This is a genomic window from Bacillus sp. IBL03825 (assembly GCF_024712505.1).
In the GTDB taxonomy this organism is placed as follows: domain Bacteria; phylum Bacillota; class Bacilli; order Bacillales; family Bacillaceae_G; genus Bacillus_A; species Bacillus_A wiedmannii.
In genome coordinates this window covers 302,501-417,843 of the sequence record NZ_JAMXKE010000001.1, presented here as the reverse complement: position 1 = coordinate 417,843, position 115,343 = coordinate 302,501, and the positions used below count along the sequence as shown (strand labels likewise).

Annotated in this window: 97 protein-coding genes, 2 rRNA genes, 3 pseudogenes and 7 riboswitches (2 of these 109 running past the window's edge); of the genes and pseudogenes, 31 read left to right on the top strand and 71 right to left on the bottom strand. The window is 36.5% G+C overall.

The genetic code is table 11. The annotated features are described in order from the left end of the window. Positions 1-1,202 carry the 3' portion of a glycosyl hydrolase family 18 protein gene (locus NHG49_RS02170; protein ID WP_098110761.1) on the top strand. Its footprint begins 823 nt before the window's first position, so the window shows 1,202 of its 2,025 coding nt (coding positions 824-2,025); its start codon lies off the left edge, out of view; the stop codon is at positions 1,200-1,202. Positions 1,203-1,648: 446 nt separating this feature from the next. Here NHG49_RS02170 and NHG49_RS02165 read toward each other — a convergent pair whose 3' ends face one another. From NHG49_RS02165 to NHG49_RS02135, 7 genes are all read right to left on the bottom strand, one after another. Continuing rightward, positions 1,649-3,193, bottom strand: coding sequence for an ABC-F family ATP-binding cassette domain-containing protein (locus NHG49_RS02165; protein WP_258125477.1), 1,545 nt, complete (start codon positions 3,191-3,193; stop codon positions 1,649-1,651). 305 nt (positions 3,194-3,498) lie between these two features. Continuing rightward, positions 3,499-4,272: a hypothetical protein gene (locus tag NHG49_RS02160; protein ID WP_088046928.1), complete on the bottom strand. Its 774-nt coding sequence runs from the start codon at positions 4,270-4,272 to the stop codon at positions 3,499-3,501. Between the two features lie 66 nt (positions 4,273-4,338). Continuing rightward, on the bottom strand, positions 4,339-5,088 hold the full coding sequence (locus NHG49_RS02155) for an ABC transporter ATP-binding protein (protein WP_098110763.1): 750 nt from the start codon (positions 5,086-5,088) through the stop codon (positions 4,339-4,341). Further along, complete coding sequence (locus NHG49_RS02150) at positions 5,085-6,083, bottom strand: ABC transporter substrate-binding protein (RefSeq protein WP_046958852.1); 999 nt, start codon at positions 6,081-6,083, stop codon at positions 5,085-5,087. The genes NHG49_RS02155 and NHG49_RS02150 overlap by 4 nt, the downstream gene beginning before the upstream one ends. Further along, positions 6,080-6,853, bottom strand: coding sequence for an ABC transporter permease (locus tag NHG49_RS02145; RefSeq protein WP_001057159.1), 774 nt, complete (start codon positions 6,851-6,853; stop codon positions 6,080-6,082). Before NHG49_RS02145 ends, NHG49_RS02150 begins: the two co-directional genes overlap by 4 nt. Beyond that, positions 6,825-7,145: an MTH1187 family thiamine-binding protein gene (locus tag NHG49_RS02140; RefSeq protein ID WP_000082897.1), complete on the bottom strand. Its 321-nt coding sequence runs from the start codon at positions 7,143-7,145 to the stop codon at positions 6,825-6,827. Before NHG49_RS02140 ends, NHG49_RS02145 begins: the two co-directional genes overlap by 29 nt. Positions 7,146-7,245: 100 nt before the next feature. Next, positions 7,246-7,347, bottom strand: a riboswitch (TPP riboswitch). Positions 7,348-7,408: 61 nt separating this feature from the next. Then, complete coding sequence (locus NHG49_RS02135) at positions 7,409-9,148, bottom strand: methyl-accepting chemotaxis protein (RefSeq protein WP_064477223.1); 1,740 nt, start codon at positions 9,146-9,148, stop codon at positions 7,409-7,411. 143 nt (positions 9,149-9,291) lie between these two features. Further along, positions 9,292-9,376: riboswitch (cyclic di-GMP riboswitch) on the bottom strand. 283 nt (positions 9,377-9,659) lie between these two features. Here NHG49_RS02135 and NHG49_RS02130 point away from each other — a divergent pair. Further along, positions 9,660-10,973 (top strand): anaerobic C4-dicarboxylate transporter family protein, encoded by a 1,314-nt coding sequence (locus NHG49_RS02130; RefSeq protein ID WP_088046926.1) that lies wholly within the window; start codon positions 9,660-9,662, stop codon positions 10,971-10,973. A gap of 115 nt (positions 10,974-11,088) precedes the next feature. Here the strand turns inward: NHG49_RS02130 and thiE are convergent, their stop codons facing one another. Both thiE and thiM read right to left on the bottom strand, forming a co-directional pair. Then, a complete protein-coding gene (gene thiE, locus NHG49_RS02125) occupies positions 11,089-11,748 on the bottom strand; it encodes a thiamine phosphate synthase (protein WP_064477222.1) in 660 nt (219 codons plus the stop codon). Between the two features lie 16 nt (positions 11,749-11,764). Next, on the bottom strand, positions 11,765-12,580 hold the full coding sequence (gene thiM, locus NHG49_RS02120; RefSeq protein WP_339328658.1) for a hydroxyethylthiazole kinase: 816 nt from the start codon (positions 12,578-12,580) through the stop codon (positions 11,765-11,767). 63 nt (positions 12,581-12,643) lie between these two features. Further along, a riboswitch (TPP riboswitch) is annotated at positions 12,644-12,753 on the bottom strand. Between the two features lie 276 nt (positions 12,754-13,029). Between thiM and topB the strand changes: the two genes are divergently transcribed. After that, entirely contained in the window at positions 13,030-15,219 is a 2,190-nt protein-coding gene (topB, locus tag NHG49_RS02115) for a DNA topoisomerase III (RefSeq protein ID WP_064477220.1), read from the top strand. Positions 15,220-15,259: 40 nt separating this feature from the next. Here the strand turns inward: topB and NHG49_RS02110 are convergent, their stop codons facing one another. From NHG49_RS02110 to NHG49_RS02095, 4 genes are all read right to left on the bottom strand, one after another. Next, positions 15,260-18,085, bottom strand: coding sequence for a YhgE/Pip domain-containing protein (locus NHG49_RS02110; protein ID WP_098111292.1), 2,826 nt, complete (start codon positions 18,083-18,085; stop codon positions 15,260-15,262). A gap of 306 nt (positions 18,086-18,391) precedes the next feature. Next, positions 18,392-19,183: an endonuclease/exonuclease/phosphatase family protein gene (locus NHG49_RS02105; protein WP_064477218.1), complete on the bottom strand. Its 792-nt coding sequence runs from the start codon at positions 19,181-19,183 to the stop codon at positions 18,392-18,394. A 4-nt stretch (positions 19,184-19,187) separates the two neighbouring features. Continuing rightward, a complete protein-coding gene (locus NHG49_RS02100) occupies positions 19,188-20,825 on the bottom strand; it encodes a PTS transporter subunit IIBC (protein ID WP_064477217.1) in 1,638 nt (545 codons plus the stop codon). Between the two features lie 205 nt (positions 20,826-21,030). Next, positions 21,031-22,695, bottom strand: coding sequence for a glycoside hydrolase family 13 protein (locus NHG49_RS02095; protein WP_141537826.1), 1,665 nt, complete (start codon positions 22,693-22,695; stop codon positions 21,031-21,033). A 244-nt stretch (positions 22,696-22,939) separates the two neighbouring features. On the opposite strand from NHG49_RS02095, the gene NHG49_RS02090 reads away from it, so the two are divergent. Beyond that, the gene (locus NHG49_RS02090) at positions 22,940-24,274 is read left to right on the top strand and encodes an FAD-binding oxidoreductase (protein ID WP_064477215.1); all 1,335 of its coding nucleotides are present in this window, start codon (positions 22,940-22,942) and stop codon (positions 24,272-24,274) included. A gap of 31 nt (positions 24,275-24,305) precedes the next feature. Here the strand turns inward: NHG49_RS02090 and NHG49_RS31875 are convergent. Together NHG49_RS31875 and NHG49_RS31870 are read right to left on the bottom strand one after the other, a co-directional pair. Further along, positions 24,306-24,878 (bottom strand): annotated as a pseudogene (locus NHG49_RS31875) (methyl-accepting chemotaxis protein); the annotation flags it as partial. Positions 24,879-25,247: 369 nt separating this feature from the next. Next, positions 25,248-25,433 (bottom strand): annotated as a pseudogene (locus NHG49_RS31870) (HAMP domain-containing protein); the annotation flags it as partial. 376 nt (positions 25,434-25,809) lie between these two features. On the opposite strand from NHG49_RS31870, the gene NHG49_RS02080 reads away from it, so the two are divergent. The 3 genes from NHG49_RS02080 to NHG49_RS02070 all read left to right on the top strand — a co-directional run bounded on the left by NHG49_RS02080 (position 25,810) and on the right by NHG49_RS02070 (position 28,231). After that, positions 25,810-26,532 (top strand): amino acid ABC transporter ATP-binding protein, encoded by a 723-nt coding sequence (locus tag NHG49_RS02080; protein ID WP_064477213.1) that lies wholly within the window; start codon positions 25,810-25,812, stop codon positions 26,530-26,532. Positions 26,533-26,653: 121 nt separating this feature from the next. Further along, positions 26,654-27,445 (top strand): ABC transporter substrate-binding protein, encoded by a 792-nt coding sequence (locus tag NHG49_RS02075; protein ID WP_064477212.1) that lies wholly within the window; start codon positions 26,654-26,656, stop codon positions 27,443-27,445. Positions 27,446-27,538: 93 nt separating this feature from the next. Then, entirely contained in the window at positions 27,539-28,231 is a 693-nt protein-coding gene (locus NHG49_RS02070; RefSeq protein ID WP_064477211.1) for an amino acid ABC transporter permease, read from the top strand. Between the two features lie 52 nt (positions 28,232-28,283). On the opposite strand, the gene desB is transcribed toward NHG49_RS02070, so the two are convergent. Next, entirely contained in the window at positions 28,284-29,369 is a 1,086-nt protein-coding gene (desB, locus tag NHG49_RS02065) for a Delta(10) desaturase DesB (RefSeq protein WP_064477210.1), read from the bottom strand. Positions 29,370-29,949: 580 nt separating this feature from the next. On the opposite strand from desB, the gene NHG49_RS02060 reads away from it, so the two are divergent. Together NHG49_RS02060 and NHG49_RS02055 are read left to right on the top strand one after the other, a co-directional pair. Beyond that, the gene (locus tag NHG49_RS02060; protein WP_258125476.1) at positions 29,950-31,476 is read left to right on the top strand and encodes an FAD-dependent oxidoreductase; all 1,527 of its coding nucleotides are present in this window, start codon (positions 29,950-29,952) and stop codon (positions 31,474-31,476) included. A gap of 143 nt (positions 31,477-31,619) precedes the next feature. Beyond that, positions 31,620-32,921, top strand: coding sequence for an MFS transporter (locus NHG49_RS02055; RefSeq protein WP_088046917.1), 1,302 nt, complete (start codon positions 31,620-31,622; stop codon positions 32,919-32,921). Positions 32,922-32,935: 14 nt separating this feature from the next. Here NHG49_RS02055 and NHG49_RS02050 read toward each other — a convergent pair whose 3' ends face one another. Both NHG49_RS02050 and NHG49_RS02045 read right to left on the bottom strand, forming a co-directional pair. Continuing rightward, complete coding sequence (locus NHG49_RS02050) at positions 32,936-33,718, bottom strand: nucleotidyltransferase domain-containing protein (protein WP_098102452.1); 783 nt, start codon at positions 33,716-33,718, stop codon at positions 32,936-32,938. A gap of 121 nt (positions 33,719-33,839) precedes the next feature. Next, complete coding sequence (locus NHG49_RS02045; protein WP_098102451.1) at positions 33,840-34,949, bottom strand: PRK06851 family protein; 1,110 nt, start codon at positions 34,947-34,949, stop codon at positions 33,840-33,842. A gap of 149 nt (positions 34,950-35,098) precedes the next feature. Next, positions 35,099-35,211: riboswitch (SAM riboswitch) on the top strand. An 84-nt stretch (positions 35,212-35,295) separates the two neighbouring features. Here NHG49_RS02045 and NHG49_RS02040 point away from each other — a divergent pair. Then, positions 35,296-35,928, top strand: coding sequence for a cyclase family protein (locus NHG49_RS02040; protein WP_064477205.1), 633 nt, complete (start codon positions 35,296-35,298; stop codon positions 35,926-35,928). 27 nt (positions 35,929-35,955) lie between these two features. On the opposite strand, the gene NHG49_RS02035 is transcribed toward NHG49_RS02040, so the two are convergent. From NHG49_RS02035 to NHG49_RS02005, 7 genes and pseudogenes are all read right to left on the bottom strand, one after another. After that, a complete protein-coding gene (locus NHG49_RS02035) occupies positions 35,956-36,336 on the bottom strand; it encodes a hypothetical protein (RefSeq protein ID WP_000424111.1) in 381 nt (126 codons plus the stop codon). 275 nt (positions 36,337-36,611) lie between these two features. Beyond that, positions 36,612-37,050 (bottom strand): annotated as a pseudogene (locus NHG49_RS02030) (ATP-binding protein); the annotation flags it as partial. A 168-nt stretch (positions 37,051-37,218) separates the two neighbouring features. After that, positions 37,219-38,484, bottom strand: coding sequence for a hypothetical protein (locus NHG49_RS02025; protein ID WP_064477204.1), 1,266 nt, complete (start codon positions 38,482-38,484; stop codon positions 37,219-37,221). A gap of 237 nt (positions 38,485-38,721) precedes the next feature. Beyond that, on the bottom strand, positions 38,722-39,390 hold the full coding sequence (locus NHG49_RS02020; RefSeq protein WP_064477203.1) for an LSm family protein: 669 nt from the start codon (positions 39,388-39,390) through the stop codon (positions 38,722-38,724). Between the two features lie 162 nt (positions 39,391-39,552). Then, entirely contained in the window at positions 39,553-40,002 is a 450-nt protein-coding gene (locus NHG49_RS02015; RefSeq protein WP_098102450.1) for a spore coat protein, read from the bottom strand. Between the two features lie 20 nt (positions 40,003-40,022). Continuing rightward, positions 40,023-40,547: a hypothetical protein gene (locus tag NHG49_RS02010; protein ID WP_064477201.1), complete on the bottom strand. Its 525-nt coding sequence runs from the start codon at positions 40,545-40,547 to the stop codon at positions 40,023-40,025. 234 nt (positions 40,548-40,781) lie between these two features. Then, positions 40,782-41,021 (bottom strand): helix-turn-helix domain-containing protein, encoded by a 240-nt coding sequence (locus NHG49_RS02005; RefSeq protein ID WP_002006755.1) that lies wholly within the window; start codon positions 41,019-41,021, stop codon positions 40,782-40,784. A 179-nt stretch (positions 41,022-41,200) separates the two neighbouring features. Between NHG49_RS02005 and NHG49_RS02000 the strand changes: the two genes are divergently transcribed. Beyond that, positions 41,201-41,569 carry a hypothetical protein gene (locus NHG49_RS02000; protein ID WP_048541984.1) on the top strand — a complete coding sequence of 123 codons (369 nt, stop codon included), beginning with the start codon at positions 41,201-41,203 and terminating at the stop codon, positions 41,567-41,569. Between the two features lie 195 nt (positions 41,570-41,764). Here the strand turns inward: NHG49_RS02000 and NHG49_RS01995 are convergent, their stop codons facing one another. Continuing rightward, the gene (locus NHG49_RS01995; RefSeq protein WP_064477200.1) at positions 41,765-42,814 is read right to left on the bottom strand and encodes an NAD(P)/FAD-dependent oxidoreductase; all 1,050 of its coding nucleotides are present in this window, start codon (positions 42,812-42,814) and stop codon (positions 41,765-41,767) included. Positions 42,815-43,145: 331 nt separating this feature from the next. Between NHG49_RS01995 and NHG49_RS01990 the strand changes: the two genes are divergently transcribed. From NHG49_RS01990 to NHG49_RS01980, 3 genes are read left to right on the top strand one after another with little or no spacing between them, the layout of a single operon-like run. Beyond that, positions 43,146-44,063, top strand: coding sequence for an iron-hydroxamate ABC transporter substrate-binding protein (locus NHG49_RS01990; protein WP_000732569.1), 918 nt, complete (start codon positions 43,146-43,148; stop codon positions 44,061-44,063). A gap of 48 nt (positions 44,064-44,111) precedes the next feature. Continuing rightward, positions 44,112-45,152, top strand: a complete 1,041-nt coding sequence (locus NHG49_RS01985) for a FecCD family ABC transporter permease (protein WP_142289310.1) — start codon at positions 44,112-44,114, stop codon at positions 45,150-45,152. Beyond that, entirely contained in the window at positions 45,149-46,156 is a 1,008-nt protein-coding gene (locus NHG49_RS01980) for a FecCD family ABC transporter permease (protein ID WP_000983741.1), read from the top strand. The genes NHG49_RS01985 and NHG49_RS01980 overlap by 4 nt, the downstream gene beginning before the upstream one ends. 45 nt (positions 46,157-46,201) lie before the next feature. Here the strand turns inward: NHG49_RS01980 and NHG49_RS01975 are convergent, their stop codons facing one another. Genes NHG49_RS01975 through mtnK form a run of 3 tightly spaced genes read right to left on the bottom strand, consistent with a single transcriptional unit; the run spans position 46,202 to position 49,183 of the window. Next, a complete protein-coding gene (locus NHG49_RS01975) occupies positions 46,202-46,843 on the bottom strand; it encodes an L-fuculose-phosphate aldolase (protein ID WP_000926561.1) in 642 nt (213 codons plus the stop codon). Positions 46,844-46,897: 54 nt separating this feature from the next. Further along, entirely contained in the window at positions 46,898-47,941 is a 1,044-nt protein-coding gene (gene mtnA, locus NHG49_RS01970; protein WP_098102449.1) for an S-methyl-5-thioribose-1-phosphate isomerase, read from the bottom strand. A gap of 12 nt (positions 47,942-47,953) precedes the next feature. Further along, positions 47,954-49,183 (bottom strand): S-methyl-5-thioribose kinase, encoded by a 1,230-nt coding sequence (mtnK, locus tag NHG49_RS01965; protein WP_088046912.1) that lies wholly within the window; start codon positions 49,181-49,183, stop codon positions 47,954-47,956. Positions 49,184-49,773: 590 nt separating this feature from the next. Between mtnK and ahpC the strand changes: the two genes are divergently transcribed. Then, positions 49,774-50,337: an alkyl hydroperoxide reductase subunit C gene (gene ahpC, locus NHG49_RS01960; protein WP_000924417.1), complete on the top strand. Its 564-nt coding sequence runs from the start codon at positions 49,774-49,776 to the stop codon at positions 50,335-50,337. 14 nt (positions 50,338-50,351) lie between these two features. Beyond that, on the top strand, positions 50,352-51,878 hold the full coding sequence (ahpF, locus tag NHG49_RS01955) for an alkyl hydroperoxide reductase subunit F (protein WP_000599491.1): 1,527 nt from the start codon (positions 50,352-50,354) through the stop codon (positions 51,876-51,878). Positions 51,879-51,926: 48 nt separating this feature from the next. Here the strand turns inward: ahpF and NHG49_RS01950 are convergent, their stop codons facing one another. Together NHG49_RS01950 and NHG49_RS01945 are read right to left on the bottom strand one after the other, a co-directional pair. Next, a complete protein-coding gene (locus NHG49_RS01950) occupies positions 51,927-52,535 on the bottom strand; it encodes an SAM-dependent methyltransferase (RefSeq protein ID WP_064477197.1) in 609 nt (202 codons plus the stop codon). 193 nt (positions 52,536-52,728) lie between these two features. Next, on the bottom strand, positions 52,729-53,844 hold the full coding sequence (locus tag NHG49_RS01945; protein ID WP_098093640.1) for a M20 peptidase aminoacylase family protein: 1,116 nt from the start codon (positions 53,842-53,844) through the stop codon (positions 52,729-52,731). A gap of 266 nt (positions 53,845-54,110) precedes the next feature. Between NHG49_RS01945 and nhaC the strand changes: the two genes are divergently transcribed. After that, complete coding sequence (gene nhaC / locus NHG49_RS01940; RefSeq protein ID WP_064477195.1) at positions 54,111-55,532, top strand: Na+/H+ antiporter NhaC; 1,422 nt, start codon at positions 54,111-54,113, stop codon at positions 55,530-55,532. Here nhaC and NHG49_RS01935 read toward each other — a convergent pair. After that, positions 55,521-56,792, bottom strand: coding sequence for a hypothetical protein (locus NHG49_RS01935; RefSeq protein WP_064477194.1), 1,272 nt, complete (start codon positions 56,790-56,792; stop codon positions 55,521-55,523). The two genes, nhaC and NHG49_RS01935, sit on opposite strands and share 12 nt — an antisense overlap. Positions 56,793-56,884: 92 nt before the next feature. Between NHG49_RS01935 and NHG49_RS01930 the strand changes: the two genes are divergently transcribed. Continuing rightward, on the top strand, positions 56,885-57,994 hold the full coding sequence (locus tag NHG49_RS01930) for a mandelate racemase/muconate lactonizing enzyme family protein (protein ID WP_149173999.1): 1,110 nt from the start codon (positions 56,885-56,887) through the stop codon (positions 57,992-57,994). A gap of 14 nt (positions 57,995-58,008) precedes the next feature. Continuing rightward, a complete protein-coding gene (locus NHG49_RS01925) occupies positions 58,009-58,704 on the top strand; it encodes a GNAT family N-acetyltransferase (protein WP_149174000.1) in 696 nt (231 codons plus the stop codon). 202 nt (positions 58,705-58,906) lie between these two features. Here NHG49_RS01925 and NHG49_RS01920 read toward each other — a convergent pair whose 3' ends face one another. The 5 genes from NHG49_RS01920 to rlmD form a co-directional block, all read right to left on the bottom strand. After that, positions 58,907-59,614 (bottom strand): M48 family metallopeptidase, encoded by a 708-nt coding sequence (locus NHG49_RS01920; RefSeq protein ID WP_064477191.1) that lies wholly within the window; start codon positions 59,612-59,614, stop codon positions 58,907-58,909. A gap of 94 nt (positions 59,615-59,708) precedes the next feature. Continuing rightward, positions 59,709-60,227, bottom strand: coding sequence for a YehS family protein (locus NHG49_RS01915; RefSeq protein ID WP_064477190.1), 519 nt, complete (start codon positions 60,225-60,227; stop codon positions 59,709-59,711). A gap of 496 nt (positions 60,228-60,723) precedes the next feature. Continuing rightward, positions 60,724-62,739, bottom strand: a complete 2,016-nt coding sequence (locus NHG49_RS01910; protein ID WP_064477189.1) for a GAF domain-containing sensor histidine kinase — start codon at positions 62,737-62,739, stop codon at positions 60,724-60,726. Between the two features lie 182 nt (positions 62,740-62,921). Continuing rightward, positions 62,922-63,911, bottom strand: a complete 990-nt coding sequence (locus tag NHG49_RS01905; protein WP_064477188.1) for a tRNA dihydrouridine synthase — start codon at positions 63,909-63,911, stop codon at positions 62,922-62,924. A 96-nt stretch (positions 63,912-64,007) separates the two neighbouring features. Continuing rightward, positions 64,008-65,384 carry a 23S rRNA (uracil(1939)-C(5))-methyltransferase RlmD gene (rlmD, locus tag NHG49_RS01900; RefSeq protein ID WP_064477187.1) on the bottom strand — a complete coding sequence of 459 codons (1,377 nt, stop codon included), beginning with the start codon at positions 65,382-65,384 and terminating at the stop codon, positions 64,008-64,010. Positions 65,385-65,505: 121 nt separating this feature from the next. Beyond that, positions 65,506-65,607, top strand: a riboswitch (purine riboswitch). Between the two features lie 202 nt (positions 65,608-65,809). Here rlmD and NHG49_RS01895 point away from each other — a divergent pair. From NHG49_RS01895 to NHG49_RS01880, 4 genes are all read left to right on the top strand, one after another. Beyond that, positions 65,810-67,006, top strand: coding sequence for a NupC/NupG family nucleoside CNT transporter (locus NHG49_RS01895; RefSeq protein ID WP_001200511.1), 1,197 nt, complete (start codon positions 65,810-65,812; stop codon positions 67,004-67,006). A gap of 278 nt (positions 67,007-67,284) precedes the next feature. Beyond that, on the top strand, positions 67,285-68,388 hold the full coding sequence (locus NHG49_RS01890; protein ID WP_064477186.1) for a polysaccharide deacetylase family protein: 1,104 nt from the start codon (positions 67,285-67,287) through the stop codon (positions 68,386-68,388). Positions 68,389-68,694: 306 nt separating this feature from the next. Beyond that, complete coding sequence (locus NHG49_RS01885) at positions 68,695-69,777, top strand: polysaccharide deacetylase family protein (protein ID WP_064477185.1); 1,083 nt, start codon at positions 68,695-68,697, stop codon at positions 69,775-69,777. Positions 69,778-69,893: 116 nt separating this feature from the next. Next, positions 69,894-71,123, top strand: a complete 1,230-nt coding sequence (locus NHG49_RS01880; protein WP_064477184.1) for an aminopeptidase — start codon at positions 69,894-69,896, stop codon at positions 71,121-71,123. Between the two features lie 40 nt (positions 71,124-71,163). Here the strand turns inward: NHG49_RS01880 and NHG49_RS01875 are convergent, their stop codons facing one another. The 10 genes from NHG49_RS01875 to NHG49_RS01830 form a co-directional block, all read right to left on the bottom strand. After that, complete coding sequence (locus tag NHG49_RS01875) at positions 71,164-71,487, bottom strand: DMT family transporter (RefSeq protein ID WP_000263262.1); 324 nt, start codon at positions 71,485-71,487, stop codon at positions 71,164-71,166. Positions 71,488-71,534: 47 nt separating this feature from the next. Further along, on the bottom strand, positions 71,535-72,986 hold the full coding sequence (gene gabD, locus NHG49_RS01870) for an NADP-dependent succinate-semialdehyde dehydrogenase (protein WP_064477183.1): 1,452 nt from the start codon (positions 72,984-72,986) through the stop codon (positions 71,535-71,537). After that, on the bottom strand, positions 72,979-74,346 hold the full coding sequence (locus NHG49_RS01865) for a sigma-54 interaction domain-containing protein (protein WP_064477182.1): 1,368 nt from the start codon (positions 74,344-74,346) through the stop codon (positions 72,979-72,981). Before NHG49_RS01865 ends, gabD begins: the two co-directional genes overlap by 8 nt. A gap of 115 nt (positions 74,347-74,461) precedes the next feature. Then, positions 74,462-75,826, bottom strand: coding sequence for a 4-aminobutyrate--2-oxoglutarate transaminase (gene gabT, locus NHG49_RS01860; protein WP_258125470.1), 1,365 nt, complete (start codon positions 75,824-75,826; stop codon positions 74,462-74,464). A 154-nt stretch (positions 75,827-75,980) separates the two neighbouring features. After that, positions 75,981-76,724 carry an HAD family hydrolase gene (locus NHG49_RS01855; protein WP_098102439.1) on the bottom strand — a complete coding sequence of 248 codons (744 nt, stop codon included), beginning with the start codon at positions 76,722-76,724 and terminating at the stop codon, positions 75,981-75,983. Between the two features lie 137 nt (positions 76,725-76,861). Further along, the gene (locus NHG49_RS01850) at positions 76,862-77,767 is read right to left on the bottom strand and encodes a diacylglycerol kinase (protein ID WP_222655684.1); all 906 of its coding nucleotides are present in this window, start codon (positions 77,765-77,767) and stop codon (positions 76,862-76,864) included. 469 nt (positions 77,768-78,236) lie between these two features. Further along, positions 78,237-79,664: an Asp-tRNA(Asn)/Glu-tRNA(Gln) amidotransferase subunit GatB gene (gatB, locus tag NHG49_RS01845; RefSeq protein WP_046958896.1), complete on the bottom strand. Its 1,428-nt coding sequence runs from the start codon at positions 79,662-79,664 to the stop codon at positions 78,237-78,239. Between the two features lie 14 nt (positions 79,665-79,678). Beyond that, a complete protein-coding gene (gatA, locus tag NHG49_RS01840) occupies positions 79,679-81,136 on the bottom strand; it encodes an Asp-tRNA(Asn)/Glu-tRNA(Gln) amidotransferase subunit GatA (protein WP_000051449.1) in 1,458 nt (485 codons plus the stop codon). A gap of 15 nt (positions 81,137-81,151) precedes the next feature. Further along, a complete protein-coding gene (gene gatC / locus NHG49_RS01835; RefSeq protein WP_000086999.1) occupies positions 81,152-81,442 on the bottom strand; it encodes an Asp-tRNA(Asn)/Glu-tRNA(Gln) amidotransferase subunit GatC in 291 nt (96 codons plus the stop codon). A 141-nt stretch (positions 81,443-81,583) separates the two neighbouring features. Next, the gene (locus NHG49_RS01830) at positions 81,584-81,820 is read right to left on the bottom strand and encodes a YiaA/YiaB family inner membrane protein (protein WP_001254393.1); all 237 of its coding nucleotides are present in this window, start codon (positions 81,818-81,820) and stop codon (positions 81,584-81,586) included. A 231-nt stretch (positions 81,821-82,051) separates the two neighbouring features. Here NHG49_RS01830 and NHG49_RS01825 point away from each other — a divergent pair, with 231 nt between their 5' ends. The 4 genes from NHG49_RS01825 (at position 82,052) to NHG49_RS01810 (ending at position 84,504) form a co-directional block, all read left to right on the top strand. Continuing rightward, positions 82,052-82,534 (top strand): MarR family winged helix-turn-helix transcriptional regulator, encoded by a 483-nt coding sequence (locus NHG49_RS01825; protein WP_000942477.1) that lies wholly within the window; start codon positions 82,052-82,054, stop codon positions 82,532-82,534. A 75-nt stretch (positions 82,535-82,609) separates the two neighbouring features. Further along, the gene (locus NHG49_RS01820; RefSeq protein ID WP_081257452.1) at positions 82,610-83,791 is read left to right on the top strand and encodes an ArsA family ATPase; all 1,182 of its coding nucleotides are present in this window, start codon (positions 82,610-82,612) and stop codon (positions 83,789-83,791) included. Beyond that, positions 83,784-83,975 carry a DUF3926 domain-containing protein gene (locus NHG49_RS01815; protein WP_088046900.1) on the top strand — a complete coding sequence of 64 codons (192 nt, stop codon included), beginning with the start codon at positions 83,784-83,786 and terminating at the stop codon, positions 83,973-83,975. Before NHG49_RS01820 ends, NHG49_RS01815 begins: the two co-directional genes overlap by 8 nt. A gap of 58 nt (positions 83,976-84,033) precedes the next feature. Continuing rightward, complete coding sequence (locus NHG49_RS01810) at positions 84,034-84,504, top strand: HXXEE domain-containing protein (protein ID WP_081257440.1); 471 nt, start codon at positions 84,034-84,036, stop codon at positions 84,502-84,504. Between the two features lie 167 nt (positions 84,505-84,671). Here NHG49_RS01810 and NHG49_RS01805 read toward each other — a convergent pair whose 3' ends face one another. Genes NHG49_RS01805 through NHG49_RS01795 form a run of 3 tightly spaced genes read right to left on the bottom strand, consistent with a single transcriptional unit; the run spans position 84,672 to position 87,222 of the window. Then, on the bottom strand, positions 84,672-85,526 hold the full coding sequence (locus NHG49_RS01805; RefSeq protein WP_098102438.1) for a MetQ/NlpA family ABC transporter substrate-binding protein: 855 nt from the start codon (positions 85,524-85,526) through the stop codon (positions 84,672-84,674). Positions 85,527-85,547: 21 nt separating this feature from the next. Continuing rightward, on the bottom strand, positions 85,548-86,213 hold the full coding sequence (locus NHG49_RS01800) for a methionine ABC transporter permease (RefSeq protein WP_001261880.1): 666 nt from the start codon (positions 86,211-86,213) through the stop codon (positions 85,548-85,550). Continuing rightward, a complete protein-coding gene (locus NHG49_RS01795; RefSeq protein ID WP_149174003.1) occupies positions 86,203-87,222 on the bottom strand; it encodes a methionine ABC transporter ATP-binding protein in 1,020 nt (339 codons plus the stop codon). Before NHG49_RS01795 ends, NHG49_RS01800 begins: the two co-directional genes overlap by 11 nt. 123 nt (positions 87,223-87,345) lie before the next feature. Further along, positions 87,346-87,450: riboswitch (SAM riboswitch) on the bottom strand. 239 nt (positions 87,451-87,689) lie between these two features. On the opposite strand from NHG49_RS01795, the gene NHG49_RS01790 reads away from it, so the two are divergent. Further along, positions 87,690-88,253, top strand: a complete 564-nt coding sequence (locus NHG49_RS01790; protein ID WP_149174004.1) for a cysteine hydrolase family protein — start codon at positions 87,690-87,692, stop codon at positions 88,251-88,253. A gap of 232 nt (positions 88,254-88,485) precedes the next feature. On the opposite strand, the gene NHG49_RS01785 is transcribed toward NHG49_RS01790, so the two are convergent. The 7 genes from NHG49_RS01785 to pcrB all read right to left on the bottom strand — a co-directional run bounded on the left by NHG49_RS01785 (position 88,486) and on the right by pcrB (position 97,574). Beyond that, entirely contained in the window at positions 88,486-88,635 is a 150-nt protein-coding gene (locus NHG49_RS01785) for a hypothetical protein (protein WP_000521652.1), read from the bottom strand. A 176-nt stretch (positions 88,636-88,811) separates the two neighbouring features. Further along, positions 88,812-90,359, bottom strand: coding sequence for an L-glutamate gamma-semialdehyde dehydrogenase (gene pruA, locus NHG49_RS01780; RefSeq protein WP_000259557.1), 1,548 nt, complete (start codon positions 90,357-90,359; stop codon positions 88,812-88,814). A 152-nt stretch (positions 90,360-90,511) separates the two neighbouring features. After that, complete coding sequence (locus tag NHG49_RS01775) at positions 90,512-91,282, bottom strand: TSUP family transporter (RefSeq protein WP_064477176.1); 771 nt, start codon at positions 91,280-91,282, stop codon at positions 90,512-90,514. 96 nt (positions 91,283-91,378) lie between these two features. After that, positions 91,379-92,581 carry a CamS family sex pheromone protein gene (locus NHG49_RS01770; protein WP_064477175.1) on the bottom strand — a complete coding sequence of 401 codons (1,203 nt, stop codon included), beginning with the start codon at positions 92,579-92,581 and terminating at the stop codon, positions 91,379-91,381. 16 nt (positions 92,582-92,597) lie between these two features. Next, the gene (gene ligA, locus NHG49_RS01765) at positions 92,598-94,607 is read right to left on the bottom strand and encodes an NAD-dependent DNA ligase LigA (protein WP_258125469.1); all 2,010 of its coding nucleotides are present in this window, start codon (positions 94,605-94,607) and stop codon (positions 92,598-92,600) included. A 15-nt stretch (positions 94,608-94,622) separates the two neighbouring features. Then, entirely contained in the window at positions 94,623-96,872 is a 2,250-nt protein-coding gene (gene pcrA / locus NHG49_RS01760; RefSeq protein ID WP_258125467.1) for a DNA helicase PcrA, read from the bottom strand. A 12-nt stretch (positions 96,873-96,884) separates the two neighbouring features. After that, on the bottom strand, positions 96,885-97,574 hold the full coding sequence (gene pcrB / locus NHG49_RS01755; protein ID WP_258125466.1) for a heptaprenylglyceryl phosphate synthase: 690 nt from the start codon (positions 97,572-97,574) through the stop codon (positions 96,885-96,887). 337 nt (positions 97,575-97,911) lie between these two features. Here pcrB and NHG49_RS01750 point away from each other — a divergent pair, with 337 nt between their 5' ends. From NHG49_RS01750 to NHG49_RS01740, 3 genes are all read left to right on the top strand, one after another. Beyond that, a complete protein-coding gene (locus NHG49_RS01750) occupies positions 97,912-98,289 on the top strand; it encodes a YgaP family membrane protein (protein ID WP_088046897.1) in 378 nt (125 codons plus the stop codon). A 219-nt stretch (positions 98,290-98,508) separates the two neighbouring features. Further along, the gene (locus NHG49_RS01745; protein ID WP_000660682.1) at positions 98,509-99,354 is read left to right on the top strand and encodes an SPFH domain-containing protein; all 846 of its coding nucleotides are present in this window, start codon (positions 98,509-98,511) and stop codon (positions 99,352-99,354) included. Positions 99,355-99,370: 16 nt separating this feature from the next. Next, positions 99,371-99,535: a type II toxin-antitoxin system antitoxin gene (locus tag NHG49_RS01740; protein WP_001085171.1), complete on the top strand. Its 165-nt coding sequence runs from the start codon at positions 99,371-99,373 to the stop codon at positions 99,533-99,535. Positions 99,536-99,571: 36 nt separating this feature from the next. Here NHG49_RS01740 and purD read toward each other — a convergent pair whose 3' ends face one another. The 14 genes from purD to NHG49_RS01670 form a co-directional block, all read right to left on the bottom strand. Beyond that, positions 99,572-100,843, bottom strand: a complete 1,272-nt coding sequence (purD, locus tag NHG49_RS01735; protein WP_258125465.1) for a phosphoribosylamine--glycine ligase — start codon at positions 100,841-100,843, stop codon at positions 99,572-99,574. Between the two features lie 220 nt (positions 100,844-101,063). Next, positions 101,064-102,599 carry a bifunctional phosphoribosylaminoimidazolecarboxamide formyltransferase/IMP cyclohydrolase gene (purH, locus tag NHG49_RS01730; RefSeq protein WP_064477172.1) on the bottom strand — a complete coding sequence of 512 codons (1,536 nt, stop codon included), beginning with the start codon at positions 102,597-102,599 and terminating at the stop codon, positions 101,064-101,066. A 24-nt stretch (positions 102,600-102,623) separates the two neighbouring features. Next, positions 102,624-103,211, bottom strand: a complete 588-nt coding sequence (gene purN / locus NHG49_RS01725) for a phosphoribosylglycinamide formyltransferase (protein WP_064477171.1) — start codon at positions 103,209-103,211, stop codon at positions 102,624-102,626. Next, positions 103,208-104,248, bottom strand: a complete 1,041-nt coding sequence (gene purM, locus NHG49_RS01720; RefSeq protein ID WP_064477170.1) for a phosphoribosylformylglycinamidine cyclo-ligase — start codon at positions 104,246-104,248, stop codon at positions 103,208-103,210. The genes purN and purM overlap by 4 nt, the downstream gene beginning before the upstream one ends. Before the next feature lie 101 nt (positions 104,249-104,349). After that, positions 104,350-105,765 carry an amidophosphoribosyltransferase gene (gene purF / locus NHG49_RS01715; RefSeq protein ID WP_000879030.1) on the bottom strand — a complete coding sequence of 472 codons (1,416 nt, stop codon included), beginning with the start codon at positions 105,763-105,765 and terminating at the stop codon, positions 104,350-104,352. Further along, positions 105,750-107,969 carry a phosphoribosylformylglycinamidine synthase II gene (purL, locus tag NHG49_RS01710; protein WP_064477169.1) on the bottom strand — a complete coding sequence of 740 codons (2,220 nt, stop codon included), beginning with the start codon at positions 107,967-107,969 and terminating at the stop codon, positions 105,750-105,752. The genes purF and purL overlap by 16 nt, the downstream gene beginning before the upstream one ends. Beyond that, positions 107,953-108,636: a phosphoribosylformylglycinamidine synthase subunit PurQ gene (purQ, locus tag NHG49_RS01705; protein WP_000666772.1), complete on the bottom strand. Its 684-nt coding sequence runs from the start codon at positions 108,634-108,636 to the stop codon at positions 107,953-107,955. Before purQ ends, purL begins: the two co-directional genes overlap by 17 nt. After that, positions 108,633-108,887 (bottom strand): phosphoribosylformylglycinamidine synthase subunit PurS, encoded by a 255-nt coding sequence (gene purS, locus NHG49_RS01700; protein ID WP_000278821.1) that lies wholly within the window; start codon positions 108,885-108,887, stop codon positions 108,633-108,635. Before purS ends, purQ begins: the two co-directional genes overlap by 4 nt. Next, the gene (gene purC, locus NHG49_RS01695; RefSeq protein ID WP_064477168.1) at positions 108,880-109,599 is read right to left on the bottom strand and encodes a phosphoribosylaminoimidazolesuccinocarboxamide synthase; all 720 of its coding nucleotides are present in this window, start codon (positions 109,597-109,599) and stop codon (positions 108,880-108,882) included. Before purC ends, purS begins: the two co-directional genes overlap by 8 nt. An 88-nt stretch (positions 109,600-109,687) precedes the next feature. Continuing rightward, positions 109,688-110,995: an adenylosuccinate lyase gene (purB, locus tag NHG49_RS01690; RefSeq protein WP_064477167.1), complete on the bottom strand. Its 1,308-nt coding sequence runs from the start codon at positions 110,993-110,995 to the stop codon at positions 109,688-109,690. Continuing rightward, entirely contained in the window at positions 110,992-112,143 is a 1,152-nt protein-coding gene (purK, locus tag NHG49_RS01685) for a 5-(carboxyamino)imidazole ribonucleotide synthase (protein ID WP_064473487.1), read from the bottom strand. The genes purB and purK overlap by 4 nt, the downstream gene beginning before the upstream one ends. After that, the gene (purE, locus tag NHG49_RS01680) at positions 112,140-112,625 is read right to left on the bottom strand and encodes a 5-(carboxyamino)imidazole ribonucleotide mutase (RefSeq protein WP_000839368.1); all 486 of its coding nucleotides are present in this window, start codon (positions 112,623-112,625) and stop codon (positions 112,140-112,142) included. Before purE ends, purK begins: the two co-directional genes overlap by 4 nt. Before the next feature lie 110 nt (positions 112,626-112,735). After that, positions 112,736-112,837: riboswitch (purine riboswitch) on the bottom strand. A gap of 534 nt (positions 112,838-113,371) precedes the next feature. Then, a 5S ribosomal RNA gene (rrf, locus tag NHG49_RS01675) occupies positions 113,372-113,487 on the bottom strand. Between the two features lie 49 nt (positions 113,488-113,536). Continuing rightward, positions 113,537-115,343: ribosomal RNA gene (locus NHG49_RS01670) — 23S ribosomal RNA — on the bottom strand (it continues 1,115 nt past the right edge of the window).

Here is a 115,343-nt window from a genome sequence, read left to right as displayed (position 1 = left end):
TACTGGATTGGATTAATATTATGACATATGATTTCCACGGTGGATGGGAAGCTACTTCTAACCATAATGCAGCTCTATACAAAGATCCAAATGACCCAGCAGCAGATACGAAATTTTACGTAGATGGTGCAATAGACATTTATACAAATGAAGGGGTTCCAGCGGATAAACTCGTATTAGGTGTACCTTTTTACGGACGTGGATGGAAAAATTGCGGAAAAGAAAATAACGGGCAATACCAACCTTGTAAACCAGGTAGTGATGGAAAGCTCGCTTCTAAAGGTACTTGGGATGATTACTCTACCGGTGACACAGGTGTGTACGATTACGGTGATTTAGCAGCTAATTATGTTAATAAAAATGGTTTTGTTCGCCACTGGAACGATGTAGCGAAAGTACCTTATTTATATAATGCGACTACAGGCACGTTTATTAGCTATGATGACAACGAATCTATGAAATATAAAACAGACTATATAAAGACAAAGGGTTTAAGTGGCGCAATGTTTTGGGAACTAAGCGGGGATTGCCGTACAAGTCCAAAATATAGTTGTAGTGGGCCAAAATTACTTGATACGCTAGTAAAAGAATTACTTGGTGGACCTATTACTCAAAAAGATACTGAACCACCAACAAACGTAAAAAATATTGCTGTTACAAATAAAAATTCAAACTCCGTTCAATTAAACTGGACTACATCTACTGATAACGTAGGAGTTACGGAATATGAAATTACTGCCGGAGAAGAGAAATGGAGTACAACAACAAATAGCATTACAATTAAAAATTTAAAATCTAATATAGAATACACATTTTCAGTAATAGCAAAGGATGCTGCTGGGAATAAATCACAGCCTACTTCTATTATTGTAAAAACAGACGATACTAACACAACACCTCCTGGTGGAAATGGGAATGCTACCTTTTCAGTCACTTCAAATTGGGGAAGTGGTTACAACTTCTCGATTGTAATTAAAAATAGTGGAACGACCTCTATTAAAAACTGGAAATTAGAATTTGATTATAACGGCAATTTAACACAAGTTTGGGATTCTAAAATTAGTAGTAAAACAAATAATCATTACGTAATTACGAATGCAGGATGGAATGGTGAAATTCCTCCTGGTGGATCGATTACAATCGGAGGGGCAGGAACAGGCAATCCTGCCGAACTTTTAAATGCATCTATTAGCGAAAACTAAACGTAACCTCCATTAATTATTTCACTAAAGTTTGAATTTAGGTTTGAGTGCTCTATCCTAAATTCAAACTTTTAATTTTATGAAAAATCACAAATTGATATTATAATAACCTATTATAATCATATTTAGTTTCTAATATGAAGTTCATGTGAAGTTCATCTGAATTTTACATGAATTTCCTTTAAGTTCTATTGTCTTCCTATACTAATCACATTATTCTTTACATATAGGAATTATTTTCATTCCATTTCAAACTATCTATATATATAAAGAAAGATAGTCGCCTGTTAGGGAAAGGCATCTAAATATAAACATAACATAAGAAAAAGCACGCTTATAAGCGCACCATAAGAGTGCTTCTTCATACAATTCTCATGTAAGAGTTCTCGAAAATCATGTTAATCACAAAGAAAAGGCATTAGCTTATACAAGCTAATGCCTTTTCTTTATTCATATCGTTCAGCGTCCCATTCTTCTATATTCCATACTTTTGTTATCCATGCTTCATAGAAAGAAGGCTCATGTGAGACAAGTAAAACTGTTCCTTTATATTGTTGTAACGCTTCCTGCAAAGACTTCTTTGTTTCTATATCCAAATGATTAGTCGGTTCATCTAAAATTAAAACATTGCTTTTCGTTACGATAAGTTCACATAAACGTACTTTCGTTTGTTCCCCGCCGCTTAATAAACGAATAGGTTTTAATACATGTTCTTCTTTCAATCCACACTTTGCTAATACTTGGCGTACTTCTTTCTTTGTCATATCTGGTCGTTCTGCCCAAACTTTTTCTAATGGTGTTGTTTCTGAAGCAAACTCCTCCTGCGCAAAATAAGCAGGATTTACTCGTTCTCCAACAGAAATTGAACCACTTAGCGGCTTTATTTGACCTAATAACGTTTTTAACATTGTCGTTTTTCCAATCCCATTATGACCAACAATCGCTATCTTTTCTCCTTTTTTTACTTGCAAATTCAATTCTGGACATAACGGAGAACTATATCCTATCCTTAGTTTTTCAGCCTGTAATATGCGACTAACTGGCTCCTCATAAACATTGAAATCAAAACGGGATCGAGGTACATGATTAACCTTTTCAATCCTTTGCATTTTCTCCAATACTTTCTCTCGACTTTTAGCCTGTTTCGCTTTTCGAATTTTATTTTTTTGAATAAATGTTTCTAACTGAGAGATTTCTTTTTGTTGTTTCGCATGCGCCGATTGTAATTGTTTCCTTTGCAATTGATAACTTTGCACAAATTTTTCATAATTTCCTACGTACCGCTTCACTTTCCGTTCTTCTAGATGATAAATAACATTCGTAATATTGTTCAAAAATGCTTCGTCATGTGAAATGATTACATAAGCTTTTTCATACAGTCTCAAATACGATTGCAACCATTCTATATGGGCTGTATCTAAATAGTTTGTTGGCTCATCTAGCAATAAAACATCAGCTTTTTCTAAAAGGAGCTTCCCAAGTAATAACTTTGTTCGCTGTCCTCCACTTAACTTTGAAACATCCTTTTTAAGCCCCATTTCAAATAAACCTAAACCGATTGCTACTTCCTCAATTTCTGTATGAATTTGATAGAAATTAGAACTTTCCAATATAGTTTGTAATTCTCCATACTTTACTAACAACTTTTCTATTTCTCCTGCTCCATTCATTTCTTCAGCAATTTTTAACATTTCACATTCAACCGCATACAAATTAGAAAATGCACTTTGTAAGTATCCCTCAATTGTTATTCCTTCTTGTAAATCCATATACTGCTGTAAAAAACCTACCTTCACATGTGGAAACCATTCAATGTTTCCGTCATCATGTATAAGTTCTCCTGTTAAAATCCTTAACAATGTTGATTTTCCAATTCCATTTTTCCCAACTAACCCAACATGCTCGCCCTTTAATAGTCGAAAACACGCATTATATAAAATGGTTTTCTCACCATACGAATGACTTACATTTTCTACTGTTAATATACTCATTTTTTTCTCTCCTCTACTTATAGTTCATAAGCTAAATAGAGAGAGCAACAGTATAAAGCCTTATTTAATTGTATATATAAAAAATGGGTAAGGTGAATACACCTTACCCATTACATATTATAGTAAAAAAGGATTAAGGTTCTTTACCTGCTGTCTTCAATTTAGCTTAATCGTTAAAAATGGGCAGACTTCTCCCGCATCAAGCTAAAACCATTTGAAGAACAGTTGATAAAGTCATTTTATCCTTTCACTCCTTTAACATTTGTTATATTAAGAGTATAAACTACTCTGTTATATTTTATTCTCTATTTTTTCTTTTGTTCCTTCTCCGCTTTTTCATTTTCTGCGTAAATTTCTTTATACATCTTTTCTAATGCATATGGACTTGTAAAGATGAGCGTTAACGATTTCCAAATATAAATTCTTCTTTGTAGTTCTACCCCATACTCTTTACTAACCATATTTTTCACTTCTGGAATATGTTCTTCGTTTTGAAATTGTTGTACAGATTTCAATTCCTTCGTCTTAAAATCCGTTAAAAGGCCTATTACAGTTCGTCCATGTTCCTGCGACCTTTCTTCTAAATCAAACTGAATGGAATGAACAAAACCTAAAACATGAAAGATTTGAGCATGCAACCCGACAGCAGCACGCTGTTCCATTAAGTTGTAGCACTCTCGTTTTAACCCTTCTACCATTTCTAAAGAATTTCTATTAACTTTTCTTTTGCCAACAAACATAATTTTTACAATATGAGCGACTGCTCCCATACTTTTTAATACACTCTCTAAAACTTCTACCGCATCTTCCACATAACCATTTGAAATTATAGAATGAATAAATTCATCTAATACCACTTGAAACTTTTTAATTAAATGTAAATCGCGTAATTCTGGAACATCTTCTCTCAATTGATTCCGGCCTTGAACCCACTTTAAAACTTCTGACATCTCTTCTTCTTTTAATTCATGATGTTCCATACCATACTTCATTAATAAAATATGATTTTTTAATAAGGACTTTCCTTCTTCAAGATTGTCCGGCGTTAATGAATCAACTATTTTCTCTATAGATTTCATCTTTCTCCCCCTATATAAAAAAGCCTCTTAACAGTAATTATACCAAAAACTGTTAAAAGACTTTTTCTATTTTTTCATATAAGGAGCTAATACTCTCAGAATTTCTTCCTTATCCTTCTTTAACTCAAGTGATGTTAACATATCCATCGTTCTCGGTCTAGGTAATTTCACTTGTACCTCACCAACTATTGAGGCTGGTCTTTGAGATAAAATAAATACGCGATCTGAAAGCAAGATTGCCTCATCTAGGTCGTGTGTAACCATAACGATTGTTTGCTTCTCTTGGTGCCAAGAGTTTAAAAGCCAGCTATGTACTTCCATTTTTGTAAAGGCATCTAATTTTCCAAAAGGCTCATCAAGTAGCATAATTGGCTTTTCACATAAATATGTGCGCAAAAAACTAATTCTTTGACGCATACCACCAGACAATTCATCTGGATAATGGTCTGCATATTCATCTAGTTCAAATTGCTTTAATGCTTCCATTCCCTCTGTCAGCCTTTGTTTTTTCGGTTTCCCTTCGATTTCCAATGGAAGAACTATATTTTGCAAAGCTGATCGCCAAGGTAATAATAAATCTTGTTGCGGCATATAACTTACAACATCTTGCTCTTGTACGTGCCTATCCTTATACGTTACATTCCCACTTGTTGGGCTTTCAACATTTGCAATTATATTTAATAATGTGCTTTTCCCGCAACCACTCGGTCCTACAAAGGAAACGAACTCTCCCTCTCGTATAGAAGCACTAATATTTGCCAATACATTCTTTCCATCAAAAGCTTTTACAATCTCTTTTATTTGTAATCCACTCATTTTTCACTTGGAAGGAACTCATTTGTAAAGGCATCTTTCACATCAATTTTCTTCTTAATAACTTTGTTATCATATAAGAAATTCATGTAATTCGTCCAAACTTCTTCCTTCTGTACTCCCCACGCTTTTGCATCATCTTGATACTTCGTACTTAACCATTTTTGACTTTCTTGTACTAATTCTTTATTCACATCTGGAACTGCTTTAATTAAAATATCAGCAGCTTCTTTCGGTTCTTTAATTGCAAAATTATAACCTTCTGTCGTTGCACTCATAAACTTTTTCACAAAGTCTTTATCTTGCTTCGTATGTTTTTCACTCGTAATAATAACAGGGCTATAGAAATCAAGCGCTGGGTCTAAGTCTTTCACCATAATCGTATTTAACTCTTTTCCTTGGCGCTTCGCTTCAATTCCATCCCATCCGTAATATATCCATTCAAAGTCTGCATCACGACCGATTGATTTAAAGAAATCTGTTTGTCCTAAGATGATTTTTTCAACTTTATTAAAATCAGCTTGATGCTTCTCCATGATTGTCTTCAGCGTTGCTTCTTCTGCTGGTCCTCCCCAGCCACCGTAACGTTTACCTTCAAAATCTTTTGGTGACGTCATATTATCTTTTTTAAGTGATGCAAAAGCTGAAGTGTTATGTTGGATGATTGCTCCTACAGATACAACAGGAATACCTTCCACACGAGCCAACGTTACATTTTCTTGTGCGCTTATTGCGAAGTCGGCTTTTCCAGAAGCTATCATTTGCTCCGCTGTCACATTATCACCAGGCTGAATAATTTCTACATCGAGGCCTTGCTTTTTATAATAATCTTTCGCTTGCGCTACATATAGGCCAGTATGATTCGTATTCGGAAACCAATCTAATACTACTTTTACTTTTTGATCTTTACTTGCACTTTCTTCTTTCTTCGCCGGATTACATCCAGCCACACCTACTGCTAATAAGGCAGCCAACATAACTTTTAAACCTTTTTTCATTTTCTGCCGTCCTTTCTATATATCCATGGTGCTGTTATTCTTGCCATAAACTCCACGATAAAATACAGACATAATGTCACCATAACAATAATTGCTGCCACACCAAATACTCGGGCTGTTAAAAAGGATTTTGTAGCCCTTGTAAGCATAACTCCTAATCCTTCGCTTGCACCGAGCCATTCCCCAATAATTGCTCCCATTACGCTATATGTAACTGCAATTTTTAAACCTGAGAAAAAGTATGGCAGCACTGCTGGAAACTTTACTTTCTGGTAAACTTGCCATTTCGTTGCCTTCATCGTTTGCAACAACTTCAACATATTTTTATCTACCGTTTGAAAACCTTCTAAAATGCTAAGCGCAATTGGGAAGAAACAAACAAGTATTACTACCATTACTTTCGGTAGCATTCCATATCCAAACCAAATAATAAATAACGGTGCAAGTACAACGATTGGAATCGTTTGTGAAATAACAAGCAACGGATTTATTAAAATACGAAATAAGGGGATAACATCCATAATAATTGCAATACTTGTCCCAATTAAAATCGCAAAAAACAGTCCGATTAGAACCTCTTGTAACGTTTGCATCGTATTCGGTAATAGTAAATCTTTCATTCCAATTAATTCTTGAACAATGGCAGAAGGCTTCGGTAAAATCCACGGTTCAATTTTAAATAATGAAACAGATCCTTCCCATATCGCTATGAGAAGGATAAGCCAAATTGTTGTAATTATTTTAGATTGCTTCTGGTTTTGCATATTCATCACGGTACTTCCAAACCTTTTCATCTATCGTTACACCAGTGCTTGGACGATAATGGATTTTAATAGAAGTAATCACTTCTTCTGCTCCAGCATCCACACAAGCTTGTTGCGCACGTTTAATGATATCAAGAAGTACATCTAATTCTCCTTCCAGCGTTGTTTCCATTGCCCCTACTTCATAACGAACTCCCGATTGTTGTACAACTTCAATTGCTTTATCGACAACAGAATACACATCTTTGTTCTTCGCTTGTGGTACTACTGAAAATGAAATCGTAACTTGTTGTGACATAGTAAAATCCCCCTTATAAAATGAAATGTTAAAACAAGAAAAGGCTTTCCTACTGCGTAGGAAAGCCTTGTATGCAAGTTATTATAGAATAACATATGCTACATCACTTTAAGTAACTCCCTACGCTGGCATTATCCAGATCAGGTTGAGGGTCGATGTTTGTTTACATCCTCTCAGCCAATTGGCTCCCCGGTCCTTAATTCGTTTTCATTGTAGCATGATTTATTTTATTGAACAAACAAAAGCACGTATAATCATTTCATTTAACTTTTGAATTCCCCTATTAACTCTTGTAACTCCTGTGAAAGCCAGCTTAAAGAACTAGCTAATTCAGCAATATCTTGTACAGACATTTCCTGCTCTTTCATACTTTCTTCAATATTATTACTACTATTTGCATACGTATTTGCAATAAGTGATAGTTCATTTACAACACGAACAATATTTTGGCTATTTTGCAATATATCACTTGAATTGCTAGAAACAACTCTAACTTGATTTGTAACAGATTGTGCTGATTTTGAAATTTTTTCAAAGAAAGCACCACTACTTTGAAAAAGTTTAATTCCGGATTCTACTTCTTTTGAAGCTTTTTGTATTGAAACAACAGCTTCTTCCGTTTCAACTTGTGTTTCCCCTATTAATTTCGCTATATCTTTTGCTGATGCTTCCGTCTGCTCTGCTAATTTACGCACTTCATCAGCAACAACGGCAAATCCCTTTCCGGTTGCCTCAGCACGTGAAGCTTCAATAGAAGCATTGAAAGCTAGCGAATTCGTTTGATTTGAAATACCTGTAATTACGTTTACAATATCACTAATTTCTTTTGATCTTGTTTCCAAAGAATGAATGATAGAAGATAAATCTTGTACTGCATTTTGTATTATGTTCATCTGATTAATCGCCTGTTCAATAACACCATTTCCTTTTACTGAATGATGCTTCGTACCTTCAGACTCTTTTGCCATTTGTTTTGCAATATTAGTTATCTCTTCCATCCTATCTTCCATTTCATATACAATACTTAAATATTTTGGTACTGAAGTTTCTTGTGATTGAACGCCAGCCCTTAACTCAACTATAGAACTTACGATTCCTTGGACTGCCATGCTATTCTCTTTCGTACTCACTGACAATTCTTGTGAAGATGAGGAAACCTGTTCTGCTGTCTGTTTCACTTTATCTATAATTCCTTTAAACTTCTCGATGGTATTATTAAAATACGCATTAATAATACCAATATCATCTGGTCTTTCCTCTAATTTAATACTTAAATCACCTTTACCAACTCTGCGCAATCCTTCACGTAAATCCCGCAATGGAGCAAGCGCGTTACGTACAATTAAGAATTGAACAACAGTTGCAATTAAAACAGAAATACAAATAAACATTAAACCTTGTATAATGAACTTTTCCTTTGTACTAGGAACAATAGAGGCATCTACATCTGCTGCAACTAGTGCCACAATGTTACCTTCTCCATCTTTAATTGGCTCTAATATCGTTACCCATGTTCCTAATGCGTCTTCATATATTTCTGTCATGTTTGCTTTTTTCGTGCTCATTACTTTATCATATGCTTTCATCCAAAGATCTGGTTGTTTATAATATTCTCCCGGCCTTACTTCAACAACATTTGCTAAACCTGTAGACAAATCAATGATTTGCAGCTCACCTTTTTCATTTTTTTTCGCTCCAACGATATACGTTTGTCCAACACTGTTCAATTCTTCCGTTGATTCATCTAATTTCTCTGTTAACTTCTCTCTCTTTTCTCTTTCTGCCGTTGGGTCTTTTGCAACATCTCTTAATATTTCTTCATCTAATTTATGTAATACCGTATCTCCTGTTTCAAAAGAGTGCCTTTCAAATATAGACATCATGCTATTTTGAAACATGTTAAAACTTAATGCTCCCATAGTACCAACAAGCGTTAAAATAACTAACACAGTTAACAATACATTTTTTTGAAGAAATGATAACCTGTGCCAATATTTTTTCATTAACATCACCTTTCTTAATTAACTTAATATAAAGTAAAACTATTAAAATATAAACCTCATTAACAATCGATAAAAGTTCTCATTTGTTTATAAATAAAAAAAAGACCAATGAAAAGAGCATTGGTCAAGACCAACCCTATCCGTCCGGTAACTGGCTAGCATAGCCTTTCGGCCTTAGCTCCTTTAGTTTTGCGTCCTAATGTTTCCATCAGTTTGCCTTTCTCGCTGAACGAGTTGAACGATATGGGAGTTCTATGAGAATTAAATTATTCTCTATCAAAGATTACAACATAAGAATTAAAATGTCTACCTATTTAGAGATGCAAATGTAAAGTTTCAATGGATTATTTTTTCGAAATAATTTAACAAAGTACGTGAATGTTATATTTCTTGTGTTATATAATAAAAAATGTATATAACACAAGGATTATTTTGAGTATTTATTTTAATTTTCATTCAAATTAAATTATTCGAATATATCTTAACTAATGAATTTCGGAGGTAGTTTATCATGTTTTGGCTACAATTTCTTACGTTACTACTCTGCATTTTTATTGGCGCACGCTTAGGCGGAGTTGGTCTAGGAGTAATGGGTGGCGTTGGTATGGCAATACTTGTTTTCGTCTTTCACTTACAACCTACAGCTCCTCCTATTGATGTAATGCTTATGATTTTAGCAGTAATTACAGCTGCCGGTGCACTGCAAGCCGCTGGAGGAATGGACTACCTTGTTCATCTGGCTGAGAAAGCATTACGAAAAAATCCAAAGCGCATTACATTCTTTGCTCCAATTGTTACTTATTTATTTACACTGTGCGCAGGAACTGGTCACGTTGCTTATTCTGTACTTCCTGTTATCGCAGAAGTCTCTCGCGAATCTGGGATTAGACCGGAACGACCAATGTCAATTGCCGTAATCGCTTCTCAACAAGCAATTACAGCTAGTCCTATATCAGCTGCAACAGTTGCACTTTTAGCAATGCTAGCTGACTATAAAATCACCTTATTAGATATTTTAAAAGTCAGTATTCCTTCTACCTTCATCGCTTGTATGGTAGCTGCATTTATTGCTAGCAAAATGGGGAAAGAATTAAATGAAGACCCTGAATACTTGAAACGTTTAAAAGAAGGAATGATTCCTAAAATTGAAGAGAAGAAAGAATTTGTTGGTTTAAAGGGCGCTAAACTATCCGTTATCCTTTTCTTAGTAGGAACTTTCCTTGTCGTCCTTCTCGGTTCATTTGAAGCACTTCGGCCAGGATGGATGGTTGACGGGAAGTTAGTTCGTCTTTCCATGCCAAACACAATTGAAATGGTTATGTTAACTATCGCAGCTCTTATTATTATTTTCTGCAAACCAAATGTAGAAAGCATCGTGTCTGGTAACGTCTTTAAAGCGGGGGCAACAGCAGTTGTTGCTATTTTCGGTATCGCTTGGATGGGAGATACTTTCTTTAACGGAAACTTAAATATGATTCAAGGATCAATTCAACACCTAGTAACAAGTGCACCATGGCTATTTGCCATCGCATTATTCATTCTATCTATTTTACTATATAGCCAAGCAGCAACAGTACGTGCTTTAATGCCTCTAGGATTATCACTCGGTATTCCACCAGCACTACTAATCGCGATGTTCCCTGCAGTAAATGGATACTTCTTTATTCCAAACTATGGAACAATCGTTGCTGCCATTAACTTTGATCGCACTGGTACAACAGGTATTGGTAAATATGTTTTAAATCATAGCTTTATGATTCCAGGCCTAATCGCAACATTCACTTCTATCGGAATTGGAATGCTTTTAATATCAATTATGTTTTAAAGAAAAAGCACAAACCTACAATTTTAAAGGGTTTGTGCTTTTTTAATCAAACGTTTGTTTAAATATTTTTAACCATCCATTATGTTCTTTACTATTTTTGTGAAGTTCCCTTTTCCTACAAACTCCTATTTACTTCATCTACTAGCTTCTTCGTACTTTCATACGGAGATTCAGCTAAACTAATCGCGGAAATAACAGAAACACCGTCCGCACCGGCTTCTATAACCCCAGCGGTATTTTCAATTGTAATGCCACCAATCCCAACGATTGGTATTGTAATTTCTTGTTCTCTAAAATGAGCTAAACCTTTCGTTCCTTGCACAGCTTTCGTATCTTTTTTCGTACTCGTTGGGAAAATAGGCCCAACACCTAAATAATCAGCTCCGTTTTTAATTGCCCAGCGTGCTTCTTCAATTGTATGGGTAGATACACCAACAATTTTATCTCCCATTTTTTCACGAACAGAAGTAATTCCTTCATCATCTTGGCCAACATGCACGCCATCTGCATCTAACTCGAGAGCTAGTTCCACATCATCATTTACGATGAATGGTACACCGTACTCCTTACAAATTGCTTGTAGTTCTTTTGCAAAACAAATACGTTTCTCGCCCGTTAAAGCGTCTTCCCCCTTTTCACGGAATTGAAAAATTGTTATACCGCCTTCAAGTGCATCTCTCAATACTTGTAGTGGCTCCTTCGCACAATTGTTACTTCCCATAATAAAATATACTGATAGTAATCTAGACATTTCAGCCTTTGTAATACGTGACATCTAGTTCCCCTCCTTACTATATAAGCTCAATCTTCCCATACTTCTCAATATCATCTGAAGTTGTATTTGCTAACTGGTTTAAAAATTCAATTTGGAAACTACCAGGTCCCTTTTCCACTGTCTTAGCAGCTGCCAGTTCCGCAGCTACACCATAAAACGTTAATGCCGCTACCGCTGCCTTTACATAATCCTTTTCTACTGCTACAAATGCTCCTATTACAGAAGTTAGTAAACAACCAGTTCCCGTAACCTTCGTTAAAATAGAGTGACCATTTCGAATAAGAATCGTTCGCTCTCCATCTGTAACAACATCTTCTTTTCCAGTAATCACCGCTACTGTATTTAATTCATCCGCTGTCTGCCTTGCAATACTTACGACATTGCCATTTCCAGCACCGGCGTCTACCCCTTTAATTTCCCAGCTCTCATTAATAACGTTCGCTATTTCAGCTGCATTTCCGCGGATAATCGCTAAATCAATTTCAGCCGGAATATGCCTCGCAACTTCTGTTCGATACGATGTTGCTCCTGCACCAACTGGATCAAACAGTACTGGTACATCGTTCACATTTGCTGATTTACCCGCAAGTAACATCGCTTCTACTTCTTCAGGACGAAGTGTCCCCATATTTAATACTAGCGCTCCAGCAATGCTAGCCATTTCTGCTACTTCTTCTTTTGCATACGCCATTACAGGCGATGCCCCTAACGCTAACAAACCGTTAGCTGTAAAGTTTGTTACAACAACATTTGTAATATTATGAACGAGCGGATTAGATTCTCTCACCAAATCCACTACTTTACTAATTTCTTTCATATTCATCCTTCTCATCCCCTAACTATAGTGATGGGAGATACACAAAAAGACACTTTGCGCGTATGCAAAGTGCCTGAACATGTGCTTTTACACTCTCCCTACGCTGGCATTATCCAACAGGTTCAAATGGTCAATGACGGATTAGTCATACTCTCAGTTTGTCTCCACAAACTCCCATGTGTTTAGTATTCATCTACTTCAAAGTCTACTCTTATTCTACTAAAATAACAAGTTCTTTACTTTTCTATTTCATATAGAAGCAACTGATAAAACAATACGCATAATAAATAAGTATCTATTTTTCATAGTCTCATCATTGTGCATATTATGTTCTATCGCCATCATTTGATTTCAAACAGATTTCGTTCACTCCACTAAGAAACATTCAAATTTGGAGCGAAACTGAATCTCAAGAAGATGTATGCTATAGTTAACGTATGGAAATTTGAAAGGATGTTTTAAATATGTCAAAAAGCGTTATAATCGCTGAAAAGCCTTCCGTTGCACGTGATATTGCGCGTGTACTTAAGTGCGATAAAAAAGGAAATGGCTACCTTGAAGGTAGTAAATATATTGTAACTTGGGCTTTAGGTCATCTTGTTACATTAGCAGATCCAGAAAGCTATGATGTGAAGTATAAGCAGTGGAATTTAGAAGATTTACCGATGCTACCAGAGCGTTTGAAATTAACGGTGATTAAACAAACAGGGAAACAATTTAATGCTGTAAAAAGTCAGCTACTTAGAAAAGATGTAAATGAAATTATTGTAGCGACAGATGCTGGGCGTGAAGGAGAATTAGTCGCTCGTTGGATTATCGATAAAGTTAAAATACAGAAACCTATTAAGCGTTTATGGATTTCATCTGTTACTGATAAAGCAATTAAAGATGGTTTTGCAAATTTAAAACCAGGTAAAGCATACGACAATTTATACGCTTCAGCAGTTGCACGTTCAGAAGCTGACTGGTATATCGGCCTTAACGCGACTCGAGCATTAACGACTCGCTTTAACGCCCAGCTGAATTGCGGCCGTGTACAAACACCTACTGTCGCTATGATCGCTAATCGTGAAGATGAAATAAAGAACTTCAAATCTCAAACTTACTATGGCATCGAAGCACAAACAACGAATCAGTTAAAACTAACTTGGCAAGATGCAAATGGTAATAGCCGCAGTTTTAATAAAGAAAAAATTGATAGCATCGTAAGAGGTTTAGATAAACACAATGCTACTGTTGTGGAAATTGATAAAAAACAGAAGAAGTCATTCTCTCCTGGTCTTTACGATTTAACTGAATTACAACGTGATGCAAATAAAAAGTTCGGTTACTCTGCGAAAGAAACGTTAAACATTATGCAGAAATTGTATGAGCAACATAAAGTGCTAACGTACCCTCGTACAGATTCACGCTATATTTCATCTGATATCGTTGGAACACTTCCAGAACGTCTAAAAGCATGTGGCGTTGGAGAGTACCGTCCTTTAGCACATAAAGTATTACAAAAGCCTATCAAGTCTAATAAGTCATTTGTTGATGATAGTAAAGTAAGTGATCATCACGCAATTATTCCGACAGAAGGATACGTTAACTTCTCGGCCTTCACAGATAAAGAACGTAAAATTTATGATTTAGTTGTAAAACGTTTCTTAGCAGTTTTATTCCCGGCATTCGAGTACGAGCAACTAACGTTACGCACAAAAGTTGGTAATGAAACATTCATTGCACGCGGAAAAACTATTCTGCATGCCGGTTGGAAAGAAGTATATGAAAATCGCTTTGAAGATGATGATGTAACTGATGACGTAAAAGAACAACTTCTACCTCACATTGAAAAAGGCGATACATTAACTGTAAAGTTAATTATGCAAACATCAGGTCAAACAAAAGCACCTGCACGATTTAACGAAGCGACTTTACTTTCAGCAATGGAAAATCCTACGAAATATATGGATACGCAAAATAAACAACTTGCTGATACTTTAAAATCAACTGGTGGATTAGGTACTGTAGCGACACGAGCTGATATTATCGACAAGTTATTCAATTCGTTCTTACTTGAAAAACGTGGTAAAGATATTCACATTACTTCAAAAGGCCGTCAGTTACTTGATTTAGTGCCAGAAGAACTGAAATCTCCTACACTAACTGGTGAATGGGAGCAAAAACTCGAAGCAATTGCAAAGGGTAAACTAAAAAAAGAAGTATTCATTTCAGAAATGAAGAACTATACGAAAGAAATTGTTTCTGAAATTAAATCGAGTGATAAAAAATATAAACATGACAACATTTCAACGAAGTCTTGTCCAGACTGCGGGAAACCAATGCTAGAGGTAAACGGTAAAAAAGGAAAGATGCTCGTTTGCCAAGATCGTGAATGTGGTCATCGTAAAAACGTATCTCGTACAACAAACGCTCGCTGTCCGCAATGTAAGAAGAAATTAGAATTACGTGGTGAAGGTGCAGGCCAAATCTTCGCATGTAAATGTGGCTATCGCGAAAAACTTTCCACGTTCCAAGAGAGACGTAAAAAAGAATCTGGAAACAAAGCTGATAAGCGCGACGTTCAAAAATATATGAAACAACAGAACAAAGAAGAAGAACCATTAAACAACCCGTTCGCAGAGGCATTAAAAAAATTAAAATTTGATTAAACAAAAAGGTTCCTACCTCTCTCGGTAGGAACCTTTTATTTTAGTGAATGATTTTACTTCCTTTTGCATTCTCAACAAACTTTTCACTCGATTTGTTAATTGGTGTTTTCAGTAATAACGCAGCGACAATCATAACTACTACGAAAGCACTTAACACAAGTAAATCTCGCGTTACGATATCCCAAAGCATTCCGCCTACTGTTTCACGAATTGCACTAATTGCGTATGTGAACGGTAAGAACGGATAAATTGCTTGGAAGAACGCTGGTGTCATTTGAATTGGGAATGTTCCGCCCGATCCTGCTACTTGCAGTACAAGTAAAATGATCGCCATCGATTTCCCAACGTTTCCGAAAATAGAAACGAGTGAGTATACGATACAAACGAAGACTCCACCAATAAATAAACTAAATAACACAAACCAGAACTTATCGACTACGTACGTACCGAGTAAGAATATATCTCCCATTGATACGATAAACGCTTGTGAAAGACCTATCGTTAAGAATGTTAATAAACGTCCGAAGTAAATTTCATGGCTCTTATAATTCGCGCCCTCTTCATGTACTTCTACTGTTAATAATGAAACCATTAATAATGCGCCTACCCATAATGCAAGCACTGTATAGAATGGTGACATCGCTGACCCGTAGTTTGGCATCGCAAATAATTTATTCTCTTTTAAATTTACTGGATTCGCGAAGTAATCACTTTGCTTTTCAACATCATTTTTCAATAAGCGTATGATGTCTTTTATATCCTCTTCAGATTCAAAATCACGAATTTTATTTGCTAAGTCTTTAATCTTTTTCTCAGTTTCCGGCATGTCAGCTTTAATGTCTGTTAATTTCTTTTTACCGTCTACTAAGCCTTTTGATGAATCTTCTAGTAACTTTTTAACATCTGGAAGCTTTTTATCTGCTTCTTTTAAAATTTGAGATGTGTTTTTAGACATACGTTTCGTACGTTCAATTGCTGTGTTAAAGTTTGGAACGATTTCCGAATCATACGTTGCTAAGAAATCGCCTAATTGAGCTGAAGCATTTTTAGTAGCTTCATTAATACTTTCTACAACCTCTTTTGTAGGCTTCTGTCCATTGTTAATTAGTGTAGTTGCTTTATTCGTTGCATCTATACCTTTTTGAACAGAATTTTGTATTTTGTTCAATTTTGCAATTCCACCATTAAGGTTTTTTCCGCTATTTACATCTGCTAATACCTTATTTGTGCTTTCTAGAACCGGAATCGCATCACCAATTAGATTATTAGTAGCTTGTAATTGACCATTTAAATCGTTTAAAGATACTTTTGCCCACTCTAAATCAGTAACACCTTTATTTGATATGTTTGCCTTAGCATCTTCAACACCATTTTTAAACTTATCATATTCATTTTTCACACTATCATATGCTTCATTTGCATCAACTTTAGCTTGATCAACTGTGCTAACTGCTTTTTTATAATCTGCTACAAACGTTTCATTATAATCTTTTTCTGCTTGATCAATTAATCCATTTGCTGCATCTAATTTTTGATTTGCTACATCTGTTACATCTTTCTTTACTTCTTGTCCTGTACCGATAACATTTACAATATCTTTAATGCCGTTATTTGCATTTTCCATACTACCTTTAAGCTTAGTTAAGCGATCCACTCGCCCTTGGAAAAAGCTTTGACCAAAATCAGTCGTCGCCGATTTTTGAAGCTCAGTAAATACATTAATAAGATATGCAATACTATCTGTACGACCTTGAAGATTTTCAGAAACCGCATTAAGATCTTTTTTTGCCTTTTCTGGATCAAATTGACCATTTTGCAATCCGTTTACAACACTTTTCCCGTATGTTGTTCCTGCACGTGCCGAGTTTAAAACGTTATTCACTGTTTGATTAATATTTCTTGCAATATTTTTATACCCTTCATCGTTCAACTTTGAAAGATCCGGACGTGCTGGAAACTCAGGCAACCCTTTCATACCAGAAAAGTCTATTCCCGGGTGCATTAAAAAATCTGTAAAAGCATTAGCTTTATCCATTACATTTTTAGCTGCTGTCAAATGATTTCGTATCGTCCCAGGTGCATTTTGCAATGTTTGATCATTGTTTGCAAAGAATTTATCTAAATTCCCTAACGCTTCTTGCCCATCATTAATAACACTTTCTACAACCGGTAACTCTTTTTGTGCTACCTTCACAACATCTTCTGCTCGAGTCGCATCATCTAACGCCTTATCCATCAGTGTATTCATTTCTGGGAACTGCGCTTCTAACTTAAATACAAGATCTTTTACTTTCTCGATACTTGGTAAGTTTGTTTCTAAATCGATTCCAAGATCATTAAAAACTTTAAAAATCTCACCGTTTGCTGTTTTAACAAAGTTTTTACTAATTTCTTCTGTAATACCTGATGCACCTTTTGCTGTAATTTTCGGTGCAATCGCATTTACCTTTTCATTTACATAGTAATCAAGTTCTGGTTTCTGCGGATTTTCATCCAGAACAGTTGCAATCTTTTCAGAGAAATCTTTTGGAATTGTAATACTTGCATAGTAATCTCCGCGCTCAACTCCGTGAATTGCTTGTTTTTCATCTACAAATTTCCAACCAAGATTTTTGTTTTTCTTAAGAGAATCTACAATCTCTTCACCGATATTAATATCTTTCCCTCTTAAATTAGATCCTGCATCTTGGTTAGAAACTGCAATGGGAACCTCTTTTGTATTTCCATACGGATCCCAGGAAGCTTTAATGTTAAACCATGCATATAAAGATGGTAAAATCATTAATCCTAAAACAATAACAATTGCAGCCCAATGTTTAGCTACATTCCGTAAATCTGTCTTATAAATACGCCAAATTTGTTTCATAGAAGTTATCACCTAATTATATATTTTTCCTTCTTTAGAAAATGATACATACATTTTGCAATTATATCACTTTCTACATCGTGGATTAAACGAACATACACTATTTTTCCCATTAAATATTTCACTTACTTCATTATATAACGAAGTAAAAAAAGTATGCATACAAAATGACCAAATTAGTTTTACATTCAATAATAACAAATATATAGGAAATGTCATAAAAAATACAAGTATTTTCTCTTGGAAATACTTGTATTCCTCAAAAAAATCCTCACAGCTTTTCATCATCTGTGAGGATTTCTTCTATTATATATCTACTTGTACTTCTACACCGAAATGATCTGAAATTACATTTCTGTTCGTACCATTAAAAATGACTTTTGAAAAACGAACTTTTTCACTTTGGTTACACAATATTAGATCGATTCGTAAGTTATGTTTATTTTCATCCCAACCAGCAATCTCACCTTGGACAGTTGTTCCTTCATCCTTCTCTATTGCTAGCTCATATGTGTCATACAAACCTTTTTGCATCATATATTCATAGCCTTCACCTTGTAAACGAGCGTTATTATTAAAATCACCCATTAAGAAGGAAAGTTCATTACTGTCTACACGCCCCATCAAACGATTAACTTGATCTTTGAATGATTCTTCTTCATCATTCCACCAACCGAGGTGGCAAGAGTAAAACGTGATGTTCTTATCATTATAAGCAATTGTCGCACTTACAATTTTGCGTGTTTTCCAATACGTTGTATCCTTATTTTCTGAAATAAAGAACGTATCTTCTTTTACAACATTATGCTTCGTTATAATCGCTAATCCTTCTTCATACACATCATAACCAATATGAGAGAAATCCCAAGTAATATTGTAATCTTTTACATGTAACGCTTTTAACTCTTCTAATAGTAAAAGTCCAAAATTATCTTCTTTCTTGTTACCGCATACATTTTCAGCTTGTATCGACTGACTTACTTCTTGCAATGCGATGACATCGTACTCTTCTTCTTGAATGACTTTAGCAAGATATTTTATCTTTTCCATTTGATTCTCTTCTTGCCAAGAGTGACAGTTTAAAGTTAGCAATTTCATCTTATTACGCACCTAACATATCTTGAATGTCTGACTTTAATACGTCAGCTTTCGGACCATATACTGCTTGTACACCTTTATCTTTTACGATAAGTCCTAAAGCACCATTTTGTTTCCACTGTGCTTCTGGTGCAACAACATCTAAATCTTTTACTGTTACACGTAAACGCGTCATACAAGCATCTACGTCAGCAATATTTTCTTTACCACCTAATAAATCAATAACTTTTGTTGCTAATGAACCATCCTGTACATTTCCTGTTCCTTCTGATGACTCATCTTCATTATCAATATAGTTACCTGCACGTCCTGGTGTTGGTAAATTGAATTTTTTAATTAAGAAATTGAATAATGTAAAGTTCAGACCAAAGAATACTAATGAAACGATAACGAAATTGATTAAATCTCTAGTTAGTCCTGCATTAACCATCATCGGTGTACGAGTAATTAATTCAATAAATCCAAATGCGTGAACACGTAAGTTAATTAAATCTGCTAATGCGAATGCAAGTCCTGTTGTAATTGCATATACAACATATAATACTGGAGCAATAAACATGAACATGAATTCAATTGGTTCTGTTACACCTGTTAAGAATACTGCTAATGCAGCCGATAAGAACATTGGTTTATACTTTGCACGTTTTTCTTTATCAACATTACGGAACATCGCGAAAGCAATACCCATTAACGCTGCTGTTGAACCAATAACTTGTCCAGCTTTGAAACGAGCTGGTACAACGTTATTTAATAAATCGTTATATGCTTTCGTATCTCCATTTGCTAGTAAATTATTTAAGTCTGTAATCCATGCAAGCCATAATGGATCTTGTCCTGCTACAATTTGTCCAACTTTTGAGCCAGTTAACATCGTATATGTTCCGCCTAGCTCTGTGTAGTTCATCGGAATCGTTAACATATGATGTAAACCGAATGGTAATAGTAAACGCTCTAACGTTCCATATACAAACGGTGCAACAACTGGTGCACTATCTTTAGATGCTGCAATCCAGCGACCGAATTCATTTAATCCACTTTGGATGAACGGCCATAAAAGTGATAATACAATTGCAGTGACTGTAGACCAAACAATTACAACGAATGGTACAAATCGTTTTCCGTTAAAGAATGCTAATGCCTGTGGCAGTTTATTATAGTTATAATATTTGTTATATAAAGTAGCTCCTAAGAAACCTGTGATAATCCCTACGAAAACTCCCATGTTTAATGCTGGTGCACCAAGTACAGAAGTAAAGTAATCTTTTACAACTAAATCTCCTGCTAATACTGAAGAAACTTTCGCTTTTGAATCCGCTAACATTTCAGCGTTTACGCCAAATATAGCTCCTGTAATTCTGTTTGTTAAGACGAATGCTAATAGCGCTGCAAATGCACCACCTGCGCGATCCTTCGCCCAAGATCCCCCAATTGCTACTGCAAATAAGATGTGTAGATTTGTAATAATTGCCCAACCTATGTCTTCCATTACGCGAGCGATTGTATGAACTGCGTTAATATCCCCAGCAGACATCCCAATTAACTTACCGATAGAAATCATTAAACCAGCTGCTGGCATTACAGCTACAACAACTAATAATGCTTTTCCGAACTTTTGCCAAAAATCAAAAGACGTAATTTTCATCTGTTCTTCCTCCCCTTTATTTATAACAACATAATGATTTAAATTATAATTTCTGTTTCTCTTATGAAAACGATTCCTTATGTTACTTTATTTTTATCTTTACGCAACCGTTTTCATAAATCTATTTTAATAAAAGCGTTTTCACTTTGCAATAGAAATTTATTTTTTTTCATAAAAAAAGATGCTCTAAGAGCATCCTTTTTTATTATGAAATACGATAAACCCTTGTTTCATAAGGCTTTAACGTGATTGAAGTTACTTGTTCATTTTCCGCAACTTTATAGTTATTTAAAAGCAAACGTTTGCGTTCTAGTGCGAATGAACCCTCATTATACACAGCTTCCTCTTTTGAGATATTGCTAATTACAACGACTTTTTCATCGTTTAATGTACGTGTATATGCATAAATTTGCGGATCGTCTTCTAGAAGTAAATCGTACGTACCGTAATTCAGTACATCGTGCTCTTTTTTCAAGGCAATCATTTTCTTATAGAAATTGAAAATAGAGTTTTCTTCATTCTTTTGCTTTTCAACATTAATTTCTTTGTAGTTTGGATTCATACTAAACCAAGGCGCACCTGCTGTAAAGCCAGCATTCATCTCATCGTTCCACTGCATAGGTGTACGAGAATTATCGCGGCAAGAAGCCCATATAATTTCCATCATATCTTGATGTGGTACGCCCTCTGCAATTTTCTCTCGATATAAATTTTTAATTGCTACATCATCATAATCTTCAATATTTAATAATTGAACGTTCGTCATCCCAATTTCTTGTCCTTGATAAATAAACGGTGTACCGTGCATAAAGAAGTACATTGCTCCAAGAGCTGTTGCACTTTCACGCCAATATTGTTTATCATCTCCCCAAGTTGAAACGATACGTGGCTTATCGTGATTCTCAATATATAAAGCATTCCATCCTTTATTTTCTAACCCTTTTTGCCATTTCGTTAATACCTTTTTCAGCCCTACAACATCAAGATCTTTCTTCTTTTCTGCATCCCATAAACTTAAATGTTCAAATTGGAATACCATATTGAACTTGCCTTGCTCTTCTCCAACCCAAAGCTCAGCATCTTCAATCTTAACGCCATTCGCTTCACCAACAGTCATAATATCGTACTTAGAAAACGTATTCTCTTTTAACTCTTCTAATAAAGGCTGAATACCATCCACATTCATATGTTTATCAAAAGATGGTACATACTTTAATTCTTTTGGATTTGGCATATCTTTGAAGCCATCTTCTTTTTTAATATGGCTAATCGCATCCACTCGGAAACCATCAATTCCTTTATCAAGCCACCAATTAACTGTATCGTATAAAACTTCGCGAACTTCTTTATTCTCCCAGTTTAAATCTGGTTGTTTACGTGAGAATAAGTGTAAATAATATTGTCCTGTTACTTCATCATATTCCCATGCCGACCCATTAAAAATACTTTCCCAGTTGTTTGGTTCCGCACCATCTTTACCATCGTGCCAAATATACCAATCACGCTTCGGATTGTCTTTAGATGAACGAGACTCAATAAACCATGGATGTTCATCACTTGTATGATTAATAACTAAATCAATAATAAGCTTCATATCACGCTTATGAACTTCATCTAGTAACGCATCAAAGTCTTCCATCGTACCAAACTCATCCATGATATCTTGATAATCACTAATATCATAACCATTATCATCATTAGGTGACTTATACATTGGACAAATCCAAATTACATCTATACCTAAATCTTTTAAATAATCCAGTTTCGCAATAATACCTTGTAAATCTCCAATACCATCACCATTTGAATCCATAAAGCTACGTGGATAAATTTGATAAGCAACTGCTTCTTTCCACCATGTCTTATTCATAGTCCTTCTCTCCTTTTGCATCCCATCGGAAATTTTATGCAAACGTTTTCGTAACACTATCATAACAAAATATGAATAGTTTGCAACTGTTTTCATTGAACTCTATGTAGATTCCTCATTCTTATGCTTTATTTATTTCTCACAAAGGCAAATCTCATTCCTCACCTATTCTTGTCCACACAGGTTACATACGATTTTCATATATTAATAAAAAGAACTGCTTATTTTAGAAAGGAGTGATCAATTGAAACAAACAAAATTAACAGGTCGTATCGTTGTTCCTTCAGATCCTGACTATGACGTAGCCCGAATGAATTTAAATTTAAGTATTCCAAAACTCCCTTGTATTATTGTTTTTTGCCAAAATAAAAATGATGTGTGTAACGCCTTAAAATGGGCACGTGAACGTCATATACCATTTCGCTTAAGAAGCGGACGTCATAGCTATGAAAATTTTTCTCTTCTAAATAGAGGACTTATTATTGATGTGAGTGAAATGCATCGCATTACTGTTAATACAGATAAATTAACAGCAACAATTGAAGCTGGTGCAAACCTTGGCACTGTTTATAAAGAGCTTTGGAATTATGGTGTGACAATACCGGCTGGTACAAGCGCAAGCGTTGGAATTGTTGGATTAACACTTGGCGGTGGCATCGGTATGCTTTCACGCTTATTTGGATTAACATGTGATCAATTAGTAGAAGTCGAAATGGTACAAGCATGCGGTAAATTCGGAGCAAAAATCATTCGCGCAAACGAACATGAAAACCATAACTTGTTTTGGGCGTGCCGCGGTGGTGGTGGTGGAAACTTCGGAATTGTTACTTCTTTAACTTTTCGAATGCATCCTATAAAAAATGTATCAATCTTCTCAATTACATGGGAATGGGAAGAGTTTATCGCTGCATTTCAAGCGTGGCAAAACTGGGCGCCTTATATAGACAAACGTCTCACTTCATCAATTGAATTATTCGCAAAGCAACGAAATAAAATTGAAGTAAAAGGTGAATTTGTTGGCTCTCCCTCTGAACTCCATTCCTTATTATCTCCTCTTCTTGAAACTGGTACCCCCTCTCTCTTTATAGATGAAGTTCCTTATATAAAAGCTGTTGAATTTTTTAACAGTGGGAATATCCCTGAAAACTTTAAGCGCTCCGGTTCCTACGTATATGAACCTATCCCTCTTAAAGGCCTTCAAATCATGAAATATTTTCTTTCTCATGCACCAAATAAAGATGCAAGTATTTGGCACCAATCGCTCGTAGGTGCTGTTGAAAATATTACCCCTACTGAAACAGCTTATTTCCATCGTAAAGCAATTATTGCACAAGAATACATTACCTCTTGGAAATGCGATGATGAAGAAAATCGCAATATACGCTGGGTTAAAGATTTACGAGAAAGCTTAGATCCTTATACACTAGGTGACTATGTCAATTGGCCCGATATCGATATTATAAATTGGCAAACTAGTTATTATGGTTCTAACTTTCAAAGATTGCGTAAAGTGAAAACCATATATGATCCTTGCAATGTTTTTCGTTTTCAACAAAGTATCCCTCCTTTTCATACGTAAAAAAGGAAGAACAGAATACTGTTCTTCCTTTTTACATTGAAAATCGTTCAATTGTTTGTTTCAAGTCTGCTGCTTGCTTCTCTAAATCCTTTAACAATTGATCGATTACTACCATATTTTTAGATTGTTGCAACGTCACACGTGCTACTTCTTGTGAACCAGCTGATGTTTCTTCAGCAATTGCTGCTACAGCCTTTGTTTGTGCTCCTGTTTGATGAATGTGCCTCACTTGTTCGTTCATATAGCCACTAATTTGCTTCGTTGCATCGGCTACTTCCATAACACTTGATGACATTTCTTTTAAAATTAATTCCGTAGCTTCCCCACGTTGTGCCTCTTCTTTAGCTATTGTCACTTGTTCTGTCATTTTCATTGCAACTTGTTGTACTTCATCTTGCATATTTCGTAATAACTGCGATATGTTTCTTGCAGAATGATCACTTTCATCAGCAAGTTTCCGTACTTCCTCCGCAACAACTGCAAAGCCCCTTCCATGCTCTCCAGCACGAGCCGCCTCAATAGAAGCATTTAGTGCTAACAAATTCGTTTGACTAGCAATCTCACTCACAACAGAAACAATATGTTCTACTTGTTTCATTCGTTCTTCTAATTTCTGTACATTTTGCATCGAATTTTCATTTTCTTTTGCCAATGCTTGAATACCTTGAATTAAAGAAGTAAAGACTCGTGTACTTTGCCCTAAAGCTTGAACCATTTCTAAAGACAACTCGTCAGACTGTTTTGCTTTTTCTTCTACTTCACTCGCAATAGAAGTTGTTGTATCAACAGCAGAAACAATCGCCTGAATGGAAGCAGCTGATTGCTCAGCGCCAGAAGAAATCTCTGTAAGAGTTTCAGACACACCTCGTGCTTGCTTTGTTGCTTCCCCTGTTTGCCTTCTAATTTGCTGTACTTGATTGTTTGTATACGAAAATGTTGTATCAATATTTTTTACCATGCCCCTTAAGTTTCCTAACATCATATTAAATGCGACACTTAAAGATTTAATTTCATCATCTGCCTTCGGTAATGGAACATCTTCACGAATATCACCCTCAGCCGCTTTCCTTGCCGCCTCCTCTAACTTTCGAAGCGGTTTAATTAGAAATATGGCTGCTCCATACGCTAATATTCCAGACCATACTACGCCTAATAGCATAACAATGATATTATAAACGGTTTGACTTACATAATCTTGAAAATAATCATATATAACGTAAATAAAAATTAAACTTGTCGAATATGTAATAAAAGCTAAAATTGTAGTGAATAGCATAAGCTGCATACGTAAGCCAAAGGAAAATGTCTTCCTTTCTTTTTCCATTTTTTCTTTCCCCCTTTTTATAAGCAATATAAATACTACCTATATATTATTATCCATATTTTCATTATAGAAGGATATAGGGATTTTTAAAATTTATTATTTCCTTGAATATCAAATCCCACGAAAAAAATGAAGGATTCTGACAATTTGTGGCTAATAACAGAAATAAGGGGAAACATTTGTAAAATATATTTTTGACTGGGGGTTTTGTATGATTCAGGTTCGAAATCTAGTAAAATCATTCGGCTCGCTTGATGTTTTAAAAGGAATTGATTTACAAGTAAAAGAAAAAGAGGTTGTTGTTTTAATTGGTGCCAGTGGTTCCGGTAAAAGTACATTACTTCGCTGTCTTAACTTTTTAGAAATGTATGATGAAGGTGAAATTCACTTACAAGGTGAACGAATTGATCCACAGCATTCAAATTTAAACAAAGTCCGTGAAAATGTCGGAATGGTTTTTCAGCACTTTAACCTCTTTCCCCATATGACCTCGCTAGAAAACATCATAGAAGCACCTATCCATGTAAAAAAATTAGAAACAACAAATGCAAAGGAAATTGGAAATCAGCTTTTGCAAAAAGTCGGTCTACAAGATAAAGCAGATGTAACTCCCCACCTCCTGTCAGGTGGTCAAAAGCAGCGTATTGCCATTGCACGAGCTCTTGCTATGAATCCTAAAATTATGCTATTTGATGAACCTACCTCAGCCTTAGACCCTGAACTTGTTGGAGAAGTATTGCAAGTTATGAAAGAACTTGCTGAAGAAGGAATGACCATGGTTATTGTTACTCATGAAATGAATTTCGCAAGAGATGTAGCAGATCGCGTCATATTTATGGATGATGGAAAGATTGTAGAGGACGCTCCGCCAGCACAATTCTTTTCAGCTCCATCACATGAACGAGCAAAGCAATTTTTACGCAACGTTTTATAATGTAACTTCTGTTTCAAATGAAAAGAAATACATTCATACGGTGCACAACTAATTGTCCAAATAAAATATCTCAGTAACATACTTAAAACCATCCGTATGATCAATATATAGGAGGGGTTTTATGAAAAGAAAACTATTAACCATTGTTGCGAGTATTACATTATGTACATCCTTCATACTAGGAGCCTGTAGTAAGGAAAGTGCTACTACTTCAAATGGTGAAAAAGAATTTCGTTATGCGATGAGTGGCTTATATAAACCTTTTAACTATAAAGAAAATGACGGAAAGCTTGCCGGTTTTGATGTGGAAATTGGTGAGGCACTTGCGAAAAAAATGAATATGAAACCCACTCCTATTACAAATCCGTGGGAAACGCTAATTCAAGGTCTACAATCGAAAAAATATGATGCTATATTGGGCAGTATGGCAATTACAGAAGAACGCTTAAAAGCCGTTAGTTTCTCCAATCCTTATTATCGTTCTGGTGCCCAAATTTTTGTTGCTAAAAAGAATACATCTATCTCTTCTCCAGAAGATTTGAAAGGTAAGAAAATTGGTGTTGTAAAAGCTAGTACCTTTAAAGACCTTGTTGCAAAACATACAAATCAAATCACAGAATATGATAGCGATATTACTGCACTTATGGACTTAGAACCTGGACGTATTGATGCAGTAATCACTGATCAAATGGTTGGTTTACGCATGATCAAAGAAGGTAAATCAAATATAAAAGAAGCTGGAAAACCATTAAATCTTGATGAAATGGGAATTGCTATTCGTAAAGATGATAAAGAAATGGTTGAGAAAGTAAATAAAGCTTTAGATGAAATCATTAAAGATGGTACGTATGAAAAGATCAGTAAAAAATGGTTTGGACGTAATATTCTCGGTGAAGAGGAAAAAACGAAGTAAATTAGCTAGTCAAATGTTTCAGACATTATGCCCCACTTTTTATGTGGGGTATTTCATTCCCTACCAAAATCCATACAATATGAGGTGACACATATGTTTGAAATTTTTATGTCTACTTATCCCACACTCTTAAAGGCTACTATTGTCACATTACAATTAACACTAACATCCCTATTAATTGGTTCACTAATTGGATTACTATTCGCTTTTTTTCGAATCTCTAACAATAAGATTTTAAATAGTATTGCTCATGTATATATCGCCATTATTCGTGGTACACCTTTAATTGTTCAAATTGCCATTCTCTATTTCGGTATTACATCGATTATTGTCTTCACTCCTTTTTGGGCAGGAGCAATTGCTTTAGCAATCCATAACGGTGCATATATTACTGAAATTTTCCGCGGATCCATTCAATCTGTCGACCGTGGACAATTGGAAGCTGCTCGTTCTTTAGGCATGCCTTATCCTTTAGCTATGCGCCGTATTGTATTACCACAAGCATTTCGTCAATCTCTTCCTCCTTTAGGAAATCAGTTTATTATTGGATTAAAGGACTCTTCTCTCGTTGCATATGTAGGATTGTCCGAATTATGGGGATCAGGTTTATCAATTGCTGCAAGTAACTTCCAACAGTTAGATACATACATAATCGTTGGTTTATATTACCTCGTACTTGTTCTTGTATTTACTTATTTTGTTAATCTTTTAGAAAAACGCCTACAACGAAAAGAAACAAATTCAGTTCAATTTAGTAAAAAGAATAAAAAAGAAGTCTCTTTATAAAAAAAAGCAAGCCTGAAATGGCTTGCTTTTTCACTGCAAAATATATCAATTTTTACTGATTTACTTTTTTAATACTCTCTTCTTCCTCTATATGTTCCTCACGATATGAAATATTATGAGGATCTAGTCCATTTCCTAAAGAACCATAGAAATGCTCTCTATGCGGATCCACTAATTCACTTCCTTGATAATACACACGTGGTGTATTCCATAGCGCTGCCAAAGCTTTTGTCATTGGCATCTCATGATAGCGTTCCGGCCACATTTCTTTAATTTTCTCTTTTACTAACGGATAGTATTTAGAGCTCATAGCAGGGAACAAATGGTGTTCTGTATGATATGAGAAATTGAAATGTAAAACGTCTACCCAGCGCGGCACTGTTACTGATAAACAGTTCGCTAACGGATCATTTACTGGAACAATTGGATTTAAGCGATGATTTGTTGCGATATATGCCATTACAATAAAGTTAGCAATTAACAATGGAATTACATATGCAAATAACCATTTTCCAGGTCCCATAATAAACAATAAACTAATCCAAACAGTCCAAGGCAAAAGAAGTTGAAGCCATACAGATTTTTGATTGGATGACTTAAATTCCTTTATAAAATGAAAGAACATTCGAGTCGAATGTAACGTAAATTGAATGGTTAGTGACAGAAAACTAAAGAATGAACGAACATGAAGAGGCATGCGATATACCCACCTCAAAAACTTACTCTTTTTCAGTTTCTCCAGTGTAGGCCATGCATCTGGGTCATTCTCTTCATGTTGTGTATGAACATGATGCGTTGCATTATGCCACTTTCTCCAAAGCTTCGGGCCAGTTGATAATGGCATAAATGCTATCGCGCCTAAAAAATCACGAAGCCATGCTTTTCTTACCACTGTTCCATGTAAAATTTCATGTCCTAAAAATCCAAGTGAAGCAAAACATAATCCAAGAACAATCGCAATTCCTAGATTCGCCCACACATTCAATTCAAATACACCAATCGATATTAACCCCGCCAATGCCACAAGCAAATAAGCCAGTCCACCAAATAAACGAGTAGGAACTGGTTTAAATGCTTTTTTCGGCAAATGTGGTGATACACGTGCTGCATACCACCCAAACGTATGAAGCTCCTTCATCCTTTTGCCCCTTTCTTATGCCGCGCCTTGCGCAACTTACATATATCAATTCTTGCTTCCAGATTGATTTTACTAGGTGATTAAAAAAGCATCTATTATAAGGAAAATATACTCACTCTATCGTCACTTATTTTTCGCTTTTATTATCAATGAAAAACATTTCTCTTTTTACTCTCTATCAACCTTTCCACATGATGAATCATATCAATAGAATTTCTATATTGTCAACAACTTTTATGACCTAGTAATAAAAGTTGGTTATATTTTTATAATTATACTTTATTTCACTAAAGAATAAACATATATTTTATAAGGTTTCGCTCCTTATTTATATACATACAATTCCATCCTACAAACTCTATTTTATTCAAGAACTCTCGTTATAAACAACAAATAAACTCACCTGAATCTAGCTTTACACAACTCATACCTCTTCATACCGACAACACCAAATAATTATATTAAAATAATTATATCTCTCTTTTAATAAAAATAGACTCTTTCTAAAACAGCGCACATGAATTTCATATCATATGGAAATATTAAAAGGAAAATTGTTCTAAAATCGGGAGGTTTTATAATGACAAGCGATACATTTCCACAATTCCCATTATCTTATTGGATTGAATCTACTCAGGTCCCTGCTTTTCCCCCTTTATCTGAAGATACAAAGACAGAAGTTGCTGTTATCGGAGCTGGTATTACAGGCATTACGACTGCCTATTTACTTGCAAAAGAAGGTATGAACGTTGTTTTAATTGATTCTGGGCTTATTTTAAATGGAACGACTGGGCATACAACAGCAAAGGTAACAGCACAACACGATCTTATTTATGATGAATTAATAAATCATTTCGGTGTGGAAAAAGCGAGGCTTTACTATGAATCAAATAATCATGCTCTACAATTCATAAATGAGACGGTGCAAACATATAAAATCGACTGTAATTTCTCAAATGAAGATTCATATTTATATACAACTACTGATAATGGATTAAGAAGTTTATCGAAAGAATATGAAGCCTATCAAAAATTAAATATACCTTGTGACTATGTTCAATTTCTATCAATTCCGATCCCAGTACAATCTGCACTTGTCATGAAAAACCAAGCACAATTCCATCCCCTCCTTTATTTGAAAACACTTTTAGAAAAGTTTGTGGAGATGGGCGGAAAAGTTTATGAACAAACAACAGCTATTGATGTGGAAAAGGGTGATTATCCACAAGTCATTACAAAGGGCGGACATCGCATCACTTGCAAATATGTTGTCTCTTGTTCACATTTTCCTTTCTATGATGCGAATAGCTTTTTCTTTACGCGAATGTATGCCGAACGCTCTTATGCTCTTGCAATCAAAGCAAAAACGGATTATCCAGGTGGCATGTATTTAAGTATTGATGACCCAAAACGTTCCTTGCGCTATACAACAAACAATGGAGAAAAATTAATTTTAATTGGCGGAGAAAGTCATAAAACAGGACAAGGAATAAACACAATGCTTCATTATGAAGCACTGTATTCTTTTGCGGAAGCAACGTTTGGAGTAGATGAAGTTCCCTATAGATGGTCAGCACAAGATTTAATCACGCTAGATAAGCTTCCTTATATCGGACATATTAACGAAAGAAATCCAAATATATTTGTTGCAACTGGATATCGTAAATGGGGAATGACAACTGGAACTGCTGCCGCTCATTTACTGAAGGACTCCATTCTAAAAGTCCACAATCCCTATAAGGAACTGTATGCACCATCACGCTTCCATGCAAATCCAGATATAAAAACATTCCTCTCCCAGAACATTGATGTTGCGAAACATTTAATTGAAGGAAAGATTGAAACCACATTACGTAAGCCAGAAGATCTCGAAGTTGGTGAAGGATCTGTCGTACATGTTAACGGAAAACGAGCAGGTGCTTATAAAGACAAAGATGGAAAATTACATATTGTCGATACAACTTGTACACATCTCGGCTGCGAAGTTGAATGGAATAATGGTGATTGTACTTGGGACTGTCCTTGCCACGGTTCACGCTTTTCAATTGAGGGAGATGTTATGGAAGGTCCAGCAGATCAACCGTTAAAACGAGTTGATAATGAGTAAACAAATAAAGAAGTTCAACAGGTTTCCTGTTGAACTTCTTTATTTGTTATAAAACATTTTCAGATAAATCCCGATACAAGAAGGAAAATATTAACATAAAATAAAATAATATATTCATCTACAAATTAAAAGGAGTGAATATTATGCAACCTTCAGCTCCACCTCATCTAGAATCTACAGAAACTATCTTTTCGAGCTCTATTACAAAACTTGTTGTTTTTATTTGTTGGCTAGCTATTCTAGCTGATGGATATGATTTAGGTATTTACGGGGCCGTTCTGCCAAAGCTCCTAGAAGACAAAAGCTGGGCACTTTCACCAGCACACGCTGGTACAATTGCTAGCTATGCTTTATTTGGGATGTTTATTGGCGCTATTCTAGTTGGAACCATTACAGATCTAATTGGGCGAAAATGGACGCTTATATGCTGTTTAGCACTTTTTTCTATCACAATGGGTCTAGCTGCACTTGCTCCTTCTCCTGAATTATTTGGTTTATCTCGATTTATTGGAGGAATCGGATTAGGCGGTGTTATTCCAACAGCTTCAGCACTTACCGTTGAATATTCACCAAAAAAGCGGCAATCTTTTATTTATGCTCTTATGTTTACTGGCTATCCTTTAGGTATCGTGTTAGGCGCTATTTTGTCTATGTTCCTGTTAGAAGATTTCGGATGGAGAACTATGTTTGGCATCGGAATGATTCCACTGCTCCTCATTCCTTTCATCATTCGTTATTTACCTGAATCCATTCAATTTTTATTATCACGTAATCGCCAAGAAGAAGTAGAAAAAATCCTTCATCGTTTTCAAATTGAATTCCATGAAAACGATGAAACTCATCAAACCTCATCTAATATACGAAAGAAAAATGGATTTCTTACTTTATTCTCAAAAGAATACATAAAAGCAACGCTGCTTTTTTGGATCACTTATATAATGGGAATGTTTTTAATATATGGTTTAAATACTTGGTTACCGCAGATGATGCGCCAAGCAGGATACCCTCTTGGATCTAGTTTATCATTTCTACTTATGCTAAATATTACTGCCGCTATCGGTGCATTATTTGCTGGAGCAATTGCGGATCGTATAGGAGCTAAAATTGTTATTAGCATCTCCTATCTTATGGCAGCTATATGTATTGGACTATTAACAATTAAACCATCTGTTACAACCATCTACCTTTTAATTGGTCTTGCTGGAATTGGATCAGTCGGCATTACTCAAATATTAAATGCATATGTAACACAATACTTCCCATCCCATATCCGGGCTACTTCCTTAGGCTGGGGACTTGGACTTGGCCGAGTTGGTGCAATTGCTGGTCCTATTCTTGTCGGTATTATTATGACAATGCAGTACGACTTAGCATGGAATTTTTACTTATTCTCATTCGCAGGTCTTCTCGCAGCTATATCTGTTTTCTTTATTCCTACAAAATGAAAAAGAGCACAAACTCACTTGTGCTCTTTTTCATTTACTGCAAACAACATATCTCGAAACAATGTATTTAAACTCTCAATGTCGATTCCTAATCCCTTTTCAATTCCTTTTACATATTGCTGGTAGTAATGAAGTTGTTCTTCTAAAAATTGATTCAACACCTCAATTTTTAATCCAATATCTAATTCAGTACCTGCCTTTTTCTTTATTAACAACTGTTCAATTTCATCTAATACACTGCGTTCTAATGATAACTCTGTAATCAACCGATCAAATTCTACAGGTGGTAAAGTCTCTTTCTCCTCTAACCATTTACAAGCTAAAATAGGACGTAATACATAGAAGTACTTTTTCAACTTTACATTCTCACCTTGCAAAAATTCACGATAATTTTTTGAAGCCATATGTAGGTAATGATATATCGTTGCTTTTGGATCAAAGTGCTTATCACTCATTTGCTGAAGTTGTTCTGGAAAATGAGAGTTTTTCGAATAAAAAATCGGCGATCGAATCCATTCGAGTAAAGCTGGGTTTGACTTTGCGAATAATTGTAACGCTTTTTTAATATCCCATCCGCTTATATCTAAATCATCACTAATCGGATACTCAATTACATCTCGTTTATCATGAATTGATAAATACCATTCGACCGGGTGCATATAAACGAATCTAACATCATAATCACTATCTTTCGATGGAAATCCCCAAGCACGACTCCCTGATTCCACTGCAAATAAAATTTTCACATCATTCTCTTGTTCAATTCTTGCTAACTCCAACCTAATTTTCTCTCTCATTTCATACCCTCTCCATTTTTTGATTATTTCCTTGGAAATTCGACAAATATACTACTAAGTTTACTACATACTAAAATAGCTGTCAGAAAATTCCCGACAGCCTACCAAAGTTCCTTATTTTTTACTTGTTCTTTTCTGTTACACTAACCGCAATTCGTTCAAACTCTTTTTGAATCTCCTCTTTATATGCGTCTACTTTTGAAAAATCCATAGCAGCAATATAAATTCGTTCTAATTTATCACGAACTGATTTCGCTTTCGCTAGGAAAGACATCGCCTCATTCATTTTTGCTTTATATTGAATCGACACGTCACGAATTTCTGTCGCATACTTCTCATCTGTCCCTGGTGTCACAATCAAGGCATACATATCTATAATTTCATCACCTTCGCGGCTCGGAAAATATTCATGTGGTGCGGTACTATCAAAAATTGCAAACCCTAATTCTCTTACGATAACCATATCAAGACTATTTGGATCAAATCCACAATGATATACTTCAACTTCAAATCCTTTTTCTTCTGCTGCCTTAGCTAATTTTTTAAGCATTGTTGATTTCCCAGAGCCTGGGCGTCCTTTTATAAAATAACGATGTGGTAATCCCTCTGTTAAATTCGGAACAAAATCAACTGCTCCTTTCGGTGTAGCTGCCCCTAAAAACCGGTGTTTCACAAGCGATTGTTTCCCGCCTTTATCTGTAAATAACTTCTGAATCAGCTGATCGGTTAGTTCATTTGCTTTATTAAAATCAATATTATTAATATATATGTTCTCCCACTCATCATGTATAACTAGTGCCTCGTTAAAACATGCGTAAGCAGTTTGAAAAGCCTTACTTGCTTCTGAAACAAATCGTTCAATTTCCACCTTCTGCTTTCTTAATTTATCTGAGTCCCAAGCAACCCCTAAATTAATATACTCTTCGACAACTCCTGGCATTTTCGGCTCAATAACATGCGGTGATGTTCCATCAACAATTCCTACTTTTAACTTCGGGATAATTACACCATCAACCGATTTATTATCAGAAGAACAGTGTAAAAATTCAATATCATATCCTTTTTCAACCCACTCACGACCTATTGCTTTGATTAAAGAAGATTTCCCGGTTCCAGGACCACCCTTTAAAATAAATAACCTGTTTAGCCCTTTTAAATTCTCGTCGTATAAATTATGAAATCCTCTAGCTGTATTTCCACCAGCGTAATAATTCAATACATTTCCTGTCACTGCACTCACTCCTTCGCAGCATTCTATTTACATAAGCTACAATATGCGAGCAACTTTATTTGGGTGAATACCTATTTTGTATTGCACGAAAAAAGGAAATGAATTACAATTTAAAAGTAGTGAATATTCAGAAACGAAAACTTAATATGTCTTTATCAAGAGAGGCAGAGGGACCGGCCCTTTGACGCCCAGCAACCTCAGTTTATATAAACTGAATAGGTGCTAATTCCTGCAAAATGCATTGCATTTTGAAAGATAAAACGTAACTATTGTGTGCAAAACTCATCTTTCTTGATTATGAAGGGTGAGTTTTTTTATTTCAAAACATATATTGGAGGTATTTAAAATGAAAGTAATTGACCTATCACAAACATTTGAAAACAATATGTCCCAATTCCCTGGAACACCAAAAATCAATTTAGGAGCCATTACAAGCGTTGAAGAGACAGGCTATCAAGTTACAGATTTTCATTCTGTCGTTCATGTTGGCACGCATTGTGATGCTCCTGCTCATTTCATTTCAGGCGCAACGACTATTGATCAATTACCCCTAGATCAATTTGTAGGCGAAGCTGTTCTTATTGATGTAACTCATATTCAAGAGCGAAAGTTACGTAAGGAAGTATTACACAACGCTGACATAAAAGAAGGAGATATTGTTATTTTCCATTCCAATCTATCTACTAAATGGAATACAGAGGCGTATGAGCAAGAAGCTTTTTATCTTTCTGAAGAATTAGCCGAGGAATTAGTTCAATTAAAAGTAAAATCGGTCGGCCTAGATTTCATTTCTCCTGATGAGGTAACGACAGAAACATCACCAATACATCACATACTACTTGGGAATAATATTTATTTAATTGAAAACTTAACAAACTTAGATGCAATTCACACGAAACGTTTCTTTTTCTCAGCGGCACCTTTAAAAATTAAAGATAGCGACGGTGCTTTCGCAAGAGCATTCGCTGTAATTTTTTAAACAAACTATACAAAAAAGCAAAGATCATCATTGACCTTTGCTTCTATTTTTTTTATTTAAACTAAGAAAGAATTGCTCAACACGAGGACGTAACCAAGCTAAATAATCTTTCTCTTTCTTCTTTGTACAAGCTATTTCTTCCCCATCTACCATTCCGACAAGCTCTAGCTCTAACAGTTGCCTCGTAAATGCTAGCATATTTATTTCTTCGTCTGGATACTCTTCTTTTAATTTCTCCTCAATTTCCCCTAATAAAAAACCGTCACGCATCATTGCCAATGCATCAATCCAAAGTGGCGGCATTTCATATTTTTCTCCTGTAATTGTATCTTTTACAATATAATTCTTTTGCTCTTTTCGAAATTGAATCGTGTGTAAACATACAGTCGAATTTAATGTTAATTCCATCATACCACCTCTTTCATAATATCTGCATAGAAAAAAGGATGCGCGTGCACCCCTTCTTTCTCTAACACTACCGAACCGTTACATGAATAACAAATCTCATGTCGATATTTTCCTCCATTATAAACGAAGTATTTTATAAAAAAAACCCTTCTTGAAACATTTTATAAAATGTTTATATTTACACAACAAGAACACTTTTCTGAAAAATATTTTCCTCTAGCATATTATGCTGTCGGTAAAAAAATTTCCACTTTCGTTCCTATTCCCATGCTACTTTAAATCGCGATACTTCCTTGATGTTCCTAAATAATTTTATATGTAATCATTAACCCAAGTCCCGTACCATTCTCCTTTGTTGTGTAAAAAGCCTTTTCAACCTTCTCTATACCAAAGCCTTGATCTTCAACAGAAATATACAAATGCCTTTCAGTTTTTTGATATGCACGAATATGAATATCTCCACCTTCTGGCATTGATTCTATTCCATTTTTAATAACACTTGTTTTAATTTTTTATCATCACCATTTATAACAGGTAGATTTCCATCTACTTGCATATGAAATGTCACTCTATATCGCGCTACATAACTTTCCATTAGCTGTACAACATATAAAAGGATTCCCGTATATTACACCATTCATAATTCGTTGATTTCGGTTTTCCTAATAACATCAATTCACTAACAAACCCGTTAATTCTTTCAAATACTTTTAAGGCTTCTTTTTCCTCATAAATAAAGCTTTTAAATTTGTTCATATAAATACTCCTCATGTTCTATACAAACACTCTACATATTATCTCCTTAAATTATCAGTATGAAATTGCTTTCAGGGCAATACGAAAAGGAAGGGGATCCCCATCCCCCTCCCTTTTCACTATAACTTATATCCATCTTACCCGATCATGTAGCAATCCATCCGTAAAATCATTTCCCCCTACTACAAAATCCTTCATATATAAATTTAAATATTCTCCATACTTACTTTCTGTATTTAATAATAATTCCTCTACATAATAGGCACCTTGTTTAAAGTTATCGAAAAGTAAACTACACAAACCAGCATAAATTCCGCATCCTACTTGGAAGTAAGTTGCATTTGTTTTATATTTACGAAAAACTTGACTGCTATTCATCACGTTATACATATATGTCTCGCTATTTTCATAAACGAGTAATACACCAACTAGATCCTCGCCAGCAATCTCTTCTTCCGCTGGATTAAATACTTTACGATTCCAGTTCCATAAATCTTCTACCTTATCTAAATTCTGCCTAATTACATTTGTTGTATACTCGTTAATTCGGTAAAGAAACCCAACTTCCATATTGAAGTTTTTCCCTAAAATTAAAACTTCCTCATGTGGCATTAAACAACCATAAAACTCTTTCTCTCCTAACTTTACTTTATACTCTGAAGCATATACATCTTCATAAAAATAAAGGGGACGATGATGACTCATATACATCGGATAACTCCATATCGCTTCATCTAGAAATCGCTCTACTGCCCATGAAGCATACAGTGTATGTGGCTTTATTAGTGCTGTATCATTCAAAAATGACGTATCATGTTCTACTATATAGCATGCTCTTGGCTTTTCCTGTGGGCGTTCCTTCATAAGTTCAACAACCATCCACTGAACAACACCTGGATTCATACCTGAGCCTATAATTGCCTTTGTACCTGTAAATTTCTCTTTCTCCTTCTCAAACCTCGTATATCTTTCCGTAAGCTGAAAGCCGATTAAACTATCGTCCTGATCTACTGCCTCATTTTCCAAAGCTGAATTAATATAACAAATTCCAAGTTCATTACAACAACTTAATACTCTGATTGTATCTGCCCCTGAAACATCAATAACAACACTCGTACTACTTTCTTTTAAATGCTGTTTAAATGTCACTACATCTTGAAGGTCGATTTCATATAAAAACAATTGATCTTTCAAATTTGGAAACAACTCATCATAATAAGTCCTATCTTTTTGTTTTATATCAACCAAATGAAATGTAACATTCTTTATCACTTCATAAATCGGGTCTTTTTCATTTACTATCGCTTGATTTAAAATTGCTAAAACTGCTTTTGCTGCTCCACCAGCACTACCAAGTAATGTAATCGATAACGAATTTGGAAACTGCTCCACAAACAAAACCCCTTTAATAAATTAGTTAAGCAGTTCTCCCTCAAAAAATAAATTGAATACATCAAAAGACAGCTCGTACATATTTTTTATGATTTAGCACAAGATTTCCTCTTCAACGTTCACACTAACACATTTATATTCAATTCATTTTTCCCCCTCATATTCAAATCGAGCTAAACAAATAGGCTCGACCTTTTCTTCTGCATATAAAAGAAAAAGCCAGCCCTTTCAACTAGTCTACGGACAATGGACAGATTTCACGTGTTGAATATTCACATACATTTTTGCATCACGTGCTTTTAATATTTCAATATGCCCTTCATCAATCTTTGCCATCTTTCCGATCTTATTAGATTCCTCACCTAAATCGAACACCATAATTTTGCCGGACATTTTAATAAGCTGTTCTTCAAATGTTCTAGCTAACGTAATATTTAATGGATTCACGGGGAGTTCATTTTTATTGAGGGCGTACGGGACTTGATTTTCTTTATACGGAATTAACCATTTCAAATGCTTTAAAGATATATATACTGTTTTATAAACTGGACTATAAAAAACAATATAATCGTTCATTACACTTGTAACATAACCATGTATTGGAGCATTTCCTGCTACATAAACTTCTGTAAAAATCCCTTTAGAAGTACTTAATACTTTTCTCAAAGAAATGGAAGGTGATTCCCTCTTAATTACAGAATCAACATCTGGTTTTGATATTTCTTCATCATGTGGTCTTAAAAATTTATAATATTGTACATGGTATAAAGATATATATACGTAGTCTTGTCCGTTGTAAAGAACAACAATATCATTTCCTACGTCTATTAATACACCTTTAAATCTTTTTTCACCGATTAATTTAACATATATATTTTCTCCAATACTTTTGTTTAACTCATTCATCTGTATCCTCCTTCCTATGGATTTCTTCTTTCCTGTCTTTCATTTCTAAAAAAATAATCAGGGCAAAGTTCTGTTTTAATAGTAAGTAATTCCTTTTCATACTATCGAAATAAGAAATTGTTCTTCTCTTTCCCTCATAATGCCCCTCTTATTTATTAAACATTATTCATCTTCATTCTTTTTACATTTCACTACTTGACTCACACTCTTAATATGATAATTAATGATATAAATGACTTCATCGCAGTTTACTAGTGTAATACATTCTTCATGCACTTCACCTAATAAACCTTCCACGCACTCTGGACCACCACGATTAATCTTTACCCACTTATACTTCAAGTCACGTAATACATCGACAAAAGTATCTTCATCAGAGCAGAAATATGAACTATAACAATCGCCACATTTACTTTCTTTCACTTTCTTAACTAGACTCTTCACATGTTTCAACTGATAATATACTAATTCACCATGAGGTAATTGTAGCGTTAGATAATTTTTGCCTAACGCTACGAGCTCACCCACTCGACTTTCTGGTCCGCGAAGATTTACTTTTACAGCCTCACCAACTAAACATTTAATTTGGTCACAGCATAATACATTCTCCAATTTCGTATCCCCCTTTCCTCTTATCTTCCTCTACTTGATTGTCTTTGTGCACGAGCGCGACCTGAATTATTGCTACTATTTTCCTTACTGCTACTATCATCGCTCTCATCGCTCTCTCCGCATGCTAATGCATTATAGTTAACGCTTTTAATATGCTTTATTGCAATTAATATAAGTTCCTCTTTTACGATTAATGTTACGAAATCACAAGATACATCTTGCAAAATGCCTTCTACTTTCTCTGGACCACCGCGATTAATTTTTACCCAGCAATATTTGAAAGTTTGAAGTAGTGCCTCAAAGTCTTCTGCACATTCGCAATCTTCCCACTCGGAATCACTTGATCCACAGTCTTTCGCATTTTTTGTAATACTTTTTAGATGACTAAGTTGATAGTAATAAAGCTCACCTTTTTCATTCTGCAATACGAAGTAGTCCGGACATACTGATATTATTGTTCCTTTTTGAGATTCCGGACCACCCCTGTTTACTCTCACATAAGATCCAATTAAGTCTTTCAGAAAATCACAATGAAATAAACTCACGAGAAAACCCCTTCCATTAATTTATAAGCTTTTGCACTGATAGTATATGTATCTGTACAGGTTACGTGCTCTATGTTTGTCCTAGCTGTAAAAAAATATGCTTTTAACATGGTAGACTACTACCTATCAAATTCCAAAAAATCCTGGGGACTCCTTAAAATTTTGATATCTTGAAACTAAAAATCCCGTATGAAGATACATTTCTGCATATCTTCATACGGGATCTCCCATAGTTTAATCTTCGTCTTTAACATCCATATCTTCTGGAATTGGTTCGTTCAATATATCTTCCACTAATTGCTTATATTTCTCCATTTGTTCTAAATGTGTATTGAATTGTTCTTTATTTAATAAATATTGCTCTCCATCAAATAATGCACGAATTTTCTTTTGCTGAATTAGCTCTTCAATATACGACTTTGGTAAATTCAAATACTCCGCAGCTTCTTCTACTGTTATATACAACGCGTTCATTCCTTTATTATTTTTTCATATATACTGTATCTTACTTTATTTTTGTAAACAAATAAAAAAGATTTTGTAAATGCAATTTAAAAAGAAGGTGGATGCATTCCATATATTGTATAATAATATAGTAAGGATTTTTTAAATATAGAATGGTATTACCCATTTACACAAAGGAGAGTTAACATATGGCTACTCGTCACATCATTACAATGTTAGAAAAAACATTACAGGTTGAAACAGAAAACACAATTTCTCATTTAACTACATCTTTATCTGATCGTATTCTTTCTCAAAGCTCAGTAATACATGAAAACAATTGTTACCATACAATTGGGGAATGGTACAAAAATCATTTTTTATTCCAACAAGATGATTTCCTTTGGGCTAAATACGCTTTCTATGACGCATATTGTGAAGCTATAAAGGGACAAGGACATCTTACAAAACGCGTCCGTCAAATATTAGAATCATTAGCTCGAATGCATGGAAAACAGTATATTGCGTCTATATTAAATATGCCATTTCCTAACGAACGAGCTAAAGGGACAGCATAATGTAATATTGTTCTGCGTCAGCAAAACATAGATTCATTGTTTTCTAGGAAGATTTACAAATAAAACGTTCATATCACATGAACTGATGAAACCGGTGTCATTATAATGATTGAAAATATAGTAAACAGGAAAACCCCCATTTACCTCTCTTATCACTCGAATAGAGAAGTAAATGGGGGTATACTTGTTTTTTTATTATTTCATCATCTGCTTGATCAATTCACGATTTCTCTTCTTAAATACTTCATTATGCGAAGAAACCATTCCGTACTCACTTGCATCTGGTTGAATAAATTGTTTCGCTTTATTTACAGCATTTCCAGCATCTTGGAATGCTCCCGCGATTAAGTGTAATTTCCCTTCGTGCTTTAAAATATCTCCCGCAGCATATAATCCATCTACAGAGGACTCACTATTCGCATTACCTGCAATATAATAATTATCTATAATTGCAACGTCTAACTCACTATTTTCTAATAACGTAATGTCACGTTCATATCCATGGTTAATAATCACTTCATCAATAGGTAAATGTGAAATTTCACTTGTTTCATGATTCGTTAATTCTACATATTCGATCGCTTCATGATTATCACCAGCAATGAGTTTTGTAATCGATGTATTAAAGAAACACTCCGCCGAGCTGTTCAGCAGTTGTTTTACTTGTGCTTCATGGCCAGATAATTCTTCTTTTCTATATGTTACATACACTTTTTTCGCAATTGGTTCTAATTCATTTGCCCAATCAACAGCAGAATTTCCTCCGCCGGAAATAATGACCGTCTTACCTTTGAAACGCTTTAAAGATTTCACTGTATAATTTAAATTAGATACTTCAAATCGCTCAGCACCTTCAATTGATAACTTTTGAGGTTTCAATATACCACTTCCAGTTGCGACGATAACTGTTTTTGAAAAATGTTCTTCTCCAGTGATCGCTTTTAACGTAAAAGTGCCATCTTCGTTACGAATAATCGATTCTACTTTTGTATTTAATACCACTTCTGGCTTAAATGTTAGCCCTTGCTGTACAAGTTGTTCAATTAGTTTATCACCTGTAACTGGCAGCAGCCCTCCTACATCCCATATCATCTTCTCTGGATAAACATGTATTTTTCCACCTAACTGTGGTTGAAATTCTATTATTTTCGTTTTCATCTCTCTGAGTCCACTATAAAAAGCTGAATAAAGCCCTGCAGGTCCTCCGCCTATCACAGTTACATCAAACAATTCTTCTTGATTCATTCGTGTCACTCCTCAGCTACTAGTCGTTGATTATCATTCTCAATAAAATATAACCTGTTTCCGCAAAATTTACAATCAAAATTACTATTGACAATACACCTATATAAAATTATATTATTTAAAGAATCAATAGTGATAATCATTATCAATTTGTTAATAATTAGCAAATTTGAGATTACATCTTCTTTTATTAATATGGTTAATACTATATTGTAGTATCTCATATTCAAGATTTTTAATAAGCATTTTGCATTACCACTACTCTTTCAAAAAGATTGCAGTTAAACAAATTATTATATACACATATCATCTATGTTAAAGGAGAAAGACAATGAAAAAGTTATTTATTTCACTAACAGTTCTTTTCGTTCTTGTTATGAGCGCTTGTAGTAATGGCTCTACAGACAAAAAGAACGATGCAAAAGGTAGTAAATCAGAAACAATTACATACCAATCTGAAAATGGTAAAGTAGAAGTTCCTGCAAATCCAAAACGCGTTGTTGTTTTATCATCATTCGCTGGTAACGTAATGTCATTAGATGTAAATCTTGTTGGGGTAGATTCATGGTCTAAACAAAACCCACGCTTTGATAGCAAACTTAAAGATGTTGCTGAAGTATCAGATGAAAACGTTGAAAAAATCGCTGAACTAAATCCAGATTTAATCATTGGTTTATCAAATATTAAAAATGTTGATAAGTTAAAGAAGATCGCTCCTACTGTAACGTACACTTACGGAAAAGTTGATTACTTAACACAGCATTTAGAAATCGGTAAGTTATTAAACAAAGAAAAAGAAGCAAAAACTTGGGTTGATGACTTCAAGAAACGTGCACAAGACGCTGGTAAAGAAATTAAAGCAAAAATTGGTGAAGATGCAACAGTTTCTGTTGTAGAAAACTTCAACAAACAGCTTTATGTATACGGCGAAAACTGGGGCCGTGGAACAGAAATTCTGTACCAAGAAATGAAATTAAAAATGCCTGAAAAAGTAAAAGAAAAAGCATTAAAAGAAGGTTACTACGCATTATCTACTGAAGTATTACCTGAATTTGCTGGTGATTACTTAATCGTAAGTAAAAACAAAGATACTGATAACTCATTCCAAGAGACAGAATCATATAAAAACATCCCAGCAGTAAAAAATAATCGCGTATACGAAGCAAACATGATGGAATTCTATTTCAATGATCCACTTACATTAGACTTCCAACTAGACTTCTTCAAGAAGAGCTTTCTTGGTAAATAATACAAACATGAGGAATTCTTAAATTAAGAATTCCTCTTCCTTTATTCTATGAACAGAAAAGATGTGAAACGAATGACAAAAGATCACGACAATCCACGTTCTATAGCTTTTACATACAAACTCATTTTGAGCATAATTGCATTCTTTCTTATTTTTATGGTGGCAATGGTATTAGGTGCTGCAGATACTTCAATAAAAGACGTATGGTTAGCACTCACATCCTCCGCTAAAGGGGACAAAATATCTATTATTCGCGAAATACGTTTGCCACGTGAAGTTGCTGCTATTTTTGTAGGAGCGGGCCTTGCTGTTTCTGGAGCAATTATGCAAGGATTAACACGAAATCCACTTGCAGATCCTGGATTATTAGGGCTATCTGGTGGAGCAAATGCTGCACTTGCGTTAACGCTAGCCTTCAACCCTTCCATAAGCTATCTTTACTTAACATTTGCTTGCTTTATCGGTGCTGCAATTGGCGCGATTATGGTATTTGGAATTGGTATGGTGAAAAAAGGCGGGCTGTCCCCTCTTCGAATTGTATTAGCCGGTGCTGCCGTTTCAGCATTTCTACTCGCAATTTCAGAAGGAGTCGGTATTTACTTCAAAATTTCACAAGATGTATCACTTTGGACTGCCGGGGGCGTAATTGGAACTACTTGGAGCCAATTGAAAATTATTATTCCAGTCATTTCAATTAGTATCTTTATCGCTATCTTACTAGCAAAAATATTAACAGTTCTTAGTTTCAGTGAAGAAGTGGCTATTGGACTAGGTCAAAAAATTATTGTTATTAAAACCATTCTATTTATCATTATTATCTTACTTGCTGGTGCTTCTGTAGCGCTTGTCGGAAATATGGCATTTATCGGTTTAATGGTACCTCACATGGTACGCCCAATTGTCGGTCCAGATTACCGATTTGTTATACCGATGTCAGCAATTGCTGGAGCTTCCTTTATGCTACTTGCAGATACAATCGGACGTACTATTAACGCTCCATATGAAACACCAGTTGCCGCTATTGTCGCAATTGTAGGGCTGCCATTCTTCCTATTCGTTGTACGTAAAGGAGGAAAAACATTCTCATGATGCAATCTATTCTAAGAAAACAACGTCTTATTATACTCGCTTTACTAATACTGACCATCACCACCATTGTAGTTGGAATGGGACTTGGTTCAGCATCTTTATCTTATGATCGACTACTCCCAACATTAATGGGACAAGGGACTTTTAAAGAGGAGTTTGTTTTATACTCTTTAAGACTACCTAGAATTGTTATTACATTATTAGCTGGTATGGCTCTCGCTTTATCAGGGGCTATCTTCCAAGGAATTACTCGAAATGATTTAGCTGAACCTGGTATTCTCGGAATCAACTCTGGGGCCGGTGTTGCTGTTGCTATTTTCTTTTTATACTTTCCAATAGATGTAGGTTCATTTCTTTACTTACTACCAGTCGTTGGATTTATTGGAGCTTTTCTTACAGCTGTTCTAATCTACGTATTTTCATATAGCAAATCAACTGGGCTTCAGCCAATTCGACTAACATTAACTGGTATTGGTTTTTCATTTGCACTATCTGGAATGATGATTGTCCTTATTTCATCCGCTGATCGTATGAAAGTGGACTTTATCGCCAAGTGGATTGCCGGAAACATTTGGGGAGATGACTGGGTCTTCGTTTTAGCAATGCTCCCATGGTTAATCGTATTAATTCCGTTCGTTTTCTATAAAGCAAACCGATTAAACATTCTAGCATTAAACGAGCCAGTCGCAATCGGTGTTGGAATTGAAATTGAAAAAGAACGCAGATACTTATTAGTTGCAGCCGTTGCGCTTGCTGCTGCAGCTGTTTCCGTAACAGGAGGAATTAGTTTTATCGGACTAATGGCTCCTCATATCGCGAAATCTTTAGTAGGTCCAAGACATCAAATTTTCATGCCTATCGCCCTTTTAATCGGCGGATGGCTATTGCTATTAGCAGATACAATTGGCCGAAACATCGTTGAACCTAATGGCATCCCAGCAGGTATTGTCGTTGCTTTAATTGGTGCTCCTTACTTTATGTATTTGTTGCTTAAGAAGGCGTAAAGAAACCCCCTCAAGATTTTTTCTTGAGGGGGTTTTTATTTCATTCTACTGCTGCCCATACCCTTCAAACTTCTTAGCCAAATTCGCCATCTCATCTTCTGGCAATAGTTTCGGCTCTCCGACGCTTTTTGTTTGATAGTAAATTTGCGCACAAAACTCGATTTCTTCCGCAACAGTAAATGCCATTTTTATGTTATTTGCACCTGCAATTAAACCGTGGTTCTCAAGTAAAACGGCACGGCGATCTATCATTCCTTCAAAAGCAGCATCTGCTAATTGCTTCGTACCAAATGTTTCATACGGTGCACAGCGAACATTCGGGCCTGCAAAAGCAATTAAGTACGATACAGCAGGAAGCTCCCATCCTAATGATGCAATCGTCTTCGCATAAGGTGAATGTGTATGCACAAGCGCATTTATATCTTCACGATTTCTATAATAAATAAGATGCATATCTAACTCGCTTGATGGCTTTCTCTCTCCCTCTACCACTTCACCATCTAAGTTTAATATAACTACATCTTCAGGTTTTGTTTCATAATACTCTAAACCACTTGGGCTAATTGCAACAAGACCTTGCTCGCGATTGAAAATACTAATATTGCCGCCTGTCCCCTTTGTTAAACCGCTAGAAATCATTTTCTTTCCATACGCTACAATTTCTTCTCTTTCTTTTTGTAATAACATATACATCCCCCTAAGTATGAAGCTTATGATGACTGACTTTTTAAATCTATCTACTTATTGAAATAGCTTTTTTAAATTCTCCGTAAACGGTGCTTTTACAATCCCTTTTTCCGTAATAATCGCTGTTACATTTTCATGTGATGTGACATCAAATGCCGGATTATATACTTTACTTTCTTTCGGAGCAGAATATTGTCCGAAGCGATTAATCACTTCAGAAGCATCTCTTTCCTCAATTGGAATTTCTTTTCCTGTCGGTGTTTTTAAGTCGATTGTCGGTGTTGGTGCTGCTACATAAAACGGAATGTTGTAGTATTTCGCTAAAATAGATACGCCTAATGTCCCAATTTTATTTGCTACATCACCGTTTGCTGCCACACGGTCACACCCAACGATTACAGCGTCGATTTTTCCTTGTGACATGACCATAGCTGCCATATTATCCGTAATAACAGTAACATCAATCCCCGCTCGCTGTAGTTCTAGTGCTGTTAACGTTGAACCTTGTAATCTAGGACGTGTTTCATCCGAAAAGATTTTTAAGTCCCATCCTTTTTCTTTCGCTAAGTACATTGGAGCCGTCGCAGTACCATACTTAGTCGTCGCTAACGCACCAGCGTTACAATGTGTTAATACCCCCATTCCATCATGGAATAATGTTAATGCATGTTCTCCAATTTGACGGTTAATTTCTTCATCTTCTCTATGAATCTCTTTTGCCTCTTCTAGTAATCTATCTTTCAACTGGGCGATTGATAAGTGCGCGTTCTCTGTCGCTACCGCCTCCATTCTTTCAAGTGCCCAGAATAAGTTTACTGCTGTCGGCCTTGATGTTGCCAAATATGCACATACTTTTTTGACTTCCTCTATAAATTCTTCCACCGTACTTTGATTAACTTCCTTAGCTCCTAAATACACACCATAAGCTGCTGAAACACCAATCGCTGGTGCTCCTCTTACTTTCATTACTTGAATGGCATCCCACACACTTTCAGCTGTCTTGAAAGATTCATAGACAACTTCATTCGGTAATAATGTTTGATCTAATAAAACTAAAGCATCTTCTTTCCACTGAATTGGTATTAATTGCTCTTCCATCATCTTCTCCCCTTACTTCGCGTAGTGCATTGACTGTTCTTTTAACGTTTCTACAAAGCTTGTGCCTGTTTTATATTGATTCGCTCGTAAAATAAACTTCTTCGCTACTTGAAGACAAATGCGTTCCGCTCTAGCACGTGCTTCCTCATTCTCAATACAAGTAATATCTTTCACTTTCGCTAGCCCAACAATACGACGAATTAACTCAAGGCCCGTCACTGCAGCCGTATCTTCTAATACAGATTGTAAATATACTTCGTTAAAGCCTTCTTCCTTCGCCATAATCTCGGTCACATGGATATTCCAAGCATCTAAAAACTTCTTCTTAAATAAATCAATTACCTCTACCATTGTCGATTGTAGCCAACCCATATACGTATCTTTCTCAGCTCCAAGCGCCATGGTCGCATCTGCATTCACCCAAGCAAACATTAAATTTGCCATTACATTCCCAACGTCATATCCCATCGGTCCATAAAAGGCAAACTCAGGATCAATAATCTTCGTGGAATCATTTTTCACAAAAACAGAACCAGTATGCAGATCACCATGAATAAGCGCCTGTGCATTCGTCATAAAAGAAAACTTAAGTTTTGCTACTTCCATACGAAGCTCTTTATCACTATAAATATGCTCTCTAATCCATCCTTCATTTAACGGAAATAACTCGTTACGCTTATTATGATTTGTAAATGGCTCAGCGTAGACGAGTTCTTCTGTAATTTCACATAACTCAGGATTTATATAATTTTTCACAAGTTCCTTCTTTTCTTTATGATTCATTACAACATCTGATGTTAATAAGAGTGTGTTTACCAAAAAGGTCGTTACATCATCCGCAAGCTTTGGAAACATTTGATGATTTATAAGTGCTGTACGTAATATTGTATGGTCCGATAAATCTTCCATTACGCAACAATTCATAACACTATCAAACAAATACACCGTTGGAACAAGCCCAGGTGCTAACTCCTCCTCTAACTGCAATACATCCGATTCTATACGAATACGATTCGTCGACAACTTAAACTCATCTGAAATACGCGCTGTATGCCCAGCTTGCTTTACAATGACAGAAATATTCTTCTGTTCACCCCAAACGCGGAACACATAATTTAAATTCCCATCACCAATTTCTTTACACTGTAACCCCTTTGCACTCTCAAACTTACATAATTTCTCTTTCACATATGCAATCACATCGTTAGCTTCCATTAAAAAATACTTCGTGAACTTAGACATGGTTTCCCCTCCACACTAATTGTAAGCGTTTTCTAAAAGCCGTAAAAAATAATAGACTGAAATCTTTTCGATCTATACTATATCTTTATTGTTGCAATACATATCTCGTTTTTATTATATCTTGTTAGAAATGAGCGTCAATATTTCTATTTCTCATTGCAATCTACTTCTTATTATATGCATTTAAGATGACAATAATTGTTCACAAAGATTCCGATACATTTTATTTTATTTATCGCACAATTCTTTGTAAAATAGAAATAAGCAGTTCCTTTTCAAATCTACAACTTCTAAGAAATATCTCCTTCCTAAGAATTTATACTTACACCATATCTCTAACATACACACTACTCTTTCAAACACTCATTGAAAATTTATGACATGAAAATTACCTTTTAATTCCCTAACAACCTTAATTGAGAATAAATATTAATTAAATTGGTATAAAGTTGGTTTATTCTCTTGACAAAATAACCACTTCTATATGATAATTAATATCGAATTAGAATTATTATAGTTAATTAAAAAATATATTTTATGAGCACACTATTTTTTGATGCTCAAAACCAACATTTAGGAGGAATTTTAATATGTTATTAATCGGCACAGAAGTAAAACCGTTTAAAGCTAACGCTTACCATAATGGAGAATTTATCCAAGTTACTGACGAAAGTTTAAAAGGAAAATGGAGTGTAGTTTGTTTCTACCCAGCTGACTTCACATTCGTTTGCCCAACTGAACTTGAAGACTTACAAAACCAATACGCAGCTCTTAAAGACTTAGGCGTTGAAGTATACTCTGTATCTACAGACACTCACTTCACTCACAAAGCATGGCATGATAGCTCAGAAACTATCGGCAAAATCGAATACATTATGATTGGTGACCCAACTCGCACAATCACTACAAACTTCAACGTTTTAATGGAAGAAGAAGGTCTTGCTGCTCGTGGTACATTCATCATCGATCCAGACGGCGTTATCCAATCTATGGAAATCAATGCTGACGGTATCGGCCGTGACGCAAGCATTCTTGTTAACAAAATTAAAGCAGCTCAATACGTACGTAACAACCCAGGTGAAGTTTGCCCAGCTAAATGGCAAGAGGGTTCTGCAACACTTAAACCAAGCCTTGACCTTGTAGGCAAAATCTAAGGAGTTCGATCAAAATGATACTAGATGCAGATATAAAAACACAACTATCCCAATACCTTCAGTTAATGGAGAACGATATTTTACTTAAAGTAAGCGCTGGAGACGACGACGTATCTAAAGATATGTTAGCTCTAGTAGACGAATTAGCTACTATGTCATCTAAGATTACAGTAGAAAAAGTTGAATTAGAGAGAACACCAAGCTTTAGCGTAAATCGCCCTGGTGAAGACACTGGTGTCGTATTCGCTGGTATTCCATTAGGACACGAATTTACTTCATTAGTGTTAGCTTTACTACAAGTAAGTGGACGCGCTCCAAAAGTTGAACAAAAATTAATCGATCAAATCAAAAACATTCAAGGCGAATATCATTTTGAATCTTATATCAGCCTAAGTTGTCATAACTGTCCTGATGTTGTACAAGCTCTTAACGTAATGAGCGTTCTAAACTCTGGTATTACACATACTATGATTGATGGCGCTGCATTCAAAGAGGAAGTAGAAAGCAAAGACATCATGGCAGTACCAACAGTTTTCCTAAACGGCGAATCTTTCGGAAGCGGTCGTATGACACTTGAAGAAATTTTAGCTAAAATGGGTAACGGTCCAGATGCATCAGAGCTTTCTGATAAAGATCCATACGATGTTCTTGTTGTTGGTGGCGGCCCTGCTGGTGCAAGTGCAGCGATTTATGCAGCACGTAAAGGCATCCGTACTGGTATCGTTGCTGAGCGCTTCGGTGGTCAAGTAATGGATACTATGGGTATTGAGAACTTCATCAGCGTAAAACGCACTGAAGGTCCTAAGCTAGTAGCAAGTCTTGAAGAGCACGTAAAAGAATACGACATCGATGTAATGAATCTACAACGTGCAAAACGTTTAGAGAAAAAAGAACTTATTGAAGTGGAACTTGAAAACGGCGCTATTCTGAAAAGTAAGAGCGTAATCGTTTCAACAGGTGCTCGCTGGCGTAACGTTGGCGTACCAGGTGAAGCTGAGTTCAAAAATAAAGGTGTAGCATACTGCCCACACTGTGACGGTCCATTATTCATCGGAAAAGACGTAGCTGTTATCGGCGGAGGTAACTCTGGTATTGAAGCAGCTATCGACTTAGCAGGTATTGTTAAGCACGTTACTGTTCTTGAATTCATGCCAGAATTAAAAGCTGATGCTGTATTACAAGAGCGTCTTAACAGCTTACCAAACGTAACTGTTTTGAAAAACGTTCAAACGAAAGAAATCACTGGTACTGATAAAGTAAACGGTATTTCTTACATCGATCGTGAAACTGAAGAAGTTCATCACGTTGAATTACAAGGTGTATTCGTACAAATCGGTCTTGTGCCAAACACAGACTGGTTAGGCGAAACAGTTGAACGCGCTCGCGGTGAAATCGTAACAGACAAGCACGGCGCTACAAACGTACCAGGAGTGTTTGCAGCAGGTGACTGTACAAATAATCCGTACAAACAAATCATCATCTCTATGGGTTCAGGTGCAAACGCAGCTTTAGGTGCATTTGATTACTTAATCCGTAACTAAGTATATAGACGTGAGTAAAGAAAAGCAGGTGCCAAGGCACCTGCTTTTTTATATTCTTAATGTATAAACTAAAAATCTCTCATTCCCATTCTTCTCATAAGCACCCGGCAACCTTACTTCCCTCTTCAGCTCAAACGCAGTCTGGTTCTCTAAGAAGAAAATATAATCTTCAGAAGGATAGTATAAAATAATATCCACTTCTCTCTCCGCTTCTTCTACCGAAAGTAAAATGTTATTTACTACGTTCATAAATACTTGTACAGAAAATGGATTAAAGAAATAAAACCGGTTATCACGTGAATCAATCTCATATTCTTGCGCTAAACAGCATTCAAACCCAATTTTATCTTTACTGTTTCTTACCTTTCGTGCATAGCGCTCTAGATTATCCATTGCTTCTTTATAAAACTCTTCATTCATTTCAATTCCAACCGCTGAAGCACCACACTTATGGTGCATGTAAAAGTTTAATCGTCCTTTTCCGCACCCAAAATCTACAATTCGGTCGCTACTTCTTATTTCATATTGATTCAATAACTCATCTAATCCGCTATATGGCGTCGGTTCATAACGGTGATAATGCATAGATTTATTAAAGCCCTTTTGCTCACCGACAGTTTTTATATGTAATACAGCATCGTAATATTGTTCGTTCATTCGTCTTCTCCTATTAGAAAATGGTACTTATTATTATACACCATGTACTGGAGACTCATTTTGCATCAAGTTTACTGGTACGTAAAATTATATAAATGATTTTCTGAATATATCTATCGTAACTTAGAATATATCAACGATTTTTTCAATATATCGACTTAACGACAAATTACTACAAAAAAACAGGAGCTCTCTAGCCCCTGTCCTCTAATACTTTCCATACAGTTTGTTTCAATATTTCTACTCCATCCATAATACAACTATGATCGAACTTCATATATGGATGGTGTAATCCAGGTTGTAGGTTGGCCCCTAGCCCAAGCATGACAGCTTTTAAATGTGGTCTCTTCACTGTGTAGTAATGGAAATCATCGCTTCCTGTCGTATACAGTGGTCCAGTGCATCCCTCTTCCCCGTACACTTCAAGAATGCCTTTTCGCATAAAGCGCTCAGCTTCTTCTGACACTTCAGCTCCTGGTGCGAGATCAATCCACTCATAAGATACTTTAGATCCCATTGATTCCGCTGATAGAATTACTCGTTCTATTTTTTGCTTCAATTCATTTAATAATATGTTATTTTCTGCTCTAACATCTAAGCTAAAATGCCCGTTACCCGGAATAATATTCAAATTATCCCCGCCAGCCTGGCACCTTGTCATCTTCACTGAATATGAACTTTGCGGTGGTAGCCATATATTTTTCAAACCGATATTGATCATAGAAATGACATCAATTGCATTTATCCCTTGATGTGGGCGTGCCCCATGTGCATCATCTCCATGAATCGTTCCTTCTAAAAATCCTGCTGCTCCGTGACGAATAGATGGGGCAGCTTGTTTCAAAGGTAGTTCTTCAATCGGTCTTAGATGAACACCAAATAAGAAATCAGCATCATCCACAGCACCCTTATCTACCATCTTTAAAGAACCATTTCCTTTTTCCTCTGCCGGCTGAAAAATAAATCTAACAGTACCGCTATCCCATCTCGTATTCTTCAATTGTAAAATAAGCCCCATCACAATTGTCATATGAGCATCGTGACCACATGAATGATTCGCTTTAAACTCTCCGTCCACTTCTTGCCAAAGTGCATCCATATCGGCACGAATTGCAATAACTGGATTTCCGCTTCCAATTTCAGCAATCACGCCTGGGCAATCATCAAATATTTTATATGAAATTCCTTCTTCTTTTAAAAAGTTAGTAATATACGCTGTCGTTTCATACTCTTTCCAACTCACTTCAGGGTTTTCATGTAAATGCTGAAAAATTTCAGTTAACCGCTCTTGTAGTTCTAATGTTTTCAAAGCTACATTCTCCTTCCCAAATTCCAAAACCATTCAGGTTAATTATACTTATGAAAAACAGATGTTTTTATGAACATATTGAATTTTAAGAAAAAAGTCAATTGTTTATTTTTAAATACGATCGACAACTCACTTCATAACGATAGAACATTCCTTATTTTCTGTTTTTTATTGACGCTCATATCAATTTTTAGTTATTATAATTTAATAACGTCTATTTTGCGACAATTCTAAAAATACAAACATACATAATGAGGAGGCAGTTTATGAAAAAAGAAATACCTTTTGGCGTAGCAATAATCCCTATTATCATTACAGTTGCAGTTATGATGGTTACAATTGTTGTATTAAAACAAAGCCCTCACGTCCCACTTATTATCGGTACAACCGTTGCTTCTATTGTCGCTTGGCGTTACGGTTACAAATGGCACGATATCGAAGAAGCAATGTATAAAGGAATTCGCCTCGCATTACCCGCTATCGTTATCATTATTCTAGTAGGTTTAACGATCGGTGCTTGGATTGGCGGCGGAATCGTCGCAACAATGATCTATTACGGTTTAAATCTTTTAACTCCATCACTATTTTTAGTTTCAATTACAATTATTTGTTCTATTGTTGCATTAGCTATCGGTAGCTCTTGGTCTACAATGGGAACAATTGGTGTTGCAGGAATGGGGATTGGCCTAAGTATGGGAATCCCAGCTCCAATGGTTGCCGGTGCTATCATTTCCGGTTCTTATTTCGGCGATAAAATGTCACCGCTTTCAGACACAACAAACTTAGCCGCAGGATTAACCAATACAGATCTATTCACACATATTCGTCATATGTTATTTACTACAATTCCAGGTTTAATTATTACTCTTATCGTTTATGCTTTCTTAGGAAGAAGCTTCGGCGATAACAATATTGATGCAAAAGGTATCGATCAAACGTTACAAGTATTGCAACAAAACTTTGTTATCTCACCTTTCCTACTAATCATACCTGTAGTCGTTATGGTATTGGTCGCTAAAAAGGTTCCTGCTATACCAGCTATTCTCGTAGGTATTATTTTAGGATTTTTATCACAAGTCTTTATTCAAGGTGGTTCTGTCTCCGCATCTGTCGGTGCACTCCAAAATGGATTTGTCATAGACACTGGCAACAAGCTAGTAGACGAACTCTTTAACCGCGGTGGCTTAGATTCGATGATGAATACAGTTTCTATGACAATTGTCGCTATGACTTTTGGAGGAGTATTAGAACATACTGGCATTCTTCGCTCAATTGTAAATCAAATTTTAAAATTAGCGACATCAGCAAAAGGACTTATCGCTTCTACTATCGCGTCTTGCTTTGCAACCAACCTTACTTGCTCTGAACAATATATTTCAATTGTTGTTCCTTCAAGAATGTACGCAAATGCATACACAGAAAAAGGACTACATTCTAAAAATTTATCCAGAGCATTAGAAGATGGCGGAACATTAACTTCTGTTTTCGTACCTTGGAATACATGTGGTGTATTTATACTCGCAACACTTGGAGTTGGCGCATTCGAATATGCTCCTTATGCTATATTGAATTTCATCGTACCTATTATTTCAATCATTTACGGCATAACTGGTCTCACAATTACGAAACTATCAGACATTGAAAAAGCGGAACTACTAAAAAAACAAAAGGCACAACTAGAAGCTTAAAGATACCGGTAAATTCATTTCATATATTGCGCGAGGGCGCCCTTGTTGATAGGGCATTTCCTCGCCGCAAATATGAGCATACCCATAATCAACTAGTTTCTTTAATAACCTTTCTGTTGATCGCCGAGTCACTTGTAAGTATTCAGAAAGATCCGCTGCTGTAAACTTCAATGACGGATGTGATTGACTAAATTGAATAATTTTTGATAAGTTTGCTGGACTCAGTTTCGTTTCCTTCGCTATTTTCATGAGTTCCGGGTTTTCATTCTTCAAACTTTGTACTCTCTGTTCTTTCGGGAACGGACCAAATAGTTCTTTATCACTTGTTAGTATATAAAAACAGTGGTCTATTGGATTATTCTTCGCGAAACTTTGAGCGATTTTAGCATTTTGCTCTGCTTCCTTCACAGTTTTTCCGTAACCAAACCCAATAGCTATCGTTCCTTTTATACTCGCAAATAAATTATTTATCATATTTGTTTTTATAATCGATTCAATATCACCACGAGTCGTATACAAAATGAACGTCATTTCATCAACTTTTTTAAATGAACCACGCAGTTCTTTTGAAATGACATCTAATTGCTCAAGCAAACCTTCTCGTAATTCTAAAGAAGAAATCATACAAGCACCAACAGTAGCTGAATGGCTTTTCGCTAGCTCAGCTTTTATTTTCGCATCTTTTAACCCATTTATAATCGATTGCTTCAGATCTATCATACGCTCTGAAGGAATACCTATTTTTTGAAGTTCATCATAGACAGCATGAATACTAGTTAAAGCTAAATGAGCTTCCCCAGATCGATGTTTAGTTACATGAAAATCAATAACTCTCTTTATTTCATCTTTACTCCACAGCATATTTTCATAATCAAACACTTGCGGACTTTCTTTTATACCGATATCATGGAACACATTTGTAATGAATGAGCGGTCTACTAAATCAATTGAAATGTTATGTGGTTGAATACCTTGGTGATACATGACAGAAAGAATGGAAGATACGACCGTTGTCTCGTCTTGCTGTAAGTACGTACTTGGAATTCGTAATTGTTCTCTTATTTCTTTTGCCATATAATAAGGTAAAGCACCTGAGAAAAAGATGAAGTCACAAGGCTTTAAACGCTTTAAAAGTTCAGAAGATTCCGCCGGATGAAGGTAAATATATGGATCAATCTCTATTTCTTCTAGTTTATGAGCGACAGGTAAAAGTGTCTCCATAAACTCTTTTGAACCGACAACTGCAATTTTTATCATCATTTCTCTAACTCCTTATCATTAATTAACGACTATTTAACGTCAACTATATCAAATGTACAAAACTATTGTAAACAGGAAGGGGTCTCTACCTAATGAAAATTACAGCTATTCATCTTTACGCAATTCGTTTACCACTTCGCGATCCGTTTGTTATTAGTTATGGTTCTTATTCTGATATGCCTTCTATTATCGTCAAAATGGAAACAGATGAAGGCATTATCGGATACGGTGAGGGCGTCGCTGATGATCACGTTACAGGCGAATCATGGGAAAGTACTTTCCATACTTTAAAACATACACTTGCTCCTGCGCTCATTGGGCAAAATCCAATGAATATCGAGAAAATACACGATATAATGGACAATACAATTTACGGTGTTCCTACTGCAAAAGCCGCAATAGATATTGCTTGTTTTGATATAATGGGCAAAAAACTAAATCAACCTGTATATCAATTAATTGGCGGACGCTACCATGAAGACTTCCCTGTCACTCACGTCTTAAGTATCGCCGAACCTGAAGACATGGCTGAAGAGGCTGCCTCTATGATTCAAAAAGGTTACCAATCTTTCAAAATGAAAGTCGGTACAAATGTAATAGAAGATGTAAAAAGAATTGAAGCGGTACGTGAACGTGTAGGAAATGATATCGCGATTCGTGTTGATGTAAACCAAGGATGGAAAAATAGCGCCAACACATTAACGGCACTTCGTTCATTAGGTCATTTAAACATCGACTGGATTGAACAGCCTGTTGTCGCAGAAGATATTGACGCAATGGCTCACATTCGTTCTAAAACAGACCTTCCGCTTATGATTGATGAAGGATTAAAAGGTTCTCGTGAAATGCGCCAAATCATTAAATTAGATGCGGCTGATAAAGTAAATATAAAACTAATGAAATGCGGCGGCATATATCCCGCTGTAAAACTCGCTCATCAAGCAGAAATGGTCGGCATTGAATGCCAAGTTGGATCCATGGTCGAATCATCCGTTGCCTCTTCCGCAGGATTCCATGTCGCTTTCTCGAAAAAAATCATTACGAGCGTTGAACTTACAGGTCCATTAAAGTTCACGAAAGACATCGGAAACTTACATTACGAAGTACCATTTATTCGCTTAAACGAAAAGCCAGGACTCGGCATTGAAATAAATGAAGATATATTACAAGAACTAACCGTCTTTCAAGACGTTGTACGCTAAAGGAGGACTAACGCATGACAGTTCTATACAAAGGAGCATTAAAACAAAATAACGAGTCATTTCACGTTACATTACTATCACTTGAGCATATCGAACACATCTTATCACTACAAAACGTTGTAGTTAAGGCGCTAGAAGATAAAAGTCGCTTACAACCACTCTCGCTAGAAGAGTTTCAATACATTCTAGAAGGAAACGGTATGATGATCGGTGCTTTTATCGAGAACAAACTCATCGCATTTCGTGCCCTACTCGTCCCTCCTATCGACGACGAACATTTAGGACTTGATATTGGCATAGCAGAAAGCGAACTACATCGCGTCATCTATCAAGAAATTTCAAATGTTCACCCGAACAGCCGAGGAAATGGGATGCAAAAAATATTAGCGACAGTCATCATGGACGAATTACAAAACAAAGATAGCAAATACGATTACGTTTGCTGCACCGTTGCTCCTTTTAACATTCCAAGTTTAAAAGATAAGTTTGCGCAAGGAATGGAGATTGCTGCATTGAAGGCGAAATATGGCGGGAGTATGCGGTATGTTTTTGTGAAGGAATTGCGTGGAGGCAAGGAAAGAAATTGGACGGATGTTAAGAGTGTTCCGATGAGTGACGCTGTTGGACAGCAGGCTTTACTTTCGGAGGGGTATCGTGGGTATGGAATGGAGAAAGTAGACGGAGATTTTGTTGTGAAGTTTAGACGATGATTTATATACCTGAAAAAAAGGAGATGTCTGCTGTGACATCTCCTTTTACTTTCTCTTCATTGAAAAATGCATTGGTAAATGAAATTATATAAGCGTTTTTTTGAACATATCGATTGTAACTCCAAATATATCAGCGATTTTTGAAATATATCGACTTACCGACAAGTATTGATAATAATCGCAACCTATATAAAGTTCACCATTAAACCGTCATCTTCCAACTAGATAACGCTAACCAATTCTCCATTTCCTTATAATCGGGCATTATTTTCCCGACAAGACGCCAAAAAGATCGATCATGATTTAAATGAACCATATGGCACATTTCATGAACAACTACGTAATCAATTACTTGCTGTGGTGCCATCGCTAGCTTCCAATTGAATGTTAGTTGTAGATTTGAATCACAAGTTCCCCACGTACGACTACTATCTGTAATACGAATAGAACGCGGTTTTGTTTTGAAGTTACTTTGATGCACTTTAATACTCTTCTCTACTAATGACTTACACTGCTTATAGTAAAATCGTTTTAACGCTTGTTGTATTTTCTCATCCTTAAGCTCTTTCACATAAATATGTAGCTTATTCCCTTCAAATACTGCATTGTCTTGCGTAATACTTGCATCTTGAGAAATCTGTATCGGATACGTACTTCCTAAATACAGAAATCCCTCTCCTTGATCATAATCCTTTTCCTGTGGTCCAAGCGCTCGCTCTTGCATTTCCTTACGTGTTTTCTGAATCCAATCCCATTTCTCCTCTAGCAACTGGACTAAGTATTCAACAGGTGTTCCCTTTGGAGCCTGCACTTCCACATTTCCGTACGAATCTACAAAAAGACGCACCGACTTTTTCTTTTTATAAGTTATATGAAAATGAATTGTCTCACCTAAATATGTATGTACCATTTCATCACCTAGTGTATTATTTTACAAATAAAAAAGAATAGGACACAAAAGCCCTACTCTACCTATTATATCATTTACCAATTCATCGGACTCATTACCCTCTATACTTTACACCTAATCCCTTAATGAAATTCCTTGCATATCTATCGCCGCACTCTTTGTAATTTTTATGGCCTTTTTTTCTTAATAGTGCGCCTAGTTCTCCCTTTGTTACTATAACGCCTACGCTATCTAATATATCAAGTACATCCTCACTCGTTAAAGATAGTGCGATTTTCATTTTCTTTAGCAGAAGGTTATTCGCACTCTCTTTGCTTTGTACAGGTGCCGGTTGTCCTGGTTTCGGATCTTGCTTCCCTCTTTTTAAAGTAATAAATCCATTTAAAAATGCCTCTAACATCATCATGTCGCATGTTAATACGTACTCATCTTCTATTACATCATCATTTTCAGATTCATGCTGAGGTGCTCTCTTTATTTTTGTAAGCATATCAACTACGTCTTCTTTCGTTACTTCCATACCACCAAGTTTAAAGATTTCTACCATATCTATATCTCTTATATCTAAAGCGTACCTTACTCTCTTTAATATATCGTTGTTGCTCATTGCCATTGTTTTTCCTCCTGAAATGTTGATTATAGTAATGCTTTTAGCATGTATAAATTAATGTCGTCAAGTTACTACTTTAACATTTTAATGGGAGGTTTTGTAGTCTTAGGTGGATTAATGCTTATGGGGGTGATTTTATTTATTAAGAGATATTTCTAATAACGAATTTATTGTATTAGAAATTAAGAAAGGTCCTATCGATAGAAACGCCTTCAATCAAATACTGTAAAAAGTATTTTAGTTGGTAGTCGGATAACTCCTTCCTTTAAGGATGATAGTAATAAAGCAAAAAAAGATGGGGATTTACTATTAATTAACACACTAAAAAATGGACTAACCTGATATAGGTTAGTCCATTTCTTTTTATGCAACTCTAATTTAGTAGGCAACTCAAACGTAAATGTTACGCAAAATCCAGGTGAAATAGATTGATTATGTTTACTTAGGTTTTACTTTTTATTTGTGGTACGGTTCACCGTAACTAATCTAAATGAGGTTATTATTCATTATTTTCATGATTAAATTTAACAAAAAAGGTCGTGCCTTCCGATCCTGTTTGAATTTCTATTTTTGCATTATGACGGGCAGCAATGGCATAACATATGCCTAGCCCCAATCCAGTTCCATTATCTTTTGTCGTGTAAAATGGAGTACCCAGTTTCTCTAATACTTCAGGCCTGATACCTTTTCCTTGATCCCTCACTGCAAGCACCACACAATTTCGACCTTCTTTGTAGGTGCTAATGGTTAGAACTTTCTCTGTGCCCATCGCTTCTAAGCCATTACGATATAGGTTTATTAATAATTGCCGTATCTCATTACGATTTAACAGTAATTCCGGAATGTCATTTGTATCGACTTGAATATCTTTATTTTGATTATACGTATCAATCTTTATTAAAGGAATAATATCGCGGATAATTGAATTTAAATCTAACATCTGCAAATCCGATTTCCTTGTATTACCCATTGAGAGAAATTCAGTAATAATAGAATTGGCACGGTCAAGTTCTTCAATCATTAAATTTAAGTGCTTATTATGTTTCTCATAGGTGGGCTCTTCTTTTAATAACTGCAAAAATCCTCGTACTGTTGTCATTGGATTTCTAATCTCATGGCTGATACCTGCTGCCATTTGCCCTATTAAATCTATGTTCGATAACCTTTTCAATTCCTGCTCATATTGCTTTTTTTCCGTTATGTTTTTAAAAATACAACAAATACCATCATCATACGGGTATGCAATAGCTTCGTGCCAATATTCATCAGAGGTAGAAAAAAATTCAAAATACACTGTAGTTCGCTCTGACATTGCACGATGAAGTTCCTTATACATAACTTCGTCCACGCTACTCGGGAAAATCTCCCATATATTCTTACCTAATACATCTTTTGCTGTTTTTCTTTGCGGAAAATATTGATGCTTATTTACGTACGTAAATTCCCATGTATTATTCAAAGTAAAAAATCCATCCGTAATACTTTCAATAACACTTGTAACTTTTTCATTAGCAACAGCTAGTTCTCTCGTTCGCTCTTCCACCATGCTTTCAAGTCGATCCATATATAACAAGTTGGAAAACGTAGGCGCTGTGGCATCAACGATAGATTTTGCCAGTTGCATTTGGGAATTATCATAATTGTGAGCTTTTCCCTCTTTGCCAACGACGATTACCCCTAATACTTCTCCCATTGAAACCAATGGAATCATCAGTAGACCCTTACTATCTATATTTTTTGTTTGAATAACCTCTTGGATCCTAGCTTCATAGCTTTTCTCCATCCAATCCGCTTCTGTCCAATCACAGTTCTTGCTTAACTTCGTTGTTTTAATCGTTGTTTTGTCTAGGGGGGCTAAAAGGTGGGCTGCCATGTTTTTACTCTCTAAAATCTGTCCTAAGTAAAGAAAACATTTATCAAAACTCTCCTGTATCGAGGAACACATTGATAAATCACGGGTAACATTTAGTAACAGCTGCTTCTCGGCAATAAGGTTTTCCTTTTGTGTTAAATTATTTGCGTTTTGAATTGCGACCGCAGCCATATTTACATAAGCTTCAACACTTTGAATTTCTGAATTTGTTAAGTTCATTGGAATTCCATAATCAAATAAAAAAACCAGACCAAATAACTCTTGCCCAAATGAGATAGGTAGAGCTAATAAGGACTTAATTTTGAACGCAGCAACTGGTCTCGGATCCGGCCGATGATCCTTTGATGTATCAGGAATATAAATGGTTTTTTTAGTTTCAATAACTTCTTTTGCCAGTAAGTCTATTTCAGGATCAATTACCTGAGTATCGAGCGTTACGCCATTTATTGTCTCTGGTTTTCCTGCAAATCCTCTAAATGTTCCATCTTCCTGGGGTAAATAGATTCCAACAGCGTTGCACTTAACAATCTCCTCTGATATCGCCATTGTTACACGCTGCAATACTTCACGTAGTTCTAATTTTGTATTTATTATTTTTGTTATATTCGCGAGCCTAGAATATCTCGCCTGATCACTTAACATTCACATGGCCTCCAATTATAGGCATAATAAAATAAACATGATACTATCATTGAAAATCAAGACCAACCTACCATTTTCACTTTTCTCCTGTATTCTTTTCTTACCCTTTTTTACATAGAATACCTCACTTACTTATGATACGGTTTACCTTAATTAAAATGAAACAGTGTAACTTTCAAAAGTTACACTGTTTCACTACCTTCTACCACATTAACACTCGTCTCAAACTTATCAAGTAATGCGCGTACTTCATCAGTTGATTTTGTGTTCATCAATTGATTTCTTAGTTCAGCAGCTCCAGGGAAGCCCTTTACATAAATTTTGAAGAAGCGATGAAGCCCTGTGATGGAGCGTGGCAGTACTTCTGCATATTGATCTTGAAGATCAAGTTGTAGTCTTAAAAGATCTAAATGTTCTTTACTGCTATGCTCTCTTGGCTCTTTTTCGAAAGCAAACGGATTTTTAAAGATTCCTCTTCCAATCATAACGCCATCAATGCCATATTTTTCAGCAAGTTCTAGCCCTGTTTTACGGTCAGGGATGTCTCCGTTTATTGTTATTAGCGTATTTGGTGCAATACGATCACGTAATTTTTTAATTTCCGGAATTAGCTCCCAGTGCGCATCGACTTGGCTCATTTCTTCTCTTGTACGTAAGTGAATAGAAAGGTTTGCAATATCTTGTTTGAAAATATGCGTTAACCAATCTTCCCATTCGCTTAATTCTTTAAAGCCCAGTCGTGTTTTTACACTGACAGGTAGTCCGCCCGCTTTTGCTGCTTGAATAAGTTCTGCCGCAACGTCTGGACGTAGAATAAGACCACTACCTTTTCCTCTTGATGCTACGTTCGGTACAGGGCAACCCATGTTAATATCAATACCTTTAAATCCTAACTCTGCCATACCAATACTCATTTGACGGAAATATTCAGGATTATCTCCCCAAATATGCGCCACGATTGGTTGTTCATCTTCTGTAAAAATTAAACGGCCACGTACACTTTTCATACCTTCTGGATGACAATAGCTATCCGAGTTTGTGAACTCTGTGAAGAATACGTCTGGGCTACCAGCTTCACTTACTACGTGACGAAAAACAACGTCTGTCACATCTTCCATTGGTGCAAGTACGAAAAATGGTCGTGGTAAATCACGCCAAAAATTATCTATCATTTCAAATTCAAATCCTCTCACTATGAATACAATTTCAAACTCTCAATAAACCAAAAAGCAGATGGTATAGATTCTCCTATATCAACTGCTTTCCTATTATACCAACTTAAGCCAAGCCACACACTCCACATGAGTCGTATGCGGGAACATATCAACAGGTTGTACTTCCTGCGTTTTATATCCGCCTTCTTCTAGTACTTTTAAGTCACGTGCTAACGTTGCTGGGTTACATGATACGTATACGACGCGTTTTGGTTTCATGTCGATGATTGTGTTTAGTAGTGCATCATCACAACCTTTACGCGGTGGATCTACGACCATTGTGTCGGCGACTATGCCTTCTTTGTACCATTTTGGAATAACTACTTCTGCTTCTCCTACGCCAAACTCAGCGTTTGTCATGTTGTTTAGTGCTGCGTTTCGGTTTGCGTCTTCGATTGCTTCTGGGACGATTTCAACGCCGTACACTTTTTTCGCTTTTTGCGCTAGGAATAAGGAAATTGATCCAATTCCGCAATAGGCATCAATTACTGTTTCGTTGCCATCTAATTTTGCATATTCTAACGTTTTATCGTATAGTACTTTCGTTTGTTCTGGATTTACTTGATAGAATGAACGTGCTGAAATTGCAAATTTAATGTCACCGATAAAGTCATAAATGTATTCGGATCCGTACAGTACTGTCGTTGTGTCTCCAAAGATTACATTTGTACGTTTCGTGTTTACGTTTTGAACAATCGATTTTACTTCTGGGAATTTCGCTGCAATTTCTTCAATGATTGCTTTTTTGTTTGGTAATTCTGCTGTACGAGTAATGAAGACAAGCATGATTTCCCCTGTTACTTGTCCGTAACGAGCCATTACGTGGCGAAGTGTTCCTTTATTACGCTCTTCGTTGTATGCCGAAATACCATGTTTTTCACAAATATGTTTTACTTCCTGGATTAATGTATCGTTTTCTTCTGCCTGAATTAAACATGATTCCATATTAATAATGTCATGTGTTCCTTGGCGATAGAAACCAGCTACAAGTCCACCTTCACGTTCTCCAATTGGTACTTGTGCTTTGTTACGGTATACCCATGGGTTCTTCATACCAAGTACAGGGTGCACAGGAACATCGCTTAATCCGCCAATGCGCTGCATAACGTCACGTACTTGTTTTTCTTTCGCTTGTAATTGTCCTTCATATGTTAAGTGCTGAAGCTGACAACCGCCGCACTGATTGTACACTGGGCATTCTGCATCTTTACGATATGGGCTCTCTGTATGAAGCTTCATTAAACGACCAAATGCGAAGTTTTTCTTCACTTTAATAATTTTAATTTGTGCTTCTTCACCTGGTAATCCGTTTTTAACGAAAATAGGATAGCCCTTTACTTTCGCAACACCGGCACCATCATGTGTTAAATCTTCAAATACTACATCTATAAACTCATTTTTCTCAACTGGTGGCGTCATTTTTGTACTCATTTTCCGACCTCTCTTTTTCATAACACTGCGTTACATTTTATCATACTTATATGGTCTATTTCTATCGGAAGAAAAAAAGCTATTGACGATAGTTCTCTGTTAATGTTACGCTACTACTAATTTAATACGGACGATGTTACCTCATATATATTCGATAATATGGATCGAGAGTTTCTACCCGGCAACCTTAAATTGCTGGACTATGGGGAAAACTAATGAATATTAGCCTATGTGCAAAAAAGGACTCATATTGATTAGCTTTCTCTCATAGATGAAAGTGAATCCATATGGGTCTTTTTTTATTTTTATTTTTCTAAAAGGTCAGACATCTTACGTATGACATAAAACCTCTTTGTTTTATTTTTAGTAATATAACGAGCGTTTTATGTACAAACTTTATACGAACTTCTGAAAGGGGCAACTACATGCAATATGTAATGAGCATTATCGGTATTCTTGTCGTTTTAGGTTTATGCTTTGCTTTGTCAAACAATAGAAGTAAAATCAACTTCCGTGCAATTGCTATTATGATTGGTTTCCAAATTTTAATCGGTTGGTTTATGTTTGGCACCAAAATTGGTCAACAAATTATCATCTTCATTAGTAAAGTTTTCAACAAACTAATTAAACTTGGTACGACAGGTGTCGATTTTCTCTTTAATGGAATTCAAAGAGATTTTGTCTTTTTCTTAAATGTATTATTAATTATCGTATTTTTCTCAGCACTACTTTCTATCTTTAGTTATTTAGGTGTTTTACCATTCATCGTTCGCGTTGTCGGCGGTGCAATTTCAAAAATTACTGGTTTACCACGCGTCGAGTCATTCCACGCAGTAAACTCTGTATTCTTCGGTTCAAGTGAAGCGTTAATCGTTATTAAAAACGATTTACAGCATTTTAACAAAAACCGTATGTTCATCATTTGTTGTTCTGCAATGAGTTCCGTTTCTGCTTCTGTTACAGCATCATACGTAATGATGTTAGATGCGAAATATGTACTAGCAGCTCTTCCACTAAACTTATTCTCAAGCTTAATCGTTTGTTCGCTATTAACACCAGTTGATACGAAGAAAGAAGATGAAGTGATTCAAAAATTTGATAGAACTTTATTCGGAGACAGCTTTATCGGCGCAATGATTAACGGTGCGCTTGATGGTTTAAAAGTAGCTGGTATCGTTGCTGCATTAATGATTGCCTTCATCGGTGTGATGGAAGTTGTAAACTACGTAATTAGCGCAGCTTCAGGTGCAATGGGATATGCTGTTACTTTACAACAAATCTTCGGTTATATACTTGCTCCATTCGCATTCTTAATGGGTATTCCAACTCAAGATATTATCCCAGCTGGTGGAATTATGGGTACGAAGATCGTATTAAACGAGTTTGTAGCAATCCTTGATTTAAAAGGTGTTGCATCAACATTATCTCCACGTACAGTTGGAATCGTTACAGTATTCTTAATTAGCTTCGCAAGTATTAGCCAAATTGGTGCGATCGTTGGGACAATCCGTGCTCTTTCTGAAAAACAGGGAAGTGTCGTATCTAGATTCGGTTGGAAAATGTTATTTGCATCAACACTTGCTTCTATCTTATCTGCAACAATCGCTGGATTGTTTATATAATAAAAAACTCCACCTTACTTCTCCTTTTTCAAAAGGAAATTTAGGTGGAGTTTTTTACTTTCTTCTATATGTATTTTTATGTAAACTCCACCAGAAAAATATAAGGTTTTTTCCGAATTATTCCAAAAATGTATTCCCCTCTATATTCTATAGTGATATGATGTACAAGGGTATAATTCAAATTTTTAAAATCGAAAATTTGAGTTAGTTTCACTTATACGAATGATAATTTCAAGACATAAGTGATGATAATTAAAACACAATAGAAGGATGATAGAATGAAAAAATATACATATATCGCTTTACTTTCTTCTGCTATTCTCGTAGGTTGTAACACTAGTAGCACTAGTGATAAACAAATAAAAGAAGCAACGGCGAAACAAACAGTTGAACAAAAAAAAGCGAAAGCGGTTGAACTGCCTTTAACGCAAGGGATTATTACATGGGATCCGTATGAATATAATGCACAAAACACCACGCTTTATACAAAGGATTTAAGAGATTCCTTCAAACAAGTACGTTACACTATTTGGCGTACTGCTGACGGTCCTGAAAGCAAACAAGCTTTTACTTCACAAGAAAAAGAGCGTGACTTTGCCCTCCCACTACATTTAAAATCATTTCATTTAAAACGTGGCGAATTTCAAATTGAAACAGTAGGAATCAAAGAAGATCATACTGAAACAAATCTAGTAACATCTAAAATTACATTCCAGCAACATGTACCCGTTTTAATGTACCATGCGATTGAAAAATACCCTGGGCCAAGTGATGGGGATTACGGCTTATATGTACCACCTGAGCAATTCGAAAAGCATATGCAGTATTTGAAAGATAACGGTTATACGATGCTTACGTTTGAACGTTGGAATGATATAAATCGTGTAAATAAACCTGTTTTTGTAACGATGGATGATGGTCGAAAAAATAATATGAATGCTCTTCATATTTTACAAAAATTAAAGGATGATAGATTCCAACCTACGGCTACTGAATTTCTTACTGCAAATGAGATAGACAAACCAAATCGTCTATCAACAGATGAGATAAAACAAATGATGGATTCAGGCATTTTTTCTATTCAATCACATACTGCTAATCATACGATGATGGCTCATTCAAGCAATTATGATGAGGAATTACGTAGTTCGAAAGAAAAAATCGAAGCCCTTACTGGTAAAAAGGTCATCGCTCTCGCCTATCCAGTAGGTTCTTATAATGACCCAGCTGTTGAAGAAACAAAAAAACATTATGAGTTCGCAGTAACTACTGATCACGGTAATCACATTACAAAAGGGATGCCAAACGAACAGTACTTAATTAAACGCCACTTTGTAGGGCCTAATACATCAATGGAAAAATTCATATCTCTTATAAAGTAAAACTTTAATCAGTGGGGGTTTTGTTCACCCCCACTGATTATTAGCCCTCACCAATCGGGCTTTTACGGGCAGCTGATCCCACCTAACCTCTTTGCTTTTGCTGAATTCTGAGGTGGGGTCTTACTGCCCACAAATAGCGGGATACAGTAAACTTTACTAAAAGATGATAGAAATAGCTCTATTAAAAGTCACTAACCTATCTCATTACTAAAATGATATGATGAACAAGGGTATGTCCCCACCTCTCTTACAGCGGTGGGGATTTTAAATACGTATGCAACATAATACACAATAGAAGGTGATCTTATGAGAAAATACGCAGCAATCGCTTTATGTACGTCTGCCATTCTAGCAGGTTGTAATACTAGCGATGTAAGTCAAGAGCCTAAAAAAGAGAAAAAGGTTCAAGAAGTTAAGAAACAAGAAGAGACTGTGCAAGAACAAGGTAAAATTTCTTATCATCCGATTACACACGAATCTACAAACACTACTATTCATATGACAGATATAAAGGATACTTTAAGTGAGGTACAATATAAAATTTGGCGCACAGCTGATGGGAAGGAAAGTGCTAAATCTTTTTCTTCTAAAGAAAAGGAGAAACAATTTACACTTCCTTTTGACATAAAAGAATTTGAAGGAAAACGCGGTGAGTTTCAAATTGAAGCAATAGGAATGAAAGAAGATGGGAAAAACATTCCACTCACAAAATCTACTATTACTTTCGAGCAAAAGGTTCCCGTTCTTATGTACCATGCAATCGATGATTATCATGGACAAGGCATTAAAGACTTATTCGTATCACCTGCTAATTTTGAAGCCCAAATGAAATATTTAAAGGACAACGGCTATACATTACTAACTTTTGAACGTTGGGGCGATATTAATAAAGTAAATAAACCTATCTTTGTTACATTTGATGACGGTATGAAAAATAATATGAATGCATTTCATGTTTTACAAAAACTAAAAGACGATACGTTTAAACCTACAGCAACAGAATATATGATTGTTGATAACGTTGATGTAGAAGGATCACTTTCTACATCTGATATAAAAGAAATGGTTGATTCCAGCATTTTCTCTATGCAATCTCATACTGCAACACATGCAGACTTGCCGAAAATTACAAACTATGAAGAAGAATTAAAAGAATCAAAGGAAAAGCTAGAGAAAATAACAGGTAAGCCTGTTATTGCAGTTGCTTATCCATTCGGTCATGTGGATGATAAAGTTGTTGCAGAAACGAAGAAATATTATCAATTTGCGACGACAACAAAACCCGGAAAGTTCATTACGAAAGGTGAACCCGATGAATTACTAAAAATGAAGCGTGTTCGCATACACAATTCGACGACTGTAGAACAATTTGCTTCTTCGATTAAATAACGATGAGAGCTCAATATATTTTGAGCTCTCTTTTCACGCTATATTTATATATATTTTTTGAATTTTCTTGTATTATATATAGTAAGAAATCTTTCAAATTAAAGGAGATTATACATATGTCATTTGAACAAACGTTAGAGAAATATGCTGCCCTTGCAGTCAATGTTGGTGTTAATATTCAACCAGGACAAACATTATCAATTAGTGCACCTCTTGAGGCTGTACAATTTGTACGCCTCGTTACAGAAAAAGCATATAAATCTGGTGCAAAACACGTATATGTGGACTGGAATGATGAGACGTTAACACGCTTAAAGTTCGATCTAGCTCCTGAAGAAGCATTCGCTGAGTTCCCATCTTGGAAAGCACACGCTCGTGAAGAATTAGCAAAAGAAGGTGCTGCATTTATGTCTATTTATGCAGAAAACCCTGATTTATTAAAAGGTGTAGAATCAACGCGTATCGCAACAGCTCATAAAGTAGCTGGTGAAGCAATGAAAGTATACCGTGATTACGTACAAGCTGATAAAGTAAGCTGGTGTGTCATTTCTGTTCCTACGAAAGAATGGGCTGCGAAAGTATTCCCTGACGTTGCACCAGAAGAACAAGAAGCAAAACTATGGGATGCTATTTTCAAAGCTACTCGTGCGGATTTAGAAAATCCTGTGGAAGCATGGAAAGAACACGATGAAACGTTACATACAAAAGTTGATTACTTAAACGAAAAGCATTATAAAGCCCTTCACTATACAGCTCCTGGAACAGATTTAACAATCGAACTTCCAGAAAAGCATGTATGGGCTGGTGCTGGTAGCTTAAATGAAAAGAACGTACCATTTATGGCGAACATCCCAACTGAAGAAGTATTTACAATGCCACTTAAAACAGGTGTAAACGGCCAAGTATCTAGCACAAAACCGTTAGCATTTGCAGGTAACATTATCGATAACTTCACGTTAACATTTGAAAACGGGCGTATCGTAGACTACAAAGCGGAAGCCGGAGAAGAAGCTTTAAAACATTTAGTAGAAACAGATGAAGGCTCTCACTTCTTAGGCGAGGTTGCTTTAGTACCTCATGATTCACCAATTTCAAATACAAATATTTTATTCTACAATACACTATTTGACGAAAACGCATCTTGCCACCTTGCAATCGGAAGTGCTTATGCATTCAACTTAGTAGGCGGAAAAACAATGTCTAAAGAAGAACTTGCTGAAAACGGAGCAAACACTAGTATTACACATAACGACTTCATGATCGGATCAGCTGAGCTTGATATCGATGGTATTACAGCTGACGGAAGACATGAACCGATTTTCCGTAAAGGTAACTGGGCATTTTAATAAAAACAAAAGGCTATCTTCCACACTGGAAGATAGCCTTTTATGATGCTGATGAAACCTTAAGTCCAATTACTCCTAAAACGATAAATAGAATACAAAACGCTTGGAATAAGCTAATGTGTTCTTTAAAGAAATATACGCTAATGATTGTAATAAGTAATGTTCCTACGCCAGACCAAATGGCATAAGCGATACTTAAATGAATTTTTTTGACAACGATAGCAAATACGCTGAAACAAATTCCATAAAATACGAAAATAAGTACACTTGGAACGAGCTTTGTTAAACCGTTTGATAATTTCATCGCAATTGTTCCTGCTACTTCAAAAATAATTGTTACGAGTAATAATAGCCAATATACCATACTAGAATCTCCTTCTCTGTTACCTTATAGAGATTCTAGTATACTACTTATAGCCCTAACGAAATATATTTAATTTCTAAATATTCCTCGATACCGAAATGGCCTCCTTCACGGCCGATACCACTTTCTTTAAAGCCACCGAACGGTGCTTGTGCAACTGATGGAAGTCCATCATTTAAGCCAATAATTCCGTACTCTAACGCTTCGCTAATTTGGAATGCTTGACTAATATCTTTTGTGAAAATATAAGCAGCCAAGCCATATGGTGTATTATTTGCACGTTCGATTACTTCTTCAACCGTTTTAAATTTAGCAACTGGTGCAACCGGACCGAATGTTTCTTCATTCATACAAAGCATCGTGTCATTTGCCAATCCAATTACGGTTGGCTGAATGAAATATCCATCTAACTCTGCAAATTTATGGCCACCGTATAAAACTTCTCCACCCTTTTGAATTGCATCTTCAATATGTTCTTGTACTTTCGAAATTGCATTCGCATCAATAAGTGGACCTACAGTTGTTCCTTCGCCAAATCCGTCTCCAACTTTAAGCTGCTCTACAGCTTTTGTGAACTTTCCTGCAAACTCTTCGTAAACTTCTTCTTGAACAAAGACGCGGTTTGTACATATACACGTTTGTCCTGCGTTACGGAATTTCGAACCGATTACCGCCTCTACCGCTTTATCTAAGTCCGCATCATTCATAACAATAAACGGCGCGTGACCACCTAACTCAAGTGAAACCTTTTTCATCGTTTGTGCAGCACTGGCCATTAATTCCTTCCCAATTTCCGTTGATCCTGTAAAGGAAACTTTTCGAACACGTCCATCTTCCATCCACGTATCAGCAATTGCTTTCGCACTACCTGTTACAATATTTATTACGCCTTTTGGAATGTCCGCTTTATGAGCTAATTCAGCTAATTTCAACGCAGTTAACGGCGTTTGACTTGCAGGTTTTACAACTGCCGTACATCCTGCCGCAAGTGCCGGTGCTACCTTTCTCGTAATCATAGCAGCAGGGAAGTTCCAAGGTGTAATAGCTGCCATAACTCCAACTGGTTGCTTCATAACTAAAATACGTTTATTCGGATGAGAAGCAGGAATCATTTCACCGTATACGCGTTTTCCTTCTTCCGCATACCATTCAACAAAGCTATTTGCATAATTCACTTCACCAAGTGCTTCTGCAAATGGCTTTCCTTGTTCTCTCGTCATGATCGCTGCAATCTCTTCTTTATTTTCATCGATAAGTGTGAACCATTTTTTCAACTTCACTGCACGGTCTGCTGCTGTTAACTTAGACCATAATTTAAAAGCTTCATGAGCAGCATCAACAGCTTGCTTTGCCTCTGTTACCCCGCCCTTTGGTACCGTCGCAAATATTTCCTTCGTTGCTGGATTATTTACTTCGATTTGTTCTTGCAATGTAATCCACTCACCATTTATATACATCGCCTTTTTCTCTACATTTACAAACGCCGCTTTTTTATCCAATGTTTTCTTCCTCCTCTAAAAGTTTCTTTATCTTCCTAGTGGCAGCAGATTGACTTATTTTTAAAAACTCCGCTACTTTATAACTCGATCCATATGTTTTATATGCTTTCAAAATAATATTACGTTCTACTTCTTCTAACATTTTATAGAGACTTTGACCGGACTGTTCAACCGTTGATTCTTGCATCGCTATTGGCAAATCTTCTATCGTAACGATATCATCAGTAGTTATAACAATTCGCTCAATCACATTTTCAATTTCTCTATTATTTCCTTCCCATGGGTAACCAACAAACATTTGCAATGTGCTAGGTGCTAATTTTACATTTCGGCCATATTTCTCGTTAAAGTGCTGTAAATAATGATAAATGAGTGGCAAAATGTCTTCGGTTCTTTCCCGAAGTGGCGGAATTAAAATTGGAATGACATTCAGACGATAATATAAATCTTTCCGGAATGTTCCTTGTTTCACCATCATACTTAAATCTCGGTTTGTTGCCGCTACAATTCTAACATCAACTTTTTTTAATTCTCTTCCGCCTATAGGGCGAAACGTTTTTTCTTGCAATACTTGCAAAAGTTTCGCTTGAATTTCAAGCGGCATTTCGCCAATTTCATCTAAGAAAAGAGTTCCTCTATGCGCTGATTCTAATAGTCCCTTTTTCCCTTCACGATTCGCACCTGTAAAAGATCCACCTGAGTATCCAAAAAGCTCTGATTCAATTAAATTCATTGGCAATGCCGCACAATTAATTTCATAGAAACTTTCATTCTTCCTGTTACTCACTTCATGTAAATGACGTACTAATCGACTCTTCCCTACTCCTGTCTCACCTAAAATGAGAACTGTACTATCTACCACGGATATTTTCTTGATTGTCTCGACTATTTTTTGCATAGCGATACTTTTAAAAATAAGTCCTTCATGTTCATATGTTTCTCTTAATTCTTTTTTATATGTTTTTAACTGATTATCCATTTCCTCTACCTTTTGACGTAATTGGTAGAGTTCTGTAAGATCACGAGAATAACTAATTACTCTTCTTAAATTTCCCTCATTATCAAAAACAGGCCTTGTACGAACGTGTAAATACTCTCCTGATTTTGTCGTTTGAACGAGTTCAATCGGTCTCTTTTTTTCAATTACTTCTAACGTTGCCGATGGATAAAAGATACCATCCTTCTGCAATTCTTTCACATGCTTACCTACTAACTCTTTAGCAGCTAGTTGATAGTGCCTTTCACATGTACTATTTACACGCACAACGATTCCCTTTTCGTCAGTCACAAAAATTTCGTCAAACGCATATTCAAATACATCTTGTAAATCCATTAACACTCGTTCCTTTTCTCCAACCATCCTAGCCACCCCTAACTTCCAATCCATCGATTCACTTCACTACCTTTATTATAAAGTGAATTTTCTGCATTTTATATAGAGTCAGCTAGAATGTTTGCGATTTATTATTTAGCTTTTAAACACGAGCAGTATTTGCTTTCTCATAACAGACTTGCAATGATTCTTCAATTATTGTTAATCCTTCTTCAAGTTGCTCATCTGTAATAACTAATGGCATTAACACACGAATAACATTACCGTATGTCCCTGCTGATAGTAGAAGTAATCCGCGTTTGTTTGCTTCTGCGCACAAGTTAGCTGTTAACGTTTTATCAGGTGCTTTCGTCTTACGGTCTTGAACGAGCTCGAATGCACACATTGCTCCTAAGCCGCGCACATCACCGATGCAATTATATTTATTTTTCATCTCTTCGAATCGGTTCATTACAACTTTCCCTAATTCTATCGCTCTATCATTTAAATTCTCTTTTTCTATTACATCAAGCACTGCTAATGCTGCCGCACATCCTAGTGGGCTTCCTGCATACGTTCCACCAAGCTCTCCCGGCGCAGACTCATTCATAATTTCCTTGCGCCCAATAACACCACTAATCGGTACACCAGCGCCTAATGATTTAGATACCGTAATTAAATCTGGAACGACATCATAATGATCAATGGCAAAATATTTTCCTGTACGACTAAATCCTGTTTGAATTTCATCCGCTACAAATAAGATGCCGTGTTCTGAACAAATATTGCGTATTTCTTGCACAAATTTCTTACTTGGAACGATAAATCCGCCTTCCCCTTGAACAGGTTCCATTACAACGGCTGCAATTGTTTCTGGCGCTACTTCTGATATGAAGAAATTCTTAAACTCTTCAATCATAAAGTCATCGTACTGCTCTTCCGTTAATCCTTCTGGGCGGCGATATTCATATGGAAATGGTGCTTTATAGACTTCAGGCGCAAATGGGCCAAATCCAAATTTATATGGTTTTACTTTACTTGTCATCGTCATTGTCATTAATGTACGCCCATGGAATCCTTTAGAAAATGCAATAATACCAGGCCTTTTTGTATATTTACGAGCGATTTTCACTGCGTTTTCAACCGCTTCTGCACCACTATTTAAAAATAGTACTTGCTTATCAAAACTTCCTGGTGCTAATGCCGCAAGTTTTTCTGCTAATTCAATATATGGCTCATACATCATGACATTAAATCCAGTATGAATGTATTGATCTACTTGTTTATGGAGCGCCTCTTTAACAGCTGGATGACAATGCCCTACGTTAATTGTTCCGATTGCTCCTGCGAAATCAATGTACTGATTACCATCAACATCTGTTAAAAGAGCACCATTTGCAGATTGTACAAACGTTGGGATGCCGTTACTTACTCCTTTTGGTACTATATTTTGGCGGCGTTCTAATAAAGACGCTGCTTTCGGTCCAGGAATTTGTTCATTTACTTTAGCAAATTTTTTTGTGTTCATTACGTATCCCATCCTTTTCTTTACATTGTTTTCTCTTTTCGTTGCAAAATGTATGCCAACATTCTTTTCCAGCATTCATCCTACTTACCTTCTATGTCGACATAAAAAATAAGTCTATAAAGACTCATTAAGAGTCCTTATAGACTTATTTTCCTTACACATTAGACTTTCCTTGTTCCCAAGTCAACTCACCCGAATGAGAAATAAAATCCCCAATAGATTGTACGAGCATATCCGCAAGTGGTTCTAATGTTTGACGGTCTCCCGTACCAGATAGCACCCCAATTGCATAGCAATCACCGTTTTTCGCTAAATGTAAATCAGTTGGTGTATCTCCAACGACGGCTACTTCACATGCTTCTAAATGAAACTTCTCACAAAAAGATTCTACAATTCTTTTATCTGGTTTTTGTGCCGGAAATGTATCTGAAGCTACAACATAATCAAAAAAAGACTCTAATTGATATTGTTTCAAAAACAATTCTGTTGGTGCAAAATCATCGGCTGTCACAACACCTAAAATAAATCCTCTATCCTTTAAAACTTGTAAAATTCTCGGTAAATCCGCCGTCATTTTCATATAAGAACGATGCTCATACATAAGAGAAAATAACTTTTCACTTACCCACTCATGCATCTCCTCTTCCTTAGATGACGTAATATACTTACAAAGCCCCTTTGCAACATCAAGGCTTGTTCCTGCCGCTATTGCGCTACGAGGGTTTACAAATGCCCCATCCACACCGATCTCTTTTAATAAATCCTGCTGCATTGACTTTGGAAGTTGATATAGATTTATACATTCCGCCACAAGTTCTTCAGCTACTTTTATCCAAATTGAATGAAAATCCATTAATGTCCCGTCTTTATCAAATAATATTGCTTTTACCTTCTCCATAGCACCCTACCTCTCGTTTCTTATCTCCTCCAGTGTATCAATAAAGTATGGATATAAAATAAACGAATTGTAAAAATACCATGAAAATCAAACTAACTTCCAATTTACAATTCCTCTATATAATAAAAAGGATGCCTTTACAGGGCATCCTCTTGTTGTTCAGGAACAAATAGTTCAAGACAATGATATATATTTTCGAATTCCATCGGTGCATCTCCACCGTATTCACCATCTAAGTTAATCATTAGTTTATCTGGTGAATGCACTTTAATTCGATTTGCTTGTGTGTATAGCACTTTTGGGTTATTAATATGTTCACCACGCTGCGCTTGTGTTGCTGCTTTAATTAAGTCAGCGATAGAACCTTTTTTCAGTACTAATAAATCAAATAAGCCATCATTAATCGATGCATATGGTGCTACTTTTTCGAATCCACCAACTGAACGAGTATTCGTAATTAAAAACATCGTAATTTCTTCTTGTAGCAACTTTCCATCATACTCGATTTCAACATATGTTGGATGTAATGATGGTAGCATTTCGATTCCTTTTAAATAATAAGCAAGTTGGCCTAATACCGTTTTTAGCTTGCTTGGCACTTCATATGTTAATTCTGTAATACGGCCGCCACCAGCGATATTAATGAAATATGTATCATTCGCTCTACCAAGATCTAACGGAACTGTTTTCCCTTCACAAATAATATCCGCAGCCTCTTCAATAGCACGAGGTACACCGATCGCACGCGCAAAATCATTTGTCGTTCCAACTGGAATAATTCCAAACTTTGGACGCTGTTCATGTCCTACTAAACCGTTCACCACTTCATTTAATGTACCATCACCACCAGCTGCGATAACAACATCAAACTTACGATCCGCAGCTTGCCTCGCTGCCACAGTCGCATCTCCAGGACCAGTTGTCGCATGACAAGACGCTTCATATCCAGCTTGTTCTAATTTTTGTAATACTTCCGGTAAGCTCTTCTTAAATAGCTCGCGCCCAGAAGTAGGATTATAAATAATTCTTGCTCGCTTCATCATTTATTAGCACAGGAAATTTCTTTATATATCAAAAAGAACATACCGAACTTCTATTCAGTATTCCTATGCCTACCTCCTCTCATCTTCCTATCCTTCTTTTATCCCGCTCAAACAGGCAGTAAGAACCCGATTCGTGTAGTCCATCAAAAGTAAATATTCATTTCAATGGTTTTGTTTTATTTGACAAAAAATTTATGTCTATCTATTTCCTCACAACAATTTACATATAACGAATAATAATTATCTATTATTTCATGAGATGAAAAAAACCTCTATGTCTAGATTTATCATTATTCCCACCTTTTTGCAACTATCATACCATAGTTGCTATACAAACATTTTTCCACTTTTGACAGTTAATCAAACGTTTGTTTAAACGATCTTCTCTCATTTAAACAAACGTTTGATTAACCTAGAAAAACACCCATGTACGGGTGTTTTTCTGCTTAATCTTTAAAAGTTACTACTATTATCGCTTATTAATCTCTTCAAGTAAGATTTTGTTAACAAGCGGCGGATTTGCTTGTCCTTTTGTAGCTTTCATAATTTGACCAACTAAGAAGCCAATTGCACGGTCTTTACCGTTTTTAAAGTCTTCAATAGATTGCTCATTATTATCAAGAATTTCTGTTACAACCTTACGAAGTGTACCTTCGTCAGAAATTTGAACAAGACCTTTTGCTTTAACGATTTCCTCTGGGTCTCCACCTTTTTCAATTAATTCGTTAAATACTTTCTTCGCGATTTTAGAAGAAATTGTACCTTTTTCAATTAATTGAACCATTTTAGATAAACCAGCAGGCGTTAATGCAACGTCTTTTAATTCTTTTTGTTGTTTGTTTAAGTATGCAAGCACTTCACCCATCAACCAGTTTGATGTTAATTTCGCGTCAGCACCGTCTGCAACAGTTGCTTCAAAGAAATCAGACATTTCTTTCGTTAATGTTAATACGTGTGCATCATAAGCTGGTAAGCCAATTTCTGCAACGTAGCGAGCTTTACGTGCATCTGGAAGTTCTGGAATCGAAGCACGAATTTCTTCTTTCCACTCATCATCGATGTAAAGTTCAACTAAGTCTGGCTCTGGGAAGTAACGGTAATCGTCAGATCCCTCTTTCACACGCATTAAGATTGTTTTCTTCGTTGCTTCATCATAACGACGTGTTTCTTGTTGGATGATACCACCAGATAACAATTCTTTCTCTTGGCGCACTTGCTCGTGCTCAAGACCTTTTTGTACGTAAGTGAATGAGTTTAAGTTTTTCAGTTCCGCTTTTGTACCGAACTTCTCTTGTCCAACTGGACGAAGGGAAATGTTCGCATCACAGCGTAGAGAACCTTCTTCCATCTTACAATCAGATACGCCAGTATATTGAATGATTGATTTTAACTTCTCTAAGTATGCATATGCTTCTTCTGGCGTACGCATATCTGGCTCAGATACGATCTCGATTAAAGGCATACCTTGACGGTTGTAGTCTACTAATGAACCATCAGCTGTATGCGTTGATTTACCAGCATCTTCTTCTAAATGAAGACGTGTAATACCGATACGTTTCTTTTTACCGTCTACTTCAATTTCAATCCAACCATTTTCACCAATTGGCTTATCGAATTGAGAAATTTGATAAGCTTTCGGATTATCTGGGTAGAAATAGTTTTTACGGTCAAACTTCGTTTCCGTTGCGATTTCACAGTTTAATGCCATTGCAGCTTTCATTGCAAAGTTAACTGCTTCTTTATTTAAAGTAGGAAGTACCCCTGGGTATCCTAAGTCAATTACACTTGTTTGTGTATTTGGCTCCGCTCCGAATTCTGTTGGACTCGCAGAGAAAATTTTCGAATTTGTTTTTAACTCAACGTGAACCTCTAAACCAATAATTGTTTCTAAATTCATCTATGCTCGCCTCCTTACAGACTTGCTTTTTTTGTATGATAGTCTGTTGCTTGCTCAAACGCATGTGCAACGCGGTAAATTGTCGCTTCATCGAAGTGTTTACCAATGATTTGTAAACCAAGTGGCATGTTGTTAGCACCGAATCCACATGGAACAGAAATCGCTGGAACACCCGCTAAGTTTACTGGGATTGTTAAAATGTCATTTGCATACATTGTCATTGGATCATCAACTTTCTCGCCCACTTTAAATGCCGGAGTTGGCGTTGTTGGTCCAATAATAACATCATAGTTAGCAAATACATTTTCAAAGTCGTTTTTAATTAATGTACGTACTTGTTGTGCTTTCTTGTAATATGCATCATAGTAACCAGAGCTAAGTGCAAATGTACCAAGCATAATACGGCGTTTTACTTCATCACCGAAACCTTCGCTACGTGTGTTTTTGTAAAGGTCTAATAAATTATTTACATTATCAGAACGAACACCGTAACGTACGCCATCAAAGCGTGAAAGGTTAGCTGATGCTTCAGAAGAAGATAATAAGTAATACGTTGCTAGAGCGTATTTAGAGTGCGGAAGAGATACTTCCTCCCAAGTTGCGCCCATACCTTCTAATACTTTTAAAGCAGCTAGTACTGACTCACGAGCTTCTTCGCCAACACCTTCTCCTAAGTATTCTTTCGGTACAGCAATGCGTAAACCTTTAACGTCGCCTGTTAAACCAGCTAAGTAGTTTCCGACTTCAACGTTAGCAGAAGTTGCATCCATACGGTCAATACCTGAAATAGCTTGTAATAAGTACGCATTATCTTCTACTGTACGTGTAATCGGTCCGATTTGGTCAAGTGAAGATGCGAATGCTACTAATCCGTAACGAGATACGCGTCCGTAAGTTGGTTTTAAACCTACAACGCCGCAATATGCAGCTGGCTGACGGATAGAACCACCCGTATCAGAACCTAGAGAAAATAATACTTCTCCTGCCGCTACAGCAGCTGCAGAACCACCACTAGATCCACCTGGAACGTAATCTAAGTTCCATGGATTTTTCGTAGCGTAGAAACCTGAGTTTTCATTTGAAGAACCCATTGCGAACTCGTCCATATTTAATTTACCGATTGTAACTGTGTCAGCAGCTTTTAGCTTTTGCACAACTGTTGCATCATAAATTGGATCAAAGTTTGCTAACATTTTGCTCGCACAAGTTGTACGAAGACCGTTAGTTACAATGTTATCTTTTACACCAATTGGCATACCGAATAATAAACCATTATCTTCAGCACCAATTTTCGCGTCTAATTCTTTCGCTTTCGCGCGTGCGTTTTCTTCATCTAATGTAAGAAAAGCTTTTACGTTATCTTCAACATCCGCAATACGTTTGTAAGATTCTTCTACTAAATCCGTAACGGAAATTTCTTTGTTGTTTAATTTCTTATGTAACTCTGATACGGAATGATCAAATAATGACATCGAAATTCCCCTCCTCTATTCTAATACTGCTGGAACACGGATTTGATTATCTTTGTGATCCGGTGCATTTTTTAATACTTCTTCAACTGGTAAACCTTTTTCTGGTACATCTTCACGCATAACATTTTTCATAGTTAATACATGAGTTGTTGGTTTTACATCTGTTGTATCTAATTCATTTAACTGTTCTGCAAATGTAACGATTGCATCCAGTTGTTTTTGAAATTTTTCTGCTTCTTGATCAGTAATTGCAAGACGTGCTAAATGTGCTACGTGCTTTACATTCTCAACGGAAATTCTTGACACGGCTAGGCCACCTCCATAATATATCGTTCAATCTACAATACTATTGATGATACCAAATTTTCAGTACTTCAAGCAAGTCAACACACGGCACTTACGGCATTTTTACATAAAAAAAGAAAGGCAAATGCCTTTCTTTACAATTTACTCCTTATCTAACGGTTTATTTTTCGGAAATCTCTCGTTATCTTCTTCATTATCACGAATTGTTTTTTGTAATACAAAACAAGACATCGTTAAAAATAATGTTCCAATTAAATAATATCCTTTTACACTAAGCGTTTCATCTAACGTATAAATTCCAATTAGCATACCTGAAAGTGCACAAACAAATGAAGTCCATGCTAAAAACGTGAACGCTTGCGTATTACGTCTTCTCATCGTTCTCCCCCTCGTTAGCTGTACATCCATTATAGATAAGTATATTTACCACGATGGATTTTTATGTAAATTCTAGTTTTATATTTATAAATCTATCATAAAAGAATACTATTTTAAAGTTAGTTTTCTGTCTAATCTGAAAAAACATTTAAAATCATTGACATTTATTTCAATTCTACATAAAATAAAAACAAATATTACGAACCTCGAAATATACGGGAGTGGAAATAATTGTTGCAATATGAACATTTTTTAGACTTGCTGCTAGATAACGCCAAGAAGCTTTTTTATCCTGAAGAATGGGTAAGCCTAGATTTAACACTTTCTAAAACAGAAGTATTTTGTTTACTTTGGATGGAGCGAAATACAGATATTACAATGACAAAAATTGCTGACCTTCTTGATATACCGATGAGTACAACGACAGGTGTTGTAAATCGCCTCGTAAAAAAGGGATATATTGAAAGGTACCGTGATGAAAACGACCGACGCATTGTATTAATTCGTTTAACAGAAAACGGCGTAATGCTCGTCCAAGAAGTAAAACAAAATGCAGCCCATTACTTTAACCTAGTGACAGAAGCATTATCAGAAGAAGAAAAAGCATTCTTACTACAAATCTTCCAAAAGATCATGAATCACATCGCTACGTCACAGCAAAAAACAGAAGAAAAGGTTTCTACACCTAAAATGAAAAACATTCCGATTGAATAAAACCCTAGTTGGGTTTTTATTCAATATTTTATTTCGATTCTCGTAATATTCGACACTCGAAACAAAGGGGATAGAATAATGAGAATTATTTTGTATACAGGTAAAGGCGGCGTAGGAAAAACTAGCATTTCAGCAGCAACAGCGCTTCAAAGCGCAAAACAAGGATTAAAAACATTAGTAATGAGTACAGATCCTGCTCATAGTTTAGGAGATTCATTTGGTATAAAGCTATCTTCTGAGCCATTAGAAATTCGTGAAAATTTGTGGGCACAAGAAATTAATACGATTTATGAGATGGAAAAAGGCTGGGGGAAATTACAGAAATATATTACGCTACTCTTCACTTCCAAAGCAGCTGATGATATTACAACAGAAGAGTTAACGATGTTTCCTGGTATGGAAGATTTAATTAGCTTACTTCGCGTACTCGATTATTATAAACAAAACACATATGATGTTATTATCATTGATTGTGCTCCAACAGGAGAAACATTAGCAATGCTCAGCTTTCCAGACATGCTCAGCTGGTGGATGGAAAAACTCTTTCCTATTAAAAGAAAAGTTTTAAAAGTTGTTCGCCCTGTAGCTCAACCACTTCTTGGTGTTCCTCTTCCAACCGATGATATTATGGACGAATTAACGAATACACTTGAACAGCTCGGAGAAATGAGAGATATTTTATCAAACCGAGAAATAACAAGTATCCGCATCGTTGTAAATCCCGAAAAAATGGTCATTAAAGAAGCTCAGCGTAGCTTTACTTATTTAAATTTATACGATTATAACGTAGATGCCATTATGATTAACCGCGTCATCCCTAACACTGTCACCGATCCTTATTTTCAAGCATGGAAAGATACTCAAAAAAAATATAAAACATTAATTCAAGATAGTTTTCAGCCGCTTCCTATTTACGAAGCTCCTATGTTTGAACAAGAAGTTGTCGGTTTGTCCATGTTAGAGCGTGTAGGAGACGCTTTATTTAAATCAGATTCTTCTCCTACGAAAGTGAAATTTAACGGGCGCACTCAATATGTAAAAAAAGATGGCGATGAGTATATTTTCGTTCTCTCCATTCCCTTCTCAAACAAAAGTGAACTTTCATTAAATCAAAAAGGTGATGAACTTATCATTCGTTCAGGTTCTGTGAAACGGAACATCACATTGCCAAAAACGTTAACACACCTTTCTATTCAAGGAGCTAAGTTCGAAGAAGATGTACTAAATATTCGATTTGGAGGTGTAGTACATGCATGAGGAACTACTAAGAAAGGTAATTCGTACAAAAATAAAAATCGGTATGAATATATTAGAAGAGTTCCCTACCCCAATCCAACAATCAGCTAAGCAAATACTAAATATTTTGCAAGAGGAGCTAGCTGCTTATCCGAAAGAACAAGAGCACCAAGAAAATAATTTAAAAAGTATCATAATTGAATGAACATCTCTGGATAGAGAGCCTCTCTAGGCTTTCTATCTCCATATTGGAGTGATGTAAGTTGTTGAAAAAACATTCCACTATTATGCTTTGGGTTATTCCCTTGTTATTTTTCATTCATAATCTAGAAGAATCTTTCCAAATGCCTCAATATCTTGCTAATCAATTTTCAATTCATTTTATAACAAGCCAACAATTTTTCATTGCCATTTCCGCACTAACAATCTTTGTCTTACTTATCACCTTTCTATATCAACTAAACTTCTTGTCTTCTATATACTGGATTATTTTTATACAAGGGGCTATCTTCTTCAACTCCGTTCAACATATTATTTTGTTTTCCATATATCGTTCTTATAATCCTGGCGTAATATCAGCAGTTTTCATTGTTATCTTTTCTATTTTCTTTTTTTCATTCGAAAAACACCTCATTTTAAAAAAACAATTCATACTTACACTCATTTTCAGCTTATTTTCTTACCCTGTTATAATTTGGATTACTTTACTATTCGCTAGCTACTTTCATTCATAAAAAAAGACCAGGAAAACTCCTGGTCCATCACTCTACTTAACAAACATTGGATTCTACGTTATACAGAATTGGAAGGTACAGAATTAGGGTTTTGTTTGTTAAGTAGATTATATGTTGAACGAGCTAACAGCGGAGGGGTTCCTACTGTTAATCGTTAAACCCGATAGTTATTTTACGATTTTTTCAAGCTCATCAAGTGAAAGATCTACTGAAATGGAACCATCATTTGTTTCTTTCTTAATTGCATCTGTTACTTCTTTTGAATGATATAGTTCAATTACTTTTTTCAGTGTTGGATCATCTTTATCTTTTGTACGAGCTGCGAAAATATTAATATATGGCTTCGCATTTTCATTCTTTGGATCTTCTAAGAAAATTGGATCCTTCGCTGGATCTAATCCAGCTTGACCAGCAACACCGTTATTAATGACTGAAGCTGCTACATCTTTTAATACACGAGGTGTTTGCTGTGCGATAACCGGTGTAATTTTTAACTTCTTCGGATTTTCAGCAATGCCGCTTGGATCTCCAAATAAACCAAAGTCTTTCTTAAGCTTTAATAAACCTGCTGCATCAAGAAGTTTTAATGCACGAGCTTGGTTCGTTGGATCATTTGGAATCGCAATTTCTGAACCATCTGGAATTTCATTTGCCTTCTTATATTTTTCAGAGTATAAGCCCATTGGTGCAATTTGCGTTGTACCAACAGCTGTAATATCTAACTTATGCTCTTTTTTAAATTGCTCTAAGAAAGCAACGTGCTGGAATGAGTTTAGTTCAATATCTCCATCAGCTAACGCTTTATTTGGCGTTGTGTAATCAGAGAACTCAATTAGTTTAACTTTAATCCCTTCTTTTTCAGCTTTTTCCTTTACAATTTCCCAAGCGTTTCCATCCGTTCCAGTTACACCAATGCGAACTACTTTCTCTTTTGCTCCTGCCCCCGTGTCTCCACTTGAGCAGCCGCTTAACGCTGAAATTCCTACAATCGCTGATAATGCAAATGCTAAAATTTTCTTCATTTTCTTTTTCCCTCTTCCTTTTTATGATCTGCGTAAAAAGACTTTCGCAAAGTAGTTTCCTAAATTTTGAGCTACCTGTACAAGAATAATAAGTAAAACGACCGTTACGAACATAACTGATGTATCAAAACGTTGATAACCATATGTCATCGCTAAGTCACCAAGACCGCCACCACCGACAAGCCCAGCAACTGCAGAAAATTCAATTAAACCAACTGTCATAAACGTAACACCTAAAATCAATGGAGCTAACGCTTCTGGCACAAGAATTTCAAAAACAATTCTAAATGGTGAAGCACCCATCGCTTGAGCTGCTTCAATGACTCCCTTTGGAACTGAAACAAGATTTGTTTCAACCATTCTAGCAATACCAATTGATGCAACTAACGTCATTGGAAAGATTGCTGCTGCTGTTCCAATCGTCGTTCCGATAACACTTCTTGTTAGTGGGCTTAAAGCCACTAAGAAAATGATGAATGGAACCGGACGAATTGTATTGATAATGATATTAAGAATAGAAAAGACCCATTTATTTTCTAAAAAGTTTCCTTTTCTCGTTACATATAAAAGTAAACCTAGAGGTATACCAAGGATTGTAGCGAATATAAGGGTTACAATTACCATTAAGAGGGTATCCCCCGTCGCATCTACTATGCGAGGCCAAAATATACTCCAATCAACTCGCATGAGCTTCTACCTCCTTCAGCTGCACTTGCAGTCTTAGATGTTGTAATGCTTTTTGAATTTCCTTCTGTTCACCTTGCAATTCTACAAGAAGATTTCCAAATAGCACATTTTGGAGTTCAATAATATTTCCATACAGTACGTTTACATCGACGTTATAATTTTTCGCGATATATGATAGTACCGGCTGCCCTGTCTCTTCACCAGTAAATGTTAAGCGATAAATCTGTCCACCATTTTGAATTTTCCCTAGAACACTTTCCGGTAAATGATCATTAATAATGGAGCGTACAAAGTTTTGAGTTGTCTTTGTTTTCGGTTGTGTGAAAACGTCAAACAGTTTTCCTTCTTCAATAACTTTTCCCTTCTCCATTACAGCTACACGGTGACAAATTTCTTTCACAACATGCATTTCATGTGTAATGAGTAGAATCGTTACATTGTATTCTCGATTTACTTTCTTTAATAAGTTCAAAATTTCTGTCGTTGTTTCTGGATCTAAAGCTGATGTTGCCTCATCACATATAAGAATGTCTGGCGATGTTGCAAGTGCTCTAGCAATGCCAACACGTTGTTTTTGACCACCTGATAGTTGCTCTGGATAATAGTTTGCTTTATCTTCTAATCCTACAAATTTCAGCAGTTCGTTTACTCTTTCTTTTATCTCATTCTTTGGTACTTTCGCTAACCTTAATGGGTATGCAATATTCCCAAACACTGTTCTTGAATTAAATAAATTAAAACTTTGAAAAATCATCCCGATTCTTTGTCTTAGCTTTCGTAATTCTTTCGTCGATAGTGATGTAATATCTTTATCATCTATTGAAATCGTTCCTGCCGTTGGTTTCTCTAACATATTTACTAGGCGTAATAACGTACTCTTTCCAGCGCCACTAAAACCGATGATACCGAAAATTTCGCCCTTCTCAACTGATAATGTTACATCCTCCACCGCATGAACAGATTGCCCACCTGATTCATATACTTTACTTACGTTGTTAAAAGAAATCATTTTCTTCCCTCCTATATGCTGTAAAAACTTGAAGTAGAGCTTTCGAGGTAAAATAAAAAGTGCTCTCCTTCTTATCAACCATAAAGATAAGAAGGAGAGCACTTATATGTACTCGTTCACATCTTCTCATCTTCCAAGCCTTTATAGGCTTGCTGGAGTTAGCACGGTATTAAAAAACCCGTTGCTGAGGTATCGTAGGGCCAGTCCCTCCACCTCTCTGGATAAGAATGTATCGATTTAATTGTCGTTTAATTAATTCTCATTATAGAACTCAGAATAATAAGAGTCAATACATTTTTTAGAAAATATTAATTATTTCTCTATTGAAATTTTCAAATAAAAAATCACATACAATAATGATTTTTAAAGTTATGTTAAATTCTCCTCCTTCATATTTTTTAAAAGGAGAATCCTCTCTATAAATTGAATACCATTATTTGAATATGAAATCGGAGGAAGATAAATATATGAAAACAGCTCTTTTACTCGTTGATATTCAAAATGATTATTTTCCACATGGAAAGATGGAATTGCGTAATCCAGTAGAAGCAAGCGAATATGCTAGTCAGCTGCTACAACTCTTTAGAACGAAAAACGAAACTATTTTTCATATCCAACATGTAGCAATAAAAGATGGCGCTACTTTTTTCCTACCCAATACAGAAGGTGTACATATTCATGAAAGCGTACGTCCACTTAGAGAAGAAACCGTTATACTCAAACATTATCCTAATAGTTTTCGCGAAACTGATCTTCTAGAACAATTACAACGTTTAGACATTAAGCACGTCGTCATATGCGGGATGATGACTCATATGTGTATTGATGCTACCGTAAGAGCTGCTTTTGATTTCGGCTTTCCATGTACCGTTATACATGATGCTTGTGCTACAAAAGATCTTTCTTTTAAGAATGCTACGATACCAGCCGTTTATATTCATAACACAATTTTGGCTAGTTTAAATGGAGTATATGCAAATGTAATGAGTACAGAGGAGTTTTTGGCTACAAAAAAACACTCCCTTCAGTGAGCAAAACCGAAAAGAGTGTTTCTTGTCAAACCATAGATTTTCTTTCAAATTGTATTATACAGGAAATCCTTAAAATGAATACTAAAAAATATGACTAATAAGTCAACTTTTCTCGTTGTTTTGTTTCTATTTACATGTTTATCCAGATATTAATAGGGTTTAGCTAGTTCTAATTACCGAATAGTAATATATGGTAATTAGAGCTAGTTTCTCCTATCAAAAACGTAACATATTATTTATCTGTTTGTTTTTGCTTCTTTTTCAAATACTCCGCACGCAAATTTTCAATTTGCTGCTTTTTATCAAATTTGGCAGGCGTCTGTTTTTCATGAAACTTTGCCACAGCTACCTGACTCTTGTAATCCAATTGATATTTTCCCACTTTGTTCACCTACTTTTCTTGTCCGTAAAGAGAATCTATTCAACAAATATAATATATCTTATTTACTGAAGTAAACCTTATTAGTTTTTCTACGTATATCTATCTTAATTCACATATAGCAAGTTTTTCAAAAAAAAGAGATCTTCGCAGGCTGCGAAGATCTCTTCTACTATTTCTTATAAAGTTTCAGAAGTAGTTTTTGCTTGCATGTGAAGTGCTAAGTAGTCAGGGCCACCAGCTTTAGAGTCTGTACCAGACATGTTAAAGCCACCGAATGGTTGGTAACCTACGATTGCACCAGTACATCCACGGTTAAAGTATAAGTTACCCACATGGAATTCTTCACGTGCTTTTTCAATATGATCACGGTTATTAGTAACAACAGCACCTGTTAAACCGTATTCTGTATTGTTTGCAATTGCTAGTGCATGATCAAAGTCTTTTGCTTTACAGAATGCTACTACTGGTCCGAAGATTTCTTCTTTCATTAAGCGAGCATCTTCTGCAACGTCAGCAACGATTGTTGGTTGGATGAACCAGCCTTTAGAATCGTCTCCTTCGCCACCTGTTAAGATTCTACCTTCCTCTTTACCAATTGCAACATAGCTCATTACTTTATCGAATGCAGCTTGGTCATTAACAGGACCCATGTTTGTACCTAATACAGCTGGGTTAGCAACTGTTAATTCTTTCGTTAATTCAACAGCACGATTTAATACGTGATCGTATACATCTTCATGGATTACTGCACGAGAACATGCAGAACATTTTTGTCCTGAGAATCCGAATGCTGATGCAACGATAGATTTAGCTGCTAATTCAAGATCTGCTTCTTTATCAACAACGATTGTATCTTTACCACCCATTTCAGCGATAACGCGTTTTAACCAAATTTGGCCTGGGTTTACTTTCGCTGCACGCTCATAAATACGGATACCTACATCACGAGATCCAGTGAAGCTCACGAAACGTGTACGAGGGTGATCTACTAAGTAGTCACCAACTTCAGAACCATTACCTGGAACGAAGTTTACTACGCCAGCTGGTAAGCCAGCTTCTTCTAATACTTCCATGAATTTCGCTGCTACTACAGGAGTTGTACTAGCTGGTTTTAGTAATACTGTGTTACCAGAAACTAAAGCAGCTGTTGTCATACCTGCCATAATTGCGAATGGGAAGTTCCAAGGAGAAATGATAACACCTACTCCTAATGGAATGTAAGAGAAACGATTATATTCAATTGGACGGCTTTCTACTGGAATACCGTCTTTTAATTTTAACATTTGACGACCATAATATTCCATAAAGTCGATTGCTTCTGCTGTATCAGCATCTGCCTCATTCCATGGTTTACCTGCTTCTTTTACAAGAATAGCAGAGAATTCATGTTTTCTGCGACGAACGATTGCTGCAGCACGGAATAAAATGTCTGCACGCATTTCTGGCTTTGATTTTCTCCAAGTTTGGAATGTTTCATCCGCTACTTGCATTGCTTTTTCAGCTAACTCACGGCTTGCTTTTGAAACGCGACCAACAAGTTCCTCTTTATTTGCAGGGTTTACAGAAACAATTTTGTCTTCTGTAGTGATTTTTTCTCCCCCAATAATTAATGGATAGTCTTGTCCAAGATAAGATTCTACTTTCTTTAAACCTTCTTCAAACGCTAATTTGTTAGCCTCCACTGAAAAATCTGTAAATGGCTCATGTTTGTATGCTACTACCATTTTTTTAGCCTCCCCTTAGAAAAACGTTTACATTTTACAACATTATTCTACACGATAATTTAGATTTATTCAAATATTCCTAGACTTATATTTTAAAAATTAATAAATTTTTAAAATATAATAAAAAAATAGAGTTATACAAAAGTATAACTCTACAAAATATGAGTATATTCCAAAACATTTTTTCCAATTAATAAAATAGTTACTAATAAAAATAAAGTCCTAACATATCCAACACCTTTTTGAACTGCAAACTTTGATCCAAAATAAGCACCTAAGATCATTGATAATCCCATAATAATACCGTATTCAAAATGAATTACGTCTAAAAATAAAAAAGTAATTAAAGATACGATATTACTAACAAAGTTCAAAAGTTTTCCAGATGCTGCCGCTTGAATAAAATCCAAACCAATTAATAAAAATGCAAAAATTAAAAAAGATCCTGTCCCTGGGCCAAAAAATCCATCGTAAAACCCTATCATTAAAATAACAAAGAAAAATATTAATGTTTTTCTTTTCGTCATCTTCTTATAGGTGGATACACTTCCCCAATCCTTTTTCGCAATAATATAAATGGCAATAAACACCAACATCACAAGCACTAACGGACGTAAAATATCCGGCGGAATAAACTTTACTACTAAAGCACCTGCGACCGCTCCTATAACAGTTAACGGGATTAACTTTCCTACAATTTTAAAATCGACCTTTCCTGATCGAATAAAATAAATTGCACTCGTAAACGTCCCCATCGTTGCCGCTAATTTATTTGTTGCAATTGCCGAAGCTGGTGGTAAACCAACAAACATAAGTGCCGGAAGCGAAATTAATCCTCCACCACCAACAACTGAATCAATAAAAGCTGCTAAAAAGCCGAATCCAATTAATAAAATAATGACTTGGAAACTTAATTCGTCCATGTGCCTTACCCCTTACCCCCATTATTTATAACATTTTAAATTATAACAAAATTATTCAAGAAAAAAAGCCGTTCCATAAAGGAACGGCCCTCCTATTTAATCTAAAATTTTCACAAACGGTTCATCTTGCTTCGCTTCACGTATAATAATCGCTTCTGGGCGTTCTACAGATTTAATCGTTACTTGTACTTTCATATAATTCGGGAAGTATTCCATAACAAGCCCGGCTACATATTGTGTAAAGCCTATTATTTCTGCTTTCCCATTAAACTGGACAGGAATATCAAGCTTTATTTCTCTTAATTCATCGTCTCTATACATACCAGTACCGATAACAGCTGTATAGTCGCCTTGGAAATAATCACTTAGTTTTGCTTTAAAGTTCGATACTCTCGCCAGATCTTCACGTTTATTATCTGTTTTCGCTTGTTCAGATGGGAACAAATAATATTTCTCATTAATTTGTTTCCAATCCTCAACCGTTTCACTGCCTTTTTCAACATTCGCATAAGAAACAAAGTTACCTGGCACGAGTGAAGCCTTTGGAGCCTGACGATAAATCGCAAATGTTATCGGAAGAGTTTTTGTTTCAGGATCTTCTTTATGCATAACTTTTATGATTTCTTGCGCCATTTTTTTCCCTTCAGCTAACATTTTTTCTTGTTCAATTTTAGCTTCACGCGGATAACCATGCTCTTCCTCATAATAATGAACCGAGTTCATCGCTAAGCCAACTACAATGCCTTGGCGCTCACCTTTCTCATCTTTCTCGTCTTTTTTCACATAATAATCATGCTCTAAAATATTTGAAATATATATTGGATTTTTTTTATTTTTTTCCTCTAATGATTCAGATCCTCCACCTAACGCTGGGTTTAACCCAATGTTTGGAAATTTAACTGCATCTTTTTTTAACTTGTCCTCTAGTTCCTTTTGTTCAGCATCTGTACGCTTTCTTTTAACAAGCATCTGCAAATTTTGAGTATCTAGAGCACTTCCACCTTTAAAGAAATGATCTTTCGTACTAAAGGATTCTTTTGCAATACGCATTAATCCTGTTTCAAATTCATCTATATCAAGACGATTACTTACTCCTTGTACAACTAAACCACGTGCAGCTCCTGCGTCAAATGGAATAGTCGTCTTATAATATTCATCCGAAATAGAGTACTTCGGAACGATTGCTTGTTCTTTTGCTTTCCCCGATTTCTCAACCACTTTTTCATCTTTATCGGCACCTGTACTACATCCACTTACGAGTAGGCCAAGGCTTAATACCGCTAATGCTATTTTTTTCATGGTAAGTTTGCACCTCTTACTTATTTAGCTCTTGTAAGAACCTCTCTTCATTCCAAACCTCAACATTATGCTTCTCTGCTTGTGCTAATTTCGAACCTGCCGCTTCACCTGCAACAACTAAATCCGTACTTTTACTAACACTTCCTGTTACTTTTCCACCTAATGCCTCAATCTTTTTCTTCGCTTCACTACGTCCCATAACTTCTAATTTCCCTGTTAAAACGACAGTTTTTCCTGCGAAGTACGACTCAACATTTTGTAAATCAGCAATTTTTATACCTTTGTACGCCATATTCACGCCATACTCTTTAAATTGTTGTAATAACTCTAATACGTCTTCATTATCAAAATACGTCACGACGGATTGAGCCATTTTTTCACCAATCTCATTAATTGCTTTTAGTTCTTCTTCCGTTGCTTTCACAAGCGCATCCATCGTTTCAAAATGCTCTGCAAATGTACGTGCTGCTTTTGCTCCGACATGGCGAATACCAAGACCAAATAATAATCGCTCTAATGAGTTGTCTTTAGAATTCTCAATTGCTTGTACTAAATTCGTTGCTGATTTTTCACCGAATCTTTCTAGCTGTAATAATTGCTCTTTCGTCAACGAATATAAATCAGCGAATGTACGAATGTAATCAGCATCAAAGAGTTGTGTAATGACACGCTCTCCAAGTCCATCAATATTCATTGCATTTCTTGAAACGAAATGGATTAATCCTTCTCGAATTTGAGCCGGACAAGTTGGATTTATACAGCGAAGTGCTACCTCTTCTTCTAAACGAACTAGTTCACTCTCACATGCTGGGCAATGCGTCGGCATATGATATTCTTCTTCCTCACCAGTACGCTTATCAAAAATAACGTTCACAACTTCAGGAATAATATCTCCTGCCTTCTTCACAACAACATAGTCACCAATTCGAATGTCTTTTTCACGAATTAAATCTTCGTTATGTAAAGAGGCACGACGAACGATAGTACCAGCCACTCGCACTGCCTCTAGCTCTGCAGTCGGTGTTACAACCCCTGTGCGACCAACACTTAATTCAATACCTGTTAATCTTGTTATAACTTCTTCAGCCGGGAATTTATAAGCAATCGCCCATCTTGGACTCTTTGCTGTAGTTCCTAAACTTTCTTGTAGAGCAACATCATCTACTTTTATAACGATTCCATCGATCTCATAATCAAGATGCGGACGTTTTTCTTGCCATTCTTCTACATAAGCTATAACTTCTTCAATTGTTTCACATGTACGACGATTTGGATTTGTTTTGAATCCAAGTTCACCTAAGAAATCAAGCGATTCACTATGTGATGGAATTGTTTTTTCTTCTACATTCGCAAGACCGTACACAAATATAGATAAGTTACGCTTCGCTGCAATTTTCGGATCAAGTTGGCGTATTGAACCTGCTGCCGCATTACGCGGATTCGCAAATACATCTTCACCATTTTGTTCTTTTTCTTCATTTAACTTAACGAATGAACGCTTCGGCATATAAGCTTCGCCTCGTGCTTCTAACGTTACTTCTTCATTTAAACGGAGCGGGATCGCTTTAATCGTTTTTAAATTTTGGGTAATATCTTCACCTGTTACACCATCACCACGTGTTGCCCCTTGAATGAAGCGTCCTTTTTCATAATGAAGTGAAACAGCAAGTCCGTCAATTTTTAATTCGCATATATATCTTACATTCGCATCATCAATTCCTTGGCGTACTCGTCGGTCGAAATCACGTAAATCTCCTTCGTTAAATGCATTTCCTAAACTTAACATCGGTGACTTATGTGTTACTTTTTCAAATATATCAAGAACAGTTCCCCCAACGCGAATGGAGGGAGAGTCTTCACTCATAAACTCTGGATTCTCTGCTTCTAATTTTATAAGCTCCTGCATATTACGGTCATACTCCGCATCAGAAACAGAAGGATTGTCTAATACGTGATACTGATAGTTAAATGTATTTAACAAATCACGCAGTTCTTCTATACGTTGTTTTGCTATCTCTTTTGACATATCCTCATTCCTTTCCTATTGTTTCGTCACAGGTGCAAATTTAGCTAACAAACGTTTAACACCAATTGGGCTTGGGAACGCAATATCTAATTCTTTTGCATCACCTTCACCTTTTACACTGACAACTGTACCGACTCCCCATTTTTGGTGGGAAGCTTTATCACCTACTGCCCAGCCAATTTGCTCGCCGCCTGTCGTCTTAGCTGCAGGACGCGCGAAAGCTGAACGAGAGCGTGTTGTGGTTGTAGTTGTCATTTTACTTGTAGTTGTCGTTCTGCCTTTTGCACCAAACGAAGTTTCACGCTTTGGCGCTGTTTCATTTAACGATTCTACTAGCTCTGCCGGGATTTCTGTAATAAATCGAGAAGCAGCGTTCATACTTGTTCTACCAAATAAAGTACGCATTTGTGCATTAGATAAATATAACTCTTCTTCTGCACGAGTAATACCTACATAAGCAAGGCGACGCTCTTCTTGCATTTCATCTTCTTCCATTAGAGAACGAGTATGCGGGAATATTCCTTCCTCTAACCCAACAATAAAGACAACTGGGAACTCTAATCCTTTCGCTGAGTGCATCGTCATTAAAATAACTTCCTCACCAGCAGTTGGATCTTCATCGACACGATCAATATCAGCAACAAGCGCTAAGTCTGTTAAGAATGCAACAAGGCTCTTATCTTCGCTTTGAGATTCAAATGTTTGCGTAACAGATAAAAACTCATCTAAGTTCTCTAAACGACCTTCTGCTTCTAAGGTACGCTCGTTTTTCAACATATCGCGATAGCCTGTTTTTTCAATAACTTCTTCTACCAATTCTGTAACAGATAAATACTCTTGCATATTTACCCAGTTGTGTAATAAACCAGAGAATTCTTTTACTGCCTTTGTAATTTTTGCACTTACTCCAACATGCTCAATCTCATCGAATACAGCAGTTAATGAAATTCCATTTTGTACACCGTAATTAATAATTTTATCGATAGAAGTCGCACCAATTCCGCGCTTTGGCATGTTAATAATACGTGCGAAACTAATCTCATCATCTGGATTCCCAATTAAACGTAAATACGCCAAAATGTCTTTAATCTCTTTACGATCGTAGAACTTCGTACCGCCGACAATTTTGTAAGGAATATTAGATTTCAGGAAAATCTCCTCGACCATACGAGACTGCGCATTTGTACGATATAACACTGCAAAATCAGTATATTTTCGTTTTCCCATTTGAATATCGTCACGAATTTTTTTCGCAACAAAATATGCTTCGTCTTTTTCCGTCGCAGCACGGTAATATGAGATTTTGCTTCCAACTTGATTGTCTGTCCATAATTTTTTCGGTTTACGGTTTGAATTTTTTTCAATAACAGCATTCGCTGCATTTAAAATATTTTGTGACGAACGATAGTTTTGTTCTAACAGAATAACTTGCGCATTCTCATAGTCTTTTTCGAATGACAAAATGTTAGAAATGTCAGCCCCGCGCCAGCGGTAAATAGACTGATCTGAGTCACCTACAACACATAAATTTTTAAAACGTGCTGCTAAATGTTTTACAAGAAGGTACTGCGCTTTGTTCGTATCTTGATACTCATCCACGTGAATATATTGGAACTTACGCTGATAAAACTCTAGTACTTCTGGAACACGTTCAAATAGCTGAATCGTTGTCATAATTAAATCATCAAAATCTAATGAGTTATTTTTCAGAAGACGTTTTTGATATTCTGTATATACATCGCTCGTTAATTTTTCATATGGATCAGCGATTGTAATTTTTTTCGCATATTTATCTGCAGATAACAATTCATTTTTCGCATTACTAATACCAGCTAAAATAGAGCGCGGCTCAAATTTCTTCGGATCAATATTGCGCTCTTTCATAATTTTTTTGACTACAGTTAACTGATCGCCTGAATCTAAGATTGTAAAGTTACGATTAATACCAATACGATCGATATCACGTCGTAAAATACGTACACACATAGAGTGGAACGTAGAAATCCAAATATCTTCTGCTTCTGGTCCGACAAGTGTATCAATACGCTCGCGCATTTCACGAGCCGCTTTATTTGTAAAGGTAATAGCTAGTACATTCCATGGCGCTACACCTTTTTCACCAAGTAAAAACGCAATACGATGTGTTAACACACGTGTTTTACCACTACCTGCACCTGCCATTAATAGAAGTGGTCCGTTCGTTGTTTGTACTGCTTTTTGTTGCTGCGGATTTAAACCATTTAATAACCTATCTGTCTTACTCATATACGCCTGCACCTACTCTCCTTTTACTGCTTTAACTGTTTTTAACGCTGCTTTTATATCATCATAAATAATATTTCCAACAACTATTGTATCAGCATACTGCGCCATTTCTTTCGCTTGTTCTGCATTAGAAATACCGCCACCATAATACAACTTCGCTTGTTTTAATTCTGCTTTTACATTTTTAACAAGTTCACTGTCTCCATACGTACCGCTATATTCTAAATAAAATATCGGTAAACGTAATAGCTTGTCTGCTAAACGCGCATATGCAATCACATCATCTTCTGTTACATCACATTTCGCATCTGTAAGCTGGGCTACTTTCGCTTCAGGATTTAAAATACAATACCCTTCCATGAAAATTTCGTCCCAATCCATAATATCCCCAAATTCTTTCAAAGCCTCATGATGAACACCAGTTACCCATTCTACCTTTCGGCTATTTAAAACGCTTGGGATATAATAAAAATCAAATCCTGGTGTAATTGCTTCCACATCAGAAACCTCTAACACACAAGGAACTGCATATCTACGAATGCTAACTAGCATGTGTAGTACATTATCAATTGTCACTCCATCACTTCCGCCTACAATAACAGCATCTGTTCCAGACTCACAAATCATTTCTAAATGTTCGTCACTTAACTCCTTATTTGGATCAAGCTTAAATACATGTTTCCACCCGGAAATATCGTACATGAAAACACCCTTTCTTTTCTCTATTTATATATATTCCTGTTCAAAATAACAGTTTATTTTCATTAGGATTTTTTAACTTCATCTTACATATTTGTTTAAAACGGAGAATTAAATTTGGAATTCCCTCTTCCATAGTTTTTCAAACGAGAGGATTTAACTTTGAACTTCCTTTTATGCATTCTTTCATTATAACAAAAAAAGCTACTTACACACACGCACATTCCAACATCTTTTTCAACGTCAAATGTTGGATTACATATCCCAAAAGTCACACGGGATACTAATAAGAGAAATAGTATTATCTATTTCAACTTTCATAAAAAGGAGTGTTTTTCTAATGAAGCAAAACATCGGTACAATAAATGCCCTAATTCGAATTACACTCGGACTTATCCTCTTCGGCTGTAGTAGTGCTAAACTTGTACGCAAGCCGTGGTGCACTTGGTCTAACGTCTTGCTATGGATTGGTGCAATGAAAATCGCAGAGGGAATTGTTCGTTTCTGCCCCGTTGTTGAAATGTGGAAATTCGGAAAATACATGAATATGGGGGCATTTAAAATGCCTAGCATGAATTTTACTGAAAAGGGACATGCTAAAGAAGAAGTGAATCAAACTTCCAAGCACGACAAACCACAGTCAAATGGAAGTTTTGACGCTTCTGACAAAGAGATTGAGTCAGCGATTGAAGATATAATCCTGGCAAAACCGCTTTGAATCATTTGTCACGATGCAAGATGCTCTCAAAGGGACTTAGCTGCTGCAGTGGGCGGTTAAGTCTTCTTTATTTTACCATAAAACAGAACGTACATTCTTGTTTCGAACCTCAAAATATACATAAGAGATACCTAATCAATAATTTCAGAAAATTAAGTGTAAAGCCCTTGCATAAAATGATATAAAAGTGATATCATTTTTATATCAGGAGGCGATCATATGAAAGAAAAACAAGTTTTTTATGTAAATGGTTTTCTCGGTATTATCGGGATTTTAATTTTAGCCGCTATCGGTGTATTTTTCCTTGTACAAGAAATTTTCATAGGAGCGGCATTAACTATTATTTTAGCCGCCGTTCTTGCTACAGGTATTGGTATTGTTCAACCAAACCAAGCAAAAGTTATTACGTTTTTCGGTAATTATTTAGGAACAATTCGTCAAAACGGTTTATTTTTAACAATTCCATTCGCATTCCGTCAAACTGTATCGTTACGTGTTGAAAACTTTAATAGTAAGAAGTTAAAAGTAAACGATATTGAGGGAAATCCAATTGAAATTGCAGCCGTTATCGTATATAAAGTAGTTGATTCTGCAAAAGCAATGTTCGGTGTTGAACATTACGATCGATTTGTAGAAATTCAAAGTGAAACAGCAATCCGCCACGTCGCAACAAAATATCCTTATGACAATTTCCAAGATGAAACTTGCATCACGTTACGCGGAAATACTGAAGAAATCTCTGAAGAATTAAAACGTGAGTTAGAAGCGCGCCTTGAAATCGCTGGCGTAGAAGTATTAGAAACTCGTTTAACACATTTAGCTTACGCAACAGAAATTGCCCATGCAATGCTACAACGTCAACAAGCAAAAGCAGTATTAGCTGCTAGAAAAGAGATTGTTGAAGGTGCTGTGAAGATGGCGAAAGATTCAATCCATATGTTAGATGAGGAAGGCGTACTTGAATTAGATGACGAGCGTAAAGCAAATATGGTGAACAACTTATTAGTTGCCATCGTTTCAGATAAAGGTGCGCAACCAGTTATTAATACAGGAAGCCTATACTAAAGGGTTGTAAATCATTATGGCTAAAAAGAAAAGCTTTCCATTACGTATTGATCCTGAATTACACGCAGTCATCGAAAAATGGGCGAATGATGAGTTTCGTAGCGTCAATGCACACATCGAGTATTTACTTCGAGAAATGGCAAAGCAAAAAGGAAAATTGAAAAAAGATAAAGATGCATAAAAAATCCCGCTGAGAAATCAGCGGGATTTTTACATATTAGCTTCTCGTCATCTCATGACCAATTGCACGATATCCTATATCACTTCGGTAAAATAGACCATCACTCTCAATTTTGCCGATTTCTTTATACACCTTATCTTTCGCTGCTTGTAAACTGTCCGCCTTACAAGCGACAAATAGTACACGGCCTCCATTTGTTACAAAGTCACCATGCTTCATCGCTGTACCTGAATGGAAAACAATTACATCTTTCAGTGCATCTAATTCTTTAATAATATCACCTTTTTTATATGCTTCCGGATATCCTTTTGAAGCAAGTACAACACCAATTACCGCTTCCTCTGACCACTGTAACGTTAATTCACTTTCATCTAATACAGCGTTACATACATCAACTAAATCATTTTCTAAGCGAGGTAATACTACTTCCGTTTCAGGATCACCAAAGCGTGCATTAAATTCAATTACCTTCGGGCCATCATTTGTTAAAATAAGTCCCGCATATAAAATTCCTGTAAACGAACGGTTTTCTGCAATCATCGCTTTAGCAGTTGGATGTAATACTGTTTTTATCGCCTCTTGAACTGCTGATTCCGGAATTTGTGGTACTGGAGAATACGCACCCATTCCGCCTGTATTTGGACCTTTATCACCATCAAAAGCTCGTTTATGATCTTGAGCAATTACCATCGGATGCACAGTTGTTCCATTTACAAATGCCATTAATGAAAATTCTTGTCCATCTAAAAACTCTTCAATAACGACCTTCTTGCTCGCTTCGCCAAACTTCACATCTTGTAGCATCTCTTTCACAGCTTGTAATGCCTCTTCAAGCGTCATTGCTACCGTTACACCTTTACCAGCAGCTAGGCCGTCAGCTTTAATAACGATTGGCGCACCAACTTTTTGAATATACTGTACTGCTTCTTCATAGTCTGTAAAAGTTTCATATGCTGCAGTTGGAATATCATATTTTTTCATCAATTCTTTCGTGAAAGCCTTACTACCTTCAATAACAGCAGCCGCTTTATTTGGGCCAAACACACGAAGTCCCTCTTCTTTAAAGCGATCAACAATTCCATTCATAAGCGGAATTTCTGGTCCAACGAAAGTTAATTCAACCTTATTCTCTTTAGCAAATAAAACTAATGCGTCAAAATCATTTTCATCAATATCAACTGTTGTTGCAACATCGCGCATACCTTCATTACCCGGTGCTACATATACCTTTTCCACCTTTTCAGATTGCGCAAACTTCCAAGCTAAAGCATGCTCACGCCCACCGCGGCCAATTACTAAAACATTCATATTTCATCCCCCAATACTTAAATAAGTACAAACTAGAAGCTCTGCTCCTAGTTTGTTTTCATATCAATAAAGGTTTAAAAAGGAGGATCAGAGAACCGAGCAGGTCGAGGCGCATTTGACAGGAGGACACGGAATGTAGCTTTCCTACATGAGTACCGCACTGGCAATGCAACGACGACATGCGACAGTTATCTTGACCGGACCTTTTAAACATCCTCTACTAGTGTTTGAAATGACGTACGCCAGTGAACACCATCGTAATCCCATACTTATCTGCCACTTTGATAGAATCTTCGTCACGGATTGATCCGCCTGGTTGAATGATTGCTGTAATCCCTGCTTTTGCTGCTTCTTCTACTGTATCTGGCATTGGGAAGAAAGCATCAGATGCAAGTGCGCTACCTTGTGCTTTTTCACTAGCTTGTATAATTGCGATTTTTGCAGAACCTACACGATTCATCTGTCCTGCACCTACACCAACTGTCATGTTATCATTCGCTAAAACAATTGCGTTTGATTTCACATGTTTTACAACTTTCCAAGCTAGTTTTAAATCTTTCCACTCTTGCTCTGATGGTTCACGTTTTGTCGGAATTGAAATTGTACTTTCATCTAATGATAACGTATCTTCCTCTTGAACGAGAAGACCACCTTGTACAGAAGTTAGTTTTTTGCTTGCACTTGTCGCTTTTTCAATATTTACAGTTAGTAGACGTAAGTTTTTCTTACTTTGCAATACTTCTAAAGCTTCTTTTGAGAAAGAAGGTGCAATAATGATTTCTAAGAAAATTTCGTGTAACTTTTCTGCTGTAGCTTTATCAATTTCACGATTTGCTGCAATAATACCACCAAAGATTGATACTGGATCTGCTTCATAAGCGCGTGTGTATGCTTCATGAATATCAGTACCCACTCCAACACCACATGGATTCATATGTTTTACCGCTACTACTGCTGGCTCTGTAAATTCTTTTACAATACTAAGTGCTGCATCTGCATCGTTAATATTGTTGTAAGATAATTCTTTACCGTGTAATTGTTCTGCGTATGCAACAGAAGAAGTTACAGCGAATGGCGCTTTATAGAATGTTGCTTTTTGATGTGGATTTTCTCCATAGCGTAAATCTTGTTTTTTCTCAAATGTCACTGTTAATGTTTCTGGACTTTCTTCACCCATTTGCTCTGTTAAGTAGTTAGAGATTAACGCATCATATGCCGCTGTATGACGGAATACTTTCGCTGCTAATTTACGTTTCGTTTCTTCTTTTACTTCACCGTTCTCTTTCAGTTCCGCTAATACAACATCGTAATCTACTGGATCTACAATTACTGATACAAATTTATGATTTTTCGCAGCAGAGCGAATCATTGTTGGACCACCGATATCAATATTTTCAATTGCATCAGCAAATGTTACATCAGGCTTAGCGATTGTTTCTTTGAATGGGTATAAGTTAACAACAACAAAATCAATTGGCTGCATACCTAACTCATTCATTTGCGCTACATGCGTTTCATTATCGCGAACTGCTAATAGACCACCATGAATGTTTGGATGTAATGTTTTTACGCGGCCATCCATAATTTCTGGGAACCCAGTTACTTCAGAAATACCAATTACTTGTAAGCCATTTTCTTCTAGTAATTTTTTCGTACCACCTGTTGAGATAACTTCGATCCCTTGTTCTAGTAAACCTTTAACAAATTCCACTACTCCTGTTTTATCTGAAACACTTACTAATGCACGCTTTTTCATTTATCCTTCACCCCTGGTTGTATGTTAGTTAACAGTTGGTTCTTTCACAGATTGAACAATTTGATTCACTGTATTTACGTATAATTTATGTTCAACTTGTTGAATTTTCTTTTGTAAGCTTTCTCTCGTATCCCCTTCAGAAACAACTACTGCTTCTTGCGCAATAATTGGTCCCGTATCCATACCTGCATCTACATAATGAATCGTTACTCCAGTTACTTTCACACCTGCTTCTAACGCTTGACCAACAGCATCTTTCCCTGGAAAGCTTGGTAATAGTGATGGATGAATATTAATAATCTTCCCGCTGTAAGCTTCTAGTAATGTCGGCCCAACTAAACGCATATATCCAGCTAAAATAACATAATCAATTTCATACTCTTCTAGCTTCTTTAATATTTCTTTTTCAAATGCTTCTTTTGACTCATATGCTTTCGCTGAAAAAGCGAAACATGGAATATGATGATAATGTGCCCGTCCAACAGCACGTGCTTCTGGTTTATCACATACTAATAAACTAATATCTGCGTCTAATCTATTTTCTTCCACCGCATTGATGAGAGATTGAAAGTTAGAGCCGCTTCCAGAAGCAAAAACTGCTAATCTACTCATAGTGCTGTGCCCCCATTGAAGGTAACGCCATTCCCTTGTACAGTACGTCCAATAATGCGAGCTGTTTCTCCTTGCTCTTCAAGAAGACGAACAATATCTTTTGCCTCTTCTTCCTTCACTGCTACTACCATACCAATACCCATGTTAAAAATATTGAACATTTCTTTCTCTTCTAGTTTTCCCACTTCTTGAAGTAAACTGAAGATCGGTTGAATTTTCCAAGATCCTAATTCAATTTCTGCACCGATTCCTTCTGGTAACATACGTGGAATATTTTCAATGAATCCGCCACCTGTAATATGCGCCATACCGTATACTTCATATTTCTTCAATAGTTCTAAAATAGGTTTGACATAAATTTTCGTTGGTTTTAATAATTCTTCACCAAGAGGTAGTTCTAAGCGTCCGTAAATGCGATCTAAAGATAGTTCTCCATCTTCTAGTAATACTTTTCGTACTAAAGAATAACCGTTACTATGAATACCGCTAGATGCTAAGCCAATTAATACTTGACCAGCTTCAATTTTTTCACCTGTTACAATTTTCTTTTTATCAACAATTCCAACTGTAAAACCAGCTAAATCGTATTCTTCCGTAGAATACATTCCTGGCATTTCAGCTGTTTCTCCACCAATTAATGCACAACCAGCTTGGCGACAGCCCTCTGATATACCTTTGACGATGTTTTCAATTTTACTAGGTTCAGCTTTACCACAAGCAATATAATCAAGGAAGAAAAGCGGTTCTGCTCCTTGGACAACAATATCATTTACACACATTGCTACTGCATCAATACCTATTGTGTCATGTTTATCTGCCATAAAAGCGAGCATCAATTTCGTTCCCACGCCATCTGTTCCAGATACTAATACAGGTTCTTCTAATGCAAATTTTGATAGATCAAACATACCTCCAAAACCGCCTAGACCGCCTAGTACTTCTTTTCTCATTGTTGTTTGTACGTGTTTTTTCATGCGAGATACCGCTTCATATCCAGCTTCAATATCTACTCCTGCTTGCTTATATGCATTCGCCATCGTTATCTACACCTCGTCTTTTAATTTCTCCCTATACAGGGCCGGCCGTTTTAAGAAAGAAGCTAGCTTCTACATCAAAAGAAGTAGAAGCTTTTTTCTTCTTATTTCATACTTTCTAAAAGCTCTTGCTCATAATCATAAAGAGCTGTTGGATAATCTCCATTGAAGTACGCCATACATAGACCGCCATATTTCCCTTCATATGGACGTCCAATTGCATCTACTAATCCATCTTCACTTAAAAACGTTAAAGAATCTGCTCCGATGATTTGACGGATTTCTTCTATTGAATTATTTGCTGCGATTAATTCTTTTCTCGTTTGAATATCAATGCCATAGAAACATGGATACTTAAGAGGTGGTGAAGCAATTCTTACATGGACTTCTGTCGCTCCAGCCTCGCGAAGCATACGAACAATTCGTTTACTCGTCGTTCCTCTTACGATAGAATCGTCAATCATCACAACTCGTTTTCCTTCAACTACGCCTCTTACTGCTGAAAGCTTCATCTTAACCCCTTGCTCACGCAGTTCTTGAGAAGGTTGAATAAACGTACGTCCAACATAACGATTTTTAATTAATCCTAACTCATACGGAATTCCTGTCGCCTCCGCATAACCAATTGCCGCTGAAATACTAGAGTCTGGTACACCAGTAACAACATCAGCTTCAATAGGGGCTTCTGCCGCCAAACGTTTTCCCATGTTTTTACGCGCTGCATGGACGTTAATACCTGCGATATTAGAATCCGGACGTGCAAAGTAAATGTACTCCATACTACAAATTGCATGATCTACTTCATTTGTAAAACGATCTACGTGAATTCCTTCATCATTGATGATAAGTAATTCACCTGGTTCTACATCACGAATGTATGTTGCACCTACTACATCGAAAGCGCATGTTTCTGATGCTACAACGTAAGCATCTCCCATCTTTCCAATTGAAAGAGGACGGAATCCATTCGGGTCTAGCGCAACGATCATTTCATTTCCAGTTAGTAAAAGATATGCAAACGCACCTTTCACTTTATTTAGGGCCTCTTTTACACTTTCAATTAAAGAATCTTTCGTACTACGTTTAATGAGATGTAAAAGTACCTCTGTATCTGAACTTGTTTGGAAAATACTTCCCTCTGCCTCTAATTCACGACGAAGCATCTTTGCATTAATTAAATTTCCGTTATGAGCTAATGCCATACTATGATCGGAAAAGCGGAATAATAATGGTTGAACGTTAGCAACTTCACTTCCGCCAGCTGTCGCATATCGTACGTGTCCAATTGCTGATTTTCCGTTTAAGCCTTCTAGCTCACCTCTTGAAAATACTTCCGATATTAAACCTAACCCCTTGTGACCGACGATTTTCTCACCATTATTTACAACGATGCCTGCGCCTTCTTGTCCACGGTGCTGTAAACTATGCAATCCGTAGTACGAAACTTGTGCTGCATTTTCATGCCCCCAAATTCCGAAAACGCCACATTCTTCATTTAACCCCTTTATTTCAGCAAGCATGGGATTGCCCCTTTCCAAGCCTTTCTCATTTCATCTACATTTGCTGTAAGTAATACTTCATTTTCTTCATTATGAATTGTTACTTCATTTGTATTTGTCACTTCTCCAACTTGAATTGCTTCTACCGCTTTCTCGAACGCTTCTTTATTTTCACGTTTTACAGTTATAACGAAGCGCGATTGTGATTCAGCGAATAATGCTGCTGTTGCTTCTCCATCTAATTTCACAGTAGCACCTAAACCTTTTGCACCAATTGCACTTTCAGTAATTGCAACTGCTAAGCCACCTTCTGCAACATCATGAGCAGATTGAACAAGGCCAGCTTGAATTGCTGCTAATACTTGTTTTTGGCGCTTTAATTCTACATCTAGATCGATGCTTGGTGACTGACCGAAAATTTTGCCGTGAATCATTTTCTGTAATTCACTTCCACCAAACTCAGCTTTCGTCTCTCCAATTACATAAACTAAATCGCCAGCTTGCTTAAACTCTTGTGTTGTTACATGTTTTAAATCGTTTACAAGTCCAACCATCCCAACTGTCGGTGTTGGATATACAGCTTCACCACTACGTTCGTTATACATTGATACGTTTCCGCCGATAACTGGCGTTTGTAATGTACGACAAGCTTCACTCATACCATCTACTGATTTCTCAATTTGCCAGAAGATTTCTGGTTTTTCTGGATTACCGAAGTTTAAGCAATCTGTAATTGCAAGTGGCTCTCCCCCAGAACATACGATATTACGTGCTGCCTCTGCTACTGCAATTTTACCGCCCACTTCTGGATCTAAATAAATATAGCGAGAGTTACAATCTGTCGTCATTGCTAATCCTTTTTCTGTACCGCGTACACGTACAACTGCTGCATCTGAACCTGGTGTAACAACTGTGCTTGTGCGAACTTGATAATCATATTGATCATAAACCCACTCTTTACTTGCAATGGTCGGTTGTTGTAATAGAGCGAATAACGTTTCTTTATAATTTTCTACTTTTGGTGTTTCCATTTTCATTGCCTGGAATTCAGCAAAGTATGCTGCTTCTTTTGATGGCTTATGATAAATTGGTGCTTCTTCTGCAAGAGCATCTGCTGGAACTTCAGCTACCTTTTCACCTTTATGGAATAAGCGAAGCATTTTGTCTTCCGTTACTTTCCCCATCGTAACGGCTGCAAGACCATACTTCTCAAATAAATCTACTATTTCTTGCTCTCTACCCTTTTTCACAACGATTAGCATACGTTCTTGTGATTCAGATAGCATCATTTCATATGGTGTCATTCCTGTTTCACGTTGTGGTACATCATCTAAGTACATTTCAATACCCATACCTGCTTTACTTGCCATTTCTGCAGAAGATGATGTTAAACCAGCTGCACCCATATCTTGAATTCCAACAAGTGCATCCGACTGAATAAGTTCTAAGCAAGCTTCAATAAGAAGTTTCTCCATAAATGGATCTCCTACTTGAACTGCTGGACGCTTCGCTTCTGAGCTTTCAGATAACTCTTCAGATGCGAATGTTGCACCGTGAATACCGTCACGACCAGTTGATGCTCCTACGTACATTACTGTATTTCCAGCACCGTGCGCTTGCCCCTTTTTAATATCTTCATGATTAATTAAGCCTACGCACATTGCATTTACAAGTGGATTTCCTTCATAACATGGATCAAACTGTACTTCGCCGCCAACAGTCGGAATGCCGATACAGTTACCGTATCCTGCAATCCCTGCTACTACTTCTTCGAATAAATATTTCACACGTGGTGACTGTAATTCACCGAAGCGAAGTGAGTTTAATAGAGCTACCGGGCGTGCTCCCATAGAGAATACGTCACGGATAATACCACCAACGCCTGTTGCTGCTCCTTGATATGGTTCAATAGCAGAAGGATGGTTATGACTTTCCATTTTAAATACAACCGCTTGATTATCACCGATATCTACAATTCCAGCACCTTCCCCAGGTCCTTGCAGAACGCGCTCACCTGTTGTTGGGAATTTTCGAAGTACTGGTTTTGAATTTTTATAACTGCAATGTTCAGACCACATAACAGAGAATAATCCTGTTTCTGTATAATTTGGCAGACGGCCTAAAATCTTTTCAACCATGGCAAACTCTTCGTCTGTTAGCCCCATTTCCGCATATATGCGCTCTTCTTTAATTTGTGTTGGATTTGGTTCAAGCATTAACGACATATGTTTCCCTCCACTGTTTTAAGATAGATTGAAAGACTTTTAACCCTTCAGCACCGCCAAGTAATTCATCTACAGCACGCTCTGGGTGTGGCATCATACCAAGTACATTTCCTTTTTCGTTTACAATACCAGCAATATCTGAAACGCTTCCATTCGGGTTTTCTACGTAACGGAATGCGATTTGATTATTCTCTTCTAATTGTTTAAGAGTCTCTTCATCACAGTAGTAATTCCCCTCACCATGCGCGATTGGAATATTGATTACTTCATCTTTTTCATATTGTGATGTAAACATCGTTTCATTATTTTCAACACGCAGCTGAACTGTTCGGCACATAAATTTTAAGTTTTCGTTTCTCATTAACGCTCCTGGTAGTAATCCTGATTCAACAAGAATCTGGAATCCATTACATACACCTAAAATCGGCTTTCCTTGCTCAGCAGCTTTTTGCACTGCTTTCATTGCATTCGCGAAGCGAGAAATAGCACCACAACGTAAATAGTCACCGTAAGAGAATCCACCAGGTAGTAAAATTGCATCATATTCATCTAAATTCTCTCTATCGTGCCAAACGTAATCTACTTCTTCACCAAGCTCATCTTTAATTGCATGGAACATATCGACATCACAGTTCGAACCTGGGAATACTATGACTGCAAATTTCACTGTGCGACAACCTCCTCAACTTCATAACGGAAGTCTTCCATTACAACGTTTGTTAATAGTTTTTCACACATTTCTTTTACCTTTGCGTCAAGGTCAGATACTGATTTATCAATTGTTAATTCCATATATTTTCCGATTCGAACGTCTTGTACTTCTGTGAACGAAAGACTATGAAGTGCCCCTTTTACTGCTGTTCCTTGTGGATCTAATACGCTTTCTCTTAACGTTACATATACCTTAACTTTATACATGTGAAATTCCCCCTAAACGTTTTAAAATCTCTTCATAAGCTTCTGTTAAATTTCCAAGGTCACGACGGAATACGTCTTTATCAAATTTTTCATTGCTCGTTTCATCCCATAAACGGCAAGTATCTGGTGAAATTTCATCTGCTAAAATGATTTCCCCTTCATCTGTTACACCAAACTCTAATTTAAAATCTACTAATCTTACACGACAGCTTGCGAAATGATCAATCAACACTTGATTGATTTGTAGAGCCATATCTCGTAATACGCTTACTTGCTCTGGTGATGCAACGTTTAATACACGAATATGATCTTCCGTTACAAGCGGATCTCCTAAATCATCATCTTTGAAGTAAAATTCTACGATTGGTTCTGCAAGTACAGTTCCCTCTTCCATTCCTAATCGTTTTGAAAGACTTCCTGCAATTACATTTCTTGTGACAACTTCTAGAGGAATAATACTCACTTTTTTAACAAGTTGCTCTGTTTCAGATAACTTCTCTACAAAATGTGTTTTTATTCCTACTTCTTGTAACTTTCTGAACAATAAAGTTGTAATCTCATTGTTCAAACGACCTTTTCCTGTAATCGTCTCTTTTTTCTCCCCATTGAAAGCAGTCGCACTATCTTTGTACTCTACCCAAACCATATCTGCTGATTCTGTACGATAAATTCTTTTTGCCTTACCTTCATACAGCATTTCTAGCTTTTGCATTTCGCAAGCCCCCTGTAGTTTGAAAAATGTGAATAATTTTTTAATAAAGAATGGCACAGAATGACTCTATTCTGTGCCATATGAAATTTTACGCTTCGTTTAACCCAAGGCGTTCAAAGATTGTATCAACGTGTTGCATATGATGCTCATAGTTGAAACATTCATTAATTTCTTCTTGTGATAACTTGCTCGTAATACGCTCATCAGCTTCTACAAGCTCTTTAAATTGTACTTGTGTTTCCCACGCTTCCATCGCTTTAGGCTGTACGATATCATAAGCTTCTTCACGTACCATACCTTTGTCGATTAATGTAAGCATTACACGCTGAGAATAAATTAAGCCGTATGTTCTTGTCATATTGCGTTTCATATTCTCTGGGTATACAGTTAAGTTTTTAACGATATTACCAAAGCGATTTAACATGTAATTTAATGCGATTGTAGCATCTGGTAAAATTACGCGTTCTGCCGAAGAGTGAGAAATATCACGCTCATGCCATAATGGAACATTCTCATACGCTGTCATCATATAACCGCGGATAACACGAGCTAAACCAGTCATATTTTCTGATCCGATTGGATTACGTTTATGTGGCATTGCAGAAGAACCTTTTTGGCCTTTTGCAAAAGCCTCTTCAACTTCACGTGTTTCACTCTTTTGTAAACCACGAATCTCAACTGCCATCTTTTCGATAGATGTTGCGATTAGTGCAAGTGTTGACATGTAATGAGCATGGCGATCACGTTGCAATGTTTGTGTTGAAATTGGTGCTGCTTCTAATCCTAAGTTTTCACAAACATACTTTTCTACAAATGGATCGATATTTGCGTATGTACCAACCGCACCAGATAATTTACCAACGCGAACTGTATCAGCAGCTTGTTTGAAACGCTCTACGTTACGTTTCATTTCTTCATACCAAAGACCCATTTTTAAACCAAATGTTGTTGGTTCTGCATGAACACCGTGTGTTCTTCCCATCATGATCGTGTATTTATGCTCTTTCGCTTTGTTAGCTAAAATGCTTACAAAGTTTTCTAAGTCTTTTAATATGATTTCATTCGCTTGTTTTAAGATGTAAGATAACGCTGTATCTACTACGTCTGTAGATGTTAAACCGTAATGAACCCATTTACGTTCCTCACCTAATGTTGGTGTTTCTGATACAGCACGAGTAAATGCAACTACGTCATGACGTGTCTCTTTTTCAATTTCATAAATACGATCAATATCAAATGATGCATGCTCACGAATTTTTTTAACATCTTCTTTTGGAATATCGCCAAGCTCAGCCCATGCTTCACAAGCTAAAATCTCAACTTCTAACCACGCTTTAAATTTGTTCTCTTCCGTCCAAATTGCACCCATTTCTGGGCGTGTATAACGACTAATCATTTTTTTCCCTCCAACAGTTGTTCTTGATGGTCCCAAATATGCAAACTCTTCGCTTTTTCTAGAGCGACTTCAATATTATCATTTAAAATATTAACATGCCCCATTTTTCGCTGCGCTTTTGCTTCTTCTTTTCCATACAAGTGTAAATAGCACCCGGTTAATCTATTCACTTGTCTTAGGACCCCTTCTATATGTTCGCCTAAAATGTTTACCATGACAACTGGTTTTAACAAATTTGTTTCTCCAAGAGGTAAATTACAGATTGCTCGAATATGTTGACCGAATTGACTCGTTTCACATGCATCCTGTGTATAGTGTCCTGAATTGTGAGGTCTTGGTGCTAATTCATTAATGTAAATCTCACCATCAGCTGTAGCAAACATCTCTACCGCTAGTGTTCCCACAAGTTCTAGTTCATCCGCGAGCACTTTTGCATAAGCAATTGCTTTTTGAGAAAGTTCTTCTGTAATGCGAGCTGGAACGATAGATTCATGCAAAATGTTATTTACATGAATATTTTCCGCTACCGGAAATACTTTCGTTTCACCACTTACACTACGAATCACAATAACTGATACTTCTTTTTCAAAAGGCACCCATTTCTCTAAAATACACTCTGCTGCATTCGCAAGCTCTCGTGCTTTATCAACGTCAGCCTCACTTCTTAAAACAACTTGACCTTTCCCATCATATCCGCCTGTCGTCGTTTTCAAGACGGAAGGATATGATAACTCAGTGATTGCTTCAGTAAGCTGATCTTGATTTTGAACTAATCTATACGTTGCTACTGGTAGCCCAGCTTTCTCAATCGCATTCTTTTCTGTAAAACGATTTTGTGTTTTACTTAACAACTGACTGCCTTGCGGTAAGTAAGCATGTTTTTCAAGCCATTGTAAACATCTATAATCAATATTCTCAAATTCATATGTCACAACATCACTGATCTCCGCTAAATGCTGAATTGCTTTTAAATCGTCATATGGTGCAACAATTTCAATATCAGCAACTTGTGCACATGGTGAATTTTTTGTAGGATCTAAAACAGCAATTTTATATCCCATCTCCTTAGCTGCCAATGCCATCATTCTTCCTAGCTGGCCGCCTCCAATAATGCCGATTGTTTTTCCAGGTAAAATGATTCTCGTCATACTAGCTCACTACCTTCGCGCACATCTTTTTTAATTGCTTCTCTTCTCAATTCTAATGCATCATGTATATCATCATGGAATGATCCAAGTATTTGTGCAGCAAGTAAACCAGCATTTGTTGAACCAGCCTTACCAATTGCAACAGTTGCAACTGGAACCCCTCCTGGCATTTGGACGATGGATAATAATGAATCTAAGCCGTTTAACGCTTTTGATTGAACTGGAACTCCGATTACAGGAAGATTCGTCTTCGCTGCAACCATTCCTGGTAAATGCGCTGCTCCACCAGCTCCAGCAATAATAACTTTCAACCCACGTTCACGAGCCGTCTCTGCATATTCAAACATATAATCCGGAGTCCGATGAGCAGATACAACTTTTTTCTCATACGGTATATTTAATTCATCTAAAATGTCACAAGCATATTTCATTGTTTCCCAGTCTGACGTGCTTCCCATTATGACTCCAACTAGTGATTTCATATTAGAATCCCCCCGATTCAAATAAAAAAAGCCTGAAATAGAACAGTTTCTCTTTTACTATGAGAGAAAGCGCTCTACTCAGGCATACGTATCCCTTGTGAATAGAAAAATACCGAGTGACTTTCCCTCATAGTCTAACGAATAACGGTCGTTAGGTAGAGACTTGCAGGCCATATCCCCGCGATTATATGAGGTCTTATATATTATTGTTTCTATGGCTATATTAACAATATTTCATAAACAATGTCAATAAATAATCGAATGTTTTTTTATTACTCACCAATAACGTTCGTGTTTTAGTTATATTCAAAAGAAGAATTGTAACTATATGCAAAAAGGATAAGAAATTAGAATATATATTTCTAGAGATCTATTGTACACATAACGGTTTGTATACTTATTCCGTATGCTTTAATATAAAGCATATCATTTATATTCATTTTATTTATAAGGAAGACAATAATGAAAAGACGAACTACACTTTTTTCATTATTGTCTTCCTTTTTATCGCAGTCATTGCTGTAATTATTTAAAATATATACTTGTGGTAGAAATAACGTTTCCTATCATAGAGATTATTTTAGGAGCACTTGGAAAACCTGAAAAACAAAAAATCATTACTATTACTTTAAATAGCTTCATTTTCATTCTTTTTTCTTCTTTAGGGTTATTCAATTTATGGATTATGATATTTGATAAATAAAAATAAACACAAAAAAACCTAAGTCGAATCGACTTAGGTTTTTGCTTGGCGACGTCCTACTCTCACAGGGACAAGGTCCCAACTACCATCGGCGCTAGAGAGCTTAACTTCCGTGTTCGGTATGGGAACGGGTGTGACCTCTCTGCCATCATCACCAAACTATGAAGGCATATTCCTTCAAAACTAGATAACATTTGCTACATATTATATGGTTAAGTCCTCGATCTATTAGTATTCGTCAGCTCCACATGTCACCATGCTTCCACCTCGAACCTATCAACCTGATCATCTTTCAGGGATCTTACTAGCTTACGCTATGGGAAATCTCATCTTGAGGGGGGCTTCATGCTTAGATGCTTTCAGCACTTATCCCTTCCGCACATAGCTACCCAGCTATGCCCTTGGCAGAACAACTGGTACACCAGCGGTGCGTCCATCCCGGTCCTCTCGTACTAAGGACAGCTCCTCTCAAATTTCCTACGCCCACGACGGATAGGGACCGAACTGTCTCACGACGTTCTGAACCCAGCTCGCGTACCGCTTTAATGGGCGAACAGCCCAACCCTTGGGACCGACTACAGCCCCAGGATGCGATGAGCCGACATCGAGGTGCCAAACCTCCCCGTCGATGTGGACTCTTGGGGGAGATAAGCCTGTTATCCCCGGGGTAGCTTTTATCCGTTGAGCGATGGCCCTTCCATGCGGAACCACCGGATCACTAAGCCCGACTTTCGTCCCTGCTCGACTTGTAGGTCTCGCAGTCAAGCTCCCTTATGCCTTTGCACTCTACGAATGATTTCCAACCATTCTGAGGGAACCTTTGGGCGCCTCCGTTACACTTTAGGAGGCGACCGCCCCAGTCAAACTGCCCACCTGACACTGTCTCCCGGGTCGATAAGACCCGTAGGTTAGAATTTCAATACATTCAGGGCGGTATCCCACCAGCGCCTCCACCGAAGCTAGCGCTCCGGTTTCAATGGCTCCCGCCTATCCTGTACAAAATGTACCAAAATTCAATATCAGGCTACAGTAAAGCTCCACGGGGTCTTTCCGTCCTGTCGCGGGTAACCTGCATCTTCACAGGTACTATAATTTCACCGAGTCTCTGGTTGAGACAGTGCCCAAATCGTTACACCTTTCGTGCGGGTCGGAACTTACCCGACAAGGAATTTCGCTACCTTAGGACCGTTATAGTTACGGCCGCCGTTTACTGGGGCTTCAGTTCAGAGCTTCGCTTACGCTAACCCCTCTCCTTAACCTTCCAGCACCGGGCAGGTGTCAGCCCCTATACTTCGCCTTACGGCTTCGCAGAGACCTGTGTTTTTGCTAAACAGTCGCTTGGGCCTATTCACTGCGGCTTTCCGTTAAGAAAGCACCCCTTCTCCCGAAGTTACGGGGTCATTTTGCCGAGTTCCTTAACCAGAGTTCTCTCGCACACCTTAGGATTCTCTCCTCGCCTACCTGTGTCGGTTTGCGGTACAGGCACCTTTTATCTCGCTAGAAGCTTTTCTTGGCAGCGGGGAATCAAAGACTTCGCTCCATAAGGAGCTTCCCCATCACAGCTCAGCCTTCACGATAAGCGGATTTGCCTACTTATCAGCCTAACTGCTTGGACGTGCACAACCAATCGCACGCTTCTTCTATCCTTCTGCGTCCCTCCATTGCTCAAACGATAAAGAGGTGGTACAGGAATATCAACCTGTTGTCCATCGCCTACGCCTGTCGGCCTCGGCTTAGGTCCTGACTAACCCTGAGCGGACGAGCCTTCCTCAGGAAACCTTAGGCATTCGGTGGACGGGATTCTCACCCGTCTTTCGCTACTCATACCGGCATTCTCACTTCTAAGCGCTCCACCAGTCCTTCCGGTCTGACTTCACTGCACTTAGAACGCTCCCCTACCACTGATACCATTGGTATCAATTCGCAGCTTCGGTGGTGTATTTAGCCCCGGTACATTTTCGGCGCAGAGTCACTCGACTAGTGAGCTATTACGCACTCTTTAAATGGTGGCTGCT

What these genes read in the sequence shown, in the direction of transcription:
- NHG49_RS02165 (WP_258125477.1), bottom strand. Translation starts at nt 3,193, where the DNA reads ATGAGTATATTAACAGTAGAAAATGTAAGTCATTCGTATGGTGAGAAA.
- NHG49_RS02160 (WP_088046928.1), bottom strand. Translation starts at nt 4,272, where the DNA reads ATGAAATCTATAGAGAAAATAGTTGATTCATTAACGCCGGACAATCTT.
- NHG49_RS02155 (WP_098110763.1), bottom strand. Translation starts at nt 5,088, where the DNA reads ATGAGTGGATTACAAATAAAAGAGATTGTAAAAGCTTTTGATGGAAAG.
- NHG49_RS02150 (WP_046958852.1), bottom strand. Translation starts at nt 6,083, where the DNA reads ATGAAAAAAGGTTTAAAAGTTATGTTGGCTGCCTTATTAGCAGTAGGT.
- NHG49_RS02145 (WP_001057159.1), bottom strand. Translation starts at nt 6,853, where the DNA reads ATGAATATGCAAAACCAGAAGCAATCTAAAATAATTACAACAATTTGG.
- NHG49_RS02140 (WP_000082897.1), bottom strand. Translation starts at nt 7,145, where the DNA reads ATGTCACAACAAGTTACGATTTCATTTTCAGTAGTACCACAAGCGAAG.
- NHG49_RS02135 (WP_064477223.1), bottom strand. Translation starts at nt 9,148, where the DNA reads ATGAAAAAATATTGGCACAGGTTATCATTTCTTCAAAAAAATGTATTG.
- NHG49_RS02130 (WP_088046926.1), top strand. Translation starts at nt 9,660, where the DNA reads ATGTTTTGGCTACAATTTCTTACGTTACTACTCTGCATTTTTATTGGC.
- thiE (WP_064477222.1), bottom strand. Translation starts at nt 11,748, where the DNA reads ATGTCACGTATTACAAAGGCTGAAATGTCTAGATTACTATCAGTATAT.
- thiM (WP_339328658.1), bottom strand. Translation starts at nt 12,580, where the DNA reads ATGAGAAGGATGAATATGAAAGAAATTAGTAAAGTAGTGGATTTGGTG.
- topB (WP_064477220.1), top strand. Translation starts at nt 13,030, where the DNA reads ATGTCAAAAAGCGTTATAATCGCTGAAAAGCCTTCCGTTGCACGTGAT.
- NHG49_RS02110 (WP_098111292.1), bottom strand. Translation starts at nt 18,085, where the DNA reads ATGAAACAAATTTGGCGTATTTATAAGACAGATTTACGGAATGTAGCT.
- NHG49_RS02105 (WP_064477218.1), bottom strand. Translation starts at nt 19,183, where the DNA reads ATGAAATTGCTAACTTTAAACTGTCACTCTTGGCAAGAAGAGAATCAA.
- NHG49_RS02100 (WP_064477217.1), bottom strand. Translation starts at nt 20,825, where the DNA reads ATGAAAATTACGTCTTTTGATTTTTGGCAAAAGTTCGGAAAAGCATTA.
- NHG49_RS02095 (WP_141537826.1), bottom strand. Translation starts at nt 22,695, where the DNA reads ATGAATAAGACATGGTGGAAAGAAGCAGTTGCTTATCAAATTTATCCA.
- NHG49_RS02080 (WP_064477213.1), top strand. Translation starts at nt 25,810, where the DNA reads ATGATTCAGGTTCGAAATCTAGTAAAATCATTCGGCTCGCTTGATGTT.
- NHG49_RS02075 (WP_064477212.1), top strand. Translation starts at nt 26,654, where the DNA reads ATGAAAAGAAAACTATTAACCATTGTTGCGAGTATTACATTATGTACA.
- NHG49_RS02070 (WP_064477211.1), top strand. Translation starts at nt 27,539, where the DNA reads ATGTTTGAAATTTTTATGTCTACTTATCCCACACTCTTAAAGGCTACT.
- desB (WP_064477210.1), bottom strand. Translation starts at nt 29,369, where the DNA reads ATGAAGGAGCTTCATACGTTTGGGTGGTATGCAGCACGTGTATCACCA.
- NHG49_RS02060 (WP_258125476.1), top strand. Translation starts at nt 29,950, where the DNA reads ATGACAAGCGATACATTTCCACAATTCCCATTATCTTATTGGATTGAA.
- NHG49_RS02055 (WP_088046917.1), top strand. Translation starts at nt 31,620, where the DNA reads ATGCAACCTTCAGCTCCACCTCATCTAGAATCTACAGAAACTATCTTT.
- NHG49_RS02050 (WP_098102452.1), bottom strand. Translation starts at nt 33,718, where the DNA reads ATGAGAGAGAAAATTAGGTTGGAGTTAGCAAGAATTGAACAAGAGAAT.
- NHG49_RS02040 (WP_064477205.1), top strand. Translation starts at nt 35,296, where the DNA reads ATGAAAGTAATTGACCTATCACAAACATTTGAAAACAATATGTCCCAA.
- NHG49_RS02035 (WP_000424111.1), bottom strand. Translation starts at nt 36,336, where the DNA reads ATGGAATTAACATTAAATTCGACTGTATGTTTACACACGATTCAATTT.
- NHG49_RS02020 (WP_064477203.1), bottom strand. Translation starts at nt 39,390, where the DNA reads ATGAATGAGTTAAACAAAAGTATTGGAGAAAATATATATGTTAAATTA.
- NHG49_RS02005 (WP_002006755.1), bottom strand. Translation starts at nt 41,021, where the DNA reads ATGAACGCGTTGTATATAACAGTAGAAGAAGCTGCGGAGTATTTGAAT.
- NHG49_RS02000 (WP_048541984.1), top strand. Translation starts at nt 41,201, where the DNA reads ATGGCTACTCGTCACATCATTACAATGTTAGAAAAAACATTACAGGTT.
- NHG49_RS01995 (WP_064477200.1), bottom strand. Translation starts at nt 42,814, where the DNA reads ATGAATCAAGAAGAATTGTTTGATGTAACTGTGATAGGCGGAGGACCT.
- NHG49_RS01990 (WP_000732569.1), top strand. Translation starts at nt 43,146, where the DNA reads ATGAAAAAGTTATTTATTTCACTAACAGTTCTTTTCGTTCTTGTTATG.
- NHG49_RS01985 (WP_142289310.1), top strand. Translation starts at nt 44,112, where the DNA reads ATGAACAGAAAAGATGTGAAACGAATGACAAAAGATCACGACAATCCA.
- NHG49_RS01980 (WP_000983741.1), top strand. Translation starts at nt 45,149, where the DNA reads ATGATGCAATCTATTCTAAGAAAACAACGTCTTATTATACTCGCTTTA.
- NHG49_RS01975 (WP_000926561.1), bottom strand. Translation starts at nt 46,843, where the DNA reads ATGTTATTACAAAAAGAAAGAGAAGAAATTGTAGCGTATGGAAAGAAA.
- mtnA (WP_098102449.1), bottom strand. Translation starts at nt 47,941, where the DNA reads ATGGAAGAGCAATTAATACCAATTCAGTGGAAAGAAGATGCTTTAGTT.
- mtnK (WP_088046912.1), bottom strand. Translation starts at nt 49,183, where the DNA reads ATGTCTAAGTTCACGAAGTATTTTTTAATGGAAGCTAACGATGTGATT.
- ahpC (WP_000924417.1), top strand. Translation starts at nt 49,774, where the DNA reads ATGTTATTAATCGGCACAGAAGTAAAACCGTTTAAAGCTAACGCTTAC.
- ahpF (WP_000599491.1), top strand. Translation starts at nt 50,352, where the DNA reads ATGATACTAGATGCAGATATAAAAACACAACTATCCCAATACCTTCAG.
- NHG49_RS01950 (WP_064477197.1), bottom strand. Translation starts at nt 52,535, where the DNA reads ATGAACGAACAATATTACGATGCTGTATTACATATAAAAACTGTCGGT.
- nhaC (WP_064477195.1), top strand. Translation starts at nt 54,111, where the DNA reads ATGAAAAAAGAAATACCTTTTGGCGTAGCAATAATCCCTATTATCATT.
- NHG49_RS01935 (WP_064477194.1), bottom strand. Translation starts at nt 56,792, where the DNA reads ATGATGATAAAAATTGCAGTTGTCGGTTCAAAAGAGTTTATGGAGACA.
- NHG49_RS01930 (WP_149173999.1), top strand. Translation starts at nt 56,885, where the DNA reads ATGAAAATTACAGCTATTCATCTTTACGCAATTCGTTTACCACTTCGC.
- NHG49_RS01925 (WP_149174000.1), top strand. Translation starts at nt 58,009, where the DNA reads ATGACAGTTCTATACAAAGGAGCATTAAAACAAAATAACGAGTCATTT.
- NHG49_RS01920 (WP_064477191.1), bottom strand. Translation starts at nt 59,614, where the DNA reads ATGGTACATACATATTTAGGTGAGACAATTCATTTTCATATAACTTAT.
- NHG49_RS01915 (WP_064477190.1), bottom strand. Translation starts at nt 60,227, where the DNA reads ATGGCAATGAGCAACAACGATATATTAAAGAGAGTAAGGTACGCTTTA.
- NHG49_RS01910 (WP_064477189.1), bottom strand. Translation starts at nt 62,739, where the DNA reads ATGTTAAGTGATCAGGCGAGATATTCTAGGCTCGCGAATATAACAAAA.
- NHG49_RS01905 (WP_064477188.1), bottom strand. Translation starts at nt 63,911, where the DNA reads ATGATAGATAATTTTTGGCGTGATTTACCACGACCATTTTTCGTACTT.
- rlmD (WP_064477187.1), bottom strand. Translation starts at nt 65,384, where the DNA reads ATGAGTACAAAAATGACGCCACCAGTTGAGAAAAATGAGTTTATAGAT.
- NHG49_RS01895 (WP_001200511.1), top strand. Translation starts at nt 65,810, where the DNA reads ATGCAATATGTAATGAGCATTATCGGTATTCTTGTCGTTTTAGGTTTA.
- NHG49_RS01890 (WP_064477186.1), top strand. Translation starts at nt 67,285, where the DNA reads ATGAAAAAATATACATATATCGCTTTACTTTCTTCTGCTATTCTCGTA.
- NHG49_RS01885 (WP_064477185.1), top strand. Translation starts at nt 68,695, where the DNA reads ATGAGAAAATACGCAGCAATCGCTTTATGTACGTCTGCCATTCTAGCA.
- NHG49_RS01880 (WP_064477184.1), top strand. Translation starts at nt 69,894, where the DNA reads ATGTCATTTGAACAAACGTTAGAGAAATATGCTGCCCTTGCAGTCAAT.
- NHG49_RS01875 (WP_000263262.1), bottom strand. Translation starts at nt 71,487, where the DNA reads ATGGTATATTGGCTATTATTACTCGTAACAATTATTTTTGAAGTAGCA.
- NHG49_RS01865 (WP_064477182.1), bottom strand. Translation starts at nt 74,346, where the DNA reads ATGGTTGGAGAAAAGGAACGAGTGTTAATGGATTTACAAGATGTATTT.
- gabT (WP_258125470.1), bottom strand. Translation starts at nt 75,826, where the DNA reads ATGAACACAAAAAAATTTGCTAAAGTAAATGAACAAATTCCTGGACCG.
- NHG49_RS01855 (WP_098102439.1), bottom strand. Translation starts at nt 76,724, where the DNA reads ATGGAGAAGGTAAAAGCAATATTATTTGATAAAGACGGGACATTAATG.
- NHG49_RS01850 (WP_222655684.1), bottom strand. Translation starts at nt 77,767, where the DNA reads ATGATGAAGCGAGCAAGAATTATTTATAATCCTACTTCTGGGCGCGAG.
- gatB (WP_046958896.1), bottom strand. Translation starts at nt 79,664, where the DNA reads ATGAATTTAGAAACAATTATTGGTTTAGAGGTTCACGTTGAGTTAAAA.
- gatA (WP_000051449.1), bottom strand. Translation starts at nt 81,136, where the DNA reads ATGTCATTATTTGATCATTCCGTATCAGAGTTACATAAGAAATTAAAC.
- NHG49_RS01830 (WP_001254393.1), bottom strand. Translation starts at nt 81,820, where the DNA reads ATGAGAAGACGTAATACGCAAGCGTTCACGTTTTTAGCATGGACTTCA.
- NHG49_RS01815 (WP_088046900.1), top strand. Translation starts at nt 83,784, where the DNA reads ATGCATGAGGAACTACTAAGAAAGGTAATTCGTACAAAAATAAAAATC.
- NHG49_RS01805 (WP_098102438.1), bottom strand. Translation starts at nt 85,526, where the DNA reads ATGAAGAAAATTTTAGCATTTGCATTATCAGCGATTGTAGGAATTTCA.
- NHG49_RS01800 (WP_001261880.1), bottom strand. Translation starts at nt 86,213, where the DNA reads ATGCGAGTTGATTGGAGTATATTTTGGCCTCGCATAGTAGATGCGACG.
- NHG49_RS01795 (WP_149174003.1), bottom strand. Translation starts at nt 87,222, where the DNA reads ATGATTTCTTTTAACAACGTAAGTAAAGTATATGAATCAGGTGGGCAA.
- NHG49_RS01790 (WP_149174004.1), top strand. Translation starts at nt 87,690, where the DNA reads ATGAAAACAGCTCTTTTACTCGTTGATATTCAAAATGATTATTTTCCA.
- pruA (WP_000259557.1), bottom strand. Translation starts at nt 90,359, where the DNA reads ATGGTAGTAGCATACAAACATGAGCCATTTACAGATTTTTCAGTGGAG.
- NHG49_RS01775 (WP_064477176.1), bottom strand. Translation starts at nt 91,282, where the DNA reads ATGGACGAATTAAGTTTCCAAGTCATTATTTTATTAATTGGATTCGGC.
- NHG49_RS01770 (WP_064477175.1), bottom strand. Translation starts at nt 92,581, where the DNA reads ATGAAAAAAATAGCATTAGCGGTATTAAGCCTTGGCCTACTCGTAAGT.
- ligA (WP_258125469.1), bottom strand. Translation starts at nt 94,607, where the DNA reads ATGTCAAAAGAGATAGCAAAACAACGTATAGAAGAACTGCGTGATTTG.
- pcrA (WP_258125467.1), bottom strand. Translation starts at nt 96,872, where the DNA reads ATGAGTAAGACAGATAGGTTATTAAATGGTTTAAATCCGCAGCAACAA.
- pcrB (WP_258125466.1), bottom strand. Translation starts at nt 97,574, where the DNA reads ATGTACGATATTTCCGGGTGGAAACATGTATTTAAGCTTGATCCAAAT.
- NHG49_RS01750 (WP_088046897.1), top strand. Translation starts at nt 97,912, where the DNA reads ATGAAGCAAAACATCGGTACAATAAATGCCCTAATTCGAATTACACTC.
- NHG49_RS01745 (WP_000660682.1), top strand. Translation starts at nt 98,509, where the DNA reads ATGAAAGAAAAACAAGTTTTTTATGTAAATGGTTTTCTCGGTATTATC.
- NHG49_RS01740 (WP_001085171.1), top strand. Translation starts at nt 99,371, where the DNA reads ATGGCTAAAAAGAAAAGCTTTCCATTACGTATTGATCCTGAATTACAC.
- purD (WP_258125465.1), bottom strand. Translation starts at nt 100,843, where the DNA reads ATGAATGTTTTAGTAATTGGCCGCGGTGGGCGTGAGCATGCTTTAGCT.
- purH (WP_064477172.1), bottom strand. Translation starts at nt 102,599, where the DNA reads ATGAAAAAGCGTGCATTAGTAAGTGTTTCAGATAAAACAGGAGTAGTG.
- purN (WP_064477171.1), bottom strand. Translation starts at nt 103,211, where the DNA reads ATGAGTAGATTAGCAGTTTTTGCTTCTGGAAGCGGCTCTAACTTTCAA.
- purM (WP_064477170.1), bottom strand. Translation starts at nt 104,248, where the DNA reads ATGGCGAATGCATATAAGCAAGCAGGAGTAGATATTGAAGCTGGATAT.
- purF (WP_000879030.1), bottom strand. Translation starts at nt 105,765, where the DNA reads ATGCTTGCTGAAATAAAGGGGTTAAATGAAGAATGTGGCGTTTTCGGA.
- purL (WP_064477169.1), bottom strand. Translation starts at nt 107,969, where the DNA reads ATGTCGTTAATGCTTGAACCAAATCCAACACAAATTAAAGAAGAGCGC.
- purS (WP_000278821.1), bottom strand. Translation starts at nt 108,887, where the DNA reads ATGTATAAAGTTAAGGTATATGTAACGTTAAGAGAAAGCGTATTAGAT.
- purC (WP_064477168.1), bottom strand. Translation starts at nt 109,599, where the DNA reads ATGCAAAAGCTAGAAATGCTGTATGAAGGTAAGGCAAAAAGAATTTAT.
- purB (WP_064477167.1), bottom strand. Translation starts at nt 110,995, where the DNA reads ATGATTAGTCGTTATACACGCCCAGAAATGGGTGCAATTTGGACGGAA.
- purK (WP_064473487.1), bottom strand. Translation starts at nt 112,143, where the DNA reads ATGACGAGAATCATTTTACCTGGAAAAACAATCGGCATTATTGGAGGC.
- purE (WP_000839368.1), bottom strand. Translation starts at nt 112,625, where the DNA reads ATGAAATCACTAGTTGGAGTCATAATGGGAAGCACGTCAGACTGGGAA.